Source organism: Nostoc sp. UIC 10890 (assembly GCF_054786515.1).
The window spans coordinates 5,490,977-5,606,319 of sequence record NZ_JBSGKF010000001.1 but is presented as its reverse complement, the minus strand read 5'-3'; the positions used below and the strand labels follow the sequence as shown (position 1 = coordinate 5,606,319).

The 115,343-nt window shown below is 40.7% G+C and carries 94 protein-coding genes and 2 tRNA genes (2 of these 96 running past the window's edge); 51 read left to right on the top strand and 45 right to left on the bottom strand.

Annotated features, from left to right (window positions below):
• Both ACWATR_RS23300 and ACWATR_RS23295 read left to right on the top strand, forming a co-directional pair.
• Nucleotides 1-124, top strand: the 3' end of a protein-coding gene (locus ACWATR_RS23300; protein ID WP_460337652.1) for a c-type cytochrome. Its footprint begins 1,313 nt before the window's first position; 124 of the gene's 1,437 nt are visible here — the last part of the coding sequence; its start codon lies off the left edge, out of view; it ends in the stop codon at nt 122-124.
• A 7-nt stretch (nt 125-131) separates the two neighbouring features.
• A complete protein-coding gene (locus tag ACWATR_RS23295; protein ID WP_460337649.1) occupies nt 132-572 on the top strand; it encodes a hypothetical protein in 441 nt (146 codons plus the stop codon).
• Between the two features lie 141 nt (nt 573-713).
• On the opposite strand, the gene ACWATR_RS23290 is transcribed toward ACWATR_RS23295, so the two are convergent.
• Nucleotides 714-2,279, bottom strand: coding sequence for a cation:proton antiporter (locus ACWATR_RS23290; RefSeq protein ID WP_460337646.1), 1,566 nt, complete (start codon nt 2,277-2,279; stop codon nt 714-716).
• 192 nt (nt 2,280-2,471) lie between these two features.
• Between ACWATR_RS23290 and ACWATR_RS23285 the strand changes: the two genes are divergently transcribed.
• The 3 genes from ACWATR_RS23285 (at nt 2,472) to ACWATR_RS23275 (ending at nt 6,342) form a co-directional block, all read left to right on the top strand.
• A complete protein-coding gene (locus ACWATR_RS23285) occupies nt 2,472-3,473 on the top strand; it encodes a DUF389 domain-containing protein (RefSeq protein ID WP_460337643.1) in 1,002 nt (333 codons plus the stop codon).
• 70 nt (nt 3,474-3,543) lie between these two features.
• Nucleotides 3,544-5,097: a cation:proton antiporter gene (locus tag ACWATR_RS23280; protein ID WP_460340622.1), complete on the top strand. Its 1,554-nt coding sequence runs from the start codon at nt 3,544-3,546 to the stop codon at nt 5,095-5,097.
• Nucleotides 5,098-5,301: 204 nt separating this feature from the next.
• A complete protein-coding gene (locus tag ACWATR_RS23275) occupies nt 5,302-6,342 on the top strand; it encodes a hemolysin family protein (protein WP_460337640.1) in 1,041 nt (346 codons plus the stop codon).
• Nucleotides 6,343-6,482: 140 nt separating this feature from the next.
• Here ACWATR_RS23275 and ACWATR_RS23270 read toward each other — a convergent pair whose 3' ends face one another.
• Complete coding sequence (locus tag ACWATR_RS23270; RefSeq protein ID WP_460337637.1) at nt 6,483-7,835, bottom strand: N-6 DNA methylase; 1,353 nt, start codon at nt 7,833-7,835, stop codon at nt 6,483-6,485.
• Between the two features lie 199 nt (nt 7,836-8,034).
• Here ACWATR_RS23270 and ACWATR_RS23265 point away from each other — a divergent pair, with 199 nt between their 5' ends.
• Complete coding sequence (locus tag ACWATR_RS23265) at nt 8,035-8,214, top strand: hypothetical protein (RefSeq protein ID WP_460337634.1); 180 nt, start codon at nt 8,035-8,037, stop codon at nt 8,212-8,214.
• Nucleotides 8,215-8,232: 18 nt separating this feature from the next.
• Here the strand turns inward: ACWATR_RS23265 and ACWATR_RS23260 are convergent, their stop codons facing one another.
• On the bottom strand, nt 8,233-10,503 hold the full coding sequence (locus ACWATR_RS23260) for a RelA/SpoT family protein (RefSeq protein ID WP_460337631.1): 2,271 nt from the start codon (nt 10,501-10,503) through the stop codon (nt 8,233-8,235).
• A gap of 295 nt (nt 10,504-10,798) precedes the next feature.
• On the opposite strand from ACWATR_RS23260, the gene patD reads away from it, so the two are divergent.
• Nucleotides 10,799-11,152 (top strand): heterocyst frequency control protein PatD, encoded by a 354-nt coding sequence (gene patD, locus ACWATR_RS23255; RefSeq protein WP_460337628.1) that lies wholly within the window; start codon nt 10,799-10,801, stop codon nt 11,150-11,152.
• Nucleotides 11,153-11,294: 142 nt separating this feature from the next.
• Here the strand turns inward: patD and ACWATR_RS23250 are convergent, their stop codons facing one another.
• Nucleotides 11,295-11,885 (bottom strand): TetR/AcrR family transcriptional regulator, encoded by a 591-nt coding sequence (locus ACWATR_RS23250; protein ID WP_460337625.1) that lies wholly within the window; start codon nt 11,883-11,885, stop codon nt 11,295-11,297.
• A gap of 327 nt (nt 11,886-12,212) precedes the next feature.
• Between ACWATR_RS23250 and ACWATR_RS23245 the strand changes: the two genes are divergently transcribed.
• The 8 genes from ACWATR_RS23245 to pstB all read left to right on the top strand — a co-directional run bounded on the left by ACWATR_RS23245 (nt 12,213) and on the right by pstB (nt 22,668).
• Nucleotides 12,213-13,802, top strand: coding sequence for a DHA2 family efflux MFS transporter permease subunit (locus tag ACWATR_RS23245; RefSeq protein ID WP_460337623.1), 1,590 nt, complete (start codon nt 12,213-12,215; stop codon nt 13,800-13,802).
• Between the two features lie 772 nt (nt 13,803-14,574).
• Nucleotides 14,575-15,300 (top strand): phosphoadenosine phosphosulfate reductase, encoded by a 726-nt coding sequence (cysH, locus tag ACWATR_RS23240; protein WP_460337620.1) that lies wholly within the window; start codon nt 14,575-14,577, stop codon nt 15,298-15,300.
• 376 nt (nt 15,301-15,676) lie between these two features.
• On the top strand, nt 15,677-16,930 hold the full coding sequence (gene sbcD / locus ACWATR_RS23235) for an exonuclease subunit SbcD (RefSeq protein WP_460337617.1): 1,254 nt from the start codon (nt 15,677-15,679) through the stop codon (nt 16,928-16,930).
• Nucleotides 16,931-17,530: 600 nt separating this feature from the next.
• Complete coding sequence (locus ACWATR_RS23230; protein WP_460337614.1) at nt 17,531-18,688, top strand: sulfate ABC transporter substrate-binding protein; 1,158 nt, start codon at nt 17,531-17,533, stop codon at nt 18,686-18,688.
• 57 nt (nt 18,689-18,745) lie between these two features.
• Nucleotides 18,746-19,747, top strand: coding sequence for a PstS family phosphate ABC transporter substrate-binding protein (locus ACWATR_RS23225; RefSeq protein WP_460337611.1), 1,002 nt, complete (start codon nt 18,746-18,748; stop codon nt 19,745-19,747).
• Nucleotides 19,748-19,798: 51 nt separating this feature from the next.
• Nucleotides 19,799-20,740 carry a phosphate ABC transporter permease subunit PstC gene (gene pstC, locus ACWATR_RS23220; protein WP_460337608.1) on the top strand — a complete coding sequence of 314 codons (942 nt, stop codon included), beginning with the start codon at nt 19,799-19,801 and terminating at the stop codon, nt 20,738-20,740.
• A 5-nt stretch (nt 20,741-20,745) separates the two neighbouring features.
• On the top strand, nt 20,746-21,645 hold the full coding sequence (gene pstA, locus ACWATR_RS23215; RefSeq protein ID WP_460337605.1) for a phosphate ABC transporter permease PstA: 900 nt from the start codon (nt 20,746-20,748) through the stop codon (nt 21,643-21,645).
• Nucleotides 21,646-21,840: 195 nt separating this feature from the next.
• On the top strand, nt 21,841-22,668 hold the full coding sequence (gene pstB / locus ACWATR_RS23210; protein WP_460337602.1) for a phosphate ABC transporter ATP-binding protein PstB: 828 nt from the start codon (nt 21,841-21,843) through the stop codon (nt 22,666-22,668).
• 189 nt (nt 22,669-22,857) lie between these two features.
• On the opposite strand, the gene ACWATR_RS23205 is transcribed toward pstB, so the two are convergent.
• From ACWATR_RS23205 to ACWATR_RS23190, 4 genes are all read right to left on the bottom strand, one after another.
• Entirely contained in the window at nt 22,858-24,066 is a 1,209-nt protein-coding gene (locus ACWATR_RS23205) for a 4-hydroxy-3-methylbut-2-enyl diphosphate reductase (protein ID WP_460337599.1), read from the bottom strand.
• 116 nt (nt 24,067-24,182) lie between these two features.
• Nucleotides 24,183-25,049: an SGNH/GDSL hydrolase family protein gene (locus ACWATR_RS23200; protein ID WP_460337596.1), complete on the bottom strand. Its 867-nt coding sequence runs from the start codon at nt 25,047-25,049 to the stop codon at nt 24,183-24,185.
• 198 nt (nt 25,050-25,247) lie between these two features.
• Entirely contained in the window at nt 25,248-26,642 is a 1,395-nt protein-coding gene (locus tag ACWATR_RS23195; protein WP_460340619.1) for an ammonium transporter, read from the bottom strand.
• A gap of 492 nt (nt 26,643-27,134) precedes the next feature.
• Entirely contained in the window at nt 27,135-27,458 is a 324-nt protein-coding gene (locus tag ACWATR_RS23190) for a YnfA family protein (protein ID WP_460337593.1), read from the bottom strand.
• Between the two features lie 222 nt (nt 27,459-27,680).
• Between ACWATR_RS23190 and ACWATR_RS23185 the strand changes: the two genes are divergently transcribed.
• A complete protein-coding gene (locus tag ACWATR_RS23185; RefSeq protein ID WP_460337590.1) occupies nt 27,681-32,324 on the top strand; it encodes a GAF domain-containing protein in 4,644 nt (1,547 codons plus the stop codon).
• A gap of 227 nt (nt 32,325-32,551) precedes the next feature.
• Here ACWATR_RS23185 and ACWATR_RS23180 read toward each other — a convergent pair whose 3' ends face one another.
• From ACWATR_RS23180 to ACWATR_RS23170, 3 genes are all read right to left on the bottom strand, one after another.
• Nucleotides 32,552-34,054, bottom strand: coding sequence for an acyl--CoA ligase (locus ACWATR_RS23180; protein WP_460337587.1), 1,503 nt, complete (start codon nt 34,052-34,054; stop codon nt 32,552-32,554).
• A gap of 2,965 nt (nt 34,055-37,019) precedes the next feature.
• Nucleotides 37,020-37,736: a pirin family protein gene (locus ACWATR_RS23175; protein WP_069073473.1), complete on the bottom strand. Its 717-nt coding sequence runs from the start codon at nt 37,734-37,736 to the stop codon at nt 37,020-37,022.
• A 213-nt stretch (nt 37,737-37,949) separates the two neighbouring features.
• On the bottom strand, nt 37,950-38,177 hold the full coding sequence (locus ACWATR_RS23170) for a transposase (protein ID WP_460337584.1): 228 nt from the start codon (nt 38,175-38,177) through the stop codon (nt 37,950-37,952).
• A 313-nt stretch (nt 38,178-38,490) separates the two neighbouring features.
• Between ACWATR_RS23170 and ACWATR_RS23165 the strand changes: the two genes are divergently transcribed.
• A complete protein-coding gene (locus ACWATR_RS23165) occupies nt 38,491-39,516 on the top strand; it encodes a D-alanine--D-alanine ligase family protein (protein ID WP_460337581.1) in 1,026 nt (341 codons plus the stop codon).
• 125 nt (nt 39,517-39,641) lie between these two features.
• Here ACWATR_RS23165 and ACWATR_RS23160 read toward each other — a convergent pair whose 3' ends face one another.
• The 3 genes from ACWATR_RS23160 to ACWATR_RS23150 all read right to left on the bottom strand — a co-directional run bounded on the left by ACWATR_RS23160 (nt 39,642) and on the right by ACWATR_RS23150 (nt 43,444).
• Nucleotides 39,642-41,030 carry an ATP-grasp domain-containing protein gene (locus ACWATR_RS23160; RefSeq protein ID WP_460337578.1) on the bottom strand — a complete coding sequence of 463 codons (1,389 nt, stop codon included), beginning with the start codon at nt 41,028-41,030 and terminating at the stop codon, nt 39,642-39,644.
• A 343-nt stretch (nt 41,031-41,373) separates the two neighbouring features.
• Nucleotides 41,374-42,207, bottom strand: a complete 834-nt coding sequence (locus ACWATR_RS23155; RefSeq protein WP_460337575.1) for an O-methyltransferase — start codon at nt 42,205-42,207, stop codon at nt 41,374-41,376.
• Nucleotides 42,208-42,211: 4 nt separating this feature from the next.
• The gene (locus tag ACWATR_RS23150) at nt 42,212-43,444 is read right to left on the bottom strand and encodes a sedoheptulose 7-phosphate cyclase (RefSeq protein ID WP_460337572.1); all 1,233 of its coding nucleotides are present in this window, start codon (nt 43,442-43,444) and stop codon (nt 42,212-42,214) included.
• Nucleotides 43,445-44,414: 970 nt separating this feature from the next.
• On the opposite strand from ACWATR_RS23150, the gene ACWATR_RS23145 reads away from it, so the two are divergent.
• The 4 genes from ACWATR_RS23145 (at nt 44,415) to ACWATR_RS23130 (ending at nt 48,339) form a co-directional block, all read left to right on the top strand.
• The gene (locus ACWATR_RS23145) at nt 44,415-45,131 is read left to right on the top strand and encodes a class I SAM-dependent methyltransferase (RefSeq protein ID WP_460337569.1); all 717 of its coding nucleotides are present in this window, start codon (nt 44,415-44,417) and stop codon (nt 45,129-45,131) included.
• 401 nt (nt 45,132-45,532) lie between these two features.
• A complete protein-coding gene (locus tag ACWATR_RS23140; RefSeq protein ID WP_460337566.1) occupies nt 45,533-46,612 on the top strand; it encodes a M4 family metallopeptidase in 1,080 nt (359 codons plus the stop codon).
• Nucleotides 46,613-46,782: 170 nt separating this feature from the next.
• Nucleotides 46,783-47,082, top strand: a complete 300-nt coding sequence (locus ACWATR_RS23135; RefSeq protein ID WP_460337563.1) for a protealysin inhibitor emfourin — start codon at nt 46,783-46,785, stop codon at nt 47,080-47,082.
• Between the two features lie 351 nt (nt 47,083-47,433).
• Nucleotides 47,434-48,339: a DUF4437 domain-containing protein gene (locus tag ACWATR_RS23130; RefSeq protein WP_460337560.1), complete on the top strand. Its 906-nt coding sequence runs from the start codon at nt 47,434-47,436 to the stop codon at nt 48,337-48,339.
• A 30-nt stretch (nt 48,340-48,369) separates the two neighbouring features.
• Here ACWATR_RS23130 and ACWATR_RS23125 read toward each other — a convergent pair whose 3' ends face one another.
• A complete protein-coding gene (locus ACWATR_RS23125) occupies nt 48,370-49,854 on the bottom strand; it encodes an amidohydrolase family protein (RefSeq protein ID WP_460337557.1) in 1,485 nt (494 codons plus the stop codon).
• 117 nt (nt 49,855-49,971) lie between these two features.
• On the opposite strand from ACWATR_RS23125, the gene ACWATR_RS23120 reads away from it, so the two are divergent.
• The 3 genes from ACWATR_RS23120 (at nt 49,972) to ACWATR_RS23110 (ending at nt 52,435) form a co-directional block, all read left to right on the top strand.
• A complete protein-coding gene (locus ACWATR_RS23120) occupies nt 49,972-50,766 on the top strand; it encodes an aspartyl/asparaginyl beta-hydroxylase domain-containing protein (protein ID WP_460340616.1) in 795 nt (264 codons plus the stop codon).
• Between the two features lie 224 nt (nt 50,767-50,990).
• The gene (locus tag ACWATR_RS23115) at nt 50,991-51,998 is read left to right on the top strand and encodes a zinc-binding dehydrogenase (protein ID WP_460337553.1); all 1,008 of its coding nucleotides are present in this window, start codon (nt 50,991-50,993) and stop codon (nt 51,996-51,998) included.
• 38 nt (nt 51,999-52,036) lie between these two features.
• Nucleotides 52,037-52,435 (top strand): nuclear transport factor 2 family protein, encoded by a 399-nt coding sequence (locus ACWATR_RS23110; protein ID WP_460337547.1) that lies wholly within the window; start codon nt 52,037-52,039, stop codon nt 52,433-52,435.
• Between the two features lie 70 nt (nt 52,436-52,505).
• On the opposite strand, the gene ACWATR_RS23105 is transcribed toward ACWATR_RS23110, so the two are convergent.
• From ACWATR_RS23105 to ACWATR_RS23080, 6 genes are all read right to left on the bottom strand, one after another.
• Nucleotides 52,506-52,982 carry a transglutaminase-like domain-containing protein gene (locus tag ACWATR_RS23105; protein WP_460337544.1) on the bottom strand — a complete coding sequence of 159 codons (477 nt, stop codon included), beginning with the start codon at nt 52,980-52,982 and terminating at the stop codon, nt 52,506-52,508.
• Nucleotides 52,983-53,086: 104 nt separating this feature from the next.
• Nucleotides 53,087-55,483 (bottom strand): hybrid sensor histidine kinase/response regulator, encoded by a 2,397-nt coding sequence (locus tag ACWATR_RS23100; RefSeq protein ID WP_460337541.1) that lies wholly within the window; start codon nt 55,481-55,483, stop codon nt 53,087-53,089.
• 739 nt (nt 55,484-56,222) lie between these two features.
• A complete protein-coding gene (hpsU, locus tag ACWATR_RS23095) occupies nt 56,223-56,825 on the bottom strand; it encodes a hormogonium polysaccharide biosynthesis acetyltransferase HpsU (protein ID WP_460337538.1) in 603 nt (200 codons plus the stop codon).
• Between the two features lie 66 nt (nt 56,826-56,891).
• The gene (locus tag ACWATR_RS23090; RefSeq protein ID WP_181928850.1) at nt 56,892-57,848 is read right to left on the bottom strand and encodes a glycosyltransferase family 2 protein; all 957 of its coding nucleotides are present in this window, start codon (nt 57,846-57,848) and stop codon (nt 56,892-56,894) included.
• A gap of 23 nt (nt 57,849-57,871) precedes the next feature.
• Nucleotides 57,872-58,804, bottom strand: a complete 933-nt coding sequence (locus ACWATR_RS23085; protein WP_460337534.1) for a glycosyltransferase family 2 protein — start codon at nt 58,802-58,804, stop codon at nt 57,872-57,874.
• Nucleotides 58,805-58,938: 134 nt separating this feature from the next.
• Nucleotides 58,939-59,766 carry a hypothetical protein gene (locus tag ACWATR_RS23080; protein ID WP_460337531.1) on the bottom strand — a complete coding sequence of 276 codons (828 nt, stop codon included), beginning with the start codon at nt 59,764-59,766 and terminating at the stop codon, nt 58,939-58,941.
• Between the two features lie 215 nt (nt 59,767-59,981).
• Between ACWATR_RS23080 and cobU the strand changes: the two genes are divergently transcribed.
• The 12 genes from cobU (at nt 59,982) to ACWATR_RS23020 (ending at nt 71,498) form a co-directional block, all read left to right on the top strand.
• Nucleotides 59,982-60,557, top strand: a complete 576-nt coding sequence (cobU, locus tag ACWATR_RS23075) for a bifunctional adenosylcobinamide kinase/adenosylcobinamide-phosphate guanylyltransferase (RefSeq protein ID WP_460337529.1) — start codon at nt 59,982-59,984, stop codon at nt 60,555-60,557.
• A gap of 52 nt (nt 60,558-60,609) precedes the next feature.
• The gene (locus tag ACWATR_RS23070; protein ID WP_460337526.1) at nt 60,610-61,029 is read left to right on the top strand and encodes a hypothetical protein; all 420 of its coding nucleotides are present in this window, start codon (nt 60,610-60,612) and stop codon (nt 61,027-61,029) included.
• 751 nt (nt 61,030-61,780) lie between these two features.
• The gene (locus tag ACWATR_RS23065) at nt 61,781-62,032 is read left to right on the top strand and encodes a CTB family bacteriocin (protein ID WP_460337523.1); all 252 of its coding nucleotides are present in this window, start codon (nt 61,781-61,783) and stop codon (nt 62,030-62,032) included.
• 167 nt (nt 62,033-62,199) lie between these two features.
• A complete protein-coding gene (locus ACWATR_RS23060) occupies nt 62,200-62,451 on the top strand; it encodes a CTB family bacteriocin (RefSeq protein ID WP_084227372.1) in 252 nt (83 codons plus the stop codon).
• Between the two features lie 131 nt (nt 62,452-62,582).
• Complete coding sequence (locus ACWATR_RS23055) at nt 62,583-62,834, top strand: CTB family bacteriocin (protein WP_460337520.1); 252 nt, start codon at nt 62,583-62,585, stop codon at nt 62,832-62,834.
• Between the two features lie 166 nt (nt 62,835-63,000).
• On the top strand, nt 63,001-63,246 hold the full coding sequence (locus ACWATR_RS23050; protein ID WP_460337517.1) for a CTB family bacteriocin: 246 nt from the start codon (nt 63,001-63,003) through the stop codon (nt 63,244-63,246).
• 285 nt (nt 63,247-63,531) lie between these two features.
• Nucleotides 63,532-63,828, top strand: a complete 297-nt coding sequence (locus ACWATR_RS23045; RefSeq protein WP_460337515.1) for a hypothetical protein — start codon at nt 63,532-63,534, stop codon at nt 63,826-63,828.
• 121 nt (nt 63,829-63,949) lie between these two features.
• Entirely contained in the window at nt 63,950-66,100 is a 2,151-nt protein-coding gene (locus ACWATR_RS23040) for a peptidase domain-containing ABC transporter (protein WP_435021513.1), read from the top strand.
• 24 nt (nt 66,101-66,124) lie between these two features.
• Nucleotides 66,125-67,528, top strand: a complete 1,404-nt coding sequence (locus tag ACWATR_RS23035; RefSeq protein WP_460337511.1) for an HlyD family secretion protein — start codon at nt 66,125-66,127, stop codon at nt 67,526-67,528.
• 321 nt (nt 67,529-67,849) lie between these two features.
• Nucleotides 67,850-68,509: a hypothetical protein gene (locus tag ACWATR_RS23030; protein ID WP_460337508.1), complete on the top strand. Its 660-nt coding sequence runs from the start codon at nt 67,850-67,852 to the stop codon at nt 68,507-68,509.
• A 308-nt stretch (nt 68,510-68,817) separates the two neighbouring features.
• The gene (locus ACWATR_RS23025) at nt 68,818-69,495 is read left to right on the top strand and encodes a response regulator (protein WP_460337506.1); all 678 of its coding nucleotides are present in this window, start codon (nt 68,818-68,820) and stop codon (nt 69,493-69,495) included.
• Nucleotides 69,496-69,608: 113 nt separating this feature from the next.
• On the top strand, nt 69,609-71,498 hold the full coding sequence (locus ACWATR_RS23020) for a CHASE2 domain-containing protein (RefSeq protein WP_460337503.1): 1,890 nt from the start codon (nt 69,609-69,611) through the stop codon (nt 71,496-71,498).
• Nucleotides 71,499-72,312: 814 nt separating this feature from the next.
• Here ACWATR_RS23020 and ACWATR_RS23015 read toward each other — a convergent pair.
• Nucleotides 72,313-74,061 carry an endonuclease gene (locus ACWATR_RS23015; RefSeq protein ID WP_460337499.1) on the bottom strand — a complete coding sequence of 583 codons (1,749 nt, stop codon included), beginning with the start codon at nt 74,059-74,061 and terminating at the stop codon, nt 72,313-72,315.
• Between the two features lie 1,455 nt (nt 74,062-75,516).
• Here ACWATR_RS23015 and ACWATR_RS23010 point away from each other — a divergent pair.
• The 4 genes from ACWATR_RS23010 (at nt 75,517) to ACWATR_RS22995 (ending at nt 81,077) form a co-directional block, all read left to right on the top strand.
• Nucleotides 75,517-75,915 carry a hypothetical protein gene (locus ACWATR_RS23010; protein ID WP_460337496.1) on the top strand — a complete coding sequence of 133 codons (399 nt, stop codon included), beginning with the start codon at nt 75,517-75,519 and terminating at the stop codon, nt 75,913-75,915.
• A 101-nt stretch (nt 75,916-76,016) separates the two neighbouring features.
• Nucleotides 76,017-76,976, top strand: a complete 960-nt coding sequence (locus ACWATR_RS23005; protein WP_069073705.1) for a ribonuclease Z — start codon at nt 76,017-76,019, stop codon at nt 76,974-76,976.
• 573 nt (nt 76,977-77,549) lie between these two features.
• A complete protein-coding gene (locus tag ACWATR_RS23000; RefSeq protein ID WP_460337486.1) occupies nt 77,550-79,742 on the top strand; it encodes a GumC family protein in 2,193 nt (730 codons plus the stop codon).
• Nucleotides 79,743-79,931: 189 nt separating this feature from the next.
• Nucleotides 79,932-81,077 carry a SpoIID/LytB domain-containing protein gene (locus ACWATR_RS22995; protein ID WP_420761171.1) on the top strand — a complete coding sequence of 382 codons (1,146 nt, stop codon included), beginning with the start codon at nt 79,932-79,934 and terminating at the stop codon, nt 81,075-81,077.
• 77 nt (nt 81,078-81,154) lie between these two features.
• On the opposite strand, the gene ACWATR_RS22990 is transcribed toward ACWATR_RS22995, so the two are convergent.
• Nucleotides 81,155-82,453: a hypothetical protein gene (locus ACWATR_RS22990; protein ID WP_460337483.1), complete on the bottom strand. Its 1,299-nt coding sequence runs from the start codon at nt 82,451-82,453 to the stop codon at nt 81,155-81,157.
• 216 nt (nt 82,454-82,669) lie between these two features.
• Here ACWATR_RS22990 and ACWATR_RS22985 point away from each other — a divergent pair, with 216 nt between their 5' ends.
• A complete protein-coding gene (locus ACWATR_RS22985; protein ID WP_460337480.1) occupies nt 82,670-83,149 on the top strand; it encodes a hypothetical protein in 480 nt (159 codons plus the stop codon).
• 88 nt (nt 83,150-83,237) lie between these two features.
• Here the strand turns inward: ACWATR_RS22985 and ACWATR_RS22980 are convergent.
• From ACWATR_RS22980 to ACWATR_RS22945, 8 genes are all read right to left on the bottom strand, one after another.
• Nucleotides 83,238-83,309, bottom strand: a tRNA-Gln gene (locus tag ACWATR_RS22980).
• Between the two features lie 263 nt (nt 83,310-83,572).
• Nucleotides 83,573-84,760: a glycosyltransferase family 4 protein gene (locus ACWATR_RS22975; RefSeq protein ID WP_460337477.1), complete on the bottom strand. Its 1,188-nt coding sequence runs from the start codon at nt 84,758-84,760 to the stop codon at nt 83,573-83,575.
• Nucleotides 84,761-85,002: 242 nt separating this feature from the next.
• The gene (locus ACWATR_RS22970; RefSeq protein ID WP_460337474.1) at nt 85,003-85,482 is read right to left on the bottom strand and encodes a glycosyltransferase family 4 protein; all 480 of its coding nucleotides are present in this window, start codon (nt 85,480-85,482) and stop codon (nt 85,003-85,005) included.
• Nucleotides 85,483-85,546: 64 nt separating this feature from the next.
• Complete coding sequence (locus ACWATR_RS22965) at nt 85,547-86,344, bottom strand: WecB/TagA/CpsF family glycosyltransferase (RefSeq protein WP_460337471.1); 798 nt, start codon at nt 86,342-86,344, stop codon at nt 85,547-85,549.
• The gene (locus ACWATR_RS22960; RefSeq protein WP_257798015.1) at nt 86,316-86,450 is read right to left on the bottom strand and encodes a hypothetical protein; all 135 of its coding nucleotides are present in this window, start codon (nt 86,448-86,450) and stop codon (nt 86,316-86,318) included. The genes ACWATR_RS22965 and ACWATR_RS22960 overlap by 29 nt, the downstream gene beginning before the upstream one ends.
• A gap of 670 nt (nt 86,451-87,120) precedes the next feature.
• Nucleotides 87,121-87,204, bottom strand: a tRNA-Leu gene (locus ACWATR_RS22955).
• 106 nt (nt 87,205-87,310) lie between these two features.
• Nucleotides 87,311-88,435, bottom strand: a complete 1,125-nt coding sequence (locus tag ACWATR_RS22950; protein ID WP_460337468.1) for an alpha-hydroxy acid oxidase — start codon at nt 88,433-88,435, stop codon at nt 87,311-87,313.
• 279 nt (nt 88,436-88,714) lie between these two features.
• The gene (locus ACWATR_RS22945; RefSeq protein WP_460340613.1) at nt 88,715-91,174 is read right to left on the bottom strand and encodes an endonuclease MutS2; all 2,460 of its coding nucleotides are present in this window, start codon (nt 91,172-91,174) and stop codon (nt 88,715-88,717) included.
• A 670-nt stretch (nt 91,175-91,844) separates the two neighbouring features.
• Here ACWATR_RS22945 and ACWATR_RS22940 point away from each other — a divergent pair.
• Nucleotides 91,845-92,522, top strand: a complete 678-nt coding sequence (locus ACWATR_RS22940) for a DUF1449 domain-containing protein (RefSeq protein ID WP_460337465.1) — start codon at nt 91,845-91,847, stop codon at nt 92,520-92,522.
• A 20-nt stretch (nt 92,523-92,542) separates the two neighbouring features.
• Nucleotides 92,543-94,495, top strand: coding sequence for an SPFH domain-containing protein (locus ACWATR_RS22935; protein WP_460337462.1), 1,953 nt, complete (start codon nt 92,543-92,545; stop codon nt 94,493-94,495).
• Nucleotides 94,496-94,630: 135 nt separating this feature from the next.
• On the opposite strand, the gene ACWATR_RS22930 is transcribed toward ACWATR_RS22935, so the two are convergent.
• The 3 genes from ACWATR_RS22930 to ACWATR_RS22920 all read right to left on the bottom strand — a co-directional run bounded on the left by ACWATR_RS22930 (nt 94,631) and on the right by ACWATR_RS22920 (nt 96,837).
• On the bottom strand, nt 94,631-94,927 hold the full coding sequence (locus ACWATR_RS22930) for a DUF2288 domain-containing protein (protein ID WP_420761180.1): 297 nt from the start codon (nt 94,925-94,927) through the stop codon (nt 94,631-94,633).
• A gap of 77 nt (nt 94,928-95,004) precedes the next feature.
• On the bottom strand, nt 95,005-96,042 hold the full coding sequence (locus tag ACWATR_RS22925) for an AI-2E family transporter (protein ID WP_460337458.1): 1,038 nt from the start codon (nt 96,040-96,042) through the stop codon (nt 95,005-95,007).
• 156 nt (nt 96,043-96,198) lie between these two features.
• Complete coding sequence (locus ACWATR_RS22920; RefSeq protein WP_460337455.1) at nt 96,199-96,837, bottom strand: lysophospholipid acyltransferase family protein; 639 nt, start codon at nt 96,835-96,837, stop codon at nt 96,199-96,201.
• Here ACWATR_RS22920 and ACWATR_RS22915 point away from each other — a divergent pair.
• The gene (locus tag ACWATR_RS22915; protein WP_460337452.1) at nt 96,830-97,018 is read left to right on the top strand and encodes a hypothetical protein; all 189 of its coding nucleotides are present in this window, start codon (nt 96,830-96,832) and stop codon (nt 97,016-97,018) included. The genes ACWATR_RS22920 and ACWATR_RS22915 overlap by 8 nt on opposite strands.
• Nucleotides 97,019-97,314: 296 nt before the next feature.
• On the opposite strand, the gene ACWATR_RS22910 is transcribed toward ACWATR_RS22915, so the two are convergent.
• Together ACWATR_RS22910 and ACWATR_RS22905 are read right to left on the bottom strand one after the other, a co-directional pair.
• Entirely contained in the window at nt 97,315-97,488 is a 174-nt protein-coding gene (locus ACWATR_RS22910) for a hypothetical protein (protein WP_460337449.1), read from the bottom strand.
• Nucleotides 97,489-98,312: 824 nt separating this feature from the next.
• On the bottom strand, nt 98,313-98,477 hold the full coding sequence (locus tag ACWATR_RS22905; protein WP_460337446.1) for a hypothetical protein: 165 nt from the start codon (nt 98,475-98,477) through the stop codon (nt 98,313-98,315).
• Nucleotides 98,478-99,131: 654 nt separating this feature from the next.
• On the opposite strand from ACWATR_RS22905, the gene ACWATR_RS22900 reads away from it, so the two are divergent.
• From ACWATR_RS22900 to ACWATR_RS22890, 3 genes are all read left to right on the top strand, one after another.
• The gene (locus tag ACWATR_RS22900; protein ID WP_460337444.1) at nt 99,132-99,317 is read left to right on the top strand and encodes a hypothetical protein; all 186 of its coding nucleotides are present in this window, start codon (nt 99,132-99,134) and stop codon (nt 99,315-99,317) included.
• A 171-nt stretch (nt 99,318-99,488) separates the two neighbouring features.
• The gene (locus tag ACWATR_RS22895) at nt 99,489-99,677 is read left to right on the top strand and encodes a hypothetical protein (RefSeq protein ID WP_460337441.1); all 189 of its coding nucleotides are present in this window, start codon (nt 99,489-99,491) and stop codon (nt 99,675-99,677) included.
• 253 nt (nt 99,678-99,930) lie between these two features.
• Nucleotides 99,931-100,149, top strand: a complete 219-nt coding sequence (locus ACWATR_RS22890; protein WP_420761188.1) for a hypothetical protein — start codon at nt 99,931-99,933, stop codon at nt 100,147-100,149.
• A 714-nt stretch (nt 100,150-100,863) separates the two neighbouring features.
• On the opposite strand, the gene ACWATR_RS22885 is transcribed toward ACWATR_RS22890, so the two are convergent.
• On the bottom strand, nt 100,864-101,523 hold the full coding sequence (locus ACWATR_RS22885; protein WP_460337436.1) for a hypothetical protein: 660 nt from the start codon (nt 101,521-101,523) through the stop codon (nt 100,864-100,866).
• Nucleotides 101,524-101,740: 217 nt separating this feature from the next.
• Entirely contained in the window at nt 101,741-102,367 is a 627-nt protein-coding gene (locus ACWATR_RS22880) for a sigma-70 family RNA polymerase sigma factor (protein WP_460337433.1), read from the bottom strand.
• 558 nt (nt 102,368-102,925) lie between these two features.
• Between ACWATR_RS22880 and ACWATR_RS22875 the strand changes: the two genes are divergently transcribed.
• The 3 genes from ACWATR_RS22875 (at nt 102,926) to ACWATR_RS22865 (ending at nt 104,534) form a co-directional block, all read left to right on the top strand.
• Nucleotides 102,926-103,108, top strand: coding sequence for a hypothetical protein (locus ACWATR_RS22875; protein ID WP_460337430.1), 183 nt, complete (start codon nt 102,926-102,928; stop codon nt 103,106-103,108).
• A 345-nt stretch (nt 103,109-103,453) separates the two neighbouring features.
• Nucleotides 103,454-104,350 (top strand): indole-3-glycerol phosphate synthase TrpC, encoded by an 897-nt coding sequence (trpC, locus tag ACWATR_RS22870; RefSeq protein ID WP_460340610.1) that lies wholly within the window; start codon nt 103,454-103,456, stop codon nt 104,348-104,350.
• A 52-nt stretch (nt 104,351-104,402) separates the two neighbouring features.
• Nucleotides 104,403-104,534 (top strand): hypothetical protein, encoded by a 132-nt coding sequence (locus ACWATR_RS22865; RefSeq protein WP_460340772.1) that lies wholly within the window; start codon nt 104,403-104,405, stop codon nt 104,532-104,534.
• Nucleotides 104,535-104,570: 36 nt separating this feature from the next.
• Here the strand turns inward: ACWATR_RS22865 and fabD are convergent, their stop codons facing one another.
• From fabD to ACWATR_RS22830, 7 genes are all read right to left on the bottom strand, one after another.
• On the bottom strand, nt 104,571-105,452 hold the full coding sequence (gene fabD, locus ACWATR_RS22860; RefSeq protein ID WP_460337427.1) for an ACP S-malonyltransferase: 882 nt from the start codon (nt 105,450-105,452) through the stop codon (nt 104,571-104,573).
• Nucleotides 105,453-105,598: 146 nt separating this feature from the next.
• Nucleotides 105,599-106,591 carry a beta-ketoacyl-ACP synthase 3 gene (locus ACWATR_RS22855; RefSeq protein WP_460337424.1) on the bottom strand — a complete coding sequence of 331 codons (993 nt, stop codon included), beginning with the start codon at nt 106,589-106,591 and terminating at the stop codon, nt 105,599-105,601.
• A 154-nt stretch (nt 106,592-106,745) separates the two neighbouring features.
• A complete protein-coding gene (plsX, locus tag ACWATR_RS22850; protein WP_460337423.1) occupies nt 106,746-107,768 on the bottom strand; it encodes a phosphate acyltransferase PlsX in 1,023 nt (340 codons plus the stop codon).
• A gap of 243 nt (nt 107,769-108,011) precedes the next feature.
• A complete protein-coding gene (locus ACWATR_RS22845; RefSeq protein ID WP_460337420.1) occupies nt 108,012-109,493 on the bottom strand; it encodes a leucyl aminopeptidase in 1,482 nt (493 codons plus the stop codon).
• 431 nt (nt 109,494-109,924) lie between these two features.
• Complete coding sequence (locus ACWATR_RS22840; RefSeq protein WP_460337417.1) at nt 109,925-111,091, bottom strand: EcsC family protein; 1,167 nt, start codon at nt 111,089-111,091, stop codon at nt 109,925-109,927.
• Between the two features lie 622 nt (nt 111,092-111,713).
• A complete protein-coding gene (locus tag ACWATR_RS22835) occupies nt 111,714-112,541 on the bottom strand; it encodes an alpha/beta fold hydrolase (RefSeq protein ID WP_460337414.1) in 828 nt (275 codons plus the stop codon).
• Between the two features lie 96 nt (nt 112,542-112,637).
• Nucleotides 112,638-113,363: a lysophospholipid acyltransferase family protein gene (locus ACWATR_RS22830; protein ID WP_460337411.1), complete on the bottom strand. Its 726-nt coding sequence runs from the start codon at nt 113,361-113,363 to the stop codon at nt 112,638-112,640.
• Nucleotides 113,364-113,744: 381 nt separating this feature from the next.
• On the opposite strand from ACWATR_RS22830, the gene metG reads away from it, so the two are divergent.
• Nucleotides 113,745-115,343 carry the 5' portion of a methionine--tRNA ligase gene (gene metG / locus ACWATR_RS22825; RefSeq protein ID WP_460337408.1) on the top strand. The gene runs 6 nt beyond the window's last position, so 1,599 of the gene's 1,605 nt are visible here — the first part of the coding sequence; its start codon is at nt 113,745-113,747; its stop codon lies off the right edge, out of view.

Here is a 115,343-nt window from a genome sequence, read left to right as displayed (position 1 = left end):
GCAACGTGTAGGTTTTAAATATGACATTAGTGTTCCTGGTAATAGTAACCAAGGACATATCTATGGCACGGATTTACCTGTCAAAGATAAACAAGCATTAGTCGAATACTTAAAAACTTTGTAACCAAGTTATGAATAAATATGCTGTTTGGTTCCGGGCGATCGTCTGGTTAGGCGTGATCCAAAATTGCGTGATGGGTATACCCGCTATCTTTGCACCGAATTGGTTGCTGGAATTACTCCACCAAAGACCTACTGAAGACCCGGTATGGACTTCCTTTGCTGGCTTACTAGTGGTTCTGCTGTCGCTGTTCTACATTCCGGGAGGAAATGACCCGTACCGCTACACATCTAATGCTGTGCTAGCAATCTTTGCGCGATCGCAAGGAGTCATTTTCTTTTTCTTTCTTTACCCCAATATTTATCCCGCTTTCGGAATTATCGATTTGGTGTTTTTCTTGTTCCAAGCACCATTGTTGATACTGACTATGCTTAACAAACCTCAAGCTTCTACCCCGAATAATGACGATAAATCATTACAAAGACGCGATAAATCGCCGTCTCTACAATAATTAGTCTTTTGTCTTGACCAAAGTGAAGCCCCGTGCTTCACGCAATGCTTTAAAGTAATGAGTAAGGAGTAATGAGTTTCATAGTGGATGAAAAATGGGTATTTACTCATTACTTATTACTTATTACTCATTACTCCAGAATCACCCTTCTTTTTGATTCGGCAAAACACCCTCAAGCATAGACTCTAATTCTTTATTTAACCGACCAGATTTGACAAATTCTGCATAAGTATCTGCCTCAATTGCCAGCAGTTCTCCTCGAAATTGCTCTGTTGTAAAGCTTTGAAGATTGGGATATTCACCCTGTAATTTGTCAATTTCTATCCGTAAATCTGCAAGTTCACCTTTGATTAGTGTCTCTTGATAACGACGAAACTCTGGGTCAATACCTGGGCGTTTGTCTGCCTGGAGATGTTCTAGAACGCGTTCTAAGGCAACATGACGGGCAACGAATTCTAAATATTGCTCACGTAAGGGTGCATCACCTAGCAAATTGAGTTTCTCTAGCAATGGTTTGATGGTTAATCCTTGGACAAGTAGAGTAAATAAAACTACTCCAAATACCGTTGCAATGATTTTTTCTCGCTCTGGTAATGTTACTGGTACACTCAATGCCAAGGCAATGGAGACGGAACCGCGTAATCCTCCCCACCAGAGGATAGTTTGTTCTGGTAACGAAATGTCCGATTTGGTAATGCTAGTACTAAATCTGGTGAGAATCAAAATAGCAACTGCTCGCATCAAAATCATTGCTACCACTGTCAACATTATGATTTGCAGGTTTTCGCCTAAACTAGCAAAGCGTATTTGGTCGCCAATTAGCAAGAAGACAATCGAGTTAACAAAGAACGCCAAAAATTCCCAAAATTCGGAGACAATAATCCGAGTGCGGGGATTCATGCCGATACGAGAGCCAAAGTTGCCTAAAATCAAACCTGTGGTGACAACTCCAATTACCCCAGAACCACCCAAGTCTTCGATAATTAGGTAAGTGCCGTAGGCGGAAACTAGGGTTAAGGATTGCTCCACTAAAGGCAAATCGAAGCGCTGGGTGAGGTAGGAAATCCCGAATCCAATGAAAGCTCCTACCCCTACACCAATGCCAACAACTGTAAATAACTGCAATAAAATTGGCTGGAATTCCAATTCCACAGTTCCCAAAGATAAGGCCACCAAAAAACTAAAGGCAACTACAGCCATACCATCATTGAATAGGCTTTCGCCTTCCATTAAGGTGGTAAGACGACTACCTACGCCGAGTTGGCGGAACAAAGCGGTGACAGAAACCGGGTCAGTGGCAGATAGGCTGGCTGCAATGAGTAAAGCTGTAGTTAGGGAAATACCAACGAATTGATTGAGAGCGATCGCTACCCCAGCGATCGCAATTAACACCCCGAACACTGCATACAGGCAAATTGGCACTAAATCTCGCTTCAGTTCTGACCATTTCAAATTCCATGCGGCTTCAAATAGCAGCGGTGGTAAAAAAATGAACAAAATTAATTCGGGGGAAAGGGTTACTAAACGGACATCCACCAACGCCAAACCTAACCCGACAATCACCAGTAGTAAGGTATAAGGGATATTGCGAAACCAGCTAAATATCTGCGGTAGTGTTGCCACACCTAAAGATACCGAAAGTACCAGCAAAAACTGCTTGAGATTGTTTGTAATCACTTCCTCAGCGATCGCGGATTCAAGTACCATAAGTAAATTCCTGGTATAATTTTGCATTTATCGAAACAGAATTCAGGAGTCAGGAGTCAGAATAAAGCTGTGAATTCTGTATGTCTGGCAGACTTAGATATGACTATTTTCAGATGACACCAATTCAATGTAAGACTTTAATTAGCAGAGAATGAAGATTTTACAGTTAACCGAACATTTAGGAGGAAGGTCTTGGGTAATAACATTCGAGACCGCTTTAAAAATTTCCGCCGCCGGGGTTCGCAGCCAGAACAACTCCAACAGCTACAAACAGAGTTGCTGGCAGAATCGACTCTAGACTCAGCTTACATAATTTTGATTATTAGCTCCTGTGCGATCGCTACTTTAGGTTTATTGTCTAATAGTGCGGCCGTGATTATTGGCGCGATGATTATTGCCCCTCTGATGTTGCCGATTCGCGGGTTAGCTTTTGGTGCTTTGCAAGCAGATATTACATTATTCCGCAAAGGAATAATTGCTGTAGCAGTGGGGACTATATTAGCAGTAGCGATCGCCTTTAGTCTTGGTTGGCTGGTGGGATTGCCGAGATATGGTAGCGAGATCCTGGCTAGATCAAGACCAACATTATTAGATTTGGGAATTGCAGTAGCGGCTGGCGGTATCAGTGGCTACGCAAAAGTTGAGACGAAAATCTCTACTAGTTTAGCGGGAACTGCGATCGCTGTTGCCCTCATGCCTCCCATCTGTGTCATTGGCTTAGGTTTGGCACAGGGAAATTGGTCACTGAGTTTCGGGGCAACTCTCCTTTATCTCACCAACTTGCTAGGTATCGCCCTCTCCTGTATGGTGACATTCGTGGCAGTAGGTTACACTTCAATGGCGCGGGCCCGTCAACCCCTAATTTGGACTATGGCTTTGACGGCTATTTTGGTAATTCCCTTGGGAGTTAGCTTTGCCCGACTTGTACGACAGGCACAACTAGAAAATAGTCTACGACGAGCGTTGTTAAATCGAACTGTCACCTTTGGACGCTTGCAGTTGCTCAATAGCAATACCAATTGGTTGACAAATCCCCCAGAAGTCCGTTTGAGTGTCCGCGCAAGGGAACCTGTCACACCCCGGCAAGTAGAGTTATTAGAAGAATTTATCGAACGAGAGATGGGGCAACCATTCACTCTCATTTTTGAAGTTGGTCAAGTGGAGGAAATTCGACGTTCTGAACCCACACGCTGAACTTGCTAATTTGGCATGAATGAGGAGAGAATCTATCAGTCAAGTCAAACTAACTTTCCAAGATGCAATAGTGGATGTTACCGAATTAGTCAAAGTTTCAATTATTCTCTTGCTCCTTGCTACATGTGTAGCTCTGCTATCCCGGCGGTTGGGAATCCCTTACGTTACAGGTTTAGTATTAGCAGGTTTGCCCATTACTGAGCTATTGTCTCGACCAATTGGTTTAAATCCAACCCTAGTTTTGAATCTTTTCTTGCCAATTCTCATTTTTGAGGCTGGTATTAATACAGATGTCAGCCGCCTACGCAGCACCTTTAAACCAATTGCCCTGCTAGCTGGGCCAGGGGCTGTGCTTTCTAGCGCTATTATTGCCGTCCTCTTAAAATTTGGGCTGGGACTGGATTGGATACCTGCGTTATTTGTCGGAGTAATTCTGGCAAACACTGATACAGTTTCAATGATTGCTGTATTTAAGGAGATACCAGTTCCCTCAAGGCTTTCCACTATCGTTGAAGGAGAAACTCTATTCAATGATGCAGCTGCCCTAGTTTCCTTCAACTTGATTTTGCAAGTATATTCAACAGGCTCACTCACATTTATAGAGGGAATCCAACAACTGCTATTTATCTCTCTAGGGGGATGTGTTGTGGGGTTAGTCTTGGGCTACTTGAGTATACCTATATTCGCCCGTTTAGATGATGCTCTTAGCAGTCTTCTGTTGACAGTTGCAGTTGCATTAGGAACTTTTCAGGTTGGGCAATTTCTCGGCGTATCAGGTGCTGTGTCCGTAGTTGTAGCTGGATTAATTTTCGGGAATTTAGGGCTTTCTGGCAATACTTCTGCTTCTAATCGCATCACCTTGTTAAGTTTCTGGGAATATGCCAGTTTTACCGTCAACACCTTTATTTTTTTGTTGATTGGTGTAGAAATAGACTTGGTAACGCTCTGGAAAACTTTACCTGCAATTCTACTTGCAGTTTTGGCTTATCAAATTGGGCGAGTTCTTACAGTCTATCCTCTACTAGCAGGGATTCGTTTGATTGACCGTCCAATTCCATTGCGCTGGCAACATCTACTCTTTTTAGGTAACATCAAAGGTTCGCTCTCAATGGCTCTGGCGTTGAGTTTACCTCCAACACTACCAGGGCGAGATGTCCTCATCGCTTTAGTTTTTGGTAGTGTACTGGTGTCGTTAGTTGGACAAGGTTTAAGTTTGCCTTGGGTGGTAAAACGCTTAAAATTATCTAAATTTTCAGAAGCTCAACAACAGGTTGAAGAATTGCAAGCCCAGTTGATGACGGGTAAAGCAGCACAAGATGAATTAGATAGTTTGTTGAAATCAGGGGTGTTACCAAAAGCCGTTTATGAAGAGATGCGTTCAGCTTATCAGGTGCGAATTGCCAGTGCAGAAAAAACACTGCGGGAACTATATAATCGTCGCCCTGATGAGGTGGAAGGTAGAAGTGGCAAAAGCAGTAAACTGGAAGCCATTCGCCGACGTTTACTCTTGGCAGAAAAAGGAGCACTCAATGAGGCAATGCGGAAGCGAATTCTCTCAGAAGAAATTGTGCGTGGGCGGATACAAACTCTTGATGAACAATTACTGAAATTAGAAGATGATTAAGGATCTTCAGTAATATAATTTATTGAGTAAGATACTGGCATTGAATCTAACAATCACTATCGGTTTAGCTTACCTTTCTTTGTGGTTCAATTACCTGAAAATTGCTGTAAACTAGGAAAGCGGTAAACTCAGAAGATAACAAGATAGCAACTCCTTTGGCTATCAGTTAAGCTCAACTTTCGCTTCCCATGCTTGGGAAACTATATGCTACAGCTTGTAATCATTGTGTTTGTTGTTCTTTTGGGTTCAGCGCTTTGTTCTAGTGTAGAAACCGCCCTGTTCTCTGTTTCGACCCTAAGAGTCAGACAATTAGCACAATCAAATAACCGTTCAGTAGTAACACTTTTAGCGATTCGTGAAAACATGAATCGACCTATTGCCGCTATTGTAATCCTCAACAATACTTTCAATATCATTGGCAGTATTCTCACAGGTAATATTGCTACTCAAGTATTAGGAGATAGATGGCTTGGTGTATTTTCAGGAGTATTAACATTCTTGATTATCATCTTTGGTGAAATCATCCCAAAGACAATTGGAGAGCGTTATTCTGAACAAATCGCTATACTTGCGGCTATACCTGTAGCTGGACTTGCTATTGCTTTCACACCCTTAGTTTGGATTCTAGAAAATGTTACTGCACCTTTTTCTAAAGGGCAAAAACGACCAACCACCAATGAGGCTGAAATAAAGCTGTTGGCGAAGATTGGGCATCAAGAGGGAATTATCGAAAGTGAGGAAGCAGAAATGATTCAGCGGGTGTTTAGATTAAATGATGTGGCTGCATCTGATTTAATGACACCCCGAATCATGCTGACATATATCTACGGGGATATGACTCTTGCTGAAGCGAAAGCCAACATTATTGCGTCTCAACACACCAGGATTATTGTAATAGATGGATCTCTTGATGAAGTCATTGGATATGCTTTAAAACAGAAATTACTGACAGCAATGGTTGAAGGAAGTAACAATCAAAAGATTTCTAGTCTGACTAGAAAAGTTAACTTTGTCCCTGAGATAATTAGGGCAGATAAACTGTTGAAAAACTTCATAGAAGCTCGTGAACATCTTGCAGTAGTGGTAGACGAATATGGAAGCATCGCTGGTGTCATCACTTTGGAAGATGTGCTTGAAGTGATAACTGGTGAAATTGTAGATGAAACTGATAGAACTGTTGATTTACAAGAAATTGCCCGCAAGAAGCGAGAAAAAATGTTGCAGTCTATGAATATTAACAATTAACCTTATAGCGGTTCTCGACAAGCGTGAGGTACAATTTTGACCTCTCTCCAAACCTCTCTCCTAAAAGGAGAGAGGCTTTGAATTTTTCCCCCTTCCTGGTTCGGGAAGGGGGTTAGGGGGTTAGGTCTATTTGCATACTTTTACCTCACCAGATTGAAAATGGCTATAATTCTGAGCAGCCTGAATATGATAAATAATCTGCATTGTTTCCATGCTGACAGTAGCGAAAGCAAACTCATTTGCTTTCCTGCAAATGATGTATGTTCCAATGTATCGACAAAACAAATATTTTCAAACTCTTGATATTCACCCATTTTTTGCTTATAGGTGTATTCAATATTTAAGTTAGCAATATAATAAGGTAAAATTGCTACTTCATTACAATGAATTTCATTCTTGTATTTATATTCCAGAGTATTTTTAGGCAAATAATCAATTAATTCAGTAATAAAAGTGCCTGTTCCTGTAGCCGGATCTAAAATTTCGACATCTTTATCAGCTAACAATTTTCCAAAGTTTTTGTGAACTAAATAATCTACACTTTCAATCATGAAGCGCACAACTTCATTCGGCGTATAGACAATTCCTAGCCTGTCAGCCGCTTTCGGATTATATGCTTTATAGAAGTTCTCATAAAGCACTTTTAAAAACTTCTGCTTTTCATGATGATTGTAAATATTCGCCGCAGTTCTTCTAATGACACCATAGTAACGCTCAATAGTACCAAGAGTATTCTTTTTAGTACTACCAGAAAAAAAGGTATCTATCACCCCTTTTAATTCACGAGCAATATTATTTTCTCGATGAAACTGAGATTCATTAAAGATGCTGATAAAGATATCTTCAGTTAAAATATGCTGAATCATCATTTCTCTAACATCCAGCAAAGTAACTTCAGGATTAATTGATTCTTTGCAGATACCCCAAAATTTAGCCCTTGCTATTTTAAAAGCTGCGTTTGTTTCGATTTGACTATCAATTAAGTCACGCAATGCATTTAAAACAGTCGGTAAGTCTTCTTTAAAAGTTTCAATCGCCTCACGAAAATCTTTAACTTCTGGGCGAACATAATTTATAAAATATGTAATTATCCCATCTAGCGCGTCAGCATCTTTCATCGGGACGCGCATGGTTTCTTGTCCACCCTGAATTAAAACTGCTGTTTGGGAGTCCTCGAATAGGATGTTGCTACTTGGGTAGCCTTTTATGAGCTTTTTCTCAATTTCTTGATCTAAATTATCATATTCATCTTTGCTTTCCCAGTAGCCCCAATCCAAACGCAAAGCATCTTTAACAGTGCCATCTGGATAAACAAGTTTGCCGCTAGGTGTTTTGTAATCTAGTTCGGGAATAAGTCTAAATTCTCTAGGTTTGCAATATTCATTGACTAAGTTTTGAAATGCAACCCGAATCGATGTTTCTTTACGTGAACCGCCGTATTGAATAATTCTTTCTACTTCTGTGTGATATTGACTAACCAGAAGTTTCGACATACTTTATCAAACTTTCATAAATTTAAAGTATGTCAAAGTTAGCTGCTACATCACTTAAAAACCTCAGAATATCTAACGAATAAAAATCAAACTAGTTTTGGGGTGTCCGTAAAAACTAAGAGACACGATTAATCGCTTCTCTGCAAAATATATCTATATAAATACAATCACAATTTTAATTGTATTGAGTTGTCGTATTATGTGTGTAACCATCACCTATTTTGCGAAGCGATCGCTCAATCATGATCCTAATACCAATTCAATTAATGGTTGCAACACATCCTTGGGTAAAGACGCGATTCATCGCGTCTCTACAAGATGGTCTATTTGTCGCATTTTTTTTCAGATTGGTATGAACTGGTGCGTTACACTGCGTTAACGCACCCTACTGGGGTACTTACTCGTCAATTTGACCAACGCGGCGGATATTCAAAATGTCGCTCATTTTTTTAATTTGGATGAACACTTGCTCTAGTTGAGAGCGATCGCGTATATCTATTCCTAAGTCGATCAATGCAGGTTGACCAGCAGAGGTTTTCACCTGAGCATGGCGAACATTAATCCCTTGGTCACTCAAGCGTGACAAAATATCCTTTAGCACCCCTACGCGGTCAAGAGCTTCAATTTGAACATCTACGGGGTATGTATGCGGACGACCACTATTTTCGGCGCCTGGGTTCCACCTAACTGGTACTAAGCGCTCATACTCCACAGTCTCCAAATTATGGCAGCCTTGGCGATGAATTGAAATGCCCCTACCTCGCGTCACCACACCAATAATTGGTTCGCCAGGAATCGGGGTACAACATCCAGCTAAATAATATACCAAACCTTCCACCCCAAAAATTGGCGAATCTGTGGAGCGTGAGGTAGTTGGAGGTGCATCTCGCAAAGCTTTTGATGTCGCTGGTTCTTTGGGGATAAATGGCGACACAGTGGAAGCTGGTTGTTGTCCCTTCGCTACTTCTCGCCAACGATTTAGCACTAGGTTCAACGTAATTTCTCCGTAACCTAAACCGGCAAGTAAATCTTCCACGCTATGGTAGTTACACTTTTCAGCAACAATCTGCATCGCATCCGACTTCAGCAAACTATCAAAACCAGTTTTACCAAGTTCCTTTTCTAACAACTCCCGTCCACGGGCAACATTTTCTTCCCGGCGCGATCGCTTGTACCATTGTTTTATCCGATATTTCGCTGCCGAAGTTCTGACAAAGTTCAACCAATCTAAACTCGGATGGCAGTTCTTTTGGGTTAAAACCTCGACAATATCGCCATTTTGCAGCCGCGTTGACAGTGGCACCATTCGCCCATTCACCCGTGCCCCTGAACAGTGGTTCCCCACTTCTGTATGAATGCGATAAGCAAAATCTACAGTGGTAGCACCAGGACTTAAAGGAACAACATCCCCCTTAGGGGTGAAGACATAGACATCATCTTCAAATAGATTATCTTTGACGCTATCAAGATATTCTTGGGCATCCTTGAGATCGGTTTGCCATTCCAGCAGTTGCCGTAGCCAAGTAAACTTGTCATCTGTCGTTGTTAAATGGCTAATACTAGAACCACCGGTTTCTTTATACTTCCAATGGGCGGCAATCCCATACTCGGCGATATGATGCATTTCGATTGTCCGAATTTGCACCTCTAAAGGACGGCCAGTTAGTCCAATCACCCCAGTATGTAACGACTGGTAGCGGTTAGGCTTTGGTAGTCCAATGTAGTCTTTAAATCTCCCAGGAATTGGGCGAAAAGCATCATGAACCACCGCCAACGCCCGATAGCATTCCTCATTAGTTTGAACAATAATCCGCAGCGCCGCCAAATCGTAAATTTCATGAAATTCCTTTTGCTGGCGGTGCATTTTTTGGTAAATGCTATAAAGGTGTTTGGGACGACCGCTGATATCCTGAAACTGGATTCCGGCTTGCTGCAAACGCTCTTGCAACATGTTCGTAGCTCTAGCCAATTTCTCTTCTCGCGCCGTCCGTTTTTCGGAAACATGCTCCTGCATTTGGCGGAAAGCTTCTGGTTCCAAATATTTAAAAGCCAAATCTTCCAGTTCCCATTTAATTCGCCAAATCCCCAAGCGATTGGCTAAGGGCGCGAATATATCTCGCGTTTCCTGGGCACTGCGGCGACGGCTGGCCTCTGACATATATTGTAAAGTTCGCATATTATGCAAACGATCTGCCAATTTCACCACAATTACCCGAATATCTTGCGCCATTGCCAAAAACATCCGCCGGAAGTTTTCGGCTTGGCTTTCGGTTTTGCTGGTGAAATTGATTTTAGAAAGCTTGGTGACACCTTCGACCAATTGCCGCACTTCTGGGCCAAAGCGTTCTTCTATTTCTTGACTTGTAACTTCTGTATCTTCAACGACATCATGGAGAAATCCAGCTGCTATCATAGCAGCACTACCTCCCAAGTCACGCAGCAAGTCGGCTACAGCAACGGGATGGGCAATGTATGGTTCTCCAGATTTGCGGTATTGACCTTGATGCAATTGGTAAGCAAATTCAAATGCGCGACCAATCAAGACTGTATCGCTATGCCTTCGGTCATCTTCCCCTACACCGCTAGTTGTGGATGACTCCTTCAAACATTTTTTTAACCATTCCGGAATGGCGAGATCAACTGATGAATTTATAGCTAGACTGCTCATACAATTGGGTTTGGATAGGATCGGTAGATAACTGAATGATAAATAAAACTGGCAGCATCGCTCTAAGAAGATGCTGTCGCCCAGAGAAGGGTAGAAAAAACAGTGTAAGGATGATTCTCCAATTGCAGACGGTAGTCATCCACTGCGGGTTTCAAGGATCATAAACTTGAAAATCCATTGATGGCAAACAAAGCCTCAAACCATGATTTGAGGCTTTTAGTGCTGATAAGTACTTAAGAAAGTTTATTGTAGAAGAAAAATTACTTGACATTAATACTATCTTAACTAGCACTGGATGTCTTTAAACCGTGAGAAATATCTGGCACTCGTAACCTTGCTAGAGCAATTACGCTCCGATGCCACAACTACCCAAATAGTTGCGCCTGAACTGCGACAGCGTATAGCCTCGTTGCAGCATTTTTTTGGACAAGAGATTGTGCCTTTGGCTGATGAAAACTGGCGAGTGCAGTCTTATCAAACGGAGATGAGCAAGCAATTGCGCTTGTTGGAAATAGATGTAATGTTTTTCCAAGGAGCGCGGCAAGCATCTACTGCACAAACGAGACTTCAGACGATTTGCGATCGCTTGACAACCCTCATTCAATACTGTGATGCCATTCTGCAACCAGAAGCGGAAGGAGAAAAATAACAATTGTTCACCTTTTTCTCTAATTTCTCCATCATCTCATTTATGACCTATAGTGAAAAGTTATTTTGCTAACAAGTTGGAATTGGGCATGGGGAATGGGGAATGGGGAATGGGGAATGGGGAATGGGGCATTGGGCATTGGTTATTCCGTCTCTCTACTCCCTACTCCCTTCATAAGAAGATTCATGGTGCGGCGCATGTATGCTTCTACTGGCTCGGTTGTGGGTTTGAAGATCAGTGCATAATATAGTGACCCGCTTACAAGGTCGATAATTAGTTCTACGTCTGCATCTTTGTGAATTTCGCCTCTAGACTTGGCACGCTCAAGTATTTTAGAAAAGGCTTCACGTCGGAGTTTTGTATATTTTGTCCAGTAAACCTCTGCAAACTGAGGATTGCTAGACGCTGTACTAATTATCAGCGCAAGTGTCTGACGACCAAGGGGACTATCTATTTTTTTGGCGGCATTATTAATCAGGATATCCATATCTCCCCAAAAGCTATCAGTATCGGGGATCACTAAATCATCTCTCAAACTTTCGATCGCATCTGCAACTAATTCTTCTTTGGAAGTGTAACGCCGATAGATGGTCGTTTTACCAACTCCAGCACGGGAAGCGATCGCTTCTATACTCATGCTTTCATATCCTACCTCTGCAAGCAAATCTAGGGTTGCTTGGAGAATGGCTTGGTCGGCGTGGATGCTACGTGGGCGTCCAGAAGAACTTGACATAGGGAATGGGGAGTAGGGATTAGGGACTAGAGATTAGGGACTAGTACAGCACGGCGTAAATAAGCCACCCATTTTAAATGTCTGAAACCCTTGCAAACAATTAATTACGAATTACGAATTACGAATTACGAATTACGAATTACGAATTACGCCTTGCGGTACTAGGGAGTGGGATCGCTGCTGCTTTCCTTGACCTTTTCTATATGATACGCTACCGTATCGTATAGATGAAGTGCCTAGTTTTAGCTTTGCGATCGCTCTGATACCAATTATCGAAAAGAAAGTTGGATTTCATCTGGGCTTCTTAATTACAAATTAGTATTATTGATGGCTACCAACATTAAACGTTCTAGTTTTGATCAATTTGGTTATGTCCACGGGCCATTGAAGTGGGCGATCGCTTTTACGGCTTCCCTTGGTGCGATCTTAGAAGTAATTGATACCAGTATTGTTAACGTTGCTCTAACAGATATACAGGCTAGTTTGGGTGCAACTGTCAGTGAGGTTGGCTGGGTAGTAACTGGATATGCGATCGCAAATGTCGTCTTAATTCCCTTATCTGCATGGCTGGGAGATTACTTTGGACGCAAAACCTACTTTATCTTCTCGTTGATTGGCTTTACCCTGGCCTCGGTTTTATGCGGGTTGGCATTTAATCTGCCGATGCTAGTTTTTTCTCGAATTCTTCAAGGTTTGTGTGGTGGAGGGTTGCTAGCTAAAGCCCAAGCGATTTTGTTCGAGACTTTTCCACCTGCTGAACAAGGTTTAGCACAAGCAGTTTTTGGAGTGGGTGTAATTGCTGGGCCAGCCATCGGCCCGACTTTAGGGGGATTTTTGGTAGATGGTTTGGGCTGGCGGTGGATTTTCTTTGTTAATATTCCCTTCGGGATCGTTGCAGTGGCGATGTCATTGGTATTTTTGCCCAAAGATAAAGACAAAAGCGAGACACAAAGCCAAGCTGTCGATTGGTTCGGGATTGGGTTTTTAGTTATCGCTATTGGCTGTATGCAAACTTTGTTAGAGGAAGGAGAGAAAGAAGACTGGTTTTCCTCCGGTTTCATCACCACGTTAGCGATCGCCAGTATTATCGGATTGGGATTATTTATTTGGTACGAGTTGAAAATAGACCATCCTGCCGTTGACTTGAGAGTTTTACGTCACCGTTCTTTAGCTGCTGGAAGTGTGTTATCAGCCGTGGTTGGAATGGGACTTTATGGCGCACTTTTTGCTGTACCGATTTTCGCTCAGAGTGTGCTGCACTTTACAGCAACGCAGACAGGACTATTGTTAGCACCTGGGGCTTTAGCATCTGCGATCGTCATGGTTCTATTAGGCAAACTGTCCACCAAAATTGATGCCCGAATTTTAATTGCAATGGGTGCTGTGGGAACATCTGGAGTCATGTTTCAACTAGCAGAAATTACCCCACAAACCGGCATAGATGATTTATTTTGGCCATTGGTATGGCGTGGGGCTTTTACTGTGTTGATGTTTCTTCCCTTAAGTCTGGCAACATTAGGGGGACTACCCAAACAAGATATTTCTGCCGGCTCTGGTTTCTACAATCTCACTCGACAACTGGGTGGTAGCATTGGCATTGCCCTACTCACCACTCTGCTTGACCGACGACAAGCTTTTCATCGAGACATCCTGTTAGCAAAACTTAGTCCTTATGATCCGGAAACCAATCAGCGCCTCGATGCGCTCAATGGGGCACTGCAAGGTCAAGGTATGGATGCGACAACGGCTCAACAACAAGCACTAGCTTTATTAAGTCAAACAGTAGATACCCAAGCTGCTGTTTTATCTTACGCAGATTGCTTTCGAGTGGTAGGCGTGGCCTTCCTTTGCTCATTACCTCTGTTGCTATTCTTGGGTAAAGGTGGTGCAGGAGTAAAAGCGCCAGTTGCTCACTAGTAGTCCGTCAAAGGAACTTTGCTGGGTAAAGGGTAAGGGGTAAAGGGGAAAGGTTTAAATCCCTTACCCTTTAACCTTTACCCTTTCCCCAGCCCTCACCCAGCAAACTTTGCTTGACAGACTACTAGTATTCTGTATCGTTAGTTATGAGTGGTTAGCGGTGGTCAGATCCCCGACTTCTTGAAGAAGTCGGGGATCTCGTAGCCCAGCAAAACTACGTAAAAACACGGCTTCAGAATTATTCTCTGCCGAAAGTCACAGAAGAAAGTTAATACACACTGATTTATCTGGATAAAAAAGTAAAAGTCCCACTCAGTTTTGAACGGGACTATGTGAAGTCTTATTGCTAAAATTAGAAATTTTGATCTAGAAAAAGTTCATTATTGTGATGATGCCAACGCTTGTTAACATCATTAAAGCGCCCATAATTATAGATTGGCCTAATGGATTGCTGAATTTTGTATTGTTCACTTAAGTAAAATCCCTTTTATTAATAGTCCCTTAACCATATCAAAATCAGTATAAATATCTATAAAACCATTGTAAAACTTAAATTACCGTAAAATTTCTTAGTAAATACTTATTTTTGAACTTAAGTATCAATTTTTACTTTTAATGATTTGTTCTTCTGGTCTGCCGACTTCCCATTCTCCAGTTCCACAACGTAGTAATTTCCGAACAGAATAAATACCTGAACTCCGAGCGGAATACGTGCCTTGATAAGATAAAATAAATCTTAATCAAGGTAAAAATATTTGAATAGAAGATTATCATGACAGCATCCACGGAATCTAGAAACCAAGCGATCGCTTTTGACCTAGAAAAATTAAATGAGCAATTTGAAACTGCCACTCCCAAAGAGATACTGGCATGGTCTATAGAAAATATCCCAACGGGACTGGTGCAAACAAGCGCCTTTAACGTGGATGACATGATAATTACCCATATTCTTTATAGTGAACTGAAGCATCCCGTTCCTGTGATCTTCCTCGACACCTTGCACCACTTCCCTGAAAGCCTAGAATTAGTAGCCAAAGCTATACAAATCTACAACCTGGATTTGCAAACTTTCAAAACTCCAGATGTAGACACCCGCGAAGCCTTTGAAGCCAAATACGGCGACAAACTCTGGGACAAGGATATTGCCAAATTCCACCACATTACCAAAATTGAACCACTGCTACGGGGTCTGGACGAACTCAACAGCGTCGCTTGGATTACCGGACGCCGCCGTGACCAAGCAGTAACCCGTGCGAATATGCCCATATTTGAATTTGATGGTAAAGGTCGCCTGAAAGTAAATCCTATAGCTACCTGGACACGCAAAGAAAGCTGGCTTTACGTGGCTGAACATGGAGTCATCTACAACCCCCTCCACGACCAAGGTTATCCCAGCATTGGCGACCAACCCATCACCACCAAAGTAGCCGAAGGCGAAGACGAACGCGCCGGACGCTGGCGGGGAAGCGATAAAACAGAATGTGGAATTCATATTTAGTCATTTGTCATTTGTCATTTGTCATTGGTCATTAGTATTTAGACAAAGGACTAAGGACTTATACCAATTTGAAAAAAGAATGCGACAAATAGACCATTTGTAGAGACGCGATGAATCGCGTCTTTACCCAAGCATGTGTTGCAATCATTAATTGAATTGGTATTATTTATAGCGGTTCTCAATTGCATGGAATACAGACCTAACCCCCAGCCTCTTCCCTTGTAGCGTTGAGGAGTAAGATAAACTCAAAGCCTCTCTCCTTTTAGGAGAGAGGTTTGGAGAGAGGTCAAAATGTATTACATAGAAACGAGAACCGCTATAGTCATTTGTCATTAGTATTAGACAAAGGACAAATGACTAAGAACAAAGGACAAATATGATTAAGATCCTCCACCTCTCCGATATCCACATGGGAAGCGGCTTCTCCCACGGACGAATTAATCCGGTGACTGGATTAAATACACGATTAGAGGATTTTGTCAACACCTTGTCTATATGTATTGACCGAGCGCTGACAGATGCAGTTGATATGGTGATATTTGGTGGTGATGCTTTCCCGGATGCGACACCACCGCCTTATGTACAACATGCTTTTGCCAACCAGTTTCGCCGTCTTATGGATGCCAATATTCCAACAGTATTGTTGGTAGGCAATCACGACCAACATTCCCAAGGACAGGGAGGGGCGAGTTTAAATATTTATCGCACTTTGGGAGTGCCAGGGTTTGTTGTTGGTGATACATTAACTACTCACTGCATCCAAACCCGTAATGGCAAAGTGCAAGTAATCACCCTGCCTTGGTTAACCCGTTCAACTTTGATGACTCGCCAAGAGACTGAAGGTTTGTCTTTGGCGGAAGTCAACCAACTATTAACGGAACGTCTGCGAGTTGTTTTAGAAGGGGAGGTTCGCCGTCTTGACCCCGATGTGCCAACTGTCCTTTTGGCTCACTTGATGGCTGACAATGCAACCTTGGGCGCAGAACGATTTTTGGCAGTTGGTAAAGGCTTTACTCTACCCCTATCTTTGTTGACACGACCTTGTTTTGATTATGTAGCGTTAGGACATGTCCACCGCCATCAAAATCTGAATAAATCTAACAACCCACCGGTGATTTATCCAGGGAGTATTGAACGGGTAGATTTTAGTGAAGAAAAAGAAGACAAAGGCTATGTAATGTTGGAACTGGAGCGGGGAAGCGCTAAGTGGGAGTTTTGTCCCTTAACAGTTCGGACTTTCCACACCGTTGAGGTGGATATCTCGAAAGCAGATGATCCGCAAGCGGTGTTAATGAAAGCGATCGCCAAGTATGATATTCAAGATGCTGTAGTGCGGCTAATTTATAAACTCCGCTCTGAACAGATGGATTTAATTGACAGTTCCTCTCTACATACTGCTTTAAGTCCCGCTCATACCTACACAATTCAAGCAGAATTAGTGAGTCAATTAGCCAGACCCCGAATTCCTGAATTGAGTGCGAGTAGCAGTATTGACCCAATGGAAGCGTTAAAAACTTACTTGAACAACCGCGAAGACCTCAAAGATATTGCAACATCAATGATGGATGCAGCGCAGAAGTTACTAGCGGATGAAGTGGAAGTTTGGCTGGAAGCAGCAACTAATGAGTAGGATAAATGCTAATTATCTTTTGATGTTTTAAAAGCGATCGCTTGATTATATTTTCTCACAGTAGGAGCGATCGCTCTTTCAATAATGAGAGAATTTAGTATAACTGGCACAAATACTACGCGATTGCCAAATAACTCGTGAAGAATTTAGAGAATTGTTGTAAGAATTGATGCTTTTAAGAGTTAGATATTACGCACAGATAATAGATAGTTGCAATAGGAGCTATCGCATTGCAATTAACATCATACTTGTAATTCGGTGATGAGTGCGATCGCAAAATATGATACTCAAGATGCTGTCGTGCAGCTACTTTGTTTTAAAAAAAGCTTTATTGGCTAAAAAAATTCGAGTTTACACTATTATTTTGTATTATTTATCACATATTTTTGAGGAAATCTTATGTATGCAATCAGATTGTCTCCCTTTGCAGCAGAAAAAACCCATTTCTTGAAATTCCTTAGTAAATCAGACTTTTGATGACAAATTGCTCACCTAGTAAAAAAAATTTAATCCAGATGATGAATATTATTCTATATACCCTATAATTCTTTTAATTACGGTATACATCTAGAAATACCGTAGATTTAGGGGTAAATTCTGATGAGCAAGTCGCAACAACCAACACAATTAAGTAAATTCCTAAGTGAAGGGATACAGGCTTATGCCATAAAAGCCTTGCGGACTATAAAATTCTGCTATCAACACACAATTAGAAGTTGGTTGAATAGACACACTGTACAAAGCTTTGTAAGTCTATTTTTAATAAGTATTTTTTTGAGTATAGCTGTTGCCTCCTGCTCTGAAAGTAGTTCAGCTAGCAAAAATGATGTTAATATCAAACTCGCTTCTTTCTCTGTCACCAAAGCTGCACATGACCAGATAATTCCCAAATTTGTCGAAAGCTGGAAGAAAGAACACAACCAAAACGTCAGGATTGAGGCGACTTATGGGGGTTCTGGTGCTCAAGCGGCTACAGTCATTGACGGTTCGCAAGAAGCAGATATAGTACATTTGGCACTTCCCCTAGATGTGATCAAAATTCAGCAAGCCGATTTGATTAAATCAGGTTGGGAAACCAGATATCCGAGAAATGGTATTGTCAGTAAATCTGTAGCTGCGATCGTCACTCGTGAAGGTAATCCCAAAAACATTCAGACTTGGGCAGACTTAGCAAAAGATAATGTGAAAATAATTGCAGCTAACCCAAAAACTTCTGGTATTGCTATCTGGGAATTCTTGGCTTTCTGGAGTTCTGTGAGTTTAACGGGTGGTGACGAAACCGCAGCATTAGATTATGTCACCAAAGTTTATAAGAATATCCCGGTATTGACAAAAGATGCCCGTGAAGCTAGTGATTCATTCTTCCAAAAAGGTGAGGGAGATGTCTTAATTAACTACGAAAATGAAGTAATTTTGGCACAAATAGGTGGACTAAAACTGCCTTATATTGTACCTCAAGTTAATATTTCCATCGATAATCCTGTAGCTCTAGTTGATAAAAACGTTGATAAACACGGTACAAGAGAAGTTGCACAAGCATTTGTGAATTTTCTTTACTCCACAGAAGCTCAACGGGAATTTGCTAAATTACAATATCGTCCTGTTAACCCCACTGTCACCCAAGAAGTAGCCTCAAAACAACCGCCAATTCAAACTTTATTTACCTCTCAAGATTTAGGTGGTTGGGAGCTTATCCAGAAAAAGTTTTTTGAAAATGGGGCAATTTTTGACAAAGTTCAAGCTGCTAGCAAAGCATGAACTTGACTTTTTCATGCAGCATTATTTGTATAGTCACTTTATCACAATTGATAATTTATGAGCTTTCATCGCCGATTTAAAGATAGCGTTTTTTTCACATCTTTAATGGTTATTGCCAGTAGCATCACTGCTTGTAACGGTGGACAAGAATTGAAAAGTCAAGTGAGTATTGATGGTGCGGCAGTAGGTTTTCCTATTTCTTTAGCAGTTGCAGAAGAATATCAAAAGGTTCAATCTGACGCAAAAGTTAGTGTTGCTTCCAGTGGTACTGGTGGCGGTTTCAGTAAGTTTTGTAATGGTGATATTGATATTGTTGGCGCTTCTCGTACCATCAGAAATGAAGAAATAAAAAAATGTAAAAGTAAGAATATTGAGTTTATAGAGTTACCTATAGGTTTAGACGGCGTAGCTGTAATTGCAAATCGTAAAAACGACTTTGCTAAATGTCTAACCATTAAGGAAATGAACACAATTTGGAGTGCTAAATCAGACGGCAAAATCTTGACTTGGAATCAAGTTAATCCTAAATTTCCTAAGCTACCACTGAAACTTTATGCTCCGGCTTCTGATACAGGAACTTTTGATTATTTAACTCAAGCTGTTACTGGCAAAGCCAAAAATGGCCGCACCGACTACACTCCTAGTCATAATCAAAATCTGCTAGTGCAAGGTGTTTCTGGAGATGAATCAGCATTGGCTTATGTAGGGATATCTTACTACATTCAAAACCAAGAAAAACTCAATTTAGTTGCTATCGAAAATCTCAAAGGAGAATGCAAAAAACCAGTTCCGTTGGATAATGTCCTCAAAAACACCTATACACCTTTGTCTCGTCCCCTGTTCATATATGTCAGCAAGATATCTTTAGATAACAAGCCAGCAGTCAAAGAATTTGTAGATTTTTATCTAGAAAATTCTTGGAAGTGGGTAGATGGTGCTGGATATGTAGCACTACCTGATGAAGCTTACGTCAAGGTAAAACAAAAATTTGCTACTGGTGAAACTGGCACAAAATTTCAAAAAGCCAAACCCAGTGAACCAATTACAAACTTTCTTTAGACAAATACCCATTCAGATGTAACTTGATTTGTAGTTAAGACTTAACTGTTTATGCAAAATTTCACTTCTCAAAACGATCCTTATTTATTACCTAGACAATCACTAGACAAAGATATATCTGAAGATATATCAGAAAGAATTGTGGGAGCGATTTTATTTGCTTGCGCTTTAGTTTCTGTTTTGACTACCTTTGGTATTGTCATAATTATTTTTCAGGAGACATTTGGTTTTTTCCAAGAAGTTTCCTTTGCTCAATTCTTTCTTGATACTAAATGGACACCTCTATTTGCAGAGAGGCATTTTGGCATTTGGCCTTTAATTAATGGCACTTTCTTAACTACAGCTATTGCTATGTCAGTTGCGATTCCTTTGGGTTTATGTTCTGCAATTTACTTGAGTGAATATGCTCAACCCAAAGTAGCAGCAGTTTTACGCCCAGCCGTGGAACTTTTAGCAGGAATTCCAACTGTAGTATATGGTTACTTTGCACTATTGTTTCTGACACCATTGCTGCGGCATATTATCCCTTTAGAAATATTCAATTCCTTGAGTGCAGGGGTAATGATGGGAATTATGATTACTCCCACCGTTGGTTCTATTAGCTTAGATGCTATTAAATCAGTTCCACGTTCTTTGCGCGAAGGAGCTTACGCTTTAGGTATAACTAAACTAGAAACTATTTTTAAAGTAGTCTTACCAGCCGCACTTTCGGGAATTATCGCTTCGATTATTTTGGGTATTTCTCGCGCTGTGGGTGAAACAATGACTGTCCTCATCGCCGCTGGATTACAGCCAAAGCTGACTATTAGTTTTGCAGAATCAATCGCAACAATGACAGCTTATATGGCACAAATTTCTGGCGGAGATAGTCCGCGTGGAAGTCTCAATTTCAAGACTTTATATGCTGTAGGTGCGGTTTTATTTGTGATTACCCTATCTTTGAATATTGTTAGTTACTGGATTGCTAATCGTTACAAGGAAAAATACGAATAATAAATATGACTACGAGTTATCAAGAAGATGATTCCTTTACAGCTGGGGCAGAATTTACTGATAATGTTGACCAAAGAGAGAGCTTAGGAAAAGTATTTGAAGTAATTTTCTTATTCGGTTTAATGATTGGGATATTTGTCCTAGCTTTGCTCCTTTTTGATATTTTGGGAGACGGATTAGGTAGATTTTTGTCCCCAGGATTTCTCACAGATACCCCTTCTCGTTTTCCTGACCAAGGTGGTATCCGTCCTGCTATTGTTAGCAGCATTTTGTTGGGACTTGTTGTGATTTTTGTAACTGTCCCAATTGGTGTAGGAGCAGCTTTATATCTCGAAGAGTATGCACCCAAAGCTTGGTGGACAGCGATTATTGAGATTAATATCAGTAATCTGGCGGGTGTACCTTCTATCGTCTATGGATTGCTGGGTTTAGGAGTTTTCAATTATTTGCTTGGGTTTGGCCCCGCTTTGATTTCTGGTGCATTGACTTTATCTTTGTTGTCTTTACCAGTTATTATTGTCACCTCTAGAGAAGCAATTCGCGCCGTCCCGGATTCTTTGAGAAATGCTTCTTACGGCTTAGGTGTAACCAAATGGAAAACTATTAGCAGTCATGTCATACCTTATGCTGTTCCTGGTATTTTGACAGGGGTGATTATCTCTGTATCTCGTGCTATTGGTGATGCAGCATCTCTAATTGTTGTCGGTGCTGTAGGTTTTCTCACCTTTGACCCTGGTTTGTTCCAGAGATTTATGGCATTACCCATTCAAATTTACAGTTACATCACTCGTCCTGAACCGGGTTTTGCTAGTGCAGCAGCAGCGACAATTATTGCGTTGTTACTGTTGATTTTAGCTTTGAATGGTGTAGCAATTTATATCCGGCAACGTTTTTCAATCCGTTAGGTAAACACAGTATGCAACTTTCTCTCAAATCTAACCCCCAACCCCTTCCCTTGTAGGGAAGGGGAGCAAGACTTAAAGCCTCTCCCGGTTTCGGGAAGAGGAATGGAAGCGGGGTTTTAAAAATAAGTTGCACATCGTGTTTAGGTAATTAAATATCTAATTTAATACATTCACAGACATTTGGAGAATAGAAAAATGACTTATAGCAATAGTAGAAGTAAAGCAGATAGTGCCACAATCGAACAAGGTAATAGCGTTTTTAATGTTGAAGGTGTGAAGGTTTTCTATGGGGGATTTTTGGCACTTTTAGATGTCTATCTAAAGATTCCTGATAAACAAATTATTGCTTTTATTGGCCCTTCAGGATGTGGTAAAAGTACCTTATTGCGTTGCTTCAACCGGATGAATGATTTAATCCCTGGAGCTAAGGTAGAGGGTAGACTGAATTATCGCGATCGCAACATTTATGATCCTAAGATAAATTCGGTCAAATTACGCCGCCAAATCGGAATGGTTTTTCAAAGACCGAATCCTTTCCCCAAGTCAATATATGAAAATATTGCCTTTGCACCGCTTGCTAACGGTTACAAAGGTAACGTTGATGAATTGGTGGAAGATTCCCTCAGACGCGCTGCTATCTGGGATGAAGTTAAAGACAAGCTCAAAGATAAGGGAACTGCATTATCTGGCGGACAACAGCAACGACTTTGTATAGCCCGTGCGATCGCGATGAAGCCAGATGTATTATTGATGGATGAACCATGTTCTGCTCTCGACCCGATTTCTAGCCGCCAAGTGGAAGAACTCTGCTTAGAACTCAAGGAGCAATACACCATCATTATGGTGACACACAATATGCAGCAAGCTTCTAGAGTCGCAGATTTCACTGCTTTCTTCAATACAGAAATTGACGAGCAGGGTAAACGTCGTGGTAAATTAGTTGAGTTTAATCCTACAGCCCAAATGTTCAGTTCACCTCAAACAAAAGAAGCTGAAGATTACATCAGTGGACGCTTTGGTTAAAGAGACATCACAGGGGAAGGGGAAAAGGCAAGTTCAGCTAGTGAGTGACTATTATTCCTTTTCCCTTTGATTTAAATTTAGTAAACTCAATGTCCCTTTAAAAAATCTTTTCAAGTAAGGACTTTAGTGCTTAAAAAATAAGGACTAAAGTCTTTACTACGAACTTGATTACTTGATAATTGATCACCCTTAAACCAGCGCTGCTGTTGCTTTCAAAGCAAAAATCTTCTCAATCACATCTTCGACTACCTTATCTGGCGTAGAAGCACCAGAAGTAACTCCCACAACAATTTTTCCATCCGGCAACCAGCTTTCTGTAGTTATTAACTGCCCATTTAATTGCCGATGTTCTATGGAATCTCCTGATTTAATCCGTTCAACAGTATCAATATGATAAGAAGGAATTCCCCGTTCAAAAGCAATTTGTTGCAATTGAGTAGTATTGGATGAATTAAACCCACCAATTACTACCATCAAATCTAAGTTATGTTCCACTAACTCCAACATTGCATCTTGCCGTTCTTGAGTGGCATCACAAATAGTATTGAAGCTTTGGAAATGCTGATTTAACTCAGTGGGGCCATACTTTTGCAACATAGTCCGCTCAAAAAGCTTGCCGATTTGCTCAGTTTCGCCTTTCAGCATCGTAGTTTGGTTAGCAATACCAACTCTTTCTAAATCTTGATCGGGGTCAAATCCGGCTGAACAAGCTTTAGCAAATTTTGTCAGAAATTCTTCTCGGTTGCCACCATTAATAATATAGTCAGCAACATAACCTGCTTCTTGCAAATTCAACACGATTAAATACTTGCCAGCAAAAGAACTAGTTGCAACTGTTTCTTCGTGCTTATATTTACCGTGAATTATTGATGTATAGTCGATTTTTTTGTGCTTTTCTACTGTATTCCAAACTTTAGAGACCCAAGGGCAAGTTGTATCAACAATTTTGCAGCCTTTATCGTGAAGTATCTGCATTTCTTGAACGCTAGCCCCAAAGGCGGGTAATATGACTACATCGCCAGTTCCCACAACCGAAAAGTCTTTATTCTTGCCTTCAATAGGGATAAATTCTACTTCCATCTCCTGCATTCGCTGATTTACAGAAGGGTTGTGGATAATTTCGTTAGTAATCCAGATGTGTTCTTTGGGGAAGTGCTGACGGGTTTCATAGGCCATAGCTACAGCTCGTTCTACACCCCAGCAAAAGCCAAAGGCTTGTGCTAGTCGGATTGTGACATCGCCTCGTTGCAGGATGTAATTGCGATCGCGAATTTCCTGAATCAAGTTACTCTGATACTCAGATTGCAACTGGGTAGCAACTTCTGCTTGATGACCAAAACCCTTGCGATTGTAATTTTCTGAATGTTGGAGGCTGCGCTTAAAAGCTTTTGTATCCATTAGATTTGTCTACTTAAACCACTATTTCTTATTTTCTCGCGCCCAGACGCGATTTATACACAGTTGTATTCAAAGATATTATCAAAGAGCGGGAAAGGGAAAATGATTTAATGCCTTTACCCTTTATCCTTTAACCTTTTCCCCTCTTTTTCTTGCTGGGGTTTTAATTCGATATCGCTATAAATCTGCAATGCAGAACGCCAAACTATATAGCCTTCAGGACTTAAGTGTAAGCCATCGGTAGTAAATTCCCTGCGGAGATTTCCTTGCTTGTTGGTAAACAGCGGGTATAAATCGAGAAATTTGACACCTTTTTTGGTAGATATGCTTTGCAATTGCTGATTCAACTTGAGAATGCGACTATTGGCAACAGCCAGAAGTTTTTCTCGTCCTTGCCAAGTTGCGTCCTCTGCTCCATGTGGCAAAATCGATTGGACAACAATTTGCGCTGTGGGATGAGTCTTTTGCAGGTAACTGATAATTTGCCGTTGATTATCTAAAATTACCCTGTCGCTCATCCCCCGAATTAGGTCATTAATGCCAATCATCACAAAAATCACCTCTGGCTGGGTGCGGTCAAATATCTTCAATCTTTTCAAGAGTCCATTGCTGGTTTCGCCAGAAATTCCTTGATTGAGCCAATTTTTACCTTCGGGTAATAACTCAGGGGGAAACCACAAACTCAGAGAATCTCCCGCCAGGATAGTTAAATCGGGAGGACGTTGGTCAGCAGCGACCTTGGCTTCTTGCTTGAGGATGTCTACCCACTCTTGATAACTGAGTTGGTGACGGCGACCCAAATCAGGTGTAGTAATTTGGGGTGAGTTGTTCAGGTTGATTGGTTCTGGGGATGTTACTATCCCAAAAAAAGCGGACAATCTCTGCTGTTGCCAAATTAGCAGGATGACCGCCAACATTAGGATGCCGTTGGTTAACAGCGAGAAAAATGCCCAGATAGGAAAGGTTTTAAGAGATGTAGACACAACTAGCGAAATTTACCAATTATTTGAATCAAATTTTAACGCTAGCGATCGCAAATGACACACTCTTAAAGTGGGGATTGGGGATTGGGGACTGGGGACTGGGGACTGGGGACTGGGGACTGGGGATTGGGGATTGGGGAAGCAAACAGAAAGTTCTTTCCTCCTAACTCACCACTCAGCACTCACCACTCACCACTCCTAAGTGGGACGATCGCCAAACTCGGAGTTGTAACCTTCTTCACCATGTTCGTTGATATCTAAACCTTGCAATTCAGCTTCCTCTTTAACTCGTAGCCCGACTGTAGCATCGATAACCTTGAGAATAATCCACGTACCAACACCTGCGATCGCATAAGCAATGGCAATTGCTGCTAGTTCAACTCCCAATTCACCAAAATTACCGCGCAACACTCCGTTTTTACCTCCGCCATTGACTTGAGTCGTGGCAAAGACTGCTGTTAAAATTGCCCCCACTGTACCACCAACACCATGCACGGGATATGTATCTAAAGCATCGTCAATTAGCGTTTTATGCTTGAAACTCACAGCATAGAAGCAAACAAAGGCGGTGATCAAACCAATTAAAATCGCTGATAGGGGTGTGACAAATCCGGCAGCGGGAGTGATACCCACCAATCCAGCAACGGCTCCTGTAGCTGCTCCTACAGCGGTTGGTTTACCCCGTAATGATCCTTCCAAAATTAGCCACATTAATGCACCAGCCGCCGCAGCTGTATTCGTAGAGACGAAGGCTGTTGTTGCCACATTTGTTACTAAGTTACCAGAAGTTCCACTAGCAAGAGTTAGAGCACTCCCAGCGTTGAAGCCGAACCAACCAAACCACAATAAGCCAGCACCTAGTAAAATAAACGGAACGTTGTGCGGCGGGCTAAGACGATCGGGATGGGTTTTCCGAGGCCCAAGGACGATCGCTGCTACCAGGGCTGAAACGCCAGAACTAATGTGAACTACTGTACCACCTGCAAAGTCGAGAGCACCCAAGCCACCATATAAACCTAGAAATCCACCTTTAGCCCATACCATGTGTGCCAGGGGGGCGTAAATAAAGGTTGACCACAACAGCACAAACAGACAATAAGCGCGAAAACTCATCCGTTCTGCGATCGCCCCAGAAATTAAAGCTGGGGTGATAATGGCAAACATGGCTTGGTAGATCATGAATCCCTGGTGAGGTATCGTTCCAGCATAAGAAAGAACCTCAGGGGGATTTGACCCTTTCAGATAATCGGTTATCTCTAAGCCGACACCATTCAATCCCAGCCATTGCAATCCACCGATAAACGGTAAACCTGGTGCAAAGGAAAGACTATAACCCCAGAGAATCCAGCTAACTCCCACGATCGCCATCAACACAAAGCTCATCATCAATGTGTTTAGGATGTTGCGCGATCGCACAAATCCACCATAGAAAAATGCTAATCCTGGTGTCATTAGCAGCACAAGGGCTGCTGAAATCAGCATAAATGCCGTATCTCCAGTATCAGCAGCAGGTGGAGTAGCGGCTGGTGTTTGGGCAAAAGCATTGCCCATCAGCGGCCCTCCCAAAAACAGTAGAGTGATAGCCCCAATCATCACAATTTTCTTCAACACTTGTTTTTCTTCCTAAGCACCAATGATTTGTATCCTTAACTACATTTGATTACTTTTAGTTACACATTTTTGTCTTGAAAGTTACTTAACGTTAATTTTGTGGAAATGTTAACAAAAATATAATCCTGCTGGTAGTTGCCAAGATAAAAAACGGTATGAATATGCAATAGTTGCATGTTTATTTTTTGAAGAATAGCATTTTATTCAACCGCCACAAAATCCCAAAATTTTAGTTACTTACTGTTACAAAGCAAAATAATTTTAAATTCTGACAATTATGGTAAATTACCAGAGAATTTACCCAAATATTTCATGATTTATATTAATATCTCCTGCAAAAACGCATAAATATCTGCATGACTGCTTCTCGCAGTTTGGTAGTTAAAAAAGTTTTACATTTTGGGGTGAGGTTATTATCTGTTTAAAAGGGAACAATATAAAAGTTATTGTTCAAAAATAATCTAGAAATTTTACTTAAGTTCTGGGTGCAAACATGATTATTAAAACACCTACTAAAGCTAAACATGCTCCGATTAAGTCATAGCGGTCTGGAATTACCTTGTCTATCTTCCAACCCCAAAGCATTGCCATTGCGATAAACGCGCCACCGTAAGCCGCATACACTCTGCCAAAATTTGCCGATTGGAGAGTTGCAATAACCCCATAGCAAGCTAAAGCAATTCCACCCAATATGCCCCACCAGAAAGGCTTACCTTCGCGCAACCACAACCAAATCAGGTAGCCGCCGCCGATTTCAAAGAAACCAGCCCAGAAAAAATACAGTAGAGACTTGATCATTTGAACGATTATTTCACAAAGTCGAACTCAGTGAAATTACGCTAACGCTTTTAACTAAACTATTGTCATTAATTAAAGTAAGTTTGTTGAATTGGGCATAGGGAATTGGGCATTGGGCATAGGGAATTGGGCATTGGGCATTGGTTATATTATCCTGCTCCCCTGCTCCCCTGCTTTTTCCCTGCTCTGCTACCTCTCCCAGAATGTAGATAAGGCTTAAGGATGAAAGCACCATTACCTGATAACGAAGCAAAGAGAATTGAGATGCTTTTGCAGTATAAGATTCTCGATACCCCACCTGAAGCGGCATTTGACGACCTCACCCGTCTAGCTTCGTATATTTGTCAGACTCCTATCGCCTTAATTAGCTTAATTGATACAAACCGTCAGTGGTTCAAGTCAAAAGTCGGAATGGAAGCCCTAGAAACACACCGAGATTTAGCATTCTGTGCCCATGCTATTCTCCAGCCTGATATTTTGGTTGTACCTGATGCAACAGATGACGAACGGTTTGCTACAAACCCACTGGTAACATCTGACCCAAATATTCGGTTTTATGCTGGTGTACCTCTGACCAATCCAGAGGGATACCCGCTAGGAACCCTGTGTGTAATTGACTACGTACCACGAGAACTTAATCCAGAACAACTGGAGGCATTACGAACATTAGGCCGTCAAGTCATTAAGCAACTGGAATTGCGCCGAAATTTAGCAAGTTTAGTACTTTTTACCAAGAAAGATAAACAATCACAGAGGGTACGCAAGCAATTTTTCCAAAAGATTGCAGCAGGTTTTGCTTTGGCGTCGGCAATTTTAGTTGTGATTGGCGCGGTTTCTTATCAAAATACAAGAGGATCTATTAATAATCGCAGTATCGTAAAAAACACTTACAAAAAACTCAACAGCTTAGAAGAACTACTGTCTCACATCAAGGATGCTCAGACTAGACAAAGTGGTTACATTCTGACTGGAAAACAAATTTATCTCAAACCTTATCAAGCAGCAATTGCTAACGTCGATCAAGAAATTGCCCAACTGAAAAGTCTAACGGCAGATCAACCGGATGAACAAAAGCAGATTGCAACGCTTGAATCTCTGATAACAACTAAACTTACTGAACTAAAACAGACTATCGACTTGCGCCAGAACAAGGGATTAGAGGCGGCGTTGCAAGTACTACTGAGAAATGATGAACAAAATCTCATAAGTGATATCCGCAAGGCGATCAACGAAATGGAAAACGAGGAAAGGAGGAAGCTTCAACAGCGGTTACAAGCAAAACAAGCCAGAATTCGCAACACATTTTTGACACTTGCGATCGCTATCAGCCTAAGTTTTATCATTCTTGCTGTAGTCTACTACTTCATCTATCGTGAGGTAATTGAGCGGAAGAGGACAGAAGAAACCTTAAATCAAGAACGCAACTTTATCTCAGCAGTCCTTGATACAGCCAGCGCGTTGGTAACAGTTCTCGATTCTCAAGGGAAAATCGTTCGTTTCAATCAAGCTTGTGAGCAAATAACGGGTTACTCTTTCGATGAAGTGAGGGGTAGGTATTTCTGGAATGTATTCCTACTTCCTGAAGAGGTGAATTCAGCCAAAGCAGTTTTTGAGCAATTGTTAACTGGTACAGGCTTTCTAGAGAACGAAAACCATTGGGTAATGAAAGATGGTAGTCGCCGACTGATTGCCTGGTCAAATACCTTCTTAAAAGACTATGAAGGATCAGTAGAATACATTGTTGGTACTGGCACTGACATTACTGATCGCAAACGCACACAACAGCATCTAACTGCACAATATGCTGCAACCCGCGTTTTAGCCGAATCCGCCACCATCAGCGAAGCTACTCGCCAAATCTTGCAAGGGATCTGTGAGAGTTTAGCATGGGATTTGGGTGAAATTTGGATGGTGGATCAGCAGGCAAATGTGCTGCGTTTTCTCGATACATGGCATAAAGCATCCCTTGAAATGCAAGAGTTTGAAGCATTAAAGCGGCAAACTACCTTTGCGCCAGGAATTGGATTACCTGGTCGGGTTTGGGCTAGTTCTGAACCTGTTTGGATCGCTGATATTGTTAAAGATATTAATTTTTCTAACTTCAAAATTGCTGCTCAAGTAGGACTACACGCGGCTTTTGGTTTTCCAATCCGCAGCGGTAACAAAATCCTTGGTGTCATTACCTGCTTCAATCGTGAAATCCAGCCGCTTGACGAAGATTTGGTAAAAACGATGAATTCGATTGGTGAGCAAGTGGGGCAATTTATCCAGCGGAAACAGGCTGAAGAAGAAATACAACGCCAAAACTTGCGATCGCAATTATTTACCGAAATCACCCTCAAGATTCGCCAGTCTTTACAAATCGAAGAAATTCTCCAAATCACTGTCGAGGAGGTACAAAAGATCCTCCAGACTGACCGAGTTTTGATCTATCAGCTTTTGCCAGATGAGTCTGCAACCACCGTTATAGAAGCAGTAGTTTCTGGCTTACCAGCAATCAAAGAGCAAAGCATCACCCCTCCCTACTTCCAAGCGGAGTATCTACAACAATACTATCTACAGCAGTACCGTCAAGGAAGGGTTTTAGGACTGGCTAACTTGGATCTGTTAGAAGTTGAACAAAGCCATCTAGAATTAATGCAACAATTTGGGGTCAAAGTCAATTTGGTTGTGCCCATTCTTGTCAAAGAAGAAGTTTGCGGTTTGCTCATAGTTCATCAGTGTGACGATTCCCACCATTGGTCTAGCTTTGAAACTCATCTCTTGCGGCAAATAGCCGACCAAGTAGGTATTGCCTTAGCGCAAGCCCAACTATTAGCAGCAGAAACTCGTCAGCGACAAGAACTTGAAATTGCCCGTCGCCAAGCCGAATTAGCTTCTCAGACTAAAAGTGCCTTTTTGGCAAATATAAGTCATGAAATTCGCACTCCAATGAACGCTGTATTGGGAATGACCAGTTTAGTTTTAGATACTCCCTTAGATGCAGAACAGCGAGATTTTATTGAAACAATTCGGAGTAGTGGAGACGCTCTTTTAAGTTTAATCAACGAGATTTTGGATCTTTCCAAACTTGAAGCTGGAGAAATGGCTCTCGAAACTCTAGATTTTGACCTATCCACTTGTATAGAAGAAGTGGTGGAATTATTGGCTCCTTCAGCCCATAACAAAGGATTAGAAATTGCCGCCATGATTGAGCACAACGTCCCCACCCACCTCCAAGGAGATGCTGGTAGACTGCGGCAAATTCTCATGAACTTAATCAGCAACGCGATCAAGTTCACCAGCACTGGCGAAGTATTAGTACAAGCCGAATTGCGTGCGCTTTCTCCTACTACAGCCACAATCCATTTTGCCATCACAGATACAGGTCTTGGCGTTAGCCCTGAAGACCAACGCAAACTCTTTATGCCCTTTACCCAAGTTGATGCTTCTACCACTCGCAAGTATGGTGGTACTGGTTTGGGATTAGCCATCTGTAAACAACTTGTAACCTTGATGGGAGGAGTGATTGGGGTAGAAAGTCAGGTAGAAAAAGGATCTAAGTTTTGGTTTGAGGTGCTTTTTACCAAGCAAATTGAGCCTGTTTTGCCAAAATGCGATCGCGGACTTTTGCACAATCGCCGCTTGTTAATAGTAGATAACAACGCTACTAATTGCAAAATTATCCGCCATCAAGCTACTTATTGGGGAATGCAGGTAGATCAAGCTGACAGTATTGCTGCGGCTCTCAAAGTTATTCAGAAAGCTTACGAGCAAGGGAAATCATATCATGTTGCCTTGATTGGTATGCAAATACCTCAAACAAATGGCATGACAATAGAAGAACAAATTCAAGCCAATTCGGCAATTGCTGAGATACCTTTGATTATGCTTGCATCTACTAATCAACGGAAGGAAGTGCAGCAGGCACTAAATATTGGATTTGCTGCTTATTTGGTCAAACCCATTAAGCCATCACGACTCCTCAACACCATCATCACTATTTTAGAAACTCAGCCGGAATCAGGGCTAGAGGCTACTGAAGAAATCCAGATTACAGAGACTTCAGCCGTTCTTACTTCCTCTCCCTCTAACGCCGCTACTAAATCCAAGTTAAGAATTCTCTTAGCTGAAGATAATTTGGTGAATCAGAAAGTAGCCTTGAAACAACTCGATAGTTTGGGCTATAAAGCCGATGTCGTTGCTAATGGAAAGGAAGTTTTGCAGCAATTAGAAAAAATTCCTTACGATTTGATTTTAATGGATTGCCAAATGCCAATTCTTGACGGTTTAGAAACCACAAAAGAAATTCATCGTTGGCAAAAGGGCGACTTTGCCTTGCGTCGCCGTCCGGTAGTGATTGCGATGACGGCCAATGCGATGAAAGAAGACGAACAAATGTGTCTCAATGCAGGTATGGATGACTATTTGAGTAAGCCAGTGTTTAAAGATCAATTGGCTGCGACCTTAGAGCATTGGACAGGTGTGATCAGTTCACAACAAGAGGCAGTTGTGTATGAACAGACAGTTTCCAGCGACCTAGCAATTGATTGGGAACACTTGCATCAGATATCGGGACATGATCAAGAATTTGAATTAAATCTATTGCAAATATGCGTTGAAGATATTAAACCCCGTTTAGAGATCATTAAAGTTGCGATCGCATCTCATAACTTTGGGCAAATAGCGCGAGAAGCTCATCACCTTAAAGGTGCCACTGCCAATATTGGAGCCACAGCAATGTATATAGCCGCTGACAAACTAGAACAACTAGCTGACTGTCAAGAGCTTAGAGATACTACTAACTTAATTTCAGAATTAGAAGAATTTGTCAATAGTATTCAAGAATTTTTAATCAAAAACAAAGTTTTCACAATTCAAAATTGAACTAGGGATTGGGGATTGGGGAATGGGGAATGGGGAATGGGGAATGGGGAATGGGGAATGGGGAATGGGGAATGGGGATTGGGAATCATTTCTTTCTTCTCTGACTTTGCGTTCATCTCCCCCTGCCTCCCCTGCTCCCCTGCTCCCCTGCCTCCTCTGCTCCCCTGCTCCCCTGTCTTCCCTGCTCCCCTGCCTCCCCTACTTCCCCACTCCCCACTCCCCACTCCCTACTCCCCGATATTCAGCAATTTCGCCATAGCCAACCGTTGCAGTTTCCCAGTAGCACCACGAGGTAGTTGATCCAAAATGTGAACTTGTTTGGGAATTTTGAAGTCTGCCAGCATAGTTGCACAGTGAGCTAAAAGTTCTTTTTCGCCAGCTTCTACCTTGAGGACAACAGCGGCGTGGATATCTTCTCCTAAAGATTTGTGGGGGACAGCAAAGGCCAAAGCTTCGGCGACGGCGGGATGGCGTAGCAAGACATCATCCACTTCTAAGGGAGAAATTTTTTCCCCACCCCGGTTAATCAATTCTTTAATGCGTCCAGTCAAGCGGAGGTAGCCGTCTGCATCTATAGTACCCTGATCCCCTGTGCGGAACCAACCGTTCACAAAAGCTGTGGCGTTAGCTTCCGGGTTGTTTTCGTAGCCATCTATAACATTGGGTGCTTTGACCACTACCTCGCCCAAGCTTCCCTGAGATAACAGGTTGTCTTCGGAGTCCATAATGCCCACTTCTACACCAAAGCCATAACCTACAGTTCCTGGTTTCCGCACTTTTGGTGGTAGGGGATTGGTGGTCATTAAGTGAGATGCTTCAGTCATGCTGTAAGCTTCCACCACCGGAGCATTAAGAGTTGCCTCTAGCTGTTCAATGATAATTGGGGGCAAGGAAGCGCTACTAGAGCGAATAAAACGAAAGCGGTTAGCTTTGACAATTTCTGTGTTGCGGCTAGCGCGGGCCAAAATTGTCTGGTGCATAGTTGGCGCTGCGGAGTACCAGGTAGGTTTATAGGTATCTACCAGTTTCCAAAACTCCAGGGCATTAAAACCATTGGGACAAATTAGTGTACCGCCTGATGCCAGAGTTGCTAGTAAACAGCCCACCAATCCATGAACGTGGAACATAGGCATTAGACAAAGTGTAGTGTCATCTGCTGTGAGTGAGTAAGCATCAATGAGGTTGCGGGCTGAAGCGATTAAGTTGCGATGACGAATCGGTACACGCTTGGGACGACTGGTGGTACCGCTAGTGTGGAGAATCATCGCGATATCATTGTCCCCAACCAAATTTTCGCAGTCCCCAATCCCCAGTCCCCAATCCCCAGTCCCCAGTTCAAAGCTTAATGTGCCATCAGTGTTTACCTTGGCATTAATCACCATCATGTCAGGTGTGACAGCGGCAATGGCTGCTTCTGGATCTTCAGACAATGTAATCAGTGCTTTTGCCTGAGTATCTTCGTAGTAAAAGGCAAATTCATCTTGCTTATATTTAGGATTTAGGGGTGCAGCAGTGCCACACAGAGAGGCAGCCAAAAAGGTAATAGCCATTGGTGAACCGTTAGTCATAGCAATGGCTATGCGTTCCCCCCGTTTCAATCCAAAGCTGTTGAGTTGGGATACTAGTCCAACAACATTCTCGCGCAATTGCTTATAAGTTAGCGATCGCTCCCCAGGCGTAACAACGGCTAGATGATCGTCTTCCCCTGCCAAAAGCTCAAATAAGTTCATTAGTTTTTACGGTCTGTCAACAGATGACTGATTGACATCCTTACTATGGCTAAAGCTACAGTAAGAATGTCAATCAAACAAGTTTAACTACTTGTATTCTAGATGGGTTGACACTAATGGCTTTCCGATCCACTCCACAAGATTGGATAATTTATTTTAGGACTTACGCAAAATTACGCGCTGTAAGGGCAATACCTGCGGATTCGCTGAAAGCATTCTCGTAAGAGTAACCCCTAGGCGTCTACATGAATTGCCCCTACCGTAAAATCATTCTTTTCGGCTATTGTTTGCGTAAATCCTAATTTGTTGGAAGTCCCTAAATAAAAAGCCCCTGGTCAACACCAGGGGTATCCATCTTTATTCCCTCATATTAGGATCGCATCTGTGAAGCTATAGTAAATCCGTAGCCATGCAATTAACGCATAATATTGATGATTATTTTGCAAGCTATGCTTGGACAGGAATTTACCCAGTGTCATGAATGAGAGCGATGTCTACGACGGGCTATTCGGTGTCGTTTATTTCTCGTCACTTGCTCAAAAAAAGGTTTAGCACCCAGCTAAACCTCTATCTAAACCTCTATATATTTAGTGCTTAAGCAGACATCCCAGATTAATTTAGACTCACTCTTACTTTAGTTCATCTTCCTATAGACTGTATCCAAATATCCTGAAGACTGATATACCATTACCTGATAATTAATAATAAAAGGCTTGGTTTAACCAAGCCTCTATATATACCAAGCATTTACTACACCAAGATTAATTTAGACCGACTCTTACTTTAGTTCATCTTCCTATAGGCTGTGTCCAAATATTCTGATATCTGATATAAGATTTCCTGGTTACTTGTTAAAAAAAAAGGTTTGGCTGTGAACCAAACCTCAATAATTGCTGTGCTTAACAACGTACTAAATTAATTTAGTTCTACTCTGTTTACAGATCATCATCCTAGAGGATGTGTATAAATATTCAGGCATCTGGTACTCAATCACTTGGTAAAATGTTGACTGGTTTATTTAATAAATATATAAAAATCTACCTAAAGAATGAAAAGTCTTGGTTTTAAACCAAGTCTCCATATATACAAAGTATTTACCATATCTAGTCAATTTAGAATTACGTTGACTTCAGTTTATCTTCCTAGAAGATGTGTATAAATATTCTAAAAACAGATATCTCATCAGCTAGATATAAATTTGAAGAAGAATTATAGATTCTCATGAAATACTGCTCGGTTAAGAATATTCGTAAGTCGGGTTAAGGCAATGCGTTACCCAGCAAACCGCTCTAAATATTGGGTTACCCTGTGAGAAGCCCCTTCTCTTCTCTTTCAGAGACGCTAATGCGTAGCTTGCTTCCACGAAGTGGTACGAGAGGCTTTGCGAACCGATCTATGTTCAATTTACCGTTACTCTAATGAGAGGTTATCTTTTGCTGATCTAAGCTTTTATAAAAAAAGACCCTGGGTATTACTCCAGGGTGCATACACGTTTTTCAGGCATTAACAGGCTGAATAATAACTCTGTAAAATAGTTATTTCTACTATCCATAGAATGATACAAATATTGATCTATATATGGTATTGGTAGTTTTTTGTTGCTTAGTCTATTATAGATGGTAATTTTTAATACTAAAAAGACAAGTTGGACGATATTTTCTACTTCTTTAGTATCAGTTGAAACCTTCTGTAATCTGATATTAATCTCTTATTTACATTAGACATAGAGATTGTAGTGTAAGTATTTTGCTTATTATTTCTACGTTTCACTTACTTGATGCTACTCACGAAAAAGGCATGGCTAAAAGCCACGCCCTATATATACCAAGTGTTTACCATACCTAGCTAATTTAGAATTACTTTGATTTCAGTTCATCTGTCTCTAGTGGGTTTACAAAAATTCTCCAAAGTGTTGGCAAATCAAGAATTAATTGACATAAAAAAGCTTGCATTAAGCTAAATATTAATCTAACACCAGTGCTTTATACAATTTACATTAAATTATACTTAATAGGAATTCATGTTAATTAAAAGATGAAGCTACAAGCATAATCTGCAAACAAATATAGGGACTGAGAAAAAGACATATTGTCAGCAAAGCTAGTTAAATAGCAACAATTACTATATGTAATTATGTCTGATATTTTACCAGATATTTAACCAATCACTTAACAAAAAGACTTGGTGATAAACCAAGTCTTAGAGGTTTTTTGAGAAGTCTAATTTATTACTTATATCGGCGATTTGAAATCACGGCTACACAGGGAAAACATGCCTCAGCAGGTTATAAAGCACTGATTTTGTATTAGTTCACAGAGGTGTAATTTGTTTTTGTAGTAGTGAATTATATTCGCCCAATACTTTTTAAATATCCTCTTAGCTCGACTTTATCCAAAATTGATAACTCGGTTGCTGTTAGGGAGTATACAAATATTATAAGAATCTTTATCAGACGATAATGGAAGCCATGAAAAAGGTTTAGCACTAAGCTAAACCTCCATAGAAAGCAGTTATTCGACACACCAGAATTAATTTAGAGCTACTCTTACTTCTGGTCATCTTGCTCTAGGATGTGTACAATAATTCTAAAATATGATACGAATTGATATTGCCATTTTGGCAAGTCATTAAACCTCCTTTAGATAGATAAATAGCTAAATATAGTGAATTAAAAATAAAAATTATCACATTTAAAATTAGCATATAGCAATGCTATAACTTAATAAATAGAAATAACCAAATCATTCGGCAATATTCTGATTGCTTTTAACTTCAAATAATGCTGAATTAATCCATACATTTAAGCTAATTTTATTTTCGGTTATGGGATAAAAACCAGATTGGTATTCCAGTCAGATGTAATAGCATAGTATCCCTGCGCGGACTAAGACAAAACAAGGGGCTTAAGCCCCTTGCTGTATTGTTTGTGTAGAGGCGGTTTCTAACCACCCTTTTAGCTGGAATATTAGCCCAAATCGAAAAGCAAGATTTCGCCGCCGATGTTGGTGCTAATTTCTAGCTGTTCTTCGCCGTTGATCTGCACACCATCGCCGGCTCTGAGTTCTTCACCATTTAAGTTGACTATGCCTTGGGCTACTTGTAACCAGGCATAGCGATCGCTTTTGACTTGATAATTAACAACATCACCTGACTCTAAAACAGATGTATATAACTCAACATCTTGGTGAATTGTCACAGCACCATCGCGCCCATCCTTAGAGGCAATTAAGCGGAGTTTACCGCGCTTTTCTTCGAGAGGAAAAGCTTTTTGTTCATATCTTGGCGTTATTCCTTCTCGATCGGGAAGAATCCAGATTTGTAGCAGGTGCAGTGGTTCAGTTGGTGAGGGATTAAATTCGCTGTGGCTGATTCCAGTACCAGCACTCATAATTTGGGCATCACCAGGGCGAATCACCGACCCAGTACCCAAGCTGTCTTTATGCTCTACAGCACCTTCTAAGACGTATGTGAGAATTTCCATGTCACGATGACTGTGGGTAGGAAATCCAGCGCCAGGGGCGATGCGATCGTCGTTAATAACTCGCAGAGAGCGAAATCCCATGCGGTTGGGATCGTAAAAACTACCGAAGGAAAATGTGTGATAACTATCGAGCCAGCCTGTTTGAGCGTGGCCGCGGTCATTGCGATCGTGAATTAAGTGGGTAATTGTATTTTGAGACATAAGTTTACCTCGTTGTTAATTGTTTTTAGAAGAATTTAGAATTCCAAATTTAGAGTTCTGATTGATTAGACCTAATTTGTAACTATTTAAATAGTAAAGTATATACATATAAAATGAGAAGTACGCACTTAAAAGTGGTGTACTTACCAAAAAGATACTGTGAGATTTGACAGCGGTTTTCAATTGAATGGAATACACTCTTTACAGCAATTTTCAGGTAAATAGACCACAGTGGTTAAACCAACCGAAGGCATCATTTTCAGTAATATAATTTACAGCAAGAGCCATTGCTTGGTCGAGTGATTCCAGTGTGCGTGCTTCACAAGAACGGAGAAATTGCTTCAGTTTCGACCAACACAGTTCTATAGGGGATAAATCAGGAGAATAAGGAGGCAAAACTTGACTTTTGCACCGACTGACTCGATTGCAACTCTTATACACGTCTAATTTAGTCGTAACGCACCAGATTCCCAAGTGCCGTACTCTCAGTGATAATATACCCTACAATTTAAGGTTGAATTTCTAAATGGTATCTAAATATTTTATGGGGTGATTGAGAGTTATTTTTGATCTCAATTTCAGAAAAAATAGTAATAATTTACCAAATCTTTTTCAATTAACTATTGTTTGAAAGTAACAAACAAAAAACTTATATGACAAATTTTTCAGCCATATTAACTATATGATGATAAGAGAAGTGCAATATTTTCTCCAGCATTGAATAACCATTAAAAATTACTCAGGAAGATGAATTATGCCAGTACTTAATATCCTTCATTTAGTTGGATCTGCACACAACGATTTTTACTGTGATTTATCACGCCTTTATGCCCAAGACTGTTTAGTAGCAATAGCAGATAAATCACTTTATAACTTTCAAATTGCATACATCACACCTGATCGCCAGTGGCGATTTCCTAACTCCCTTAGTCGAGAAGATATTGCTCTCACAAAACCAATTCCTCTGTTTGATGCCATACAGTTTATAACAGGGCAAAACATTGACATCATGTTACCACAAATGTTTTGTATTCCTGGAATGACTCAATACCGCGCTCTATTCGATCTGCTCAACATTCCTTACATAGGGAATACTCCAGATATCATGGCCATAGCAGCCCACAAAGCCAGAGCCAAAGCAATTGTCGAAGCGGCAGGGGTGAAAGTGCCTCGTGGAGAATTGCTTCGCCAAGGAGATGTTCCGACAATTACACCTCCAGCAGTCGTCAAACCTGTAAGTTCTGACAACTCGTTAGGAGTAGTCTTAGTTAAAGATGTGACTGAATATGATGCTGCCTTAAAGAAAGCATTTGAATATGCAGATGAGGTGATTGTAGAAGAGTTTATCGAACTTGGTCGAGAAGTCAGATGCGGCATCATTGTAAAAGACGGGGAGCTAATCGGTTTACCCCTTGAAGAGTATCTGGTAGACCCCCACGAAAAACCTATCCGCAACTATGTTGATAAACTTCAACAAACGGACGATGGCGATTTGCGTTTTGCTGCTAAAGATAATATTAAGTCTTGGATTGTAGACCCTAGTGATCCAATTACCCAAAAGGTTCAAGAAGTGGCTAAGAAGTGTCATCAGGCTTTAGGTTGTCGCCACTACAGTTTATTTGATTTCCGCATCGACCCAAAGGGACAACCTTGGTTCTTAGAAGCCGGATTATATTGTTCTTTTGCTCCCAAAAGCGTGATTTCATCTATGGCGAAAGCAGCAGGAATCGCTCTAAATGATTTATTAATAACCGCTATCAATGAAACGTTGGACAAGTAATACAACAGAGTTCATTGGTCATTAGTCCTGTCTTTGGGGACTGAAGTCCCCACTACAAACTGTTTATTATGGGTAATTTGGCGGACATCAGAATTACGAATTACGAATTACGAATTACGAATTACTTAGTCCCCTCCTAATTCCACAAGTTTACCGATATTGAAGTCAATTTTTACCCAGCCTTTGAGTTTTTGCAGATTTTGTAGCAAAAGTAAAGTAATCTGCCAATGGTGCAAAGTTAAAAATGGTATTGGATCATTTATTTGATAAATAGCATCTGTGCCTCGTACTAACCTCTGAAACCAAGTTTGCAATTGTTTTGCAGAGCGAATCCCAGTCAGTCGCCAGATTTCGTGATATATCCAGTAAGTAGGCTTGCTATCAGCTAAAGGTTCTAGAGGTGCAGTTAGGGGAGTTTTCCCAAAATAGGCTTCTGCAACACCTGGGTGATTGTAAAACATTGTAATCGCCGAATGGGTGCGGGGATTACATTCAATGGCATAGGCTGTACCATCTTCAGCTTGGATAAAGTCGAAAGAGACTTGTCCAGTCAATCCCAAATTTTTGACGAAATGTTGCACCCATTGCCGAATTTGGGGATTTTCGACATTTTCATAGTTAATCTGAAACGCAGAAGAATCTGAGCAGCAATGCAACCTTAATTCACCATCCCGAACCGTGCTATGGGTGCATAATTCTTTCCCAGGAATAAACTCTTGCATAATCCAAGGTTTTTCTGGGCTGATGGGTAAACTCTTGACAAAGGCTGCTGTCTCTTCTGGGGTATCACAAGGGAGTTTGGTTAAATTTAAGCGACGAACCGAGTCGTAAGAAATACTTTTAATAATATATTTGCGCGTTTCTTTACTAAAATCAAAGTTGATAACTTGTTCAGGATCGGTAATTTTAAAAGATTTAGGAACAGATAAACCAAGCGATCGCGCCTGATCGGTAAAGGCAAATTTATCATCCAGCATCTTGGTTATCTCAGCTTCGAAGTGAAAAACCTCACAGTATGCTGACAGTGCAGGTTTTGCTAAAGAGTCGTAATAACTAGCTACAGGACTGCACACGGGCACATAAATGTCAACCTTTTCTTTTTTGACGATTTCCAATAGCGCCTGTATGTAGCCTTCTGGGTCATCTTGTGGTGCTGGAACTGTATAAAAACGACTCACAGCATTTGAGAATCTATGCCCAGATAACCAGTATTTGTGACCTTCAACCAGAATAACTCTGTGTCCAGCGGCATGGAATGAGCGAGCAAGTTGCAATGCTTTGGTCATTTTGCCGCCACTGACTAAAATAGTCTGGGGATGGTCAGCTATGGCAGTTTTTTTTGTAAATAGAATGCTCCACAGCAGAGATAGCAATACTATTAAAGCGTTGATGGGTAAGGCTATCAGCAGCAATACTAGAGTTCCCAGAGTCTTGAATAGAGCTACTATTTTTATTCTTATACCCTTTGAGGGCGTTGTGGATTCAGGGAGTGATAAGGAGATTGATTGAGCCATAAGTTTTTCCTTTGCGTGGAATGCTGTCTTTTGTAGGGGCGCACAGATATCATTGGTGTCAACTTAAGCTTAAACGCTTATTCCACATACGTTTTACTCCCCTTAATCCCCCTTGGAAAGGGGGGAAAAAGAAATCCAGTTCCCTCCCCTTTGCAAGGGGAGGGTTAGGGTGGGGTAACGCGCATAGTGATGGTCAGCGAGTGAACTCAATATCACGTCTTCACAAGGGTTTCACATTAAGTTGACACCAATGCACAGATATGCACCCCTACCGGATATTCCATCCAAATAAGAACCGCTATAAAGTAGCCTTTTTGTGATGCTTTGAATTGATAAACGCCTGTTACACCAAGCGTCTAATCAGGGTTATCCCATCTCGTATGGGTAACAGAACTTGCTCTACACGAGGATCTGCGGCGACGATGCGGTTGAATTTAGCGATCGCCTCACCATTAGCAGTACGCTGTTCGGATGGTAAGTAAACTTGTCCCTGTAACAACGTATTATCAACGCAGATTAACCCGTCGGGAGCCAGTAAGTCGCTATCCAAGATAATTTGGAAGTACTCTACATACTCCTTTTTATCGGCATCAATGAAGATCAGATCAAATGATTCCTCTTTAGCCGCCAACTTGTGCAGTGTCTCTAATGCAGGTGCTACTTCTACAAAAATCTTGTCGCCGTGGGGAGACTCCTGAAAACAAGTTTGAGCAAATTCAGCCACATAAGAGTCTACTTCACAAGCAATGAGTCTCCCATCATCTGGTAACGCTTCCGCCATCGCCAAGGCTGAATATCCTGTAAACATTCCCACTTCCAGGATGCGCTTGGCTTTGGTAATATGCACAAACATCTTTAGTGTTTGTCCTTCAAGATGTCCTGAGAGCATTTCCTGCTCTAGTTGACGCACCGTTTCACCATCACTAAAGCGTTTACTCCAGTCTTCTTTGCTGGTCTTTTGCGCTAGTGCTGTCAATGCGGCCGATTCGGGAGTAGTGCAATCATCCAAATAGGGATCTAAACCTGCTGCTAATTGCAAACCTTGGCGCAGAGATGTCAATATCTCTAAAGGAATATTACTCTCTTCTGCTATTTGGAGAGTTTTCTGTAGCTGTGCTACGAGGATGCTGTGTGGCGTAATTGGTCTTGCGGTATCTCGTCCTAAAATACTGGTCATGTTTTCACACTCCCAATAGTTTGGATTCTTCTTGAGTCTCGATGTAAGCGTCAATTCCATCTCCACCACGAGGGTATTTAGCACACAGACATTTGTGTTCAGCTAAGGCTGCATCTAGTTCTTCACGGGTGAAATCGTTAACAAAGAAGCACTCACCAATGGGTTTGGGCATAGCTGCGCGTTGTTTCCCGTCTCGCGTCAAGCTGATAGATTGGGTTGCATACCAGAGCAAATCGCTATCTAGTAAAGGATGATCGATTGATAAACCGATACGACTCATCAAGCTCAAAATGCGATCGCGTTCTCCAGTTGTAATGTAACCACGTCTTGCTGCAATGGTTGCAGATAAAGCCATGTCAATATTGACTGCATGACCGTGGAATAGCGGTACCATCGGGGCTAATTCTAAGGTAGGACTCCAAGTGTGACCATAGGCGATGACGCGATCGAGGTCTAACTCATGCAAATTAGGAGTTTCCAACTCCAGCATAGTTTTAATTGCCTCGTAATTGAGTTTGTGTGCGATCGCTTTCAGTTCACTTGTGCCATTCACATGTCCAAAGTGAGTACGCAACAACTCTTCGCCATATTCATCCAGCAATTCAAAAACTTCAGAGTTGGCAACAACAGCAATTTTGATTAATTCTGCCATGCCATTACGAACTTGAGCCGTTGGTAATGTTTGCAAAAAGGAGAAATCAAGAATAACTTTCAAAGGAGCATGATATGCACCCAAACGATTTTTTAACTTGCGATGGTTGACTGCAACCTTAATCGCCACACCTGCATCAATTAAACCAATCAGTGTGGTAGGAATACGAATGTAGTTGCTCTTGCGACGGTAAGAAGCACATGCAAACCCAGCTACATCAGTGATTAAACCGCCACCCACTACTAACACCGGTTCCTTGCGGATTAAGCCAAAATCAGAAAAAGCATCAACAATTTTTTCAAAGGTTGCAAGGGTTTTAGTCGGCTCAGTAATCACAATGGGAACTACAGTCAGATCAATGTCATAGTGTCTAAAATATGACTTGATTTGCTTGCCGTATAGTCTATTGACATTGGCATCAATCACCGTCAAACAGCGGCCAAATTTCACATAGCTGTCTGCAATTTCTCTGTTATTGATATCAAATGCACCGTTCACATACACAAGACTAAACTCAATTTTTTCGTAACCTTCCACGCGAAATTCAGCTTCCGTTGCTTCAAACGATGCTTGAACATTACTCATTATTTCTGACCTTGATAGAAGTGAAAAATTTGTGATAATTAAGGCGATATTTGAGATTGACCCTGATGTATGGCAATAACAAATTGTGCTCAGAAACGCCAAAAAATTTAGGCATTCTAAAGCAAGCTTTTACTAGAAAAGCTTATTATTATTAGCGAGCGATGCCACTAAATAACATCGTTATTTGTCTAAATTTTGTCAGCTTATCCTCTGATTCGAGGTCGCCTCAAGACTAATCAACTAGTCCCCTTAAAAACTTATTGCCATAACGCTTAGGCTCTTTTGGGATTGTTGACCTGAATTGAGCAAGTTAACCCTAATTTAGATTAACTCCAGCATATAATCGTAGAAAATTAACCTGAATGCAGATTAGCTTCACGATCAACTCTGCTATATCTACCTATAGATATAGAGGTTTTACAACTGTTTTAATTCGCAAAATTTCTAACAGAGAAAACTGGATAAACAGTTGATCTCCGGGCTTCCATTTAAGATTACAGCCCTGATTAACCTTCAGTTCGCTGTTTTTTAGCATTAGTCTCGAACCTTTTATCGCTAAACTTGCTACACTCTGTTTTACTCAGAATGCCAGTGGACTTCTAGTTTGATTTAGTTAACTTTCTGTTCAGTATTGAATATACCAACGTCAGTCACTTTTGGAAACCAAGAATTTTAATTTATCAGAGTTACTAATCACACACATCAGTTTAACTCAATATATGAACATTTTTATCTTTACAAATCTTAAAAAAGAGTTAAATTGGCTTTTTCCTTTAAATTCATGGGATTTCAGCTTCAATTTAAGAGATAATTTTCTTGCACATAACATAAAATGTGATGTATGTATTCTGCCAAAAGTATATTGAGTGAATATTTTTTAATACAAAAACTTGTTTCTATCGATGTAGCACGTACCTCGGTAATGATGGATGATTAATATGGAGAAGTGTGTCTATTTATTCCAATACCCATGCAACAGTTATTTCCCGGAGAGGTATTCGCCAACACTGCTGATTTTGACATTGGTATTCGCCAACTGTTACCCAGATATGATGAGATGTTGGAGGTAATTACCCGTTGTCTACCTTCCACAAGTCGGCGTATTTTAGAATTAGGTTGCGGTACAGGTGAACTTAGTCTTAAGATACTCAACCACTATCCAGATGCCCAAGTAATTGCCCTAGATTATTCACCTCGAATGCTGCAATTTGCCCAAGATAAAATCACAGCAGCTGGACATCAAAAACGCTGGACTGGCATACAAGCAGATTTTGGTGAGTGGGCAAATAATCCAGAGAAATTAGATATTGGTAGTGAATTTGATGCCTGTGTCTCATCCTTGGCGATTCACCATCTCCAAGATGAGATGAAATTCAAGTTATTTGAGCGAATTGCTACTAGCCTGACTCAAGACGGCTGTTTTTGGAATGCAGACCCCACTTTACCAGAATCACCAGCCTTAGTAGAAGCTTACAAGGCGGCACGAGAGGAATGGTCAGTTCAACAGGGAACTAGTTTAACAGAGATTCGCGCCAAGCTTGGCGCTAGCAGCACCCAAGGTTACTCCAGTCAAGATCAGCTAGCTACTTTGGATGCTCATTTACAAATGTTGAGCAAAGTTGGATTTAAGATAGTTGCAGTGCCTTGGAAATATTATGGACTGGCGGTGTTTGGTGGCTGGCTGTGAAAATGTGAGGTTTTGGATGCTTGAATTTGGCTCCTATGGGTATTTATAGCATTAAGAGCTTGATAGTAACAAAACAGCAATAAATAACATGATCTTTCTTAAGAAGAACTAATATATAAACGCATTAGGTCTGTAAAGGAGGTGTTGCTAACTCACGCAAGGATTTTAGCTGAAACTTGCGGTATATAAGCTTGCCTTGTGTTTTTATGCAATATTTCCACATCAGAAGTACCCGTGAGGGTACTATCAATCCTCCGCAGACCTATCTGAAAATACAGAGTAGAAAATTTTATTCAAAAAAACCAGGGGCACGCGATTTGGATTCGTTTTTCTGCTCGTTTCAAAAGTGGAGTTAAAGCCACTGTTTGCCATCACCTAGTTTTAAAAGGAGAATATCTTGGATGGCTCGAAATAAAAAGAAATCAGCCGGGTTTAAGTATGAGCATCCACTTTACTCTAGATGCCCGATTTGTTGTATTATCCCGCCCCACATGTTGGAAAATGTCGTGGTAAATGGCAATCCCCAGCAACGGAGTTGGGCTTTTCATACATTAAATGTTTCAGCACAGCTTCGCGGACGGAGAGATGTTATAGGTACTGTCTCCTTTGCACCTTCTCCGGGTGAAAAGCGCCGCACCATCTACGATGCAAAAAATGGCCAGCAACTACCTGGCACATTGGTGCGAGGTGAAGGAGATCCACCAAGCAGCGACGTAGCAGTGAATGAAGCCTACGATGCTGCTGGTGCTACTTATGAATTGTTTTATGAGATATTCGATCGCAATTCCATTGACGACAAAGGACTACGTTTAGACTCCACCGTGCATTATGGCGTTAAGTATGACAACGCCTTTTGGAACGGCGACCAAATGGTTTATGGTGATGGCGACGGAGAAATGTTTCAGCGTTTCACAAAGTCAATTGATGTGATTGGACATGAGTTAGCTCATGGGATAACTCAGTATGAAGCGGGTTTACAGTATTATGGAGAACCAGGGGCACTCAATGAATCGTTTTCTGATGTCTTTGGTTGTCTGGTGAAACAAAAGACTAAAAATCAGACTGCACAAGAAGCAGATTGGATAATTGGCGAAGGTCTTTTAGTACCAACTGTCAAAGGTGTTGGCATCCGTTCCATGAAAGCACCGGGAACAGCATACAATGACCCAGTACTGGGTAAAGATCCCCAACCAGGTCACATGAAAGATAAATATACTGGTGCTGAAGATAATGCTGGGGTGCATATCAACTCAGGAATCCCTAACCATGCCTTTTATCTAGCCGCTGTTGAGATTGGTGGCTATGCTTGGGAGAAAGCTGGTAAAATCTGGTACATAGCTTTGCGCGATCGCTTGCGTGCCAAAGCAGATTTTAAAAAAGCTGCCAACGTCACCATTCAAGTTGCTGGCGAACTCTACGGTAATGACAGTGATGAGCAAAAAGCTGTACAGAACGCTTGGCAAAAGGTAGGAGTTATCTAGGGGTTAGGAGTGTTGAGTGAGGAATAAATGGTCAATACCTTCCACTCCCTCACTCAACACTCACGACTGATATAATCTGTTGTTTGTTGTTGCTAAAGTGGGAGGTGATAACTATCATCTCCCAGTATTTGTATTTATCCCAACCAAATAACACAACGGAGAGCAAAAAAATGCGAGTATCATTTGAACGCACAGGTGGCTTTGCCGGAATTAGCAAAAAGACAACCGTTGATACAGATACTCTCCCACCACATGAAGCAGCGACACTTCCCCGACTGGTGGAAGTTGCAGATTTATTTAGACTACCTGAACTGATTACCTCGCCAAATCCCCAGAGCGATCGCTTTCAGTATAAGTTAACAGTGGAAGATAACGGTAAGCAGCATACGGTGACTGTCAGTGAGTCAGCATTACCAGGAACCTTAAGACCACTGATTGAATGGCTACAAACCTTAGCACAAAAAAGGTAATTTGCTGAATTAACAAATAAAATAAAATGCCTAATGAGAAGCATATAAACCAATACAGTTCAGATAAGACCAAAACACTTGTAGAGACGGCGATTTATCGCGTCTCAAAAACTCGAAAACCCATAGTTTTGTACAATTAGCCCTTAGAGTATGTTTGAAAAGTCCTCTTCTCGGTATCAAAAGTTTTAGATCCCCCTAAATCCCCCTTAAAAAGGGGGACTTTAATTCCGGTTCCCCCCTTTTTAAGGGGGGTTAGGGGGGATCAACAAGTGCCTAAAATCACAGACAATTACTTTTCAAACATCCTCTTAACCCAAGCGTATTGGCATATAAACAGGAGAATGTGAAGTCGTGGGCGAAGAGAATATAAATTTTAATTTCGCAGAAGAAAACCAAACTGATGATTTTTTGCACGTAGCATCTGTAAAAGAGGATTGGGGTGGAGACGGAAGAGGGCGCATGAACTTATCAGGAAGGCGCACAGCAATCTCCAAACACGTACCTCGCGAATACCAGTTTTTTGACACCAATACTGTGCCAGAAGAACAACAGTGGCGAGTCAGTGGAATGCCAGAGGGTGTAGTCCCTGGAAGCCGCCGAACACTAACATGCCATGACTCTGGTGCATCCACTTCAAAAGTAGTTTTACCGCCTCAGTTTGAAGCACCTTCTGGCTTCTTTACTGCCGATTTAGAGATTTTTATACTCAGGGGCGCCATTCAATTAGGTGAATGGCAATTAAACAAGCATGGCTACTCCTTTATCCCCGCAGGAGTGAAAATAGGCCCTTGGAAAGTTCTAGGTAATGAAGAAGTTGAAATCCTCTGGATGGAGAACGGCCCTGTTCCATTGAAATATAAAAATGCAACAAATGATCATCCAGATGCTAGACTATGTGACTTCATCCCTGCGTTGAATAGTAAATTGCTACCGTGGAGCAAGACAGATACAGTTCAATTTGAAGTATCTAAAAAAAAGTATTTAAGAAAAGATAGTAACGGCGGTGGAGTATGGTTGCTTGGTATCTTGCCGCATTATGATGGCAGTTATCCAATGATTCAATCTTATAATGAAGAAGCATATTGCTTGGCTGGATACTGTGATATAGGAGATTTTCGATTTGTAAAGGATTGGTTTGGCTATGTTCCTAGTTTTACCACTACCCCTTGGCATAGAACAGATGATGGTTGCTTATTCTTTATCCGCGTTGATAGGGATTTATCACAAGTTGCAACAGTATTATCATATCCACACTAATAAACACATAGTTTGTAAACAGCAAGGTTTCTATGTGGCCATTCTAGAAGGTCTTTTTAAATAACGTCCAATAGGTGAACCTAGAACTTTTCCATTGTTGTAAATCAAGTTTCCGCGCAAAAACGTACTCTTCACCCTTCCACTTAATTCCACTCCTTCAAAAGGTGTAAAACCTTGTTGTGATTCTGACTCAGCCGCACGTACCACAAAGCTTTCATTTGGGTCTACCAGCACCAAATCAGCATCATAGCCAATGGCAATATCACCTTTTTCTAACAAACCAAAGCGTCGGGATGGGTTCCAAGATAGCAATTTAGCCATCTGGTTGTAAGACATTCCCCGCTTACTACCTTCACTAAATACACCAGAAAGTAAATATTCTGTACCGCCAAAACCAGACTTTGCTAACCAAATATTATTCGGGTCTTTAGCACTTCTTTTTTGTTCAGCAGAACAGCAAGCATGGTCGCTAACTATCCAATCTACTTGATTGTTGAGTACTGCTTGCCATAAATATTCCACATCGGCACGGGGACGAATAGGAGGGTTGACTTTTGCCCAAATTCTATTAGGACTATCGACATCTAATAACAAATGTCCAACAGTAACTTCTCGCCGAAAATTGATATGAGGAAAAGCAGTTTGCATAGTTAAAGCTGCTTCCATTGCTTTACGCGAACTTAGATGCAACAAATTGATATTTGCACAGTTAGTCTCGTTTGCTAAATAAGCAGCAATGCAAATTGCTAAACCTTCGGAATGAGGAGGACGTGCTGCACTGTAAGCGTGTAATCCGCTCAGACTAGAATCGTTTTCAACTATTTTGGTATAAGCATTGAGAATTTCTGCAACTTCGCAGTGCAAACTCAAGCTTATAGTATCTCGCGCTTCGGGATGTTTTTCCATCAAGCGAGTTAGACCGCGCATAATAAATTCAAAATGGGCGAAATCATACCGTTCCTCTTTATTAATCATTAAAAAGAGGTTTTGCTGGTCTGACAAACCATGTAATCCATAGCCGCCATAAAACATGAAGATTTTAAACGAAGATACACCGTGTTCTTCAAACAATAAAGGTATTTCGTCGATATGCTGGCTAGCTATAGGTGCGATGTGATAGCTGTAATCTACAAAAAAATTACCTGCGGATAAAGCCAACACTTCTGGAAAAAAATCGCGGTAGGAGCCGCCTTTGTTAAGGTAATACTGCCCTGTACGGATATAATTTAAGCTGGTAGTCACGCCTCCCATTGCGGCTGCTTTGGTTTCAGTTACAGCATCTTTGTCGAGAGATTGATAGATACCGATGTGCATGTGGGCATCTACGACTCCAGGAAAGCCCAGTAAATTTTTGCCATCAAATACCTCTTTGCCTGTGTCTGGGCTAATATTAGGGGCAATCTGAGCAAATTTTCCATCCTTAATTCCTAAATCAAGTAGTTCGATTGCATCCTGATGGGGACGAACTACCCGCACATTTTTGATAATTTGATCTAATACGGGAGTTTCAGACACAGTAGACCTCACACTAAAATGAGTTTAGTTAGAAATTCCAACATCGAATCGAGACGAAGACCAAATCCCATCATTATATAACGGTTTTTTATGAAATCACCTTCAGGAGAAAAGACAATGGAAAGTTTTAATGAGTATCATATAGACCCAAAAGAATTTACTTTTCTTAAAAATTTTGAAGATAACTGGCAAGTCATTAGAGATGAGTTTACATGCTTTATTAAGGATGCATCTGATGACGAGTTAAAATTAACTTATGATATTTTGGGGCCGAAAAGTCAAACGATTAAAACCAAAGGTGATGCAAAATATAGTGCTTTTGGGATTTTATTTCAAGGTATGTTTATTGAACAATATATTAAAGCGTATCAAATACAATATCCTGATTATGGGTCAGATGATGCATCACAAAAAGCACTTGCATTAAGAGAGAAATATTTCCCAAATTTAGCTCAGGTGATAGAAAAAGTTAACTTTGGTAATGATGAGATAATTAGAAACGTGTATTATGGTACATTCCATCCAGGCTTAGATATCAAGCTGCATGTGAACTATAATCCTCACATGAATCGTGGCTATCTAGGATTAATCGTGCCAGAGGGAGATGTGGCTATGAAAATATGCCATGAACAGCTTTATTGGCATGAGGGAAAATTTCTGGTTTTAGATCACAGCTATCCACACTGTCCTCATAATTACACTAATTATGATCGAACTGTCTTGGTTGTAGACTTTTTTAAACCGGATAAACCTAGAGAGGAAGTCATTCGATTTGAGAAAGAACAAATCAGACAACGGATGCAAGATAATCCTTACAGTTTAGGTGTTTTTGGTAAAAGCGATAAAGCTAAAAAAGAAGATTTTATCAAGTATGGTTTAGCTCATCAGTTAGAGTGGGATAAAGCTTTATAGTAAAAATTTAGCACCCAAAAGTCAGAAGTCAGAATTTAACAGGAGTACAGCATGATTAGTACCTTTATGTATCAAATCTTCTCCCATATTTTTAACTACTCTTAATTCTGACTCCTGAATTCTTACGCTTTATAAGTATTAGTAATGCACCTTAGATTGTTGATGGTGCGTTAGCTGAAAGCATAACGCATACTCCATTTATATTTGTTATATAAGACTGGTAAATGAACTCAAAAACTTACAGAAAATTAAGAGCAAAGCAACTTAATCAAGATTTTAAATCTGCCGTTGAAGTTGTCGAAATTCCTCTTTCCCAACCTGCGGCTAGTGAACTTGTAATTCAAAACAAATTTGCTGGCGTTAACGGTGGCTTTGACACCTTACTTTGTCATGGTGATGTTCCCTATATTAACTTAATTCCTCCCTTCGATTTAGGTGTGGAAGCTGTAGGGACAGTTATCGCGATGGGTGAAAATGTCAAAGATTTCCAAATAGGTGATGCTGTAGTAACGACTTGGCGGGGTGGCGGCTATCGAGAATATCAGGTTATCGATGCAAACTTAGCAGTGAAGGTGCGGGAAGCAACACCAGAATTGCTAACACTAATGCCTACAGGTGTATCAGCTTTGGTGGCATTGGAACAAGTAGGGGAAATGAAAAGTAATGAAGTGGTTTTAGTGACAGCAGCAGCAGGAGGAACTGGTCATATTGCGGTGCAATTGGCAAAGCTAGCTGGTAATCATGTCATTGGTACTTGTAGCTCTGAGGCGAAGGCAAAGTTACTAAGAGAACTAGGGTGCGATCGCATTATCAACTATCGTACAGAAAATCTCAATCAAGTCCTCAAGCAAGAATACCCTAATGGGATTAATTTAATTTTTGACTGTGTAGGTAAAAGTGTATTTGATACCTGCGTTGAAAACTTGGCGGTGCGGGGACGATTAGTAGTGGTGGGTTTCATCTCCGAATACGTAAATAGTGCAGAACAAATTACACAGCCACGCCTTTATCACCAGTTATTTTGGAAAGCAGCTTCCGTGAGAGGCTTTCTCATGTCACATTATAAAGAATATATGACAGAGGCACGCGATCGCCTTTTAAACCTTTTCTACACAGAAAAACTCAAAGTTGCCGTTGACCCAACCCAGTTTCAAGGCATAGAATCAATACCCGACGCTGTACAATATCTCCTCAGTGGTCAGAATTGTGGCAAAGTGGTGGTGAGGTTTTAAGTAATACGGTATTAATTTATATCCAGTCAGGGGTGAGAATGACACAAGATTCAGAAAATACTTTAAAAGTTGCTCGACAGGCATTTGAGCATCTTACGCATGGGATGGCGACAGGAGAGTGGGAAGCATTGTTAGATATGCTTACAGAAGATTTTACCCTTTGGTTTCCAATGGGTAAATTCCACGGTTCAAATGTCGGAAAAGAGCGAGCTAGAGAATTTTTCGAGTACGTTTTTGAATCCTTCAATCCTGGTTTGAACCTGACTGGTTTAGACCGTGTTACTAGTAGTGAAACGACGGCTGTCTTTGAGTTTCGAGATGAGGGACTTTTGTTTGGACAGCTTTATAAAAATCGGGTAGCAGTTTCCTTTGATGTCCGTGGAGACAAAATTTGTGGCTATAGGGAATACTTTGGCAGCGATGGTAAATCGTATTAAATAATTCGTAATTCGTAATTCGTAATTCGTAATTACAAATTGTAATTACAAATTATTTAATTTACTTTTTTTAATTTCTTTCAGGGTTGAGTTCGTTGATTTCTTTGCACTTAGCTTCTGCGGCTTGATATGCTGCTAAATAGTCTTGACCACCCAACATTATATCACCGTAATATTCATAAGGTGGATCACCATAGATTGGCAATGGTTCATCTTCTGGATAATCTTCTTTGGATTCTTCAATGATGGCTTTCAGTTTTTTAACGGTCAGCCTTTGTGCTGCAAAATACCAGAGTTCTTCGGGTTTTTTGTTCAGGTGCGGTAATGTGGGATCGATAATGCGGACATCGGAGGCGTCGCCTACCTCAATCCAACTGTGTTCAATCGGTCTATATGGCTTCCCAGCAAAAGCTAAAAATCCCTGAATGTATCTTGCTCCCTCAGTGGATAATGCTGCTTTGTAAGCATTATCAAACGGAGTACTAGCTCTGCTGTTTATCTGTTCAGCAGTTTTGATTGACAGCGTTTCATCCAATAGTTTGTTCATCAATAGTAAGGATTAGAGCAGCCATAAAAATATATTACCACTGCTACTTACCATTTTGCTTGGGCATTGATTATTCACTTTGAACTAAAGACAAATGACAAACTCTAATTTGTGTTAATCACCATCTGTAAATTTATTAACAAGTCGCTTGAGGTGTAAGGCTTAGACAAAAGTGTTTTGACGTTATTACCGAGGATTTTAATCATTTCATGATTAGAGGCTAATCCACTAACACCAATAATTTTGATGTCGGGATTAATTTTTTTCAACACATTGATAGTTGTTGGCCCATCCATAGATGGCATCATCATATCAATTAACACTACACTAATTTGTTGTTGATGTTTTGTATAGAGTGCGATCGCATCAATACCATCACTAGCCAGCAAAACTTTATAGGCATTTTTTTCTAACCAGGTTTGAGTAACCTCTCGAATTGAATCTTCATCATCAACAACAAGAATCAATTCTCCATGACCTGCGGGTAATTCCTGATCTCCAGCTAATTTCTTATCTGCATCGATTGTCTGGGTCACGGGTAAGCAAACTTGAAACTCTGTACCCTTGCCCACTTCAGTAACTACATTCACAAAACCATTGTGGCTTTTGATAATACCAACAACTGTTGAAAGACCAAGCCCTGTGCCTTTACCCAGTTCCTTGGTTGTGAAAAATGGCTCAAAAATTCTATCTACTATTTCTCTGTTAATTCCTGTACCTGTATCACAGACGCTAATCATTACGTAAGAACCTACCTTAGCATCAATATTCATTCGGGCATAGTTGCTATCAACCCAGAAATTCTTTGCAGAAATCTCTAGAATTCCGCCATAAGGCATAGCATCACGAGCATTAATACAGAGGTTCATCAGCACTTGGTGTAATTGAGTAGCATCACCAAAGATATTCCACAGGTTTTGCCCAGGAACATCAATGCGGATTTCAATAGCTCTGGAAAATGTTTGCTTAACAATATTTTCAATTTCTGAAATTAAATACCGCACATGTAAGGTTTTAAAGTTACCTACAGAACCGCGTGAAAACCACAGCACTTGTTTAACTAAATCTGCCGCACGTTTAACATTTGTTTCCATAATTGTCAGCCATTGCTGACTTTTTTCGTCAGGAAGTTTTGCTTCTAAAAGTTGTACTGTCATCATCATTGGTGTCAGTGCATTATTGAGATCGTGGGCGATACCGCTTGCCAGAGTGCCAAGACTTTCCATTCGCTGGGCCCGGAGAAACTGTGCTTCGAGTTGCTTTTTTTCTGTAATGTCGGAGTTGACAATCAGGATAGATTTAGCTTGTCCCTCATCATCATTTACTAGTGTCCAGCGGCTAGCAACGATCATTTCTTTGCCTTCTTTGGTGACTTGATGTAACTCACCTTGCCAGGAACCACTCTCAGCTAAAGTTTCCTGGATCTTTTTCAGTTGGCAAAAACTTTGCTTTCGATATAAAAGCTGATTGGCATTTTTGCCTAGTGCTTCTTCTAGCATCCAACCGTAGAGATGTTCAGCCCCTTTATTCCAAAATTCAATTTGGTTACCTAAATTTTGAACGATAATCGCGTCTGTGGTGATATCGAGCAAAGCAGCTTGTTCACGGATTTTCTGTTCTGCATTTTTGCGATCGCGTAGCGCAACTTGCTGTTCGGTAATATCAATTATAAAGCCCGCCATCCGAGCAACTTTGCCTGTAGAGTCTAAAAATATATACCCGTTATTCTCAACTGTGATATAAGTGCCATCTTTGCGACAGATGCGAAATTCAAGGTGGAAACGCTCTTTTGTGGATAAAACGCGGTTAATCTCTTTGTTAAAGAAGTTTCTATCATCAGGATGAATTAGCTGTAGCCAATGCTTTAAACCTCCTAACATCTCAGGCATAGAGTAACCTAATATTCGCTCTACATTGCCACCATATATAATATCGTTGGTATGCAAATGCCAGTCATAGATAATCTGACCACTCGCTTGAATTATTGCTTGATAGCGATTGTTCCACTCGTCTAATGCATCTGAATGACATCGCAGTTTTTCCTCTGCCTGCTGGCGCTCAAAGATTTCCATCTCTAAACGCTTATTTTGCTCTGTGAGTTTTTTTGTGAGGTTTCGTAAACGTAAATGGGTATTTACTCTAGCTAAAACTTCTTCATGTTCTAAAGGTTTAGTGATGTAATCTACTGCGCCAAGATTCAAACCTTTGACTTTATCCACCTTGTCATTCATGGCAGTTATGAATATTACAGGAATATCTTGAGTGGCTGGATTCTTTTTCAAAAGTCTGCAAGTCTCAAAACCATCAATTCCTGGCATTAATACATCTAATAAAATTAGATCAGGTAAGGCATGTTCTGCTGTACTAAGTGCATTTTTCCCATCTTCAGCTACTAAAACTTTAAAGCCGTAATACTCTAAAAAATCGAATAATATTTCTAGATTAATAGGAGTATCATCAATTATTAAAATAACAGGTTTTTCATTTTTATTAAAATTCATACTTGCCTCTGATTAAATTTATTTAAAATTTTATCAAATTTGTTTGTCTTTAAAATCTTTTGCAAGATGAGAAAATTGGGTGGTAATCGGTACTTGATCACCTACTTGTTGGAATGGTAAAAAAATTACTAATTAGACTATATCCTGGCTGATTTGGCATATCACATCTTCTGCTAAATTTTTTAGATATGCACGAATTTTGGACTTGAAAGCAAAAAGATTTAATTAAAAGTAAACTATTTCCAGAAAACAGGAATTTGATTTGATTCCTGAATCACTCGTAGATATAGGGAATAGGGGATAGGGAATAAAGGTGTACTGAGTTTTGTTCTGGGTTAGAACTCTCAAGTTGAGAATTCAATGTCGGCGATGCCTGTGGTTTTTACTAACCTACGCTACTTGCAATTTTAGCTTACCGATTCACCTATCGCCGATCAATCAAAATCTTCTGAATATAATAATTACCGATTTTGACAAATACTTAACTTATTATGAGAGTAAACGCTGCGATCGCACTTTTATTCTCTTCCCAAAAGCAAATAAATATGTGGCAAAAGTAGGGGCGCACAGCTAGCTGTACGCCCTTACTAAGTAAACAAAAATAGCTCAAACTATGTTAAGCAATGTAAATAAATTTAATTCTATTGGTTTGTAGTAAGTGGCTCCAGCCTCTACTACAAACCTGAGCAAATCAGAGGGCGGTTTAAGACCACCAAATTTTGAATTTGGGGCTGCTTATTCAGGAGTGATCTGAATCCCCAATCGAGGTAAAACCTTCTGTCTCCTTCAACCGAACCGTCTTAGGACGACAGGGGCTTCCCCAACAAACTTGCCCAGAAGGCATATTAGTAAAAACACTACTACGAGCGCCAATTACAGCATTAGCCCCGATTTGTACTCCTGGCCCAACGAAACAATCTGCCGCTACCCATGCACCATTGTCAATAGTAATACTCGCTGTTTTCAACCCAAAAGCAGGGTCTTGGATATCATGACTACCAGTACACAGGTAACTTTTTTGGGAAATTACGCAGTGTTCACCAATATGAATTTGATCGAGGCTGTATAAAACTACGTTATCTCCAACCCAACTGTAGTTACCAATAGTGACTTTCCAAGGATAGGTGAAGCGGGCGGTGGGTCGAATTAATACGCCTTTGCCGATACGAGCGCCAAATAATCGTAGCAAAGCACAACGCAGAATATTTAACGGTTGAGGAGTGAGGGGAAAGGCGATCGCTTGTACAAACCACCATAATAATACATACCAACTTGGACGCCCCCGATCAAACCAAGATTGGTCATATTTACGTAAATCTACGAAAGGTTGGTCATTTGTCATTTGTCATTGGTCATTTGTCATTTGTCATTGGTCATTTGTCATTTGTCATTGGTCATTTGTCATAAGTTAGGAGTCAATGGTCAATAGCTTTCCTTCTGCTCCCCTGCTCCCCTGCTCCCCTGCTTCCTCCTTCGGGGTAGTTGCAGTATTTAAGTGACCACCACAGTTGCGTAATTCGTAAAGTTTAACGCCAATTTGATATTCATATTGACTCAGCAAGCGTGCATAGATATATCCTGCTTTGCCATCCAAAAAACCACGTTGAATTATATAAAATAAAACAAACCGCAAAAGGGGTTTAAATGGCAGGTGTACCCACACTTTTTTCAAAAAGCGCTTGCGTTGTACGGCATCACCAAATAGATTTGCGCCGATAGTACCGCTATCATCTTTACCTGTGAGAATATTAAAATAAACACTGGCTTCCCAGTTGGAGTAACGGTTGTGCCGTTCTAACCAGTGGTAAAGGTCGCGGAAGTCTTCGTGAAGCATATCATTTTTGAGATACCCAACTTTCCCCTGCAAAATCACGTGTTCGTGAACTTCGTTATCACCAGTATTAGGAATATCTTCTGTATTTAGATTTTCGTAGCGACCTTTTTTATGCTGAAATAAACGTAGATTCCAATCGGGATATTTACCACCATAGCGAATCCATTTTCCTAAGAAAAATACACGGCGGTTCAGATAATAACCTGTATATTCATTGTTTTGAATTGCTTGGTCAATTTCTTCCCAAAGTTCGGGGGTGATGCGCTCATCGCAATCTACAATTAGTACCCATTCGTTGCGAAAAGGTAGATTATCTAAAGACCAATTTTTCTTTTTAGGCCAGCGTCCATTGAAGTTGAATTGCACGACATTTACACCGTGGCTTTTAGCAATTTCAATGCTGTTGTCGGTACTTTGAGAATCTACTACAAATATTTCATCTGCTCTGCTAAGGCTAGCAAGGCACGCAGGCAAATTTACTTGTTCATTTTTAGCTGGAATTAGTACTGAAACTGGTATTTTAGATGACATACGTGTATAAATTATGTTATTGGTTATTTCTTATTTGATGTAGATAAAAGACCTTGAATAGCAGCATTTAAGTAACCAATCTGACCGTAAGCATAAACAAGTTTGTCAAACCGTTCTGCGGGATCAGAGAAATATTGCAATGCCTTATACAAGCCGCGTACAAACCGTTCGCTACCTCGCTGCAATTGAGCGATCCCAGCTTTACCAGCGAGTTGTTCTCGATAACATTCACTGATACCTTGCCACCAGCCTCGGTTTAAAAACCAGGAGCGTTGGAGGCGCTCTGGGGCTACATTGTGAGCGACTAGTGCTTCGGGAAGATAAGCGACTTGCCAACCACGCTGTAGGGCAAATTCGGTCATTTGCAGTTCTTCATTTGATAATAGATTTTTCCCCACTCGACCGAGATGTGGATCAAAACCGCCAATTTCTTCTAAGAAACTGCGGCGGATGGAGTAATTTAAGCCTCTGGGTGTTGAGCCAGGTTGCTCAATGTAGATGTTACTGTCACCCAAGTCGTATGCACCCAAATTTGCAGCTAGGCCTGGAGATAGCCACCGTGGTTGTTGAATTCCTGGGGGCCAGATGAGAGTAACTTTACCTCCTGCGATCGCAAGCTTAGAGTTATTGTAATAGGCAAAATATAAAACTTGTAGCCAGTGAGGGCAGGCAACAGCATCATCATCCAGATAAGCAAGAATATCACCACTGGCTACTTTTGCGCCCGTGTTGCGAGCGACAGATAAACCAATGGTGGGTTCAAAAACATATTTCAGGCGCGGATTGTGGGCCCTTTCTTCTACAACTTCACGAGTGCGATCGCTAGATCCATTATCAATTACCACAATTTCAAATTCAGCAGCAAAATCTTGCGCTAAAAGACTATCAATTGCAGCTCCTAAATAGGTATCTCGATTGTGGGTACAGATAATGGCAGAGATTTGGGTGTCTGGCATGGATTTAATTTTGGATTTGAGATTTGGGATTTTAGATTAAAATCTTAAATCCAACGCACAACTGCTGAGAGTTAATCTAAACCAAAAGTTACCGACCCACCAACCGAGTTTCTTCGGAAATAATCTTTAAAACTTCACGTTTGTTGAATATGACTGTGTAAAACTACAAGAGTTTGAGCTAGTTGACTCAGGCGGGTTTCTAAGGATTGCTTGCGCCCTAACAGTTGACGTAACTTTTGGTAACGAGCGATCGCCATACTAACATTGGGAACCTGATCTGCTGGACATGGACGCGACCAGACTTTACCAGTGTCGTCCACACCACAGAGACGGTAGCCAGTAATAGATGATTGATAAGATACTTTTCCACCACTGGCGCAAATTTCTTCTACGTAGTTCATCAGACGGTCAACTTCTGCATGGCGCAGTGTTGCGGTTCCTCCTGGTTCTGGTTCGGTGGGATTGGATTCTAACCAGCCATTGACAATTGGGCCTTCTAAGTAAATATCCTGAATTTGCTTCAAAATATTTTGCAATTCTGTTTGCCAACTGGCGACAGTTTCCTGAATTTCTTGCAATAGATTCATCGCCAATCCTGGATTAGCACCGTGGCGATGATTACTAAAGGTCGGAGTTTTCAACTTGGGTAGGCTGGGTGTTTTGCCACCATTATCTTCTGCTTGAAAGGTCTGCACAGAGTCGTGGTGAGGAAAGAAATTTTGCTCGTGAGAATAATCACTTTCAGTATCTACACCCAAGTCAACTGTTTGTTCTTGTGTATTTAGTTCCCCATTCTGAGATGATGGAGTTTGTTTATTTTCTGTGGGTTCGTTGGCTCCGACGCTGATTCTAAAAGAGAAAGGCCGTTTTGTCGTCGAATCACCTGTTTCAGCGGCAGAGGCAGTGCCGCGATTGCCTAAATCGTGTAGAGTTGCTTCAATGCGTTTTAAGCCTGCGTTCATAAAAACATCCTAAAGTTTGCTGTCCCCAGTAGTATTGAATAATTCAGAATGGGGTTGTTGGGATTTTCGGCTTTTGCCAATTGTGGCATCAATGATGCTGGTGCTAATTTTATCCCTTAAAAGTTATTTGAAACCAAAAATCTCACCGATGAAAGAAAAAACTTTAGTGATAAATTGCAACCCTAGCATATTGTTAAAATACTCAGGAAACCATTTTGGGTAAAATCATCTTAGTAACAGGGCCAGCACGATCTGGTAAAAGTGAATGGGCGGAAACTCTGGCCATGCAGTCAGGAAAAGCAGTTGTTTACGTAGCAACAGCCACCGATAACCCAGATGATCAAGAGTGGCATCAACGCATTCTAGATCACCAACAACGTCGTCCCGAAGACTGGGAAACTTTATCTGTACCCGTGGAGTTGTCTGCTACCTTGGCTGATGCGAAACCCTATACCTGCCTTTTAGTTGATTCTTTAGGAACTTGGGTTGCTAATCTCCTGGAACAGGACGAATCTGGCTGGGAAAACATTCTTGCAGAGTTGTTAGAGACGGTGGATTTGGTTGCTGCTGATATAGTGTTTGTAGCAGAAGAGGTGGGTTGGGGTGTGATACCAGCTTATCCCCTTGGAAGGATGTTCCGCGATCGCCTAGGTTCTTTAGTGCGCCAGATAAGTGTACTCAGCGAAACTGTTTATTTAGTTACTGGTGGTCATGTTCTTAATCTCAGCGTCCTTGGTTCGCCATTGCCAAATAGAGAGGATGCTGGAACATTCAGGAGTCAAGATTCTTAACTCTTGATCCAAATTAATCCAAAATCTAAAATCTAAAATCTAAAATTGTAATATGGCAACCAAACAAGAAGTTAGAGGATACCTTGCCTACTGGTTTCAGTTGGGTAAGAAAGTGATTATGGGCAACGGTAAGGCAAGCCTTTTGCCTCAATCGGTGCTAAATGGCGATCGCTATAGTGAAGAATTTGAAGAGTGCTGGCAGAAAATTATCTCACCGGAATCGGGTGACTGTTACCTAGAGGGTACACATGAAACCATTGCTGAACTGTTGACACCAGCATGGGATATGCTGCCTTGTGGTCGTTGCAATATGCCAGTAGCTGCACGAAACGTCGGGATGCCGGCATTGTTATGCCCCTGTAATGATTTACCTAACTGGCCTAACATCGAATTGCCAGCACCGCGAGAGCCAATTAAGACTCAAGACCGACTCAAAACAATTCGCGATCGGCTTGTAGATAATATTGCATAAACAAACAACCAAGTTGTAAATCTGATAAGTTTTTTCTAATTATTTGATTATCTTAATTTTTCCTGTACTGGCTTTTAGTTCCAGTACAGGATTTTTGTATGTCTCTGTCAGGGGCTATTGCATACAAAATACAAGATTTTAATTTTATAGCAATCCGATTTGATTTCTGAATCACTCGTAGAGGTAAGGGACTGGGGATTGGGGACTGGGGACTGGGGACTGGGAAGAAGGAATAAAGGTGTACTGAGTTTTATTCAAAAATCAAATAGTAATCCTATATATGTTTTCCCACAGATAATTGGGCAAAAGTTTATCAAACAGAATTCAACAACAATGTTTTCTGTAGGACTGGTGGATAGCGCAGCGTTAGCGAGTACTCAAGCATCTGAATAACCTGGTTTAATACCCCACCAAATCTACGATTTGGTGGTCTTCAATTCCTGCGCCGGTCTAAATCCCTAACTGATTAGATTCTGACTGCTGAATTCTTCTTCAATAACAGCTATTGCAATTTATCATCCTCAAGACAGAGGATAAAAACCTGTTTTTATCCATACGTATTTTTAGGACAGACTACTGGCTTAATTGTGCAACAACTTTTTATAAACATGGAAACTAAGTTTGCATAAAAAGCAAATGACTATTCTAATTGCTTACCTCTATTGTATTAACAAGCGACGAGTTGAGGCGCAAAAAGCGCAATCAACTAATAGCTAAAAACTCATCTAAATAAATTACGAGGTTTGTAATTATGTCTAACTTATTGTTTACCGAATTATCTAACGAGCAACAAGAAATTGTAGCTGGCGGTGTTGATTTTCAACTAGATGCAACTTTTTTCGCAGCGCGGGAAAATGTTCTCAATGGTGGTACTAGTTCTGATCCTAGTGGCAGTACTGCTGACTCAAATGGTAGGTCTACAGAGATTGCAACTGCTGGACTAGCTTTTTTAGCTTTGGGTGCTAATGACATTCCCGAAATTTCCAAAGGATACGGTCATTAAGTTGAGCAGCTAAAAAAGAGCAATCAACTAATACGTGAGTTTTATGAAATAAATTTAGTAACGAAGGAGTTAGATAGGATGACAAAATTAATCTTCTCAGCCTCCGTCACAAACTCACGTATCTAATACTCAATGTTCATCAACTCAAAATTACGAGGTTTGTAATTATGTCTAACGTATTGTTTACCGAATTATCCAACGAGCAACAAGAAATTGTAGCTGGCGGTGTTGATTTTCAACTAGATGCAACTTTTTTCGCAGCGCGGGAAAATGTTCTCAATGGTGGTACTAGTTCTGATCCTAGTGGCAGTACTGCTGACTCAAATGGTAGGTCTACAGAGATTGCAACTGCTGGACTAGCTTTTTTAGCTTTGGGTGCTAATGACATTCCCGAAATTTCCAAAGGATACGGTCATTAAGTTGAGCAGCTAAAAAACAGCAATCAATTAATACATGAGTTCGACAAAATTAATCTTCTAACTCTCTGCCACAAACTCATGTAGCTCTAAAGGTTCATTCAATAAAAACAAAAACTAGGAGTTTTACAGCTATGTCTCATGAATTGTTTACCGAATTATCCAACGAACAACAAGAAGTTGTAGCTGGTGGTGTTGATTTTCAACTAGATGTCAGTTTTTTCGCAGGACAGGAAAATATTCTCAATGGCGATAGTAGTTCTGATCCTCATGGCAGTACCGCTGATTCTAACGGTAAGTCTACAGAGATTAAGACTGGTGGACTAGCTTTATTAGCCTTAGGTGCTCATGACACTCCTGATATTTCCAAAGTATACAGCTATTAAGTTAGTAGCTAAAAACCGACAATCAATTAATGCATGAGTTCGATGAAAAGAGTTTCAAAACAAAGGACTTGGATAGAATGACAAAATCAATCTTTCAAGCCTTAGTCACGAACTCATGTAGTTAATACTAAACGTTCATCAAATCAAAAGTAGGAAGTTTGCAGCTATGTCTCACGAATTGTTTACAGATTTATCAAACGAGCAACAAGAAGTTGTAGCTGGTGGTGTCGATTTTCAAATAGATGCTACTTTTTACAACGCTAGTGAAAATATTCTAAATGGCAGTAGTTCTTCAGGGCCACATGGCAGCACTGCTAAATCTAATGGGAGTTCTAAAAATATTAAGACTGCTGGACTAGCTTTCTTAGCCTTAGATGCTAATCACATTCCTGACCTTTTAGACGACCACTAAAAATAATCCATAGAGGCGTTGTTTAAAACTTCAGCATTGGGAACATTAGCGGCACACTTAAAAACAACTTGGTACTAAAGATTCCACAGATGACCCATAATAAGACGATTATATGGGTCATCTTTTATTCCAAAGTAGTATCTGATATTTCGTTGTTGTAATTTTGTGGTTTTCAACATTGATTATTTTTGGGTGCTTACAACGTAACTACGTCAAAATATTTGATTATTTTGCTGTTCATACTGTTGCAAACTGTTTAGAATGCCAAAGTATAGAGCTAATACTATGTCTAACGATATCAAATACCAAAAATGTGAGTTATTTCTTGATTTATCTGAACAAGAGCAAGAAATTGTATCTGCCGGTAGTTTATTTTCTAATCCCGATTATTTTTTCTTACAAAGGACAAATATAGAAACTTTTGCCATTAATGAAAGCAATATTTCTGATGGTGATTCTAGTTTCTCTAGTAAGCAAGAAACTGGATATTCGCTTTCACAAACTACAATTGGATTTAGCGGGCAAGGCGGGAGAAGCTTAAGTTTTTGCGATAAATTGTTTCTGATGTTTTTATTATGGTGAAAATCATCAGTTAGCTTGTTTGATAGCAGATGAATTTCATAGTATTTAGGAATTAAAAAATATCGCAATAGATTGACAACATTTTAGGGTAGCAGTTGTCATTATGTAGGGCAATTTACCGATGAAATACCAGTTTGTTAAACAGCATAGTGAAGAAGACTGCGGAGCTGCTTGTCTTGCTGCTATTGCCAAATATTATGGACGTACTTTTACTCTCAGCCGCATTCGTGAAGCTGTAGGTACTGGGCAATTTGGAACTACTTTATTGGGGTTGAAGCGGGGAGCAGAAACACTTGGGTTTAATGCTCGTCCAGTGAAAACTTCCCCAGAACTTCTCAACCGAATGAATGAAGCGCCTCTACCGGCAATTATTCACTGGAAAGGGAATCATTGGGTTGTTTTATATGGTAAAAAAGGCAAAAAATGTTTAGTTGCAGATCCGGCTGTAGGGGTTCGCTATCTTTCTCAACAAGAGATAGCAGAAGGTTGGACAGATTGGTTGATACTTTTATTGGAACCTGATCCAATACGCTTTTTTGCCCAAAAGGATGAGAAAGTTGGCGGATTTTGGCGTTTCTTTAAGCGCGTTTGGATTTATCGCGCCATTTTAGCTCAAGTTTTGCCCCTGAACCTAATGTTGGGTTTGCTGTCTTTAGCTTCCCCTTTTCTGCTGCAAATTTTGACTGATGATGTGCTGGTTCGAGGTGATACAAAATTACTTACGACTGTAGCGATCGCAGTTGTGGTGATGAATGTTGTTTCGCGTAGTCTGTCGTTTGTACAGTCTAACTTGATTGCTCACTTTGCACAACGTCTGCAATTAGGGCTAGTTCTAGAATTTGGGCGGCAAATTCTGCGATTACCTCTTTCTTATTATGAAGCTCGTCGTAGTGGTGAAATTGTTAGCCGTCTGCGAGATATTGACCAAATTAATCAGTTAGTTGCTCATTTAATTATCAGTCTGCCCAGCCAATTTTTTATTGCATTGATTTCTTTTGGTTTCATGGCTTTTTATAGCTGGAAACTTACGGTAGTGGCCGTATTCATTGCTGTAGTGATGAGTATATCTACAGTAGTCTTTCAACCTACTTTGCGCCAAAAGACTCGTGAACTTTTAGTTCAAGAAGCTGAAACACAAGGGGTTTTAGTAGAAACATTTAAAGGTGCTCTTACTCTCAAAACCACCACATCCAGACCACAATTTTGGGACGAATTTCAAAGCCGATTTGCTCGTCTTGCTAATGTGACATTTAGCACGATTCAAATTGGCATTATCAATAATACTTTCTCTAGCTTTGTTGCTAGTATTGGTGGCGTTATTTTGCTTTGGTTCGGTGGTAATTTAGTGATTAACCCAGCAGAAAACCTGAGTATTGGGCAATTACTTGCTTTTAACTCAATGAATGGTAATTTTCTGGGCTTAATTGCAACTGTAATCAGTTTTGTTGAAGAATTTACTCGTGCAAAAACAGCTACACAACGCCTTACAGAAGTTATAGACGCTACTTCCGAAAATGAAGGTGATGAGATAAAGCCTTTTGCAGAAATTCCGGGAGATGCGGATATTGTTTGTACAAATATTAACTTTCACTATGCTGGTAGGCTTGATTTAATCGATGACTTTTCTTTAACTATCCCTGGTGGAAAAGTTGTTGCTATTATCGGTAAATCAGGTTGTGGTAAAAGTACTCTAGCTAAATTGATTGCTGGCTTATATCCGCTACAATCTGGCAATATTCGGATTGGACTTTATAACCTCCAAGACCTTTCTCTTGATTGTTTGCGTCAACAGGTAGTTCTTGTTCCCCAAGAGCCTCACTTCTGGAGTCGTTCTATTGTGGAAAACTTTCGCTTAGGCGCACCACAGGTTACCTTTGAGCAAATTGTGAGAGCTTGCCAAGTTGCGGAAGCTGATGAATTTATCAGTAAGTTACCTGACAAATATCAAACTGTTTTAGGTGAATTTGGTGCGAATATTTCTGGTGGTCAACGTCAAAGATTAGCAATAGCAAGAGCCATTGTGACAAATCCATCAGTTCTCATTTTGGATGAATCTACTGGTGGACTTGATCCAGTAAGCGAAGCAGAAGTTTTAGATAAATTGTTTAAGCATCGCTGGGGTAAAACTACGATTTTAATTACTCACCGTCCGAAGGTAGTGAATCGCGCTGATTGGATTGTATTGCTAGATCAAGGTAAGTTGAAAATTCAAGGTTCTTTGGAAGAGTTGCGAACCAAACCCGGAGATCATATAGACTTTTTAATTCCTTAAATATTTCCAATTATTCGGAGAAACATGCTTTACACTCATAATCAAAAATTTCTACCATCGCTTCAAAAGGATGAATTTCTTCCTCCTATTAGTGCTTGGACATCATTAGCTGGAATATTTCTTGTCGGAACGATTGGTTCTGCGATCGCTCTCTCTTCATGGGTTAAATACAATGTCATGGTGGAAACGGCTGCAACTGTTCGGCCCATAGGCGACACCAAGCTAGTGCAACCATCTATTGAGGGAACTGTTGAAACTATCTTTGTGAAAGAAAATCAGATTGTCAAAAAGGGAGAAGCGATCGCTCGTCTCGATACGGAGCAACTGCAAATCAAAAAAAGCCAACTGCAAGGTAATATCGAACAGGGTAGATTGCAACTAATTCAAATTGATGCCCAAATCGGCGCTTTAGATACTCAGATTATCGCTGAAAAAAGATTCATTGAGCGGAGTGTTTCTTCTGCAAAAGCAGAGTTGACACGCAACCAACGAGAGTATCAAGAACGACAAGTTTCTACCCAAAGCGAATTCCTGGTTTCCAAAGCAAGTTTGCAAAAAGCTAGGGCAAGTTTACAAAAAGCCCAAGCTGATTTAGACTTTGCCCAGATGGATAGCGATCGCTATGAGCAACTAGCACAAGTTGGCGCAATTGGCCGGCGTGAATTTGAACAAAAAAAACTAGTTGTTGAGCAGAGTAAATTAATACTTGAAGCTGAAAGAATATCTATTGAGATTGCTCAGGCTAAATTGCAATCAGCTAAAGTTGTAGTTAATCCTAGTATGGCAATCATTGCGATCGCTCAAGAACGCATTGCCCAAGAAATTGCTAGAGGCGAAGCAACTATCGCTACTTTAAACCAACAAAAACAAGCTTTGATGCAGCGACAAGTTGAAATGCAAACCCAACTCAAGCAATATCAAAAAGAACTTCAACAAATTGAAACTCACCTGCAAAATAGTATCATTCGCGCTACCAGTGACGGTATCATTCTCAAGCTCAATTTGCGAAACCCTGGTCAAGTGGTGCGTGCTAGCGAATCTATTGCTGAAATTGTTCCTCAGAATGCTCCTTTAGTAATTAAAGCAATGATTCCGACCGCAGAGATTAAAAAAGTTGCAGTTGGTCAAAAAGTGCAATTGCGAGTTAATGCCTGTCCATATCCTGATTATGGTACTCTCAATGCTGTTGTCAGTGCCATTTCTCCAGATGTAATTACACCTCAAACTAACAATATTAACGTACCGACATCAGCTGCTGGTGCTGGCTATTTTGAAGCGACTATTCAACCGGAAATGCTGACATTTGGTAATAACGCTCATCAGTGCCATATCCAATCAGGGATGGATGCAAAAGCTAATATTATCTCCCAAGAAGAGACAGCGCTACAATTTATGTTGAGAAAGGCCAGACTTACCACTGATCTATGAGCAGATATGAATGTAATGTCTAGTGTTTACCCACCACAACTTGTTCTTGACTGGCATAGATAGGTAAGAGAATTTTGTCCTTTTTATATTTAGCAATGGCGAGAAATATCCCATGAAATGCGTTAGCGATCTACTGTAAAGTTTTCGGAAATCATCATAGCGCTTTTGGGCAACTATTTTGCAAACGTTGACAGTTTTTTTGGCATAAATATGCCGTGGGTTGCATATAACTTTTTTCTGATGCTACTAAAATAGCTGACATAACAAGATTATGTGAGCGTGGAATTATGTACGCAAATTATACTTTGAATTGTCTACGTTATGTCCATTGTTCGGTTTCTGACATCTTATCATAGTATTCAACAAGCATTGCAATGGTGGTCTTCTAGGCAGTCAACAAAGCTGTTTATAGAAGCAGAGAAAATTCGGGATAATTTATTACAAGACTCTTTTACAATCCGTCGCAACTTAGATTTGTTGTCAGGAGATAATTTAAATTTATCAGACAATAGAATTCAAGAATGCTTAAAGCACATTGATAACTTTCATCACTCTTTAGTGCAATTGAGCGATCGCTTATTTCCAGCATCCCTTCAAGATAGCTTTCCGCTAGCTATTGAGTGTCTATTAGAACCTTGGCTAGCATCGAGTTCGCAGTTATATTTTCAAATCGATATGCCAGTCTATTGGCGACATGAGCCAGCTGAACGCAGTCTAGTTGTTTTAACGGCTTTAAATGAGTTACTGACTATATCTTTAACAGAAGTTTTGACACCAACATCAATTTATATCAATTTAAAACAACACAGCAACATAGGACAATTAATTGTAGAGATTACCTACCCTAATGTCTCTACATTTGTTTTACATTCTCGCCTACCAGAATTAAATTATCTTTGTGAAAGTTTTCGGTTATTAACATCAGGTAAATGCTTTAGTCGCACTAAAAATCTCAGCATTTCTTGGTATTTTTATTGGTAATTATTTTAGAGGTTGTTTGAAAAGTTGTAAAGTATACTCAAAACCCCGCTTCCATTCTTCTCCCCGAAAGGTCGAGAGGCTTTTAAACCCTCATTCTCTTGTAAAAAAGGGGGCTGAGAGGTTAGGTTGTCGAGGCTTAGATGTTACCAAAAAAATTTTAAACATCCTCTTAGTTGCCCTTTACATATTTTTAATATTTACTATATTTAACCGTCATCAAACAATATAATCTGACAGCAAATAATTGGCTAATGTAGATAAATAAGAGGAAAATTAAAATTGTATATTCAATCAGCAGGCTGTTAATTATGAAACAAGAAGTATCCGATAAGTCATTGCTGAAAATTTTGGTAATTGATGACCATGAATCAGTTTTAAGTGGAACGGTAGACATCTTACAAAAACATTATCCTAGTGCTGAAATTGCTACTGCCATAAATGCTAATAATGCTCTCAACCAAATTATTAACCCTGGGCTAGACCTTGTGGTTATGGATCTTTCTATTCCAGAAGATTATGGGATGACAGCACGACCTGATACAGGTGTTCAACTTCTCAGAACTCTCATGAAACACCATCCCAATTTAAATATTATTGTCCAAACCGCTCATGTCAGAACACTAGTGAGAATTAGACCTGATATTGATAGTCATAAAGGAGGTTTTACAGTCGCTGATAAAAGTCTTTCCACCCAAGAAATGTTAACCAGAGTTGATTGGGCATTACAGGGATTAACTCATACGAAAGATATCAAAGGAATTTATGCAGGATTAGAATTTAAACCAGAGTGGCTTAGAGTACTAATTCTTGCATTTGAGGAAGGATTACAAGATAAAGCTATTGCCGAGCGAATGTGTATATCTGAACGAATGGTGCGTCATTACTGGAGTAAGTTACAAGACGCTTTAGATGTTTATCCTGATGAGGGTAAAAATATCCGTATTCAAACTGAAATACGAGCTAGGGAAGAAGGTTTAATTGATTAGTTAATCATCAATATTTAAGGGTTGTCTGTCATTAGTGCTTAATAGAAGTTAATTTTTTTATTTATTAAATTTGCTTACTAATTACTTTTAGCTAAAGGCTAGGAGACAAGCTTATGCAGCCTGGACTTTGGAAAATAATCAAAAAAGAAATTAGCATTTGGCGTGTAGGTGCATTACCAGGAATTGTAGTTATTGCATTGGTGATAATTGCTCATCTTACTGGTTCAATGCAATCTTTAGAGTGGCTAGCTTTTGATAGTCTTCTCCGTCTGCGTCCTGAAGAATCTATCGATGAACGAATCGTGCTTGTGGGAATTAATGAAGATAATATTAGCTCTGATAAAGATTATTTAATAGATTCTTCAATATCAGATCGGGATTTGGCAGCACTGCTGTGGAAAGTACACGCATGTAAACCTAGAGTGATTGGTCTTGATATTTATCGGGATTTAGTAGTTAATCCTGGTAATGAAGAACTAGTTGCAGCTTTTAAAAATATCAAAAATTTAATTGTGATTGAAAAAGTATTGCCTAAGCAAATTGCTGCGCCACCAGGTTTATCCCCAAAACAAATTGGTTTTGCAGATCAGATCACGGATGGTGATGGTAAACTAAGGCGAAGTTTATTAGCAATACCAACAACTCAAGGATACAAGTTATCTTTTTCTCTACGTTTAGCCGAAGCTTATTTAGCTCATGAAGATATTAGCTTAAAAAACGGTATTAGCGATCGCACTCCCATAAAGCTAGGGAATACTGCACTACCAAGATTTTTCCCCAACTCTGGTGGCTATGTACGAACCAATGCAACTGGTGTTCAAACACTGCTCAATTTTCGTAGTGGGCGAGCAAGATTTAGAACTGTATCTTTAAATGATATTAAAAGCAACAAATTTAATTCAGACTGGGTGCGCGATCGCATTGTCATTATCGGCATAACTGGCCCCAGCCGTAAAGACTTTGTAACTACATCTAAGCAACTTGCGAAAAGGCGAGTTTATGGAGAGGAAATTCAAGCACACGCTGCTAGCCAAATTGTCAGTGCAGTACTTGACGATCGACCACTTTTAGACACTTGGCAAGATGAATGGGAATATCTGTGGATTTTTGCCTGGGGTTTTTTAGGAATTGCGATCGCTCGATTGACTAAATCTACTTTGGCAAATCTAATAGTTGTCGGTATTACTAGTGCTACTTTAGTGGTTACTAGTTATTTACTCTTAACTTGGGGTTGGTGGGTTCCAGTAATTCCAACAATTCTTGTCTTAGCTGTAAATGGTATAGAACTTACTGCTTTATATCAATGTGACAAGGTTTTGCGATCGGGACTCAAAGCTAGACAAGATGTCATTGAACGCACATTTGAAACAATTCACAATGGGCCATTACAAAGTCTCGCAAAAGTTTTGAAACTGGTTCGATGCCAAGAATTACCAATGAAAGAATTGCTCCCAGAACTGGAAAAAGAACTGGAGAAATTAAACCACGAACTCCGAGGAATTTATGAGTTTTTACAACGAGAACCGCCAACTCAAGACAGTAGTCTTTATTTAGGAAATACTTTAGTATTAAATTTACAAGACCCTCTTCACGAAATTCTCTATCAAGTTTACAGCTATACTCTAGCGCGAGACTTTCCCTGCTTTAGAAGCATTAAAATTAAAATCCGTACTTTTGAGCCGATAGATGAACGATTCTTAAGCATTGAACAAAAGCAAGGACTCTGCCGATTTTTAGAAGAAGCTTTGTGCAATGTCGGTAAACACGCCACAGGAGTCACCCGCCTCGAAGTCACCTGCTCATCATCTGGAGGCTGGTACACTCTGAGCATCGTTGATAATGGCTTGGGAATTAAATCATCTAGAGAAGGTCGTGGCACACAACAGTTTAGAAATTTAGCAGAGCAACTCAAAGGGAAATTTCAACGAGTGCCTCTTTCTTCTAAAGGAACTATTTGTGAGTTGTCTTGGCCTGTAACTAAGTTTTGGTTCAGTAATAAATAATCTGAAGAAGGCAGAAGGCAAAAAGCAGAGGGGATGTAATAATGCGCGAACTACTGAAATGAATACGCGATATACCGAAATGAGAAAGCATTTAAGCTAAATGAGAAAGCAATATGCCTTTTTGCTTGCTGAATCTACTGAAATGAATACGCGATATACCGAAATGAGAAAGCATTTAAGCTAAATGAGAAAGCAATATGTCTTTTTGCTTGCTGAATCTACTGAAATGAATACGCGATATACTGAAATGAGAAAGCATTTAAACTAAATGAGAAAGCAATATGTCTTTTTGCTTGCTGAATCTACCGAAATGAGAAAGCAATCAGCCTTTTTGCTTTCTAAATACACCAAAATGAGAAAGCAATCAGCAAAATAGCTGACTGAATTTGACTTTTTTATATTGTTCTGATGTAGTAACTGAATAATTACTTATAGCCATTTTCAATCCGGTGAGTACAGGTATGCAAATAGACCTAACCCCCTAACCCCCAACTCGTCGCGGGAAGGGGGAAAATTCAAAGTCTCTCTCCTAAAAGGAGAGAGATTTAGAGAGAGGTTTTCCAGATGCCGTGAAAAGTCAGGTCAGATATTGAGTCAGAGACTCAATGAATGCATTCCCAGTCGGAGACTGGGAACGAGGAAAGTCTTGTTAAGCTAGGTTTTTAGGACTTGTGTGCACACCGTAGCCTTTTAGGAGAGAGGAATGGAAGTGAGGTCAAAATTGCACTTCACCCTTGTGGAGAACCGCTATACCAAAAATATCAGAGGTCTAAAACTCTTCCAAGCAGGATAGAGTTAAGACCTCTGATACTTTTTAATTGCAGTAGGTTCGTTGTGACAGAGTAGGATCTAACACAAAGGGATTATCATTACCTTGGGGTGTGTTAGCGATCGCATTACTGCGTGCTACCTCACCAGCATCAACTGGATCTTCTCCTTGCCACTTACAGAGGGTATCCTTTTGTTTCTGAAAAAAGCTTGCATTCGCTAGTTCTGGGTAGACTGTGCGGAAATAGAAAATTATCCGAGCTATATCTCCTTTCTTCGCCTCCCGTGGTTCAAAAAATCCCCGTTTGAATTCACTGTACTTGTCAATATCTTGGGGATTAGGTTTGAAACTCAGTTCTTCATCGTCGAGATACCAAGACGTAGTTTGATTATCAGGAATCTCTCCAAAGGGAAAGTTGGCGCGATCGCTATTAATTTCCATCCGTGAAGCAAAGAGGTTATGCAAATCGCTTTTTGCTGGGCCTTCAGCTCCCATGCTCTGCGGCCAAACGTGTTCTGCATTGATTCTGTGTCGTGCAGCTTCTTCTCTGGGTTTGTCTGAATTTTGGTTGAGCGGCACACTGTAACCAGCGTAGATGTCTGTTAATATACCGCCTTGGTTATCTATTTTGGTGTAGAGCAAGTCACGAGCGCTACCATATCCGAGGCTAGTACGAGGAGAGTAAAGGCTATCCAGTTTTTCCAGTAAATCATCTCCAGTAATACCAGAAAGAATCGTGCTTGATGTAACTACTGGTTCAGGATTGGTAACTGGGACTGATGTAATAGGAGTAGCTTCTCCAACAGCTGATAGAGTAAACCGAGCAATCACAGGATCGTGATCGCTGGCTGACCTAGAAATACCTGCGTTAACGTGAACAGCATTGATCTCAGGATTTCCATTGTTACGCAAGTTTGGAGTAATCAGGATTTGGTCAATTTGTTCTTTACTTCCTTGAAAAACAAAAGAAAAGCGGTCTGCTAGTGGAATTTTGTTTACCAAATTTTCTAACTGATTTCCTGCAAGAGCTTTTATCGGCCGGGAGTCTGGAGTATCATTCAAATCGCCAAGAACGACAATATTTGCATTTGGGTCAGTAGTTAAACGATCTGCAACAAATTCGTTCACAATTGTTGCTTGCTTTATCCGTTTTGGGTTAGAAGCCGCTCCTCCGCTTTTAGAAGCAAAGTGGTTGTTTATCAGAGTGATAGGAATATTATTGAAAGTAAATTCACCCACTAAAGGTTTGCGACTTTCTAAAAAAGCTGGGTCATCCGCAAAGCGTTCAAGTTTTTGTAGCTTAACTCGTTGAGGATTGAACAAAAAACCTACTCGAATATTGCCGCCTGGTTGGCCTCCATCTCGTCCGTTTTGAGGAGGAATTTCTTGATATTCATACCTTGGGCCTCCTACAGATTGAATTGAATCGATCAAAGTCTTAGCTGTCACAGCAGCATTAACCACTGAACTCAACTCAGCCCCATCATTGTCTTGTACTTCTTGCAAAGCAATAATGTCTGGTGCTTCAAGATTAGTAACAATCTGGTTTGCCAAAGCTGTAAACTTACCGCTTCTGACATCATCATCGACGTTTCTAGTCGAATTGCGATCAACTTTAGAAACATCTTCCTTTTTAGGATCAAGATTTTCGACATTGAAGGTAGCAACCGTCAGTTGTGTAGGACTTCCTACTAAAGATGTAACTTCTACACCATAAGCGATTCCTGAAGGAAGGCAGAATGCAATAAAAACAATAAGGCATAGTGTCTGCAAGACTTTTCGGATAGAACTCATGAACATTGTCCTTAGTTGCAAATAGAGACTGAATTCAGTTGCAGTGCCATCCCAAAGCAATACTTGTCGGGTTTTGGGGAATTGGGTTTGGGGTAAGGGAGACCTCTTGCATAAGTCGAATAGACCCCCCTTAATCCCCCCTTATAAAGGGGGGAAACTTGAAATATTGCCCCCTCCCCTTCACAAGGGGAGGGTTGGGGAGGGGTGATTCAACGATTTTTGCAAGAGGTCTGGGGTAAGAAAAAACCTTTAACCTTTTCCCTTTAACCTTTTCCCCAAACCCAATTCCGAGTTTAAAATGCTTTACCCAAGCAGTATTGCATCCCAAAGAATATGAGAAACAAATAAATTGAAGTCCTTCTCAAGCCATTTGGCTGTGAAAAACAATCTATCTGTCTCAACTCAAATCAAGCATTGAGTGTAAGTTTGTTCTTGTATTAAGAGGTGTACTTAGTTCGACTTTATCCAAAATTAAGAATTTGCTTCTCTTTATACAGCAAAAACCCTAGTCTTTTGGCAAAACTTTTACCATGTCACTGATTATCGGTGAAATCGAAAAAGTAAAACTACAGTCCCACTAAGGTTTCAGCGTTAGCAATCGTGTTCAGAGAAAATGGATAAAGTCGAGCTTAGATTTCAAAAAAGAAATTATTGCCATCATACAGCAGTTATTTGGTATTTATCAACTTGTTCTTAAGTTACTTTTTGGTAAGAAATTGCTACTAGAGTATCCCAGTTTTTTGCGAAGATATAATCAGGCGAAAACAAACCAATGCTTAACCATTAGTTATATTTTCCTTAACATTTGCGAGTGCGATCGCAAGTACCCAAAAAACTTTAGAACTCCGTATTAAATTATCAACAAACTTGAGTATTTATCATTCAATCTTTTGTAGAGACGGCGATTTATCGCGTTTTTGGCTCTAGAATTTTCGTCAAAAAACCTTAACCGAACCGTATTGAGGGTGGGGTAAAACCTTGGTTGATCAGCTATTTCAGACTTGTGTATACACCGTAGCCTTTTTAAGTGGGGTTGGGGGGATAAACAAGTGCCTAAAATTACAGCGAAACACTTTTAAAATATCCTCTAAGACCCTCTTCAAATCTGGGTTTTAGGATTGTTACAAAATATGTAGAGAAGACACAGGCTTAATAAAGACTTTAATTCATAGATTTTTCGGAAATCACTGCTTCACAAAGCTATAACTTTGTCTGACACAAAATGTAACTAATTTGTCAGAAAAAGCTAATGAATTTATTAATCAAGTTTTATATATTTTAAATATCAACAAGAAATTAAACATCAAAGAGCAAATATAAATTATACAAAACTTTCAGCTTTGGAAGAAGTTATAAATCTGACTAAAGTCTGCGCCAGTAAGATAAATATGGCATTTAACGAATTATTAAACACTGCCATAGTTAATCAACCTAATGTTAGCTGGGGATAAAAATATGCTAGAAGTAAATAACTTGTTTAACCAAATCGAACGATGTTTATATCTAAGGACTGCCCAACTAGACAACAAAAATATTGAGGCGCTAGCAGACACCTGGAATCATTACCTCAAAACTTTACATGAAGCGATCGCTGAATCCAATACAGCCAAGCAAATTGCTCAAAGAGATTATGAAAAAGTCCAAGCTCTTGCGATCGCTTGGGAAAAACAAATGCAAGTTGCTTTGACTAACTCCAGCGAAGAGGAGGTTCGTCAGGCACTAGTGCATAAACAAATTTATACTGCAAGGGCACGACAACTAAAAACCTTAGTCGAACGTCATATTATCCATATCAGCACCCTGAAAACCCAATTGGCTTATTGGGAAAATCAACCTTATTCTCAAGTCTCGTAAATTGACGAAGGTACTGGCTCTAAAAAGTATTTTGCTCATCAACCGTGCCACTATAGAAATATAGAGTTGCAAATTGAGCAATAGGAAGACTAAAGAACACTGTGCAGATAACATTCTTAGGGACGAGTTCCGGTGTACCCACGCGATCGCGCAATGTTTCCAGTGTCGCTCTGAGATTACCACAAAGGGCAGAACTCTGGTTATTCGATTGTGGCGAAGGCACCCAGCATCAAATTATGCGGAGTGAACTGAAAATCAGTCAACTCTCCCGAATTTTTATCACCCACATGCACGGCGACCACATCTTTGGCTTGATGGGACTTCTTGCTACTTGCGGCTTGGCTGGCAATGTAGAACGAATCGATATCTATGGCCCACCTGGATTAAATGATTACATTCACTCCGCCTCACGTTACTCCCACACCCACTTTTCTTACCCAATTAAAGTTCACGCCATCCGTCCAGGGGTAATTTATGAAGACGAGGACTTCACGGTTAGCTGTGGTAACTTGCATCACCGCATTCCCGCTTTCGGCTACCGCGTAGCCGAAAAAGACCGTTCAGGACGCTTTGATGTGGAAAAAGCCAAAGCGTTGCAAATTCCTGCTGGTCGGATTTACGGTCAACTCAAGCGCGGTGAAACAGTTACCCTTGACGACGGACGGGTGATTGATGGCACCCAATTGTGCGGCCCCACAGAAATTGGGCGAAAGATTGCCTATTGTACAGACACAATTTATTGTGATGGGGCAGTGGAATTAGCTCATGATGTAGATGTATTAATTCACGAAGCAACCTTTGCCCATCAAGATGCAGATATGGCTTTTCAGCGATTGCATTCCACAACCACAATGGCAGCGCAAACAGCTTTAGCTGCTGGGGCACATCGGTTGATTATGAGTCATTTTAGTCCCCGCTATGCTCCCGGAAATACCTTGGAATTGAAGGATCTCCTTAAAGAAGCCCGTGCTATTTTTCCCCGTACTGATATGGCTCACGATTTTATGATTCATGAAGTACCCAGGCGACGGGAAGTAGAGTTAACCAAGGTAGGCGTTTAAGTTTTGGATTTTAGATTTTAGATTTCCTATTGAACCCTTCTAATCTAAAATCTAAAATTAACCAGGCTTTATCTTGGCGTTTAGTAGTTCAACTCATAACATCCAGCAAATAGACAGCAGTTTAATTTTATGAGTAAGTCAACTAGTTAACCAACGATTTACGGTTAGCTCAGTGTATCAAGAATATAGAAATAGTATGGTTTAAATATTTTTATCAATATGTTTTTTAAATTACAAGTTATCAAAATAACTTGATTGTAATAGTACAGTTATGAATCAGAAAAGTTTTTACTTAAATACTTAGGAAAAATAATTAATTTTTCGTCAAGATTTTTCTTCCTTAAATAAAATATTTATTCAAAATTTATTCTTCCAACACTGATTAAGAATTTATATGCATGAATTGATGAACATGAAAGCGCCAGTTGGCATAATATTCTGCCAAGTGAGCTTGTCATCGTTGGAAGAAAAATTCAGTATGCTATTGCAGCTATTAGGTGTAAAAAAATCATTTCACATTTTTCATAAATCTTCCAAATAAATATAGTGTTTCGATATTAGAGGAGATGGATAGTGGCTAAGACTAGTCTGAATAAAGAGCAACAGGTTACTACTTCAGCACAAAGTGCAGTTGGCATCAGACAACTATCTACTATTTTGCTTCGTCAACGCTTTCTCATCTTGGGAGTTTCCTGTGTAGTTATGTCAGCGGCTAGCCTCTTAGCTGTCATTGCCAAACCTACTTACCAGAGCAATATGCAGATATTGGTGAGTTCCAATTTATCTGAAGGGGCACAGTCAAATAATATCCCAGTTGGGGTAGATACTCAGGTTACTGATTCCACTACTCAGATGAAACTTATGCTGAGTTCTAAGCTGCTCCAGAAAGCCGTAGATTCACTTCGTTCTAATTATCCTGATATCACCTTAGAAGATATCAATGGTCAAAAAGAACAGAGCAAAAAAGCACCTCTGGAAGTGACTCTAGAAGAGAAAAGCATAGGAGCTAATAAAGTTTTTAATCAAGTATTTGAAGTTTCTTTCAATGATGACGATCCAGTTAAAGCGCAAAGAGTACTTCAATCTCTACAAAAAGTCTATCAAAACTACAATAAAGAGCAACAAAAAGAACGTCTGAATCAGGGATTAGCATTTGTAAACGCTCGCCTACCTGAGATAAAAAAAGAGGTGAGTAAAGCTGATAAAAATTTGGAACAGTTTCGCAAGAAACATAAATTACTCGATCCTGAAGTCCAAAGTAAAATCCTGCTAGAATCTTTAGCCGATATTCAACAGCAGCTACAAACCACTCGTGCCAACCTTCAAGATGTAAACGCTCGCTACAGTAACCTAGAGCAACAAATAGCATCTTCATCCCAGCAAAATACACTAATTTCTTCTCGTTTAAATCAGTCAAGCCGCTACCAAGCGCTATTGAGTGAAATTCAAAATACTGAACTAGCTTTGGCTAAAGAGCGGCTGCGCTATACAGAGGATTACCCATCAGTACAAAAACTAAAGCAGCAACGCCAAAGTCAACTGTCGCTATTACGAGAAGAAGTAAAAACTATTACTAATAGCAGTAAAAGTGAACCACTCTTACAAGGGCAAATCGTAGGGGTTGAGCCAAAGCTAGTAGACGAGTTAATTCTGGTACAGACAACTGTCTTAGGACTAACTGCCAATGAAAAAAATCTAGCCGAGTCAGAACAGCGACTCCGCTCCGAGCTAAACAAATACCCAAGCTTAATCGCAGAGTACAACAGTCTACTGCCAAAGGTAGAAACTAGTCGTAAAACTCTTGAACAACTGCTCCAAGCGCAACAATCCTTGGGGCTGAAAATTGCTCAGGAAGGATATAACTGGCAAGTTTTGACCGAACCTACTCTGGGTACTTATATGGGGAGCAACAGATTATTACTTTTGCTGGGGGGAGCAGCAATTGGGCCAATTTTAGGTATCTTAGCAGCCCTAATTTTGGAAAAATTTAATGACGCTATTTATTGTGCGGGAGATTTAAAGAAACTGACGAACCTACGTGTATTGGGATCAGTACCAAAACTACCATCGCGTGGTGTCAAAAAGCGGCGGCTGGGACTGCCTTGGAATAGTCGGCGAAGCTCAGATTCTTCTGTAATAGAAGCCACTCCTAAATTGCCAGTCCATGAAACTTTGGACATGATCTACCAAAATATTCAAATATTAAAATATCCCTTGCCTTTCAAGTCGCTGATGTTTACTTCAGCACTACCAGGGGAAGGGAAGACAACCTTAGTATTAGGGCTTGTGGCTAGTGCTAGCCGGATGCATCGACGAGTATTAGTAATTGATGCTAACCTACACAATCCTAGCTTGCACAAAATCCTAGAGCTATCCAATGACTGGGGACTATCTCTGTTATTAGTTGATGAGACAACTACTCATTTTCAAGATTACATCCAGCCCATTCACCCCTCCATTGATATTTTGACTGCTGGGCCGGAACCAGAAGATACGGTTAAGTTGCTCAGTTCTCAACGGATGAAAGAATTAATAGAGTTGTTTGAACAAAATTATGACTTAGTACTGATAGATGCTCCACCTATTTTAGGCACGGTTGATGCCAGGATTGTGGCATCTTTTTGCAACGGTATTGTGATGGTAGAGCGGATGGGGAAAGTGACCCGAACTGAACTGACTCAAGCAACAGAAATTTTGAGTAAGTTGAATTTGATTGGAATTATCGCTAATGAAGTGAGCAATTCTCAAAAGGTATTGGCATCGTAAATTGAAGAAGCAGAGAGGCATTCCTCATCTCCCCTGCCCTCTTCACCTAATTTCTACCTGATAGCTAAAGCAAAATGCATAATTAGTAGGAGGTGGCAACCTCCTGCGTTGGAGAAGTGTCTCATCTTAAAGTAGTAGACGCCATAGTTCAAAGCGTCAATTAGATACTAGTGTGATTAGATGATCAGCATGAAATTCCAACTTTACTTAGGCTCTTTATTTTCCCAGATTAAAGTACGTCATTGGTGGGTCAGTGTCTTATTGTGGATAGCTTTGGTTGCCCCAGCCCAAGCGTCTGTAATTCTGCGCGTGGCAATTGAGAGGGGCGTTAATCAGGTAAAAGTGGGCAGTTCCACCACTGGGATTGTCAAGGATAGTACTGGCCGGACTCTTGGACAGTTACCAGCGATGAGTGCATATTATGCCCAAGCCATTCCTGGTGGAGTTGCTTTAGATAAGTGGCAGTCTGGTTTATTTTGGATTGAGCCAACTGGTAAAGGATTCGTTTATATTGGCGATCGCTGGTATCGAGGCAGAACTCTGGTTGTCCCCACAGAAAAAGGCTTAACTGCTGTTAACTGGGTTGATGATCAAGAATATCTCTACAGCGTTCTCGGTGGCGAAATGAATGCTAGCTGGCCCCAAGAAGCACTAAAAGCCCAAGCGATCGCAGCCCGCACTTATGCCCTCTACGAACGAGAAAAACAACGGAATAATCCCATTTACGATTTAGGTAATACCCCCGATCGCTGGCAAATTTACAAAGGCGTGATCAGTGAATCTCCTGCTACTTATAAAGCAGTGGATGAAACAGCAGGGCAAGTACTAACTTATAACAACAAGATTATTCTCTCAGTTTTCCACGCTTGTTCTGGAGGACATACCGAAAACGTGGAAGACGTTTGGGGAAATGCCTTGCCGTACCTACGGGCTGTTCAAGACTACGATCAAAATATCAGCGCGTGTAATTGGGTAAAAACCTTCTCGCCCAGTGAGATTAGCGCTAAATTCCCTGAAGTGGGTAATGTCACGGCGATGATTCCGGAAACATTCTCGCCTTTCCGCAGTGTTAAAGTCTTGAAAATTGTCGGTAGCAAGGGCACAAAAGTTTTACAGCGCGAGCAAGTGCGGACAGCGCTGAAGCTAAAAAGTACCCGCTTTAGCGTCACGAAGGGAGCCGATGGCAATTTTGTACTCCAAGGGCTTGGCTTTGGTCATGGTTTAGGCATGAGTCAGTGGGGGGCGTATAATTTGGCACGGCAAGGAGTGAACCACCTACAAATTTTGGGACATTATTATCAAGGTGTAGCCCTAACACCAATTCAGGCGAAGTAGTTGGGGGTTGGGGGTTGGGGATTGGGGATTGGGTGCAGAGGAGAAGAATTTTCCCTCTGCTCCCTATTTCCTGTCCCCTATTCCCCACTCCCCCGTTCCAAGCGTTTTTGCCATTCAGCGTCAATTTGTGCAGAACGTTCAGCTTCCTGGTCGAGTAAGTCAGTTTCACTGGAATACACTAAATCTTTGTTGCCAATGACTTTTTCTGCGGCAAATTGTTGGGCATAGTCGATTTTTTGTTGCAAAGGTACATCAGGACTTGCTAGTAGCCTTGCTCTGGAAAGGCGATCGCGATTGCGATCGCCAATTTTGCGATTACGCCAGCGAATCCAGAAATAACGCAATAACGGTATACCTAAGAAACCTGCTCCGTAAGCCAATAGCAGCCAATAAATTCCTTGTACAAAAGCTACCAATCCACCTAATTGGACGGCAACAGTGCCATCTCTCAACAAACTTCCCAGTACTAAGGCACCAACAAAATTTAGTATCCCCAACCCAGCACTCAGCATAATTTGCCCTGAACTTGCGGCACTAAAACGCCAGGGAAATTCCTCCAAGTGATCTGATATTGCATGACGGCGCTTTTTAGTTGCACTCACCTGCAACTCTGGAAAGTAATAAACAATTTGCCCTTCTGGACTTACCCCTGGTTGCCCATTAAATCGCGTCAGAACGGGCAGCATATAATCTTCGTACTCTCTTGTATATCCCTCGCCAATGTCATCCAAATATGGGGCAATTTGTTCTGCTACCACTGCACCACGGTTACTGCGAATCACCGTAGCAATTTCTTGCCAGCGACGTTCTTCTAGGTTGGCATTAGGATTACCATCGCCAAACAAAAACGAAAACACAGCTTCAAAGAAATTTAGATCACTTTCTTCCTGGCTTCCGCGTCGTCGTTCCTGGTAGTGGGTGTCATAATTTGGGCTAAGATACCAGAATAAATTAGGAAAATAGAAGAACCCCCCACCACCGGAATTATTGCCACGATTGTCGCCATCACGGTCTGAATTGGCAGCGGTAATAATGATGAAGATGGTAACAGTTATCAGGGCGATGGAAACAGTTAAGAAGATTCCAAAAGAAATGCGAATCAGGTAAAACAGAACACTCCAGACCTTTTTCCACCATTCCTGCAATCGTAACCGAAAGTATTTATTACGCAAAATTGCTCGGAAGTTTTGTGGAAAAAGGTAAACTATATCACCTGAATCCGCTACCTGTAAATGTCCCCCAGCATCAGATGCCAGGGCTAACAAGCTTTGATTAGCTTCAGCGACGTTCAATCCTGCCTGAGTTGCCACATCACCAACAGTGACACGATAACCCAGTTGTTCCACAGCCTGCATGATGGTGGGACTGGGAGCCATTGCTCTCCCCTCCTATTGAAAATTATTCCTTTTCTTAAGTATAAAGTTTTATTTTGAGCGACTTAGCAAGGGTAGAGGTAACAATTCAAAATTCAAAGTGTTGACGTTCGGTCTTCAACTCTTTAATTGACTAGACAATCAACAAATGATCTGACACGCAAAATGATATAATTACTCTCCTCAGCTTGGTTAAATCAGCAAATTTTCTGCTCAAATATGGTTCAATACACTCTTGCTCAAAGCCCAGAAATTATCCTTACCGTTTCTGGAAAAGATTCAGCCAAAGCCCGTGACAAAGCAATGGATCAGTTGATGGAACTGATGGATGCAGGTAAACTACCTACGGAACTGGAAGAAGGATTTGGCCCTCAACAATTAATTGAGGTTAAAGAGTCAACTATTGATACTGCTAACGGTGAGGATACCATTACACAAGCTGTGCAGGTTTTGAGTAACCTGGCCACACTCAAGCTGAAAGTTCAGGAATCACGATCTGAAGCGTTGGAAATTCGCAAAGCGGTTGATGTTCTGTTCACCGATGAGTCGGTAACAGAAGAGGAAATTACTCGACTCAAGGAAGGTTTTAAAGTTCTCAAAAATTTTGCCCAAGCTAATGTGCGTTACCAAGAAGCGCGATCTAAAGCAGAACAGGCTCGGCAAATTCTGGATCAAGCTCTCAAATCGCCTGACAAGTAGGATTTATAAAATCAGATGCATTGAGACGCATCTTAAAATACAATTAAATACTCTAAAAGACAGGCATAACAGCCTGTCTTTAGATTTACTGGGGCGCTAGGATTCGAACCCAGGAATGGCGAGACCAAAACCCGCTGCCTTACCACTTGGCGACGCCCCAATGAATTCACTATAGTAAATATAGCATTTAGTCCTGGGTTAATGTCAAGTACTTTAATAGTTGATTTCAGATAAGAGGTTTTTAACCTTGGGTATTGATTGGTCGAAATCGTTGCACTTAGACTCTTTCATGACTTTGGGGTTAACCCTTGAATCTTTGGGGTTAAGGCAGAAAATTCTGCGATCGCGATTCTTTATGCATCTAAAATATGCTTCACTTAATGATGAACGCCTTGGGGCCTGTTCCTCCTATCTAGGGACACACTATTTCTTCTTATTGATGACTTGTTGGTAAATTGCGATCAACTGCTGATAATTAGCTTCGGGAGCATACTTATTCTCATAAACCTGGCGAGCATTTTTGCCCATAGTTCTCATAGTTTCAGGATGAGTGTTTGCCCATTCTATTTTGGCTGCCATATCTGTAGAGTTGCCTGCTTCAAAATGTAAACCAGTTACTCCATCCTCTACAATTTCTACCATACTACCTAATTTGGACACCAGTACAGGTAGACCACAGGCAAAAGCTTCAGCAATAGTCAAGGGAAAACCTTCATACCAAATGGAAGGAAATACTAAAAATCGTGCATTCTGCATTAGTGCCAACACTGTTGGCTTATCCTGAAACCCTAAAAATTCGATGAAATTTTCGGAACTGGTATTTTTAATCTGTTGCTGCAACTTTTGGCGCCAAGGGCCATCACCCACAATTTTTAGTGGTGTGCATAAGTTCTTCTGTATATACGCATCAATTAAAACAGAAACTCCCTTTTCTTCAGACAATCTACCAACAAAAAGTAAGTAGTCACTATGTCCACCATTTTGGTTTCGATAGTCTGGAGCAAACACAAAATTAGGTTTGATGTAGAACTTTTCAGCTGGCAGTCCAGCCTGTAACATTTTGTCTTTTTGAAATTGGGTAAAGACAATATAAGCATCTACCTGTTCCTGCCAAGTACCTCGCAACCTATGCCAGCTGTTCATTGCTGCTATCACCGAGCTTTGTACACGTGAGTTGCGGTAGCAGCCATGTACAACACTAGACCACGGTACTCTTTGTCCAAAGCAATCCACACAAACTTTTGCATCTCGAAAAGGCATTGCTTTGGGACAAGCAAGCCGATAGTTATGAAGAGTTTGGACAATACTTAGACCATACTCTCGACAAGCATCATATATAGAAGGAGAGAGTAGAGGGAAAAAGTTATGTACGTGGACGACATCAGGGCGGAGTTGGGAAATTTGGATGCGAACTTGTTGTTTTGCTGAATGTGAGTAAATTGCACTAATACCAGTTGCAACTTTATCCCAGGTATTTTTAATATCATGATTACTGACTTCTAGTAAAGATACCTGATGACCATTTGCTTTCAGCAAGGATTGTTCCGCTTTTACTACACCATCCTCACCGCCTGCAAGTTGATAACGGTTATGTATCAACAGCACTTTCATGCAGTTAACTCTCTGAATAGTGAAAGGAAAGAACCAACTAGTAGATCATGCAAAGCAATTACATCCTGATTTATAGTAGTTTTACTGTTCTATAGCTGATTTTTCTATAATTCGCGACACTACAGCCAATTTTTGATCAAATTTAATTAGTTTTTTCCCTATGTTATCAGTATCACTAAAGTAGCAGTTGAAAAGATATATATACTATGACGTTATCACTAATTATAGTTAAAGCCATAGCTCTAACTCAATTTCAAGCAGGATTTATTCTGGGTTGAAATCTCTTCGTAGAGTTTAATTAACTGCCTACCCTTACTTTCCCAACTGAAAGTTTCCCTCACCCTCTTCTGCCCGGCTTGACCCATCAATAATCTTAGCTCTGGGTTACTAGCCAAATACGTCATCGCCTTAGCAATATCACTTACTACTTGCTCAGGTGTATTTGCCTTAATTTTAAAACCAGTTTCCTCTGTAACCTGAACTGCTGGCCCTCCTAAATCTAGGCAAATCACTGGTCGCCCTGCTGCCATTGTCTCTAAACACACAAATCCTCCAGATTCATGCAAGCTGGGATGAATTAACACATGGCAGTCCTGTATGTTACTCCATGTATGTTCGCGAGACAGATTACCTAAAAACTTTACTTGTTTACTAATATTCAGATATTGAGTTAATCTTTCTAGCTGTTTGCGTTCAGTTCCTTCCCTAGCTTTGAATATCAAAGCTAGGGGCAGCTAAATTATTTCTTTTGACGCCAGTCGTTATTCTCACCCTATTTTCTTTTCCTTAATCCCCAGTTTCGTGAAGGAAGACCGCTGCAATACGACTTGATGATAGTAGTTGCTTCGTAGCCAGCCATATAAAGAGTGGAATGGTCTTAGCATAGCGACCGCAAAGCCGTCGCGGTTCTTGAATCCACCGATACAGCCATTCGAGTCCTAAGTCTCGAACTATACGGGGTGCCCGCTTGTGAATTCCTGCATAAACTGGGAAAACTCCACCCAGTCCAATCATTACAGCTTGTATTTTACCCTTATGTTGAGCTATCCAATTTTCTTGTTTGGGACATCCCAGAGATACTAAGACGGTGCTGGCACCACTAGAATTAATCTTTTGAACCAAAGCTTCGTCTTCAGTTTCAGTCAGGGGACGAAAGGGTAGAGGTTCCATCGCCGCAATTTTCATCTGCGGAAATTCCTGCTCTAACCTTTTTTGCATTCTAGAAAGAATTTCTGTTTGGGAACCGACAAAGAAAATACTCAGATTTTGTGTTTGAGTTCGCTGACACAATGCGAGGAAAATATCCATCCCTGCCACACGGTCTTGGTAAAGCGCTCCCATTTTTCGCATCATCCATACGAGAGGCATACCATCAGGAGTAACTATGTCTGCATTTCGTAATACGGTGGCAAACTCTGGATTCCAATGAGCTTCAATGAGCATGTGTACATTGGCTACATATACAGCTTTACTCTCACGCCTATTCGCCCACTTAAGTATTGTTTGTACCTGGTCGTCAAAGCGTAAAGCAGTAATAGAAAAATCAAGCACTTTTTTAGTAGGTAGAAGCACTCTCGCCACCATCAATAACTCCTGTGTCCAAGAAAAAAATCCATAGATTACCTAGACCATTCCGAATATTGAATAATTTGGATTGGATTACTCCTGACTTTTTGTAGGTTTGTGTCATCGTTGGAATTTAACACATGGAGGTGCAATTACCTTCTTAGTATATTTTTGGCTTAATCGGTAATACTAGGATTCTTTGCTGTTTCGTCCTAGCTTACTGTTTTAAGCTGGTAATTTTAGGCGCTGTTTGGCAAAATTCATACTTCCTTCATAATTAATTTTTGATTTGTTCATGCAAGCATTACAATTGCGAGAAATTCCTATGGATATATATTTAAGTGAGCAGCATTTGCTACATATTATAATTACGTGGTAACGTCAAATCCCAGATAGTCTGTCTGCCGATTGGATACGTAAGTATGCGCTTAAAAGGTTTAATTTAAATTAGTATCATTTTAAGAATGAAGAATAATTTTTTCTTATGAATTTCTAAATTCATTACAGATTTAATTTAGTCTATGCATTGAAAAATATCTAAATTTTATTTTTTTCTGAAATAAAAGCCAAAAAAATAAGGGGAAGATAAACTTATCTTCCCCTGCTCTCTCATTTTTGTTATTGTCTGGTTTGTTACTTTCCTTGAGTCTTTGGAGTAACATTTGCCTTTGCTTTTTGAGTTGACGTTTTCTAGCAGAACCGCCTCTGCCTTTGTCATTTCTGCCTTCTTTACGGGGAGATTCCCATCGTTTCAGGCGCATAAATTTTTAACCTCTCTATCACTTGTCTGGTAGTGGGCAGGAGGAGAATCGAACTCCTATGACCGTAAGGCCGCCACATTTTGAGTGTGGTGCGTCTACCAATTCCGCCACCCGCCCTTGTATCTAACCTTAACTAGTATACTCTAATTGAGTGATTTTGTAACTAGTCTGAAAATTATTTCTCAAAGTTTTGCTGGAATAACAGTTTTAAGAATTATCTGGCTTAAAAACGTGGCAGAGTCAATAAACTAGGGTCAATATCCTGTAGTTTGGCACAGCCGCTAAGTGCCATTCCTACATTTAACTCATCTTGTAGGAGTGAGATGACATGAGATACGCCAATTTGTCCTGCTACTGCTAGTCCCCACAAAATAGGTCGTCCGATGAGTACTGCTTTTGCTCCTAATGCTAGGGCTTTGAGAATGTCTGTGCCCCTACGAATGCCTCCATCCAACAGCACTTCTACTTTACCATCCACTGCTGCTACTATTTCAGCTAGGGCATCTAAAGAAGCGATCGCACCATCGAGTTGTCTGCCACCATGATTGGAAACAACAATTGCTTTGGCTCCATATTCTACAGCCCGCACAGCATCATCTCCTCGTAAAATTCCTTTGATCACTAAAGGTAGTGGAGATAAAGATTGCAACCATTCCAAATCGTGCCAAGTGACTGCTGGGTTTAGCTGTTGGGCAAAATAGGTAAATAATCCAGATTCACCTTTTTCATGGGAAATATCTAGTCCTGAGATGGTGGCTAGATTAGCCAGATGTAAGTCTAGGGGTAAGGAAAACTCATTACGTTTATCTCTTTCTCGCTGTCCGAGAACAGGTGCATCTACAGTTAGACAAAGTGCTTTGTAACCAGCTTTATAGGCTTTTTCTACCAAAGCACGAGTTAATCCCCGATCTTTATGGATGTAAAGCTGGAACCATCGTAGAGAATCTGGAAACTGATTACATGCAGTCGCCACTTCTTCAATGCTCTTTGTTGCCATTGTACTTAACACCATGCCCACACCAGCTGATGCGGCAGCTAGAGCCGTGGCAACTTCTCCGTCTCGATGAGCTAGGCATTGAAAAGCCATCGGTGCGATTAACAAAGGTAGTTGCAGGGGTTGTCCTAAAATAGAGGTAGTTAGATTGCGATCGCTCACATCGACTAACATCCGAGGTCGCAGCTTGACTCGCTCAAAAGCATCACGATTATCTTGCAATGTGATTTCGTCCCAAGCACCACTGCTATAGTAATCGAGTGTCGTTTGAGACAGACATTCTTTTGCTAATTCTTCGTACTCAAAGAGGTTAATGGGTTGAAAGCGATCGTTGTTGGATAAGTCGGTAGACATAATTAAGGTTCTTGGCAACTTTTGGTGACGATGAAAGGTTATACCAATTCGCAATTCGCACTCTTGCTAACGCCCCGCTTTGCTAACGCAATGACGCTCTCTACGAGACGCTAAAAGCGCATCGGTGACAGGACTTTAAATGAGTAATGATTAACGAGTGGATGAGAAATAGGTATTTACTTATTACTTATTACTCATCACTCATTACTTATTACTTATTACTCATTACTCATTACTCATTACTCTAGAATCACCGACCCTTCTTTCTCGGTTAGTATGTCAATTGATGTAAGCAACGGTAACACCACTGCCGCCGTCTCCTTGTTCTGCTGGTTCGTAGTTTTTCACTCTGGAATGCTGTTGCAAAAAGGCGTGAACTCCTTGTCGCAGCTTACCAGTGCCATACCCGTGAATAATCCAGACTGGGCCTGTAGCTTCCGAAATGGCTTTATCTAAAATGTATTCGGCATCAGCCACTCGTTTACCACGCAAATCGATGGTATTTTGGGAAGTCCGAATTTCTGGGACATTTTGCGGTGGCGGGGTTACTGCTGGTGGGGCTGGTTTGGGTTTGACGATTGGTTCGGGTTTTTGACCATCTAGAGATTCTACGTCTTCCAACTTCACATTCATCTTCATTAGCCCAAAGCGAACGCTTAATTCCCCATCTTCATTAGGGGCGGTGATCACATCGGCTGTTTGTCCCAGTTTGGGAACGCGAATGCGATCGCCTACTTTGGGCATAAATCCAGCTTTTGGTTTTACTGGCGTTGCTGGCTGATATTGCTGGCCAATTTGATTTAAAGCATTGGTGGCTTGCTGGGCTTCTTGGGCTGTGGGTGTACCCTTCTGCAAGCGGCGAATTACTTGGGCAATTTCACCTTTTGCCTGAGCGATCGCTTGTTTTACAGCTACTTCCTGTGAAGCCCGCAAACTGCTTTCCCTCTCCTCTAAACTTGCGGCTTTTGCTGATACTTCTTTATATAAACGTTCCGCTTGCTGCAACAAAATTTGGGCTTCGGCAGCTTTGGTTTCCTGGCGGCGGCGTTGCGCTTCTAACCCGGCAATCACCTGGTTAACTTCATCTGTGGCCTCTCCCACTTGAGTTTTTGCCTGTTGTACCACTTCTGGTTTTAATCCCAAGCGCAGGGCAATGGTTAAAGCGTTAGAACGTCCGGGGATGCCCCACAGCAGACGATAAGTAGGCGAGAGAGTACTTTCGTCAAATTCTACAGAGGCATTTTCAAACCGCTCGTCTTCGTATTTCAGGGCTTTTAGTTCGCCGAAATGAGTGGTGGCGATTGTTAGCTGGGCATGGTTGGCGAGATATTGCAACAAGGCGATCGCTAAAGCACTACCTTCAACTGGATCGGTTCCAGCGCCGACTTCATCGAGTAAGACTAGGGATTGGGGATTGGGGATTAGGGATTGGGGATTAGGAATTTCCTTTTCCCCAGTCCTCATTCCCCAGTCCCCATTCCCCAGTTCCAAGTCCCCAGTCTCCAATGCTTCTAAAATCCGACTAATCCGGCGGATGTGGCCAGAGAATGTGGATAAACTTTGCTGTAAGGATTGTTCATCGCCAATATCTGCCAACACCTTATCAAACCAAGGTATTTCCACTGGTTCGCGGGCGGGGACAAATAAACCCACTTTGGCCATCAATGCTGCTAACCCCAAAGTTTTTAAGGTTACAGTTTTACCGCCAGTATTTGGCCCGGTAATCGTCACTACTCGAATTAGCGGGTTTATCAGCAAATCTACAGGAACTACTGGTTGCCCTTGTTCGTGCTGTTGTTGCCACACTAACAGGGGATGTCGTAAGTTCCGCAAGGTAATGATTTCATTATCTTGCCGCTGGATAAATCGCGGGGGATTTGCTCCTAGCCAGTAACTATATCGTGATCTAGCGGTTGCCAAATCTAAAGTGGTGGCGATCGCTAATAATCTCTCCAAATCTGGTTTGACTGCGGCTACTTGTTCCGTCAAAATACGGCGAACCGCTTCTTCTTCGGCTTGTTCTCTTCTGATAATCTGCCGCAGTTGGTTGCCTAGAGGCACTACTGAATTCGGTTCCACGTACAACGTCGCACCGCTGGTAGAGGTATCGTGGACAATACCGGGGATGGCATCTTTTTGGGGTGCTTTTACGGGGATGACATAGCGATCGCCCCGTTGCGTAATTAGCTGTTCTTGAACTGCTCCAGATTTTGCTTGTAAGATATTTTGCAGCTTTTGAGTAATTTGGCTGCGTAATCGCCGCAAATCTGTGCGAATTTCTCCCAGTTTTTGACTCGCGCGGTCAGTTACCTGGGCCCGTTCATCAATACAGCGGTGAATTTCTTGTTCTAGTTCTGGATAAGTCCGCAAATCGGCAACCAACCCAGTGAGTATCGGTAAATCTTCCTGATTGTCAATGACACGGCGCAAATTTCTCGCACCAGCGAGGGTGGTTGCGATCGCTAACAGTTCATCCCCCGTCAAAATTCCACTGCGTTCTGCCCGTTCTAAGGAATCGCCAATATCTTGAATTCCCTCAAATGACAGTCCTGTGGTGAGGCGGCTTTCCAGTTGGTAGACTTCTTTGGTTTGCTCTAACAACTGTTCGCTTTGGGTCTGAGAATCAGGTATTTTCAGATGACGCGCAGCTGTCGCCCCCAGCTTAGTTGCCGCAAAGGTGGCAAGATGCTGGCAGAGGCGAGGCCATTCTAATAGTTCTAAGGTTTCAGATTGGATCAAGGATTTCAACATCTAATCTGAAATTATCGTAACAATTCTAGCTCCTAGATGGATAAATCTTAAAGGAGAAAATTTTGCTTTAGTCAATAGTCAATCAATTTTGGATTTTAGTCTGATGCTTCGGTTGGCTGTGCAACGCCCTAAGCAAAAACACTCTACGGATCTTGCTACAGATTTTCCGCAAAACTCAAAATCGGTAGTCGAGAGCTATTTTGCCATCTGTCTGCTTTCATCTTAATTCTCACTTGATGTCTTTTATAATACATTATATACAGACTAAGTTTTTATCTGAAAAAAAGTTCAAAGAGAATACAGAATGTATAATTCACGTTTAATACATTATTAGCTTGCCACGCCATTACATATACTTAATATATTTAGATTTTTCAGAAATCAAATATGAATCCTATATGATAATGCGACTGTTTATCTGAAAATTATATGCTTGTCGGCAATCAAAGTATTTTTTATTTATTTAAACTTGGGTTAATATTTTATTCAAATCTTAAAGAAGATTATTGTTTCATTAAATAAAAATTAAATTTATATTTTGATGGTGAAATGCTCAGGAAACAAGTAATGTAGTTTATTATATTTATAATTGTAGTATTAATCTAGTAAATAGATTAGATGTTACACAACTACCAGCACATATCATTTACGAAATATTATGCTGTTTAGCCCAGCCAACTTGCCCTATTGGATATTTCTGGGAATTGGTGTCTTGCTATTCTTATTTATGATAATTTCCGGTGGGGGAGGGCAAGAGATTGATGCAGATGTTGATGTAGATGCAGACCTCGATGCAGATAGCAATAGCGAATTGGGCTTTGGACAATTTTTGGGATGGGTAGGTATTGGGAAAGCACCACTCATATTGTTACTAGCAACAGATATGAGTTTGTGGGGCCTTTTGGGTTGGATGTTAAATGTTTGGATTAGTGGAAATTCAAATAGTAATATTACTGGTTTTATTGGGAGTATTATATTATTTGGTTCACTGATTATCAGTTTAGTATTGGGAGGATTGATAGCACGACCAATTGGCAAGATTTTTGCCGAGTTTAGCGAGGATGCAAGTAGCGATCGCTTGATAGGTTGTGTTGGTATTGTTACGTCTGCTTACATTCCTATGGAAAATCTGGGCAGAATTGGACAAATAGATGTGCTGGATACAAAACGTAATCTTTTGACAGTTAGCGCTGTTCTACCAGACTGGGCAACTATTGCACCACAACGTGGGGAAAAAGTTTTAATCATTGAACACAAGGTACAAATTTATGTAGTTATTGCTAAAGATAGTCCTGATCAAGAACACTGGTTAACTAACTCATCCCAGAGAAATTAAACTTAGTGAGAGGAAAAAATATGCTTTTTTGGTTAACTTTTATCCAGTCTTTACCGAGTGTCGCAATAGCTGAAGTTCCACAAATTAATTTGCAACCACAACAAAAGCAAACAACATTAATTTCTCAGACACTCCCTGTCAGAATCCAGCCGACTATTGCCCAAATTAATGGGGGATTAGTATTTCCTGGAATTATTGCTGCTTTAGTTTTATTACTACTATTTAGCCTGTTTGCTTATACGCGGGTTTATGTAGTGACACCCAATAACGAAGCTTTCGTTAGGACTGGGGGTCTTTTTATCAAAAAGAAATCAGTGATTTTGTATGGAGGTTGTATTGTTCTACCAGGATTTCATCAGCTAACTCGCGTACCTCTGCGAGAAATTTCCATTGATGTGGAACGTACTGGTAAACTTGCAGTTCGAACTAAAGATTACTTACGAGCAGATATTCGAGTCACTTTTTATGTATGTATTAATGCCTCCGAAGACGATGTTTTGACAGCAGCCGCTAGACTATCTCAAAGTGGCATTAAAATTACTCCTGAAGATATTAAAAACGCTTTAGAAAAAAGAGCAGATGATGCAATTAGAGCAGCAGCTAAAACTAAGGATTTAGCAGAAATTGACTCTGATAAATTGGGGTTTGCTCAGGAGGTGTTGAACTTAGTTGGCACCGATTTGAAAAAAGTCGGATTAACTCTAAATAACATCGCCATTTCCGAAATATTAGAAAGTGTTACCTACGATCCAGATAACTTCTTTGATGCTCAAGGTGTGCGTTTGCGAACAGAAATTATTCAGCGCTCAATTCAACAAAAAAGGGAAGTTGAGTTAGCAGCACAAGTGACAATTGAGCAAAAAGAACTAGATGCCCAAAAGCGATCGCTACAAATTGCCCAAGAGCAAGAAAGTGCTAAATTGGAGCAAAAATTGCAAGTAGAAGCACTAAAAGCACAGAAAGAACGCGAAATTCAAGAATCCAAAGATCGGGAAGCTGCAACAGTACGCCGGACTAAAATTTTGCAAGAAAAATCAATTGAAGAAGAAGAAATTCGCAAAAAATTATCGGTGCAGCAAAGCCAAATTGAAGCTGATATTTCCCTAGAAGAACGCAATAAACAGCTAAATGTAGCGCAAACATTGCAAAAACAAGAATCTGAGCTTGCAGAGATTTTACGTCAACAGAGTGTAGAATCTGGAAAGCTACAAGCACAAGTGCAGATAGCTGAGTCAGAACGATTGGCAAGACTAGCTCAAGAAGATGTAGCGATCGCAATTGCGAACAAAAAACGCGAAAGCTTTGTTGCACAAGCACAACAAGCCAAAGCCGAGGAATCAGTTAAGACAGCAGGTGAAGTTGAAAAAGCCGAACGCAACAAACGCCTATCGGTGATTGCTGCGGAACGAGAAGCTGAAGAACGGAGTATTGGCGATCGCAACGTAGTAGAAATCGATGCTTTCCGCCGTCGTCGTCAAGCCGAAATCGCCCAACAAGCAGCAGACTTAGAAGCTGAAGCAATTCGCACCCTAGCAGCAGCTAACCGAGATAGAGTTTTAGCAGAAGCAGAAGGTATTCAAGCAAAAATTACCGCCGAAAATTCCATTAGTAACGCCAATCTCACTGCCAAAATTATCACCACTATTTGGCCAGAATTAGCCGATAAACTACCAGAAATTGTCACCGCTTTAGCACCACAGCCGGGAGTTTTAGGAGATACTCGCATTTATTCATTTCCTGGTGCGAATGGTAGTAGTGGTAGTCAAGATATTAACAAATTGCTACTATCCACAAGCGGACTTTCTTTAATCAATACTTTACTTGACGAAGGTAAATTAGGCGAATTAATCGGTCAAGTCAGCCAGCTAGTGCGTGGCAATAACCAAGTAATAACTGGCACACCAAGCCACATTTCTTTAGAAACTACCCCAACACCAACTGTCATCGAAAACAACACAGAAACTAATTCGTAATTCGTAATTGTAAGAATTCAGCACCCAGGAGTCAGAAGTCAGAATTGAGAATGAATCCAGTATAATTTATTCATCAAATTTTATTCTGATTCTTTAACTATTCTGACTCCTGAATTCTTCTTCAACAGAAGTTAGTTAAGCAGCGGCTATTTCTTGTGCTAAAACGTAAGGCTGCACAATCAGGGTATTAAATCGCTTACTGCGGTTAAGGTTCCATTCTCCAACTTGTACTGTCGTGGGTTTGGTAATCAATTGTTCATCAATCCACTGTTCCACTGATGGAATATTGTCACTAGCGATCGCTACTCCAACATCAATCAAGTTTAAATCAGGTGCCACCAAAATAACTGCATCTCGTTGTACATGAGGAATTAGCCACTCCCACTCTGCCTCATCCAAAATTTCTGTCAATTCTGCTCTTAAATCCGACATCACTTCCCAATATTGATTTATAGATAGCTATTTTTACATTATTCACTACTTCCTAGTTCCTGACAAATGACAAATGACTAAACCTCTGCCTTCATCTCATCAATCTCAAATAAAGATACAATTACTCCAGCAATGGGAATAGATATAAAAACTCCTAGTAATCCTGCTACTTTAGCGCCTACTAGCAAAGCAAAAAACACCACTACAGGATTAAGATTCAGCGCACCTTGCATAATCCGGGGTGCAATCAAGTTGTCTTGTATCTGCTGAAGGATAATACAAGCTATCAATACTTTCAATGCTAACCAAACACCTTGAGACAACACAAATAGAGTAATTGTGCTTACTCCTAATGTTGCTCCTATGCCAGGAATGATATCAAGAATTCCAACTATTATTGACAATATTAAAGCAAAAGGTACTTGTAATATTAAGAAAACCAGGAAAGTCGTACTTGTCAGAAATGCACTTAATAATAACTGACCTCTAAAAAATCCTAAAAATGACTTTCTGATTATATTTGTAAATCTATTGCGGCGATGTTTGGGTACAATTTTTAAAATAAAGTTCCACAGCTTGTCTCCATCTAATAACATGAAGAAAGCCACAACTGCAATTAAGACAAAAGTCACAAAGTTCGTCATAAACCCTTGTAGAATAGTCAAACTAGTCACAAGAGTTGATACAGCTTGATTCCGCAGTTGTTCTTCAATGAAACTTAAATCTATCTGCAAATTACGGCTTCGCAAAATTCCTTCTATTCGCTCTAATAGAGGTACTAAAGAATTTAAAAACGCAGTGATACTATCAATTAATTGTTGTCCTTGAGATAAAACCGTTAAGCCCACAGTAATTATCAGACCGCCTATAATCACAATACTGAGCAAGAAAACAAGACCAACAGCTACACCGTGGGGTAAAAAACGCCGCAGTCCTTGTACGGGATAGCTGAGTAAAAAGGCCAAAATTGCAGCGAATGTGAAAATAACAATGACTGCTTCAAAATAAGCTAAAAGCTGTACAATTGCCCAGCCAGAAGCAACTAAAAGCAAAAAGCGGACTAACGCCAGATTATTTAATCGCTCCCAAAGATTCTTGGCTTCAAAGCCGCTCATAATGCTGTTTAGGGTGAATTATAGATGGTAGATTTGCCTAGCAGTTGCATTTAAGCACAAAGTTAGACTTCATTGCTAGAGCATATTGACCTTAAACATACAGAGGCTAAGGAGCGATCGCTACCTCCCTAAAGCATATATCTGAGCTTTTCTAACTCATCTTCCCAAATCATGCATCTGGTTAATTACCGTGGCACACTTTTGTGTCAAAGCTTCCAATTCTTCTTTATTGCTGGAACTAGGAGCATCAATCAAGTTACCAATTCTCACAGTGATGGGAACTGCGTGAGGTATTTTCGAGCCTTTTTGTAAAATATCCTCAGTACCCCAGACACTCACCGGCAATATTGGGGCTTTTGCTTTCGCCGCCAGCAGCAATGCGCCTCTTTTGGGGTCTGTAATTCGACCATCTGGGGTGCGAGTACCTTGTAAAAAAACACCGACAGCCCAGCCATTATTGAGATATTCTAGGGCGGAACGGATGGCATTGCGATCGGCATTTCCCCGACTCACCGGGTAAGCACCGTACAATTTAATCGCTTGCGCCAAAATAGGAATCTTAAATAATTCTTCCTTAGCCATGTACGCTACTGGACGACGTACACAATTAGAGACAATCGGTGGGTCAAAGTAACTAGCGTGATTACTTACTATCAGTAGCGGCCCTGATTGAGGGACATTTTCCGTACCATAAATCCGGCCCCGAAAGTAAGTGTGAAGCATGGGGCTGACGACTGACCATTTAAAGGCGTGGTAAAGTGCCAGACTGATGAATGGTTCGCGGTTTTTGTCCACAGAAGATAATGCAAATCAAACTGAATTTAGCATAAGCGATCGCAACACCCAGATCAAACGCAAAAAAGCTGTAGATATGAATTGCTTCACCCATTTGGGAAAACTAAATCTAGAAATCTTTGCAGCAGACTTTTTTAACGTGAGTGTCCGGACGCTTGAGCGTTACCTACAACAAGGGTGAATCAGCGTTAAGAAAGAGAAAACTCGCCCGATTGCCAACCTTGATTAAACCGAACGGAAGTGGAGGGACTTTTAGGGTGTAAGCCAAGGGTGAAGAAGGGGGAAGCAGACGCAGATAAAATTTCTTTTTAGTGCAGAGTACGTACATACTATGCACTAAAAGAATTGCAAATATTGACCCTGGCACGATGAAACCCTTATTTTATCGTTGAGTAATGACTCGATGATTGAATCAAGACTCAACACAAAATATTCCAAAACTTGCAAAATTTTTTATAGAGGACTAATAACTCACACTTAATAGTACCACCATTCATCATTGTAGTTGCCGTTGTAGTTGTGGGAACATTCCATACAACCTCCCTTAATAGATTGCATTTCATCATTAGCTAGTTCATGGAGAAAGCTTTCAGAATTATGCAGTAAATTATCAGATATAAGAAACAGTTCATCGATTTTGATGTTAGTCATTAAAGTAATCCTTATTGCAAATCAATTGTCATTCAAAATGGGCAGAAAGTCATTGTAATTTGCTTCTACCTTAATTAAGGGCTATTCAGCCCCGACTTTAGCAATAGCAAGTCGGGGATAGTCGCAATGTTGTTCTAATTAATTTCCCAGTTGATTAGTTATGCTAGTCAACTATGAACGAACTCTTAGTAATACCATACCCATTCGCAGTACTCTACCCAGTACCCTCCTATAATAGATTGCATTTCTTCATCAGCTATATCATTGAAAAAGCTTGCCGAATTAGAATTTTGCAATGAATTATGAGATACAAGACACATCTCATCGATTTTGATGTTAGCCATTAAATTACTCCTTAATGCAAATGAATTGTTATTCAAACAGGGCAAAAAATCAGACTCTTTTGAATCCCTTTTAACTCGGAATTTATAGTGTGCTTGACAAAGCACCGAATCACTGAGGAGCCGTGTGAATTTAACGTTTCATGCACGGTTTTATAGCCGAGTCAAGAGGGTGATTTCCTTGCTTAGGCATCCAGATAACTGAGTTACAGCCTTAACTTGTCACCAATCGTGAGTGGATGGAAAGAAGTTGCTCGGTAAACTAATTCAACCTACTAGAAAAAACTCAAGGTTGGAGTCTGCCGAGCAATTTCACCTTAGTTTCCCTCAAAGGTAAATTGAGGGATCAATCATTGAACAATTTTTATGAGGCTGCTTATAGATAAGCGTTTCAGCTTTTGCATGGCGGCTGGTGATAGTTTTGCTGACTCTGTTAGCGAATTCATGTAAACCGCAATTTCTGGTGTCAGCGACTACGACATTTCAAAGCTTTGAGGATAGCGATCGCATTTCGCCAACAAAGTCTTTACTACCTTCCGAACCCTTCGTCTTCGTAAAGGAAGCCGGAAAGTTCAATTGGATAGCGGCGACCACTTCGGTTAGTTCCACCATTTCCACCATTTCCACCATTTCTATTAGTTCCACCATTTACACCATTTCCACCATTTCCACCATTTCCACCAAGGAAACCTCCTTTGATTAATTGCATCTCATGATCAGCTACCTCATTAAGATAGTGTTCAGAATTTTGCAACAAATCAGAATATGTAAGATATAGTTCATCGATTTTGACGTTTGCCATTAAAGGACTCCTTAATGCTAAATGAATTGTCTTTCAAAAAATAAAGAAGATTAGACTGTGCTTGATTTTGCTTTGCTTTGTCTAATCTACTCTCTTGAACGAATAGTCAACGTAAAATATTCCAAAACTAGTAACCAAAATTGGCATATTGCAAAACAGGTGTTGTCCCTATTATGAATGAAATAGGAAACCACCTACTTATGTCTCCCATACCTGAATAAGGTTCTGATACTATCAGCCATTCAATATGAGATATTAGTGCCAATTTTTGCGATCAATTTTTGAAATATTTTGCATTGAGTGTTCGTTCAAGAAAGTAGGAACGGTTCACTACTAAGTTCACACATAAATAGACAAGGAAGTTTGACCATCAGCAAACATTTTACTTGAATATTTACCTTGATGTGAACTGTGACTGTTAGCGATGTGTGTACCTTTTCGCTATGAAAAAGTGCCACTGAATTATTAATCCTGATTCTGCTAATTAAGGAGAACACAACATGTTGCAAATTATCGACCTCAAAAATAACGAACTGTGCCAAGAAATCTCCATTGAAGAATCTGTTAGCATTAAAGGCGGTAATCTCGCATCTGGTGCTAGTTATAATACAGTAGCAACAGCATTTAACATTGCTGACGCAAATACTACGTTGCTGTTTACAATTGGCGCACTGACAGAAGGTTGATAATCGTTTTTTGTCATCCCATAAGCTTATTTTCAGAAGCTGAGGTGAAGAATGCGCCCTGCTCAGTTCCAATAAATTGGATCAGATACTTGCCACGTCAGCGTGATTAGGCTGGGCGCATTTATTACACCTTCACTGTTCACTCTCATTCTGTTAATTAAGGAGAACACAATGATGTTGCAAATTATCGACCTCAAAAATAACGAACTGTGCCAAGAAATCTCCATTGAAGAATTTGTTAGCATCAAAGGCGGTGATCTCGCATCTGGTGCTAATTATAATACAGTAGCAACAGCATTTAACATTGCTGACGCAAATACTACGTTGCTGTTTACAATTGGCGCACTGACAGAAGGTTAATAATCGTTTTTTGTCATCCCATAAGCTTATTTTCATAAGCTGAGGTGAAGAATGCGCCCTGCTCAGTTCCAATAAATTGGATAAGATACTCGCCACGTCAGCGTGATTAGGCTGGGCGCATTTATTACACCTCCTATAAAAATAGACAATAGACAGTTTCTTTCTTAGCCGTTCAGTCTCGTTTGGGAATATCTCGCATTGAGTATTCGTGTGAAATCTTCATTCTCATTCTGTTAATTAATGAGCAAAGAATATGCAAATTATTGATATCGAAAATAACGAATTGTTAAACGAAATATCCAATGAGGAATCTGCTACTATCAGTGGCGGTGGTCTCCAAACTGCTGCTGCGTATCTCACCGTTTTACGTGCGCTCAATCCTCGTTTGGCAGCTAGCCCGGAAGCACTGAATACAGCCTTTCTGTTTGCAATTGATGTGCTACCAGCCCCTGGTAGCAACAAAACCCCATAACCCTCTTCCTTTACTCTCCGAAAATAAAAACTTGTCGATAAACCATTTACCTAAATTGTGAAATTTATCATGTACAGAATTACAGAAAATTTCATAAATAATTTAGGACTGCTATAGGACTCCTATTTGATTTTTGAATAATCAAGCTGCCTAGAAGCTTGACATACAAAGCTTAACTTCTCACTATATTGAGCAAGATTCAAGTAGGATTCCTATATATACTTGTGTATGCAAATGGTAATTTTTCTCTATACTTGGAGAAAATCCAGTCAAAGTTTTTCCATCTTGTGTACCTGACCTTCCATCCAGCAGGCGTTAGTAGTGGTGAGATTATCGAGTCTGTCATTTGCCACAACTTGATGATTGAAAGTCTCATTCCTGGCTATTGGTTTCCAGAAAAAATCAATGTAATATTAATTAAATTGGCTCGTAGTAATGGGCTTTTGTACAGGTAAGGTACAGAAAAAATAATTAACTATAGATCAATATAGATCCTCGTAGGGTAGCACAGCTGTGCTACCCTACCTACCTATGTACCTCATTTAAATAAAAATCGCTATACAAACCTTTAATTATTCACGCCCATTTACTTAGAGTTTAATTTTTGGCATTCCTGAATTTGAATATGAAATTCAAAAACCAACTCTCTCAACTCTTACTCTCTCCGCCTCTGGGTGATCCAAATTCATATTTCCACTCAGTAAGGCCTAATTTTTAATCGTCAATATCAAGTTGCAAATCTTGTTCTAGTTGCAATGCCTCATCTAACACTGTATTTGTAAATTTTATACTTTTAAAATAAGTATGGTAAGCTGCTACTGGAACTGTCAATACATCACTCCAAGCTTCTTCTACTTGATGAAAATCTTGAATTTTTGAGTTTTTTGCAGGGCGTAAGTTCTCATTTGTTAATCCTAAGCACTGGATTTCTGATTCTGATATTGTTGGTAGTTGACAAACTAACCCATGATGATAATCTCTTACCGTCAGCAGATAATCATAAATCTGGCGGGAGATTCGTTTACCAACTGGCTGTAGTAAGTTACAAACTAGCGCAGGCATAATATGCCAAGTTTCAGCCAATAAATCTTGACTTAATCCAGATATTTCGGTAGGAATTAGCAAATTTATATCACTAATAAAATTTGTTTCTACTGATAGCAACATTACAGAAACAATCAACCACTGCTGCTCTATTCCTATGGATAGTTCAGGTTCCTTGACAATCATTACATAGCGCGGTGGTGAGTTGCCTGCTAAAAAATTTTGTGCCGCGAGGGAATACAAACTCTGTTGCTCTTGACTTGAGAACTTTAGAGGGCTTTGTACTGAGCGACTCACTTCCCAAATTTCCCCAGGTTGTGGCATTAACATATTAAAATACTACCTATTGAAAATATGAATTTACTTAAGTTTGCATATATAATTAGTGATTTCATACACGGGTGACTGAGGAGCCAAACCAGGATTTAAGATGTGATGTTATTCAACCCATATATTAGTTAACGTATTAATGGTTTCAAATATGCTGATATTTATAATATTGATGATCAGGTATAAGCCTAAAGGTATAAGGCTAAATTTTATTAGCTTACCATTGCTTTGTTGAGCGAGTGGCTACTTTCTTTGGCTGGTAAGTCTCTTGCATTTTACATTTGACATCTGGAATTTTCAATAGTCCCAATGACTCAGCTATGCGCTCTAAGAGTTCCTGCCATCGCTTGGATATTTCACCCTGGCTAATTCTTAATTCAGCAGCCAGTTGAGTTTGTGTTTTACCATCAACTTTACCTTGCCATAATTTGAGATACTTTCGCTGTGGATAATCTTTATCAAGTTGATAAATAGCCTCTAATGCTTTCAGAATTAAATCTGCACGCTCTGTTGCTTCTAATGTGCTAAATTCATCAGGAATTGTATCTAACAGGGTTATATCTGTTCCAGGAATATTACAATCTAAGCTTTGGCACTTCCGCAGACTTTCTTTACGAAGAAAATCAATAATCGCACATCGAGCCACAGTAACAGCCCAGTAATAAAACTGCTCCACTTCCCCTTGCCGAAACTTTCCAGCTTGAAAAGCCTGTAAGACTTTTAAATAGGCGATTTGAACAGCATCTTCCCAGGATAAGCCTGTGCCCCTAGTATATTTACGAGCAATCTTTTCTAATCTCTGGCGATAATCTAAGCCGACCAAAATCTCTTGATAATCAGACAATTATTTCTGTTTTAATAGCATAAGTATTTGGGTTGGGACAAAATTAATTTGATAATTCAGTGGAAGGAATACCTCAGAACATACACTAACTACATGACTGTAATTTTATGTTCTGTATTTTTGCCATGATCTCATACCACAAGAATTAATTTTTACAAACTTATTCAGGTGATAAATTAGCAAAAAACCACCAAACTTATAATATGATTTTTATTTAAAAAACCTAAAAAATCAAGTTTGAAAAGCAAAATGTTAGACATAAAATTAAAATAATTTTTATTAAAAGAATGCCGAATTTCTCATTCTTTATTTGCTTATTAATCTACTTACTTATTGTTGTCAATGCCAAAATATTAGCCTCAGTCAAAAGAGAGATAAAGCTCAGTCAAAAGATAGATATGTCCGTTTTGGAATATTTGGCATCGGCTGTGCGTTAAAGGAAATAGGAACCGCCCATTATCAATTTCACAGATAGAAGAGGAGCTTTCTATTTCTTTCTGCTCTAAAAAAGTGCCACTTCACTTTCGCTCTCATTCTATTAATTAAGGAGTATATAATATGCAGATTATCGATTTAGAGATTTCCACTGAAGAGCTTGTTAACGTTAGTAGCAGTGAATCGGTTGCCGCTCATAAATACTTCAACTTATTTGCTGTCTTCCCTAGTAATTTCTCCACACCACCATATACTATCGCTACTCACTCCAAGGGGCATTCGCTACATTACTTGTCATCAGTCTAGTTTTGATTGCCTTGGGTGTTAGCTAAGATTTTTTGATTTCGTATCGGTGTCTACCATAATTTCTTGCCATGATTTCTCTCTCAAGCCTCAGTAATTTAGCTGGGGTTTTTTGTTGAAGTCATACCGAGATAACAACAAAAAGGGACACGTTGTAAAGAACTATGTACGGTCTGAAGTTGCACTAAGAAAAGTGGAACCCGAAGATTATTCCCAGGATAGTATCCAAGCCTGTATCCATCCACAGAGCTTTTATGAGTAATCGAAAAATCTCATAGCTAGAGAGTTAAAACCTCTGCCTATCGATATTACGAATTCGCATTAGATACCCTACACCAATACAGCCTTATCTTCTCAGCCTTTCTCAGTCCTCAATCCCAAATTTTTCTCAGATTTATGATTTATTCTAGCGCCGTTAATACAACCCGTCTGCAACCAATTATCAGAGAGATTGTGTGGCAGAAAAAGCAAGAAGTTGCACAATTGCACCAACAGATGTCTTTGGCTTCGTTACAACGCCAGTTAATTGCTGCACCAAAGGTGCGAGATTTCTTGACTACCTTGCAGCAATGCCCTTACCGACCCAGCTTAATTGCAGAAGTGCAGAAAGGCTCACCTAGTAATGGGTCGATCCGTGCAGACTTTGATCCAGTGGCGATCGCCAAAGCATCTGAACGAGGCGGTGCAGCTTGTATATCAGTAGTAACTGAGGCGTCATTTTTTGATGGTGGTTTCAAGATTCTGAATGCCATCCGCCAGCGAGTGGCATTGCCCTTATTATTCAAAGAGTTTATTATCGACCCCTGCCAAATTTATTTAGCCAGGGCCGCAGGCGCAGATACAGTACTACTAATAGCAGCAATTCTCACAGACAGAGAACTCCAAGATTTTTTGCGGGTGATTCACTATTTAGGAATGAATGCTTTAGTGGAAATTCATACTTTAGCTGAACTGGATCGGGTGCTGAAACTAAACGACATTCGCTTAATAGGAATTAATAATCAAAACCTACAAGACTTTACAATCGACATTAGCACTACTCAAAACCTTTTGACAGCTAGGAAATCGCAGTTACTCTCCTTGGGTGTCACAGTTGTTAGCGAATCTGGATTATATGCACACACTGATTTATCTCTGGTAGCTGAAGCTGGTGCAAATGCAGTATTAGTGGGAGAGTCTTTAATTAAAGAAAACGATATCGAGCAGGCTGTCCGTCATTTGCTCAAAAGGAATACTCCAAATTGACACCTTCTCCTACTACACCGTCAGGTTAGCGGGATATTCCAAGAATAACTTTTTGGGCTTTCTCTTTCCACGACTCGGCTTGCCATTTAATATCTACGAAGGTATCAATAGTACGATTTTAATTCTCAAACATCGCCTCAAAGCAAACGAACAACGTCCAGCAATTGAAGCGATAACTGATTAGGATATCGAGAGACTGAGTAGTAGAAGCTAAAAAAACTTAAACGGGTAAATCAGCAGCACTCTGGATGTTTTGTAATACTAAATCAGGGCTACTACGTTTAACCAAGCCAGTTAAAACTTTACCAGGGCCAATTTCCATCACTCGCTCAATGCCGTTAGCTGGTAATTGTAGAGAAATTTCTCGCCATCTTACAGAACCAGTCATTTGTTTGTTTAGGCGCTGCTTTAAAATCTTGGCATCAATAGATGGAATTGGTTCTACATTAGACAAAACTGGTACAACAGCTGGCTGAAATTCTACAGATTCTAGAATGTCTTGGAATTCAGCCGCCGCTGGTGCTATTAAATGTGAATGAAATGCTCCAGAAACTTTTAGGGGAATCGCACGCTTTGCTTTAACTTGAGTCATCACTGCTTGTACAGCCTCAGTCGTGCCTGAAATTACCACCTGAGCCGGACTATTGTCATTTGCCAGCACTACATCAGGCGTTTCGGCAATGACTTTTTCCAACTGTTCACGGTCAAAGTTCATCAAAGCTGCCATCATACCACCGACGGCACTATCCATGAGTTCTGCACGACGCTTTACTAGATATAAACCAGCCGACCACTCAAAGACACCCGCTACATAAAGGGCAGAATATTCTCCCAAACTGTGACCCGCAACTAAATCTGGCTGGTGTCCTCGTTCTCGAAGAAGGTCAGCAAGAATGCTTTCTACCACATAAAGAATTGGCTGAGTGTATAGCGTCTGTGATAACTTTTCTTCTTCGTTTTGACAGATTTCTGTTACAGACCAGCCCAAAATTTCCTCAGCTTGGGCAAATTTGTTTTTAGCGGATGGTATATCTAATAAGTCCATTCCCATTCCCAGCGCTTGGGAACCTTGTCCGGGAAACACCCATGCAGTTTTTGTCATTTGTCAATAGTCAATGGTCATTGGTCATTAGTCATTAGTCATTGGTCATTTATCATTTGTACTTAGCTTTGCCGTTGGCACAGCCTCTCCAAGAGTTGTATTGGTCATTAACAAAGGACAAATGACTAATGACAAAGGACAAAATATTATCTTCCCCATTTAAAAATTGCTGCGCCCCAGGTAAGACCGGCACCAAAGCCGGATGTAGCAACAATGTCATTGGGTTTTATTTTGCCTTGCCGTACTGCTTCATCTAAAGCTAAGGGGATGGAAGCCGCAGATGTATTGCCGTACTGGGCAAGATTACTGATAACTTTATGTTCTGGGATATTTAGGCGTTGGGCAACAGCATCGATAATCCGTTGATTGGCTTGATGCAACAGCAGCCAATCTATTTGATCAACGCTGAGGTTGGCTTGAAACAATGCTTTATCAATAATTTCTGGCACTTTTTGCACAGCAAAGCGGTAGACTTCTTTGCCGTTCATAGTAATTGGTTGATAAGTGCCTTTGGTGATATGTACATCAGTGAGCAGTTCTTGGGAAGTGCCTGCGTAGGCAAGATTAAGGTGATGGTTTTGAGTGCCATCACTTTTAAGGGCAAATCCCAATAAGCGATCGCTTTTGTCAGCCTGTAATACTACTGCCCCAGCACCATCACCAAACAGTACACAAGTGCGCCGATCTTGCCAATCTACCCAGCGAGAGAGGATATCTGCCCCTATCAACAGTACATTCTTATAGACACCTGTTCTAATGTATTGGGCTGCTGTAACCAGACCAAACACAAAGCCAGAGCAGGCAGCTGTCAAGTCAAAGGCCACTGCATTGGTAGCTCCCAATTGAGCCTGTACTTGACAAGCACTACCAAACAAATCATCGGGGGTGGAAGTCGCTAGCAGAATCAGGTCTAGGTCTTCTGGTTTAATGCCCGAAGCTGCGATCGCCTTACTGCTGGCGGCAGTAGCGAGTACACTCAAGGACTCAAACGGCAGTGCTAATCGCCGTTGACGAATCCCAGTTCTTGTGGTAATCCATTCGTCTGATGTTTCAACTAGTTCACTTAACGTTTGGTTGTGTAGTGAAGTTGCTGGTACTGCCGAGCCACTTCCGGTAATTGCTATGCCTAAATTTTGCACTCCTAATCTCCCAAGCTATCAGCTTTTTGTCCTTTGTCCTTTGTCCTTTGTCTTTTGTCAGTTGTCTTTTGTCAGTTGTCCTTTGCCAGTTGTCCTTTACAAATGACCAATGACTAATGACTAATGACCAATGACCAATGACTAATGACAATGACTAACCGCTCTCGCGCTCTAGGATATATTGGGACTGAATTCGTTGTAGCACCTGGTTGTCAACAGCTTCTTTTGCCATCCGAATTGCATTAAAAATTGAAGGAGCTTGTGAGCTACCGTGGCCGATAAAACAGACTCCTGCCACGCCTAACAGCAAAGCGCCACCATGTTCTGCATGATCCATTCGCTGTTTAACCCGCTTCAGGTTTGGTTTTAAGAGTGCTGAACCGAGTTGACCATGCAATCCTTGGGGTAATTCTTCCCGCAGAATTTGCAGAATTACTTCTCCGACGGCTTCGGCAAATTTTAATAATACATTCCCGACAAATCCATCACAGACAATCACATCAAAGCGACCGGAAAGCACATCACGCCCTTCGGCATTGCCAATAAAATTAATTTGGGAATTTTCGCGCAGCAGTTGGTGGGCACGAACAGCTGCATCATTGCCCTTAGAGTCTTCTTCACCGATATTCAGCAAACCCACTTTAGGCTCGGTTGTACCCAAGACGTACTGACTGTAAGCCGATCCCATGACGGCAAACTGCTCTAAAAATTTGGGGCGGCAATCTACATTTGCCCCAACGTCTAGTACCAGCACTGGCTTACCAGCAACAATCGTGGGAAAAACTGTCCCTATGGCTGGGCGATCAATTCCTGGCAATCGTCCTAACCGGAGTAAAGCTGATGCCATAGCTGCCCCAGAGTGTCCGGCAGAAAATACGGCATCTGCTTGCTGCTGCTTGACCAAATCCATAGCCACATTAATAGAAGCCTTGCGTTTGCGTCTAACTGCGTTTAAAGGCTCCTCATCCATTGCGATCGCTTCTTCAGCAGTCACGATCTCCATCTGCCCTAAACTTGTTTTTGGTGGCAAGGCAGCTTCTATTTGTTGGGGATCACCAACCAACAATATATCTACACCCAATTCTTCCCGTGCTCGCAATGCGCCAGCAACGATTTCACCGGGTGCGTGATCCCCTCCCATTGCGTCAATTGCGATCCTTACGCGAGTCGATCTCATTGCTAAGAGCTTCTAGAAACCTTACAAATTTTACCAGATGGCAATGCCCGAAAAAGCTTAACTTTCTGACAGCCAAATTATTTCTGTTACTATTGCAACAATTTTTACTGGCAAGCTCAAGATAGCACGAATTTGGGTATTGGGGGTTGGGGATTGGGCATGGGGCAATTCAATTTTGGATTTTGAATTTTAGATTTTGGATTAAATTTCAATCTAAAATCCAAAATCTAAAATCTAAAATTCTTACTCCCCAGCACCCAGTACCCAATCCACTAGCATCCGAACGCCGTAGCCAGTTGCCCCTGAGCTGTTGTAGCCATTTTCTTTATCTGCCCACACGGGGCCAGCAATATCTAAATGTGCCCAAGGAGTTTCTTTAACGAATTGTTTGAGGAAAAGGGAAGCGGTAATAGCACCACCTGGACGCGGGCCTGTATTTTTCATGTCCGCGATCCCAGACTTTAGCCCTTCAAAATATTTTTCTTCCATTGGCATCCGCCAAATCTTTTCCCCTGAACTTTGGGCAGCTTTCTCGATCTGGGAAGCGACAGCATCATCGGGAGTGTACAATCCCGCAATATCATCACCCAAGGCAATGACGTTAGCACCAGTCAAGGTGGCTAAATCAACGATCGCATCTAATCCCAATTTGTCGGCATACACCAAGGCATCTGCTAGGGTTAAACGTCCTTCAGCATCGGTGTTGTTCACTTCGATTGTTTTGCCGTTTGATGCTGTGAGAATGTCTCCAGGACGCATGGCGCGACCGCTAATCATGTTTTCAGCTACCGCCGAGATAAAGTGAACCTCAACATTTGGCTTAATTTGAGCAATTGCTTTTGCCGCGCCCAAGGTAGCAGCCGCACCACCCATATCCATTTTCATGGTTTCGATGCCGCTACCAGCACCTTTAATGTTGAGTCCACCGGAATCGAAGGTTACACCTTTGCCAATAATTGCTAGTTTCTTTTTGGGTGTACCTTCTGGTTTGTAAGTTAGGTGAATGAATTTAGGTGGCAATTCGGAAGCTTGCGCTACTCCTAAAAAAGCACCCATACCCAACTTTTCACAATCTTCTTTTTCTAAAATTTCTACTTGTAAGCCGTACTCTTTGGCGATCGCTTGAGCAGTTTCCGCCAAAGTAATTGGTGTTACTGCGTTAGCTGGTGCTGCTACTAACTGCCGTGCCAAATTTACCCCGGAAACGATTTGATTGGCGCGGGTGATGGCTGCTTCTTGTCCACCAAATCCTAGTAAATCTACGGTTTCTATTTGTGAACCTTTCTCTTCTGGTTCTGATTTAAAGCGAATATCTTGGTAAAGCGCTAATTCGACACCTTCTGCGATCGCTTGGGCACTAGCGGCTGGATCATTGTTCCACAATGGAAAACTAAATCCCAGAATTTTGCTTTTTTGCTTTTTTCCTACCCTGGCTACAGCAGCAGCAGCACGTCGCAAAGTGTCGAGTTTTAGTGCATCTGGTTTTCCTAAACCTACGATAATCAATTTACGCACTGGGCTATCAGCATTTACACGGGTGAAGATTGCACTGTTAGCTTTCCCTTTAAATTCTTCTTCTGTGATTAGTTCTTTTAAAACCCCAGAAAACTTTTGATCTAAAGTTGCCAGTTCTCCGGTTAACTCTACTGCATCTTCAAATAATCCAATTGCCAAACTATCGCCTGCCCACTCTAGCAAAGGCTTATCACTAAGTTGAATTGTCATTTTGGGATTTTGTGTAAATATTCCTTCCTGTACCAGTATTGCTCAAAATTCTTGTTTCATGGTATTGGGCATGGGGAATTGGGCATGGGGCATTGGGGAGCAGGGATCAGTGGCTATAATTTAGCAAATTGGTATAAATAGGACTTGTAAGGGAGTCTTTGATACTCATTAATCCACCTCGGAACTCCGTTAATGAGTCTTTGATACTCGTTAATCCACCTCGGAACTCCGTTAATGAGTCTTTGATACTCGTTAATCCACCTCGGAACTCCGTTAATGAGTCTTTGATACTCGTTAATCCACCTCGGAACTCCGTTAATGAGTCTTTGATACTCGTTAATCCACCTCGGAACTCCGTTAATGAGTCTTTGATACTCGTTAATGAAGCTATGAACTGTACTTTATTTATTTCCTATCCCATGCCCCATGCCCTATGCCCCAATTGTATTTGTGTCAATGTCAAATTTGCTGGCGATCGCTGAGATTATTTCTTGCTCAATTGGTGTAGTCTGATTGTCAGCCTGGGCAATTTTGTAACACTGAGCTAACAAAGGTATGGCAAAATCACGATTTAGCTGATTTAGGAGTACATCTAAAGGTTGAGGTGATTTGATATTTTGGGCAATGGCATCCAAGGACTTAGGACTGATGTTTACAGCTTTTAATTCTGGCAAAATTTCTTCCCAAGTCTTTTCTGGATGACTGGCTAGGATCATGTGGACTAAAATTTGATCCATGAGAGTTTGTTGAGCGATCGCACTTTCGAGATACTTTTCGCTTTCGGCTTTTAAGGTTGCCAATGTCTCTGGCGATTCGAGGGATGTTGATTCATCCAGCTTGGCTTCGTAGAATCGACAAGCAGCATACCCCAATGAATAGATCATTGTCGCATTTGAACTAGCTCCGATCGCTGCACCAGCAAAGGGTACATTTCGCAGCAACCCTAATCCAGCAGCTTTTAATAAACGGCCTCCACCCAAAGCCAAACCAAAAATTGCCAAAACTTCGCCTTTCCGGGCAGGATCTTTTAAATCTAGCCCATAGTCAGATGCAATCTCATAAATCATTTCTGATTGCAATTTTGTTGTTGCTGTTAAATCAATTGCCAACAATGCAACTGCTACTCCCGGCAAAATACTAGTTGCTAGTCCAACAGTGCCAGCTTTAGTTGCTTTTTCCAGCATGATTCGGTGAGCAATCTGGCTAGTTGATTCATTGGGATACTTTTGCTTTAGCTTCTTTACTGCTGCTTCTGCTTTTTCCAAATCAACAATGTCAGTACTACCAATTAGCCAGTTAAGATTTAACACTCCAGATACTTTTCTAATCAACCAATTTTGGCTGAGGTGGTTAACAAACTGACCGCTAGTTTGAGTTGTTTGCTCAATTAACTTGTGTGTTTGTTTCGCGGTGGCTTCTCCCACACCCACTACTGTGTCTAAAACTGCCATGCCAGTATCAGCAACAGTTTTAACAAAAGACTCTATTATAGATGGTTCATTTTCTACTGATGATTGAGCCTGAATTCCGACTTTTGAAGTTTCTGTGGATGAATTACCTGATTTTTTCACTTCTATTTCTTGGGGTTTGTCTGCCATTCTTTGACACCATTCTCTAAAGCCTCTCTCTTTCTTTTAGCGAATCCTGAGCGGCTCTACATCCCTCTATAAACATAATTATCAGTTTCAGATTAACTATTTTCTTGTTTTAAAAACTGTGTTAATCCATCAAAAATAGGAACATACTCTCAGAGGATGTTTTAAAAGTGGTTGGCTGTAATTTTAGGCACTTGTTGATCCCCCCAACCCCCTTAAAAAGCTACGGTGTACACACATTTTAGTAATGAAGCCTAAACCCTGGATTTACCCCCCTTAATCCACCCTTGTAAAGGGAAATAGAAAATCCACTTCCCTCCCCTTTGCAAGGGGAGGGTTAGGGTGGGGTAATTCGACAGACTGGTTGTGTGTGATTCTATAACTTGTGTGTACACCGTAGCCTTAAAAAGGGGGCAAAGTCTCTAAAAGTCCCCCAATTTATCGGGGTATTTAGGGGGATCTAAAACGTTTTGCTACCGACCAGAGGACTTTTAAAACATCCTCAAATCCCCGCGTTTGATCTAGGAAGACAATGAAAACAGAGGCAAACCACCAGTATCAGATGAAAAACGCGGGTAGAAAGTGGAATTATTGAGTATCCCAATTGGTGCGATCGCACCTCACCCTATCCTCTAACTTCTAAGCCGGTACTGATATCAGCATTACTTTCTAAAAATTCGTTATCCTTAAGAATTTCATAGAGATTAGTATCTTGCTCTAGTAAGCAAGCATGTCCGCAATGGGGTAATACCACAATCTTGTTATTTGGTAGGATATTCCCTATGCGCTTGACTTCACTTACAGAAGGCAAAAGGCGATCGCTACCACCGGCAATCAACAAAACTGGTTGAGTTAAGCGACTTAATTGTTCCTCGTCAATATGAAACTCTCGCAGTAAAGATAACCGCCAAAGAACGGTTTCTGATGGTACAGAACGCATAGTTTTCAGCAAATCATGGCGATCGCTCCGGGAAATGCGTTGCAAAGATGCTAAAAACGGCAACAACCCTAGTGCGCCAACATCATACAATCCTGATGGCACTAAGTAAGTTAGTTGGGATGCCCAATGCAACCAAGGGCGAAGCTGAAAGGATGAAGCTGGGTTAATTAGGATAATTCGCTTAAATAAATGTGGTGCTTGGATTGCTACTTTCATTGCCAAGCAGCCACCAAAGGATTCACCACACAGATAAACTGGCCTCTGAGAGCTTTTTTCTAATTCTGCGTGGATCAAGTCCAAGACACTTTTAGTTAGCACATCCCAACTGTTAAGGTCTTGACGGGGGATCGCCAAACTGCGGACATCGAAGCCAGTTTCTAATCCAGTGGTTTGCGATCGCAATAGTTGACCTGTTCCATCCATTCCTGGCAAATATACCAACAGAGGATACTCTGGCTGTACTCGTTCAGGAGTCAGGAAACAAGGCTTTAACTCAACTTCAGAGATAATCATTAGTCATTGGTCAGTAGTCAATGGTCATTTGTTAATGGTATAAAACTTTTGAACTGTTGATTGTTCGGACGATCCAAAATCCAAAATTGAATCCTTCTAATAGCAACCTTGGCGCAGTAAATTACTAATTTCACCATGACAGTGTTCTGTCAGTTCAGCCACAACAGTTCTGGCTTGTTTGCCATGATATTTTTTATGATGTTGGGGCGTAATCCAATAAGGACGACCGATTAACACTGCAACCCGACGATAAATTACCAAAGGATGCCAACCACTTTGGTTAAATAAAGGTTCTGAGGGGTCAAATACACTCAAAAGCCTTAGTGGGAAGCCATTCGTGTTTACCTCTTCTAAGGAGGCGATCGCGATCGGCAAAATCGCTAGATCCTGCACATTCCCTCGCAATGCCAAATGGGCAAATCCCCGCTGAAACTCACCCACCTGGTTTGGCTGAGTAAATTTCACCATTGGTTCAGTCCCTTCTGGAAATACTCCCACCATCTGCTTGGACTGCAATAGCAACTGCGACTGCGAAAAAAAGCTTTGCTGGCGGTTTTGAGTCTCCTCCAAGGGAAAACACCCCAATTGTCCGGTGACAATCTCCCGCATGACTGGCACTTGTCCCATATAGTGATGGCAAGCAAAGCGAATCGGATTCGATAACGCCGCCATTAAAATCAGTGCATCCATAAAGCTGCGGTGATTGCTAACTACCAACACGCTGGCATCCTGGGGAATGCGGTCTTCGTAATAGCGAAACATTTGCGTTGAGAATGCCGCCACCAAAGCGCGAGAAATCTCTAGGGGGCTATTTCGACTCATACCTAATCAATATATTTTTCCGGTAAATATGGCGGTTTATCTTAATTTAATTTTTACATTTCTTTACTATTGCCATGACCGTCTTAAGATAGAAATATCTAATCGACAAAAGCAAATAGATTTTTCACGTTCTCAATTATGTATTCTTGATCACAAGAATTTCTAATAGAAAGTATTCAAAAACATTATGATTAGTTAATTTTCATCTTTATAGTCAAAAATTATCAGAATTGATGCATATTACAAAACAATTATTGACCTAATAAATTTGCTAATATGAAGGTGTTATTGGAAAAAATAGGAATTTTATTGTATAATTGCGTGGTTTTGCCGCTGAAAGCTAAGGTGTAAAACGTTTTAATAAGTTAATTTTTATTTTGTATGAATCTAGTGAATAAAAAAGAATTGACATTTGCACTAACAACACCCCTGTATTATGTAAACGATGTTCCCCATATAGGCAGTGCTTATACGACGATCGCAGCAGATGTAGTTGCGCGATTTCACAGACTACTAGGAAATCAGGTATTACTAATTACAGGTACAGATGAACATGGGCAAAAAATCCAGCGATCGGCAGAAAGCTTAGGCAAAGCACCACAAGAGTTTTGTGATGAAATTGTCCCTAGCTTCGTGAGTTTATGGCAGTTACTAGACATTCAATACGATCGCTTTAGTCGGACTACTGCACCTCGTCATGAAGCGATCGTCAAAGAATTCTTTGAGCGAGTCTGGGAATCTGGTGATATCTACCAGGGACAACAACAAGGCTGGTATTGCGTATCCTGCGAAGAATTCAAAGAAGAACGTGATCTATTAGAAGGACACCGTTGCCCAATTCATACTAACAAAGAAGTCGAGTGGCGAGACGAACAAAACTATTTTTTCCGCTTATCCAAATATCAAACTAAGCTGACAGAATTTTATCAATCAAGACCAGATTTTATTCAACCAGAAAGTCGGCGCAACGAAGTTCTCAGCTTTGTCAATCAAGGACTGCAAGACTTTTCCATTTCGCGGGTGAATTTAGATTGGGGTTTTCCCGTACCAGTTGATCCCAAGCACACCCTTTATGTTTGGTTTGATGCGCTGCTAGGTTATGTCACAGCATTACTAGAACCAGATGCAGAACCGACTTTAGCAAATGCTTTAGAAACATGGTGGCCAATCAACCTGCACCTAATTGGTAAAGATATTCTCCGCTTCCATGCAGTTTACTGGCCCGCAATGCTGTTGTCGGCTGACTTACCCTTGCCAGAGCGAGTATTTGGGCATGGCTTTTTGACCAAAGATGGGCAGAAGATGGGCAAAAGTCTGGGTAATACCCTTGATCCCATCGCGTTAGTTCAGCGCTATGGTAGTGATGCCGTTCGTTATTACTTCCTTAAGGAAATCGAATTTGGCAAAGATGGAGATTTTAATGAAGTAAGGTTCATTAATGTTTTGAATGCAGATTTGGCAAATGATTTAGGTAATTTGCTCAATCGCACCTTGAACATGGTGAAGAAATACTGCGCTGAGAATAAAGTCCCATCAATCGGCAATGAAGCAATTCCTGACGAAAATCCTTTGAAAGCAATTGGTTTACGTCTAGGGAAACAGGTGAAACAAGCATACCAAGAGCTAGCTTTCAATCAAGCCTGCGGGGCTATCCTTTCATTGGTGCAAGCCAGTAATAAGTTTATTGATGAACAAGCTCCTTGGTCATTATATAAACAGGGACAGCAGGAGTCGGTGGAAAAAGTTCTCTACGCAGTTCTAGAATCAGTTAGACTAGCAGCTTATCTGCTATCCCCAATTATTCCGAACATCAGTAGCGATATTTATCAGCAGCTGGGCTTTGGAATAAACTTTAACGATCAAATACAAAGTTCAGTTACCGCCCCTTTTGCCACCCATGCTACATGGGGAATACTATCCAGTAAACAAGAGTTGGGTACACCCAAACCTATTTTTAAGCGAATAGAACCCCCGAAAAAC

Excerpts from the sequence above, each read along its gene's own strand:
- ACWATR_RS23180 (WP_460337587.1), bottom strand. The coding sequence starts at position 34,054 with ATGAACTTATTTGAGCTTTTGGCAGGGGAAGACGATCATCTAGCCGTT.
- ACWATR_RS23015 (WP_460337499.1), bottom strand. The coding sequence starts at position 74,061 with ATGAGTTCTATCCGAAAAGTCTTGCAGACACTATGCCTTATTGTTTTT.
- ACWATR_RS23025 (WP_460337506.1), top strand. The coding sequence starts at position 68,818 with ATGAAACAAGAAGTATCCGATAAGTCATTGCTGAAAATTTTGGTAATT.
- patD (WP_460337628.1), top strand. The coding sequence starts at position 10,799 with ATGTCTTTAAACCGTGAGAAATATCTGGCACTCGTAACCTTGCTAGAG.
- ACWATR_RS23045 (WP_460337515.1), top strand. The coding sequence starts at position 63,532 with ATGTCTAACGATATCAAATACCAAAAATGTGAGTTATTTCTTGATTTA.
- ACWATR_RS22935 (WP_460337462.1), top strand. The coding sequence starts at position 92,543 with ATGCTTTTTTGGTTAACTTTTATCCAGTCTTTACCGAGTGTCGCAATA.
- pstA (WP_460337605.1), top strand. The coding sequence starts at position 20,746 with ATGACTACGAGTTATCAAGAAGATGATTCCTTTACAGCTGGGGCAGAA.
- ACWATR_RS23145 (WP_460337569.1), top strand. The coding sequence starts at position 44,415 with ATGCAACAGTTATTTCCCGGAGAGGTATTCGCCAACACTGCTGATTTT.
- ACWATR_RS23060 (WP_084227372.1), top strand. The coding sequence starts at position 62,200 with ATGTCTAACGTATTGTTTACCGAATTATCCAACGAGCAACAAGAAATT.
- ACWATR_RS22890 (WP_420761188.1), top strand. The coding sequence starts at position 99,931 with ATGCAAATTATTGATATCGAAAATAACGAATTGTTAAACGAAATATCC.
- ACWATR_RS22985 (WP_460337480.1), top strand. The coding sequence starts at position 82,670 with ATGGTTCAATACACTCTTGCTCAAAGCCCAGAAATTATCCTTACCGTT.
- ACWATR_RS23135 (WP_460337563.1), top strand. The coding sequence starts at position 46,783 with ATGCGAGTATCATTTGAACGCACAGGTGGCTTTGCCGGAATTAGCAAA.
- ACWATR_RS22875 (WP_460337430.1), top strand. The coding sequence starts at position 102,926 with ATGCAGATTATCGATTTAGAGATTTCCACTGAAGAGCTTGTTAACGTT.
- ACWATR_RS23225 (WP_460337611.1), top strand. The coding sequence starts at position 18,746 with ATGAGCTTTCATCGCCGATTTAAAGATAGCGTTTTTTTCACATCTTTA.
- ACWATR_RS23120 (WP_460340616.1), top strand. The coding sequence starts at position 49,972 with ATGGAAAGTTTTAATGAGTATCATATAGACCCAAAAGAATTTACTTTT.
- ACWATR_RS23010 (WP_460337496.1), top strand. The coding sequence starts at position 75,517 with ATGCTAGAAGTAAATAACTTGTTTAACCAAATCGAACGATGTTTATAT.
- ACWATR_RS23115 (WP_460337553.1), top strand. The coding sequence starts at position 50,991 with ATGAACTCAAAAACTTACAGAAAATTAAGAGCAAAGCAACTTAATCAA.
- ACWATR_RS22910 (WP_460337449.1), bottom strand. The coding sequence starts at position 97,488 with ATGACTAACATCAAAATCGATGAACTGTTTCTTATATCTGATAATTTA.
- fabD (WP_460337427.1), bottom strand. The coding sequence starts at position 105,452 with ATGACAAAAACTGCATGGGTGTTTCCCGGACAAGGTTCCCAAGCGCTG.
- ACWATR_RS22925 (WP_460337458.1), bottom strand. The coding sequence starts at position 96,042 with ATGAGCGGCTTTGAAGCCAAGAATCTTTGGGAGCGATTAAATAATCTG.
- cysH (WP_460337620.1), top strand. The coding sequence starts at position 14,575 with ATGACAGCATCCACGGAATCTAGAAACCAAGCGATCGCTTTTGACCTA.
- ACWATR_RS23065 (WP_460337523.1), top strand. The coding sequence starts at position 61,781 with ATGTCTAACTTATTGTTTACCGAATTATCTAACGAGCAACAAGAAATT.
- ACWATR_RS23290 (WP_460337646.1), bottom strand. The coding sequence starts at position 2,279 with ATGGTACTTGAATCCGCGATCGCTGAGGAAGTGATTACAAACAATCTC.
- ACWATR_RS23105 (WP_460337544.1), bottom strand. The coding sequence starts at position 52,982 with ATGAACAAACTATTGGATGAAACGCTGTCAATCAAAACTGCTGAACAG.
- ACWATR_RS23140 (WP_460337566.1), top strand. The coding sequence starts at position 45,533 with ATGGCTCGAAATAAAAAGAAATCAGCCGGGTTTAAGTATGAGCATCCA.
- ACWATR_RS22845 (WP_460337420.1), bottom strand. The coding sequence starts at position 109,493 with ATGACAATTCAACTTAGTGATAAGCCTTTGCTAGAGTGGGCAGGCGAT.
- ACWATR_RS22940 (WP_460337465.1), top strand. The coding sequence starts at position 91,845 with ATGCTGTTTAGCCCAGCCAACTTGCCCTATTGGATATTTCTGGGAATT.
- ACWATR_RS23185 (WP_460337590.1), top strand. The coding sequence starts at position 27,681 with ATGAAAGCACCATTACCTGATAACGAAGCAAAGAGAATTGAGATGCTT.
- ACWATR_RS23100 (WP_460337541.1), bottom strand. The coding sequence starts at position 55,483 with ATGAATTTTAATAAAAATGAAAAACCTGTTATTTTAATAATTGATGAT.
- ACWATR_RS22895 (WP_460337441.1), top strand. The coding sequence starts at position 99,489 with ATGATGTTGCAAATTATCGACCTCAAAAATAACGAACTGTGCCAAGAA.
- ACWATR_RS23195 (WP_460340619.1), bottom strand. The coding sequence starts at position 26,642 with ATGATTGGGGCTATCACTCTACTGTTTTTGGGAGGGCCGCTGATGGGC.
- ACWATR_RS23030 (WP_460337508.1), top strand. The coding sequence starts at position 67,850 with ATGTCCATTGTTCGGTTTCTGACATCTTATCATAGTATTCAACAAGCA.
- ACWATR_RS23270 (WP_460337637.1), bottom strand. The coding sequence starts at position 7,835 with ATGTCGAAACTTCTGGTTAGTCAATATCACACAGAAGTAGAAAGAATT.
- ACWATR_RS23295 (WP_460337649.1), top strand. The coding sequence starts at position 132 with ATGAATAAATATGCTGTTTGGTTCCGGGCGATCGTCTGGTTAGGCGTG.
- ACWATR_RS23150 (WP_460337572.1), bottom strand. The coding sequence starts at position 43,444 with ATGAGTAATGTTCAAGCATCGTTTGAAGCAACGGAAGCTGAATTTCGC.
- ACWATR_RS23175 (WP_069073473.1), bottom strand. The coding sequence starts at position 37,736 with ATGTCTCAAAATACAATTACCCACTTAATTCACGATCGCAATGACCGC.
- ACWATR_RS23165 (WP_460337581.1), top strand. The coding sequence starts at position 38,491 with ATGCCAGTACTTAATATCCTTCATTTAGTTGGATCTGCACACAACGAT.
- ACWATR_RS23020 (WP_460337503.1), top strand. The coding sequence starts at position 69,609 with ATGCAGCCTGGACTTTGGAAAATAATCAAAAAAGAAATTAGCATTTGG.
- ACWATR_RS23205 (WP_460337599.1), bottom strand. The coding sequence starts at position 24,066 with ATGGATACAAAAGCTTTTAAGCGCAGCCTCCAACATTCAGAAAATTAC.
- sbcD (WP_460337617.1), top strand. The coding sequence starts at position 15,677 with ATGATTAAGATCCTCCACCTCTCCGATATCCACATGGGAAGCGGCTTC.
- ACWATR_RS22965 (WP_460337471.1), bottom strand. The coding sequence starts at position 86,344 with ATGGTGGCGAGAGTGCTTCTACCTACTAAAAAAGTGCTTGATTTTTCT.
- ACWATR_RS22840 (WP_460337417.1), bottom strand. The coding sequence starts at position 111,091 with ATGGCAGACAAACCCCAAGAAATAGAAGTGAAAAAATCAGGTAATTCA.
- ACWATR_RS23050 (WP_460337517.1), top strand. The coding sequence starts at position 63,001 with ATGTCTCACGAATTGTTTACAGATTTATCAAACGAGCAACAAGAAGTT.
- ACWATR_RS22930 (WP_420761180.1), bottom strand. The coding sequence starts at position 94,927 with ATGTCGGATTTAAGAGCAGAATTGACAGAAATTTTGGATGAGGCAGAG.
- ACWATR_RS23035 (WP_460337511.1), top strand. The coding sequence starts at position 66,125 with ATGCTTTACACTCATAATCAAAAATTTCTACCATCGCTTCAAAAGGAT.
- ACWATR_RS23090 (WP_181928850.1), bottom strand. The coding sequence starts at position 57,848 with ATGTCATCTAAAATACCAGTTTCAGTACTAATTCCAGCTAAAAATGAA.
- ACWATR_RS23155 (WP_460337575.1), bottom strand. The coding sequence starts at position 42,207 with ATGACCAGTATTTTAGGACGAGATACCGCAAGACCAATTACGCCACAC.
- ACWATR_RS22905 (WP_460337446.1), bottom strand. The coding sequence starts at position 98,477 with ATGGTGGAACTAATAGAAATGGTGGAAATGGTGGAAATGGTGGAACTA.
- ACWATR_RS22885 (WP_460337436.1), bottom strand. The coding sequence starts at position 101,523 with ATGTTAATGCCACAACCTGGGGAAATTTGGGAAGTGAGTCGCTCAGTA.
- ACWATR_RS23160 (WP_460337578.1), bottom strand. The coding sequence starts at position 41,030 with ATGGCTCAATCAATCTCCTTATCACTCCCTGAATCCACAACGCCCTCA.
- ACWATR_RS23055 (WP_460337520.1), top strand. The coding sequence starts at position 62,583 with ATGTCTCATGAATTGTTTACCGAATTATCCAACGAACAACAAGAAGTT.
- ACWATR_RS23085 (WP_460337534.1), bottom strand. The coding sequence starts at position 58,804 with ATGCCAGACACCCAAATCTCTGCCATTATCTGTACCCACAATCGAGAT.
- ACWATR_RS23110 (WP_460337547.1), top strand. The coding sequence starts at position 52,037 with ATGACACAAGATTCAGAAAATACTTTAAAAGTTGCTCGACAGGCATTT.
- ACWATR_RS22900 (WP_460337444.1), top strand. The coding sequence starts at position 99,132 with ATGTTGCAAATTATCGACCTCAAAAATAACGAACTGTGCCAAGAAATC.
- ACWATR_RS23190 (WP_460337593.1), bottom strand. The coding sequence starts at position 27,458 with ATGATCAAGTCTCTACTGTATTTTTTCTGGGCTGGTTTCTTTGAAATC.
- ACWATR_RS23265 (WP_460337634.1), top strand. The coding sequence starts at position 8,035 with ATGTGTGTAACCATCACCTATTTTGCGAAGCGATCGCTCAATCATGAT.
- ACWATR_RS22990 (WP_460337483.1), bottom strand. The coding sequence starts at position 82,453 with ATGGCTCCCAGTCCCACCATCATGCAGGCTGTGGAACAACTGGGTTAT.
- hpsU (WP_460337538.1), bottom strand. The coding sequence starts at position 56,825 with ATGACAAATGACCAACCTTTCGTAGATTTACGTAAATATGACCAATCT.
- ACWATR_RS22835 (WP_460337414.1), bottom strand. The coding sequence starts at position 112,541 with ATGATTATCTCTGAAGTTGAGTTAAAGCCTTGTTTCCTGACTCCTGAA.
- pstB (WP_460337602.1), top strand. The coding sequence starts at position 21,841 with ATGACTTATAGCAATAGTAGAAGTAAAGCAGATAGTGCCACAATCGAA.
- ACWATR_RS22950 (WP_460337468.1), bottom strand. The coding sequence starts at position 88,435 with ATGTCTACCGACTTATCCAACAACGATCGCTTTCAACCCATTAACCTC.
- ACWATR_RS23080 (WP_460337531.1), bottom strand. The coding sequence starts at position 59,766 with ATGAACGCAGGCTTAAAACGCATTGAAGCAACTCTACACGATTTAGGC.
- ACWATR_RS22975 (WP_460337477.1), bottom strand. The coding sequence starts at position 84,760 with ATGAAAGTGCTGTTGATACATAACCGTTATCAACTTGCAGGCGGTGAG.
- ACWATR_RS23260 (WP_460337631.1), bottom strand. The coding sequence starts at position 10,503 with ATGAGCAGTCTAGCTATAAATTCATCAGTTGATCTCGCCATTCCGGAA.
- ACWATR_RS22830 (WP_460337411.1), bottom strand. The coding sequence starts at position 113,363 with ATGAGTCGAAATAGCCCCCTAGAGATTTCTCGCGCTTTGGTGGCGGCA.
- ACWATR_RS23040 (WP_435021513.1), top strand. The coding sequence starts at position 63,950 with ATGAAATACCAGTTTGTTAAACAGCATAGTGAAGAAGACTGCGGAGCT.
- ACWATR_RS23230 (WP_460337614.1), top strand. The coding sequence starts at position 17,531 with ATGAGCAAGTCGCAACAACCAACACAATTAAGTAAATTCCTAAGTGAA.
- ACWATR_RS22960 (WP_257798015.1), bottom strand. The coding sequence starts at position 86,450 with ATGACACAAACCTACAAAAAGTCAGGAGTAATCCAATCCAAATTATTC.
- plsX (WP_460337423.1), bottom strand. The coding sequence starts at position 107,768 with ATGAGATCGACTCGCGTAAGGATCGCAATTGACGCAATGGGAGGGGAT.
- ACWATR_RS23245 (WP_460337623.1), top strand. The coding sequence starts at position 12,213 with ATGGCTACCAACATTAAACGTTCTAGTTTTGATCAATTTGGTTATGTC.
- ACWATR_RS23250 (WP_460337625.1), bottom strand. The coding sequence starts at position 11,885 with ATGTCAAGTTCTTCTGGACGCCCACGTAGCATCCACGCCGACCAAGCC.
- ACWATR_RS23070 (WP_460337526.1), top strand. The coding sequence starts at position 60,610 with ATGGCAACCAAACAAGAAGTTAGAGGATACCTTGCCTACTGGTTTCAG.
- ACWATR_RS22995 (WP_420761171.1), top strand. The coding sequence starts at position 79,932 with ATGAAATTCCAACTTTACTTAGGCTCTTTATTTTCCCAGATTAAAGTA.
- ACWATR_RS23275 (WP_460337640.1), top strand. The coding sequence starts at position 5,302 with ATGCTACAGCTTGTAATCATTGTGTTTGTTGTTCTTTTGGGTTCAGCG.
- pstC (WP_460337608.1), top strand. The coding sequence starts at position 19,799 with ATGCAAAATTTCACTTCTCAAAACGATCCTTATTTATTACCTAGACAA.